The sequence below is a fragment of the Streptomyces sp. NPDC044984 genome, from assembly GCF_040646935.1.
In the GTDB taxonomy this organism is placed as follows: domain Bacteria; phylum Actinomycetota; class Actinomycetes; order Streptomycetales; family Streptomycetaceae; genus Streptomyces.
This window is the reverse complement of sequence record NZ_JBEZBE010000005.1, coordinates 165,062-278,348: the sequence shown is the minus strand read 5'-3', so window position 1 is coordinate 278,348 and position 113,287 is coordinate 165,062. Positions and strand designations below refer to the sequence as shown.

The window sequence follows — 113,287 nt, the reverse complement described above, 5'->3', positions numbered from 1 at the left end:
GCGATGCCTTGGGACCGCCGGGATTGACGCCTTCCTGTACGAGACGCTCGGCGACGGTCGACGCGTGGCTGTCGAGACTGGGCACACGGCTGAGGATGGCGCGCAGCTCAGCCTCTTCCTCTGGGTCCGGCTTGGCCTCGTGCAAGTCGGAGAGGCTCAGTCCCGTAGAAGGCTTGTGATGCTTCTCCCACCGGTCGTACGTCTCGGGGTCCCGCGCGCGAAGACGCTTGTGTGCGGCCATGGCGGCGGCGGGATCAACCTGGTCGCCAACCGCTGTGCGGGCGTAGTAGTGGGTTACGGCCTCAAGATCCTTGACGGGATCACCTTGATTCGTCACCTCGTCGGCAAGCAGGAGACGGAGCAGGTCTTGGTAGTGACGCAAACCCAGACCCGCGGAGAGCTTTGCCGCGTCCTGTCGGCTGTCCGAGAAGACGACAGCTTGCCGGTGCGGCAGCAAGGAGAGCAGCCCTGTGGTGAGCACCTGATTGATCTTTTCGAAACCCGTTCGCATACTGCGGACAGGGGTACGCATGCGACGCGGATCGCTCAGGCTGAGCCTTTCACTGCCCAGCTGGCGTACCTCCCAGTCATCGCCGCATGAAGGGCACTGAGTGGGAGCCGCAGGAAGGTTTTCTAGCTTGAGGCGGTTGCTGCCTCGTTTGGACTGCGGGACGCTGACATGGAACGACCAGCCGGTGTAATCACGGTGGTTACGGAGAATGCCGGTGCGCGGATCGTACTTGCTTCGCTTGAACTCGAAGCTAGCGCTGAGAGACCCCTTGTCTGAGGTGGGTGACCAAGCAAGATGGTTTATGGCGGGTTTGTCCCGCCTAGGCCAGTAGACGACATAGTTAGCCGCGCTGGGGCCGAGGGCGGCAGCGTCCGGAAGCGCATCGAGATCCGGCAAGTCCGCTAGCAGACCTGCTTCAAACGCGCCCTTGGAATCTATGAAGGCTGACTCGGGCGCGTACCCGCCGAGGTAGACGTCACCGCAGCTTTGGCAGTAGAGCAGTTCGAGCACGCGCGCTCCGCAGCCGCACCGTGGAGTCGGGCGGGAGTACAGCTTGCCGACGGTCCGTTCGTGGCCCTCCGGACGCTCAGCCTCGCGGCAGTTGGGGTCTGAACAAGCCCATACACCCGGAATATTGCGGAAGAAGAGGTGCCCGCGAAGCTTGGGAGTGGCTGGGTCCTTCGACGTGCGCAGAGCGGCCAGAACACCTCGCAGGGCCTTCATGCGGAGGGGCGGTTCGGCTGCGGGGAAGAGCCGGTCAGCCACGTTCCGGTCGAAATCCGCGATCAGCCGGTCACCCTCACGAAGCGCGTTGACGAAGGCTTCGCGCCCTCCGCTTTCCGTGAGTGTCTTGTCAGCCGTGGACGAATCAGGAGCCGTCTCGTCGAAACGTGCGTAGGTGTCAGCAGAGGAAGAAATATCAGTGTGCGTGTGTGCCGGCAGGAGGAGTTGCCCGCCCAGGACCTCGAAACGATCGCGATCCGTACCGAAGAACTCCTGGAGGAAATCCAGGTCTCGCGGAGCTTCCAGGGATGCCGAAGCGGCCAGGATTCGGAACTTTTCCGGCTTGTCGTCCAGCCCCAGTCGGTGCCGGAGGTTGCGCAGAAGGTAGGCGATCTCGGTGCCGGCGGTTCCGCGGTACATATGCAGTTCGTCGACGACCAGGGTGAAGCGGGCCTCGGGCACCTCCTCCAGCCAGTGACGCGTCTTCTCGAAGATGCTTCCTTCACGCGACCGCATCAGCATCACGTTGAGCATGCTGTAGTTCGTGATCATGATGTCTGGCGGAGCCTGAATCATGTCCCAGCGGCAGCGCATCTCCGCACCGTCAAGTCTGGGAATGAAGAACCGGCCGTCTCCGCCTGCCTTGTGCGCCTGCCGCGAGCGTTCCTCAGTAGAAGCGAACTCCTTGCGCAGCGTTTTCACTCCAGACCGGGAGCCGATGTCCCCCGGCACTGGTGTGGCGCCCGTGTACCGCCCGAAATAGAAGCGGTGACCAGGACGGTTCCGGGCGAACCAGTCCCGTACCTCGTCACTGTCCAGCGCCTTGCGCAGACGCATCATCTGGTCGTCAACCAGAGCGTTCATGGGGTAGAGCACGAGAGCCCGGACAGCGGCATGACGTCCGCGTTCTCCGGCCCGCTGCGGCTGGTACTCACCGTGCGGTGAGCCCCACCAGCGATTCACCGGGAGACTCGTAGCTGTCCAGTCCGCTGACTCCTGGACCAGGCCAGCCAGGATCGGAAGCATGAAGGACTCGGTCTTGCCGGAGCCTGTTCCCGCGGTGACGACCACATTCCGGCCGTCGCGAATGGCTGAGACGAGGGCCTGGTGCTGGTGCTGGTAGAGCGATGGAACGCCGCGGAGCAGACCGAGCTGTGCCAGTTCCGGCAGGTCCGGATGAGCGCCCGCCTCGCGGACGGAACCAGCGAGATCGGTGCCCACCGATGCGTACTGGGGTCGGACCTCGAGGAGGGGGTCACGCCATGCGCCCCCATCGATGTCGAAGAGTTGCTGTCGCTCCCTCTCCAGGAGTTCGTCAGCAAGACCGAACGGGGTGTTGTAGTAACGGAACAGCGCATCCTTGAGGTGGTCAAAGGTCCCCAGGACGTCGAGTTCCTGTCCGGCGGCTCCGGGGTGGTCCGCGGTCGTATCAGTCATCGTTCTCCCCGAGGCTTTGTCCCAGTGACTCTGCGATCTTCATGGCTACTGTTTTGGGCACGTTGTCATATGCCAGGTTCCGGGCCGGTTCATTGATGCGTGGTGCGAGCCCGGAGCACATGACCGCTACACGTCGGTGGAGGTCCGGCAGCGGATAGCCCCAGTCGACGAAAAGAGTGCCGAAACGCTCCCGCCCGCTGTCCTTCTCAGGCCGCCAGCGCAGAACATCCGCGTCTGTGCTCTGGAACGCGAGTGCGGAGTAGACCCCCGCCTCGTGTCCTGTCTCGTACCATTTGCCGTCCCGCAGGATCTGGCATACCCGCTTACCTTCCCGCTGCTTGAACCGGTACAAGCCGTCGGACTGCGGCCGGACCACGGGTTGGTACTCGCCTCTCTCCAGGTCGTACTGCTCTAGCGGTTTGCCGTACTCCGGAGCGGAACCCCGTGCCCCGAACTCAAGAGACGGCAGCAGGGCAGCGGCCTGTAGAGCGAAACAGGGCGTATAGGTGATGCCGAGGTCTGCTGCCCAGGCTTCAAGGTCCTGCTCGTCGTTGAACTGCACGATCAACGAGACCGGCAGCGGAATATCCCGGGGAGGCCGGACACTCGGCACCCGGAACAGTTCAACCGGGCTGTCCTCCATGGTCTGCTCAAGCCGCCGCTCAAATGCTGCTGTCCTGCTGCCAGTCAGTACGGCCAGCCCTCGAGCCTGCGGAAGCTGGGTCAGCACGGGAGGTGCGGCGCACCAGCGCCTGTTGCGCCAGTCGATATCCAGCATCGCGAGAGAAACAGCATCCCGGAGCCACCGGCCTGGAGCGCCGGGCTCGACTTCCTGGCAACGGGCGCCAGCAAGCCACCATGCCCCCTGCTTGGCTTCAGAGAGCGACCCCGCGCCCTGCTCACTGACCCAGCGCAAGAGCAGGTCTCCTGGCTCGATCATCGGTTGTTCCTCTTTCCGGCGATGGCCTCAGCCGCTGTTACGTAGTCCTGCCATACCGGCAGCTGCGACCGCTGGGCTGCGCTGATCACGGCGTACGCCCACGAGAAGTCGGTGCCAGAAGGACGAGGTGCGGGAATATCCGCCGCTTCCAGCAGGGGGCGGACTGACCACCGCGAGGGCGTTCTGTAGATCAGCCAGACGTATCCGGCGGGTGCTTGGACCTCAAGGCAAGGGCCGAGGGTCCCTGCCGGTAGACGTGACGTCATCCAGGCAGGCGGCGCGCTCTGTCTGATCTTGCGCACGTCCCCGTCCGGGGTGATCAGCATGGCTTCCAGAACCGTGCAGCGCAGGATTGTGGTCCGCGGAAGCCGGATACTCTCGGGGGCGTACGCGCCACGGATCGCCGGCTGGCTGTCCTCGGTCTCCAGAGGTTCACTCCGTGCGGTTCCATTGCAGGGATACCCGAGCGTCCCGGTCTGGGGCGGCAGCCCTTCGTGCAAACCATCGTGCACAGTGAAAGTCTGACTGCTGAGCGCGGTTCCGACGGTGTGCTTGCCCTCTTCCAGAGGGACGACCCATAGAGGGAAGGGAATCCGCGGATCTGTCCGAAGAGACTGTGTATGACCGTCAAGGACAACGTCGACCTTACGGTCAGGGGTGTTACCGGGAGGCAGAAGCAAGTCCGGTGCTGCGTGCCGCAGATAGTGACCGACGACGCCGGCACCAGCCCGGTACTCGGGAGCTATCCGAAGGCCTCCGGAGAGCTTCGTCTCTTGCCTGATCTGAGGTTCCAGCACATGCGTGTGCTTTCCCCCCTGGTCCAGGGTGCGGGTGAAGGCCGCTCCGTTGACCGCTCGTACCCCCTTGAAGAGCTTCCAGCCCGGTACGGGAGATGGTGTCTCCCGGATGGTGCGGCCGCCCAGCGTTCCGACCATGGCACGGACTTCACTCACGGCTGAGTCGGCCGCGAGGAGCCAGTGCTGCTCTCCGGGCTCGAAGTACTCGGTGCTTACCCAGTCGCCCAGATGCGGATGCTTGCGGAGCAGTACAACTTCCTGGGGAACCCATTCGATGACGAGGTCCTTGCCCCCTAGACGGACGCCGTTGGACAGCTGTTGGGCCGAGGGATGCAGCGTCTCCAGCCCGCTGTAGGTGTTGGCGTAGTCGTGGTGGAGCTTGAACGTCCGGCCGTCAGGCAGCAGGCTCACTTCCGTCTCGGGGAGTTCTTCGACTGACTCCGCGAGCCATTCCAGCCGCTTACCGCGATCTGCTACTACGAGGCGGAGGCCGAGGGCTCGGCGCCTGTGCTCGTGCTCTGGTTCGTGGAGCCTGCCGTCCCATTCATCGGCGAGTCGTTTCAGGAGACTGACGATGAGCGTGTCACCGCTGTCACCCGCGTTGGCCAGTTCATCCATGAGCCGGGGCGAAAGCCGCCGGTCCCTGCCAGCGGTCCAGACACGAAGCCGCCGAAGCAGCTCTCGGCCGGATACCTGAGCTGGGTTGTTCGGCCGTAGGCGGGTAGCAGCGAAGAACCTGGTGAGAATCTGCCGGTCTGAACCTCGTACCAAGGCCTGGGAGATGGGGTAGCCGATCTTCCAGTAGTGCTCGTCCGTGCTCACTGTGCTGGTGCCACAGAGGCCGCCTGTGCTGTCGAGCCACCGGTCAAGCTGTTCCCACATGGTGGCAACGTCCTCGAAGGCGCTCTTGAGCCTGTTCGCGCGGTAGGTTCCTGACTCCTCGCCGAACAGTTGAACCCAACGGCCGTAGAAGTTGGACTTCAGCATGCCGTCAGAGGACGTCATGCGAGTCGCGGCAAGTACCGAAAGTGCCAGGAGGGGCAAGCTGGGAGGGGGCCCAGAACTACCGCCGTTCTCCCACGCAAAACACGCGTTCTTGATCCGATGGAGCAGCGGTCTGTCTGGGTCCCAGTTCAGTTCTCCAGCGACGGCGTGGGCAAGCGTCGTGTTGAGATTGTTGTCCTTCGCCAGGTCCCGGGCTACCTCGTCATCGACGTACAGGACCGCACTGCGAAAAGCCTGGTCTGCTCCGAAGAACTCCCCACCGAGAACTTCCTGCCAGCGCTGGTATGCCCCCCTCATTGCCCTGCTTGATCCCCTTCCGTGCAACGCGCGCCCTGTTGATGCTGGGCATGCTCGCTCAGCGGGCAGGCCTACAGCTGGTCGCCCAAGCGGGCGGCAGCCGATCTCCGCGAAGCAGGGCAGGCGGAACGAACGCACATGGTGCGTATACAGCAGAATCACAATACTCAGGAAGTAGTTGGTAAGACAGGTGTAGACCGAAGGTATTTGATCTAGCAACCTAAGCGGACTCTTGTTGGCCGGCCTGGTGATCGAGCCTGGTAAGCGCAGTTCTGCCCCAACTGCCGCAAGGCCCTCCCCACATGGTGCAAAGCGCGGTGAAGGACGCCGACGTCTACCTGGTCGAGGCGCCTGAGGAGCGCCGGGACGCACTGGCCAGTCTGCGCCGCCTGTACCAGGCCGAGCTCAAGGGGGTCGGCGAGGTCGTGACGTACGGCATGCCCGTGCACCAACGGGATGGGACTTCAGAGATCGCCTTCGCGAGTCAACGGGACGTGTGATGTCGGCGGCGGTGCCGCCGACATCCGTGCGGAGGCCGTCGGTGGCGGCGTCAGCGGACCGGTTCGGGGTGGTCGGCGCCCAGGTGGGTGGTGAGGAAGCGGGCGGCGCGGTCGAGGGCGGCGTCCGCCTCGTCGAGGTGGCCGTAGTGGTGCTGGAAGACGTGGGGGAGGCCGGGGCCGATCTCGAGGGTGACCTCGACGTCGGCGACGCCCGCGCGGCCGGCCAGCCGGACCGCGTCGTCGAGCAGGACCTCGTTCGCCCCGACCTGGACGAGGAGCGGGGGCAGTCCGGTGAGGTCGGCGAAGAGCGGGCTGGCCAGGGGGTGCGTCCGGTCGCCCGTGCCGACGTAGAGATCGGCGTAGGCGCGTATGTCGGCCTCGGTGAAGAGGGGGTCGGCGTCCTCCTTGGAGCGGATGCTCTCTCCGGAGAGGGTGAGGTCGGTCCAGGGGGAGAAGACGGCCACGGCGGCCGGCTGCGGCAGTCCGGCCTCCCGGGCCGCGAGCAGGGTGGCGAGGGTCAGGCCGCCGCCGGCGGAGTCGCCGGCCATGACGAGGTCCCGTGGGTCGGTGCCCGCCGCCAGCAGTGCGCGGTAGGCCGCGAGTCCGTCGTCGACGGCCGCGGGGAAGGGATGTTCGGGCGCCAGCCGGTAGTCCACCGACAGCGCTCGCAGCCCGGCACGACGGGCCAGTTCGCCGACCAGGCCCGCGTGGGTGTCCGGTGAGCCGACGACGTAGCCGCCGCCGTGGAGGTAGAGCAGCCGGCCGCGGCCGGAGGCCTCGGCCGGCTCCAGTTCCAGGGCCGGCCGCCCGCCCAGGACGGTCCTGCGGGTGACCACGTCCTCCGGCGCGGGGCGGGTGAGCGCCGCGTCGAAATCGTCGCGCTGCTTCTCGGGGGTGGGCCGGGTCTCGCCGCGAGGGGCGGAACGGAGTACGGCGTCCAGGGCCTTGCGTTGCTGTCGGGACATGCGGGCCTCCACGGGTCGGGTGCGAGGATGGATTCCTGGGAATCCATCTGTCCGACGCCAACCGGATTCCGTGGAAGATGATTCCCAGGAATCCATTGGAGGCTGGTGTGGGACACGTCACTTCTGTCTTTGTCGATCTCGTCCGCGTCGAGACCCGGCTCTACAACGCGGTGAACGCCCGGCTGCGCGCCGAACGGGGCCTGGGGCTCGGGCAGTTCGAGTTCCTGGAGGTCATCGACCGCGTGCCGGGGTGCCGCGTGCTCGACCTCGTCGGCGAGCTGGCGATCACCGTGGGGGCCGTCAGCAAGGCGGTCGACCGGCTGGTGGCCGCGGGCTGGTGCCTGCGGGTCGCGCACCCCCAGGACCGTCGCTCGTCCGTCCTCCGCCTCACACCCGAGGGCGAGGAGCAGCTCGCCGCTTCTCGCCCCGTCGTCGAGAGCGCACTCGCCTCACTGACCGGGGCGGTTCCCCCTGGCGACCTGACCCGCGTCGCCTCGACCCTGGCCACCCTGCGCGCGGCCCTCGAGGCGGGCTCCCACGGACAGCCGGGCTGAGGGGCGCGAGGCCGGCCACGTTGCGGGAGGGGGTGCGGCGGCAGGGGAGAATGAGGGAATGGCGATGTGCAAGAAGTGCGGTGCCCGCAAGCGGAGTTGGTCCCGTTCCTGCTCCCGGTGCCGCTCGGGGAGGGACTGGACGGAGCCTGCCGCGGACGCCGCCGACCTCGCTTCGGCGGCGGGACTGTTCGGCTGGCTCTGGCGAGGAGTCAAGGGGGTCGTGCGGCTGGTGCTGCGCGCGGGCGACTGACCGGGCCCGGCGGACGTGTTCCGGCACAGGGCGGCCGGGAGCCGGTGTGCGGGGGTGGGACTCGTAATGGAGGGGGACGCGGTGGTAGGTCCGGGCGGGTGTGGCGGCGGGGGCTGCGGGCGATCCCGCCGCGGGTGCGGGCGCCTCGGACGCCGAGGCGGTGCGGGCCCGGTGCCGGCATGGGCGCTGGGTGACGCGGGCGTCGGTCGCCCTGTGGGGCAACTGGTTCGACGGGGTCGTCATCGTGCAGCCGGACCTCGCGGGAGCGAGGCTCTTGCCGAAGCTCACCGTGAGGAGCGGCCACCGAGTCCACCCGGAGTGCCTTCGCTGTCACCGGAGGCACTGGGAGCGGAGAGCTTTCGGTCAGGAGCTGTGAACTGTGGACACTCGCGCCAGAAGGCGACTGCACGGCAAGTGAGGTGAGGTGTGCGGTGGACACACCTGCCGTGGATCAGGGATGAGCGGTGCCACTCGAAGCGGCAGTCGGTACTGACTCAGTCCGCGCGAGGATCGAGGGACCGCGCGATGAGCGCGGCGATCCCGCCGAGTTGTCCGGCCTGTTCCTCGGTGAGCCGGCCGAAGACGTGTTCGCGCAGGGTCGCGTAGTAGCCGGGTGCCGCCTGTGCGTACTTCAGGGACCCCGCCTCGGTCAGCGAGGCGATCGTGATGCGGGCGTCCGAGGGGTCCTGCTCGCGCACGAGCCAGCCCTGTCTCTCCAGCCGAGAGGCGATGCGGGACAGGTGTGACGGGGTGACCCGGGACAGTTCGGCGAGTGAACTCATGGTGTGCGCGCGGCCCCGGTGCTGCGTCAGGCACCACAGGATCAGGAACTCGTGATGGCTCAGTCCCTGCTGCTTGAGCCGTCCGTCCAGCGCTGCCGGAAGCCACAGGAGCACCGACAGCAGCGACTCCCAGGTCTCCGCCTCGACCGGGGCGAGCTCATGATTCGCTTCCACACGCGTGATCGTAGCGCGAAGGCACTTTCCGCGGTAAGTGACTCAGAGGTACTTACCGTGGAAAATTTTGGACTCTAAGTTAGTTTCCCCTGCAAGTGAATGTCGAGCAAGGAGCGAACGATGCGTGCTGCCCGCTACCACGACTACGGCCCCGCCGACGTACTCGTCATCGAGGACGTCCCGGAGCCGCACGCCGGTCCCGGTGAGATCCGTATCCGGGTCACCGCGGCCAGCGTCAACCCGGTCGACTGGAAGCTGCGCTCGGGGGAAGTCCGTGAGCACTTCCCGGTCGACTTCCCGGCGATCCCCGGTCGCGACGCCGCCGGTGTGGTGGACGAGGTCGGCGAGGGCGTCACCGGTGTCGCCGTCGGTGACCGGGTCTTCGGCCTCGGCGGCGTCTTCGGAGCGACCGCGCAGTACGCCACCCTGACCGCCTGGGCCCCGGTGCCGGAACCGTGGACCCTGGAACAGGCCGCCGGGGCCGGGCTGGCCGTCGCCACCGCGGGCCGGGGGCTCGACGCGCTCGGCGACCTGTCCGGCCGCACGCTGTTGATCGAAGGAGCCGCCGGCGGTGTGGGCAGCGCCGCCGTCGCCATGGCGGTGGCCCGCGGCGCCACCGTCATCGGCACGTCGAGCACGGGCAAGCACGCCTATCTGCGCACGCTGGGGGCCCTGCCCACCACCTACGGCGAAGGGCTGGCCGATCGAGTCCGCGAACTCGCCCCGGCGGGAGTGGACGCCGTGCTCGACATGGCCGCCTCCGGATCGCTCCCCGACCTCGTCGCCATCGCCGGCGACACGGACCGCGTCGTGACGGTCGCCGACGCGGCACGCGCGGACCTGCTCGGAGTGCGGCACCTCTACGCGGAGAACGACGCCACGGTGCTGGCGGAGGGCGCGGCACTGGGCAGTCAGGGCAGGTTCGCGCCCCACCTCGCCGCGACCTACTCGCTGGACGAGATCGCCGAAGCGCACCGGGAGGCCGAACGCGGCCGCACCCAGGGGAAGATCGTCGTCATCCTGTAGCGGCGACCGCAGCGCGGGCGCGACCGCCCCGCGCCCGCGACGGCGTCACGACAAGGCGGGGCAGGTGCGGCCGGGCGCCCACCAGCCGCCTGCCGCGTAGAAGGTGTTGGCCGTGTGGCAGACGTCGTTCAGCGGGTCCGGCAGGGGTTCGGGCTGACCGGGGAACGAGAGAAGCGCGCGGCTGCCGGACAGCCGGAGTGGTTCGGCGAGCACGACCCGTACCCGGACGTCCGGCCCACACCCGCCTCCTCCGCAAGCGTGTCCTGCTCCATGCGTGGATCCCAGGTCAGGAGTCGTCCGCGACGAGTCCGAAGCCTTCAGGGAAACCCTCCAGGAACTCGCGGCGCGAAGGGTCGGTCTCCTCTGCTGCCATCGAACCGAGGAGGTCGAGGAACTCGCTTCGCTGATCACTCGTCAGCCGGGTCACGAGATGGGCGACACCCTCCAGGACCTTGACCGCGTCATCTGGATCCATCTGCTCGTCCTCGCACCCCTCGACGAACCGGAGGACATCGACCAGTGCCTCCGCGAGAGCACGGGTCAGCGACGGGTACACAGGCATCGGAACGATCTCCCACCAGGCGGCTGACAGAACGCGGCCATCTCACCACACGCCACTGACATCACCGTCGGTGAGCCCACCGCATGAAGTGGACCAGAGCCCGTTCTCGCGAACAAAGCCAGTGCCGGACCGTGGCCTGTTTCGGTGGCAGTCGGCCGGGTCCGCGTCCTGGACGCCTCGCCCCGAAGCCACTGCAGGAACGCTCCCACCCCGTGGCCACCCCGAGAGGGCGAAGAAGACCCCCCGGGGCATGTCGGCGGTCGCCGGGTACGGCACCTTCCCCGGCCGTCCGTCCTTGGCGCATGGCCGGCAAGTGAAGGAAACTCGGTGGTCCTGCTGATCTCCGAACCGTGATACTCGACGTCCATGACGCGTGACGACCCCACCGGAGGCATCCCGGTCAACCCGGCGTTACGTCGGATTCTGGCGCGGGCCGACGGGCCGGAGCTGTTGGAACTGCTGGCCGACGGGTTGTCGGGTGCGGATCTGACCACCTTGCTGCTGGAGGTGTTCCGGCGCCGGGCGGACCGGGTCTCGCCGGCCGAGGTGATGCGGCGCTATCGCAGTGACCGGTTCGTGGCCCCGGCGCCGGTCGGGTTCGCCGCGCTGCGTCGTGCCGAGGACGCGCTGGTGTCGGCGTTGCCCGACGGCTTCGAGGTCCTCGTGCTCGCCCCGGTCGTGCCACTGGCCACACACTCGGCCGTGGCGACCGTCGATCCGCGCAAGGTGATCGCGACGGTCCGGGGCAGCGAGGTGGCCGCCGATCCGACGAACGCACTCGCGCTGGAGGCATCGCACCGGCGCGCTCTGGCCCTGGCCGCCGACCCGCGCTCGAACATGCCGGTGCGGCTGGCGGCCGGCCAGCGGGTGGTGCGCGCCCAGAGCTTCAAGGGGCCGGGGAATCTCGCCCACTTCCAGCTCTTCGGCCTGGTGACGGCCGGCCGGGACACCGGCAACCGGCTCTTCGAGCACCAGCACCTGACCGAGCACCTGAGGTTCGCCGCCCAGGTCATGGCCGGCATCGGGGCACAGGACACACGGATCGGACTGACCTTCCTGGACGACGCGCCCGGTCCGACCCTCGAGCGGGTGCGCCACGACCTCGCCGGGCTGCCGCAGGTGGAAGTGTGCGAGGAACCCGACCGGGCCACCGGACGCGGCTACTACACCGGCGTCTGCTTCAAGATCTACACCAGTATCGGGGGCGATCGGCTGGAGGTCGGCGACGGTGGCTTCGTCCCGTGGAGCCAGTTGCTCACCGGTAACCGCAAAGAACGCCTACTGATCAGCGGGTTCGGTGTGGACCGCCTTGCCGGGGCCATGACGTCGCGGTCGGCCCTGGACGGCACCGGGGATTGAGTTCCTGGATCGGCCGGCCCGTCGCATCGACGGCCCGCCGCATCGCCTGCGGTGCGGAGCGGGCAGCCCGAGGGGCTAGATCACGGTCCTTTCTTCGGTGACCATGACCGCCACCGAATCCAGGTCGATGAACTTGCTTTCGTCCGGGTTCACCAGTTCTTTGTAGTTCTCGGACGTGAAGAAGGCGTCGTGGTCCGCCCAGCTTTCGAACCAGATCTCAGTGAGGCCGTCGTAGGCGGGACTCGGGTAGCCTTCGGCGGGGACCGGGTGGGAGACGGTGTACTTCTTCACGTACCGCTGAGCTTCCGGAATGGAGGTGAACAGCGGGGCGTGCCGGTCTCGGTGGTGCTCGACGAATTCCTCGAAGGTCATCCCGTCGATGCGGTTTATCATGAAGGCGAACTTGATCACGGGCTTCTCCTTTTCGTGTTCGCGGACGTGAGGGAGGACGGCCGGATGCGCCGGCGGTGGGGCGCGAGCCGTGGGGTCAACGTAGACGCTCACATCGATGTCAGGGGCAAGTCGCTGTGACCCGGAGCGCGCGGGGGGATGGGATGCGGATCGGTGAACTGTCCGCCCGGACGGGAGCGAGTCGTCGATCGCTGCGCTACTACGAGCAGCAGGGTCTCCTGGTCAGTGCGAGGTCACCCAGCGGCCAGCGGTGCTACGACGACGAGCACGTCCGGCGGGTGGCGCTGATCCAGACGTTCCTGGCCGCCGGGATGTCCAGCAGGACCATCGCCCAGTTGGTCCCCTGCATGGCGCAGCCCGACGCGGACAGGGCCCGGCAGGCCTTGGCCGTCATGGATCGGGAGCGGACTCGTCTTTCAGCCGCGATCGACAGCCTGGCCGCGGCCAGGGAAGCGCTTGATCGCCTGATCGACGCCAATCGGGACTTTCTGGCGGACGCGGCGGGTGATCCGGTCTCGGAGCGACCGGAGCGACCGGAGCGACCGGAGAGACCGGAGAGACCGGAGAGACCGGAGCGACCGGAGCAGCCGGGCCGGCGACCTGGTTCTCCTCCGGTGGGGTGCTCCGGGCTGCGCGGCTCGCGCTCAGAAGCTCCCCCTGGCTGACGTCTTCCGCCGGGTGTCGCCGCCGACACCATGGGGAGGCTGTCGGGGAGCGGCGTCGGTGGACCGGCAGGGCTTCGGCGTAGTCGGAGGCCGGAGGCCGGAGGCGATGGTGCGGGCGCCGGTCGGGCGGAGAGCTCCGATCGCGAGGTTTCCGCGGGTGGCCCTCGCTCTGGGGGTGTTTCCGGTCCGCGGCCGGGAGGCGTCCTCGGTGAAGGTGATATGGGCGATATCCGCCGCAAACTCTGTTTTAGTTCCTCCGTGCTGCCCAACGCACCGAAATGCAACCGCCAGTTGATCCCCAACGCCGTGACGAGGGACACTACCTGGCGGATGCGCGTTCCCGGCCGAGTGGCACTCGCTTCGGTATCCTCTCGTGCAGGTCGTCGGAGGCCATTTACCCAGGGATTACTGGGCAGTTGACCTCAGGTTTTCGTGGTAGCGTCCTTGTTCGGAGGGACAGTGCAACCTGAAAGGGAAATCGTGAACACGGAGAAGATCGCCGCTCGCCGCCTCTCGCTGGAAGAGGTGACGAAGCTCGGCGTGAAGGACAGGATCTTCGTTTCCGCCGACACGGCAGAACTCAAGCTTCCCGACTGCTATGTCCCTGCTTTTCTGACCAAGTCCGGTGAGGATTTCGAGGGCGGCTCGATCACGGCGAGGACCGTATTCCAGGAAGAGGTCTCCTGCCTCCCCGACGACGAGAACGAAGCCGGGATCTACCTGGCCGACGAGAACGGCCCGGTGACCATCGAGGTCCTTCAGTCCGCCGGTGTCGTGCTGGACCTGGCACTTTTCGTCCCCGGTGGGGACAAGGGGTCCCTCACGGCCCTTTACGCTGCGGTCCGGCAGGCGTTCGGCGCCGACGTCGTGCAGATCTGGCGCCAGGGCCTCAAGGAGGTTCCCGACGTGAAGGTCGACATCTTCGAGGAGCAGATTCCCCGGGGGCGCAAGGGGGGCGACAGCCCCAAGCGTGACCGTCGCGCGATCGACACCTACCCCACCCGTGCGGACTTCATCGAGTTCTCCGCGGGGTGGAAGCCGGTCGTTGAGATTCACAAGCCGGTCGTCGACGACACCCCGACTATCTGAGGCGGCGTCACCTCTCGTCCCGGCCTGAGGGAACGCCGAGAACGCATGCGCCGGACCCGGTCGACCCCTGAGCGGCCCAGGGAGCCGTCGGAAGGCAACTCGCGAACGCCGAAGCGCCCTTCCACCGCATGAGCGTCGTCCGCGTCCGCACCTGTCTCTTCAGACGCGCAGGAGATCATCCCCCGGCACCGTCGGTCGGCTCCGCCCGACGGTGCGCGGAGACGCGGGCCACCGAGGCGCGATGGACATGAGGCGGGAGCCGTCCGCTCGCGCTCCCTTCACCGCGAGTGGTCACGAAGGCGCTCGGGTGCCCGGCGCCCAGGTGGGAAGTGAGGAAGCGGGCGGCGCGGTCGAGTGCGGCGGCCGCCTCGTCGAGGCGGCCGTAGCGATGCTGGAAGACGTGGGGGAGGCCGGGCCCGACCTCGAGTGCGACCTCGACATCGTCGGCGAACTGGCGATCACCGTGGGGGCCGTCGGCAAGGCGGTCGACCGGCTGGTGGCCGCGGGCTGGTCCTGCGGGTCGCGCCCCCCAGGACCGTCGCTCGTCCGTCCTCCGCCTCACCTCCGAGGGCAAGGAGCAGTTGGCCGCTTCCCGCCCCGTTGTCGGAAGCGAACTCGCCTCACCGACCGAGGCGGTGCCCCCGACGACCTGACCCGCATCGCCTCGACCCTGGCCGCCCTTCGCGCGACCCTCGGGGCGGGCTCCCACGGCCGGCCGGGCTGAGGGGGATGACCTGCGAACGCGCTCGGGAGGCGGCGGGGAAGGGGAGCACGGCGGCAGGGGAGAATGAGGCCATGGCGATGTGCAAGAAGTGCGGTGCGCGAAAGCGCAGTTGGCCCCGTTCCTGCTCCCGGTGCCGTTCGGAGTCGGACTGGAAGGAGCCTGCCGCGGACGCCGTCGACCTCGCTTCGGGGGCAGGTCTGTTCGGTTGGCTCTGGCGGGGGGTCAAGGGGGTCGTGCGGCTGGTGCTGCGCACGGGCGACTGACCGGGTCCGGCGGACGCGCTCGGGTCGGGAGGCCCTCGCCGGGGCGGACCAGGTGTGAGCGGCCTCCGGGTGGCTCCTGAAGCCACCGGCATCGATCACGGCGCGGGGACGCGCGGCGACTCCGGGAGTACGGCAGTCAGCCGGGTCCGCGTCCTGGACGCCCCTCCCCGAAGCCGCCACGGGAACGCCGCCACGGGAACGCCGCCACGGGAACGCCGCCACCCCCACCCCCGCCCCGAACACGGATCGGGCCCGGACCGCACGCCCCGGGAGGTGTAGAACCGCCCCCACCGCTCACCCGGCCCCCACGGGACTCGCGTACGACGGAGGGAGCCGGCCGTGCGGCAGCATCCGCCCGAGGGCACCGCGGAGATCCTCTTCATCGGCAACGCCACCCTGCTGATCCGTTACGGGGAGCTGACGCTGCTGACCGATCCGAACTTCCTGCACCGCGGGCAGTTCGCCCACCTCGGCTACGGGCTGGTCTCGCGCCGGCTGACCGAGCCCGCCGTCGACGTGGCGGAACTTCCCCACCAGGACCTGGACGCCGTCGTGCTCTCGCACCTGCACGGCGACCACTTCGACCGGGTGGCCCGGCGCGGGCTGGACCGGGGCCTGCCGTTCGTCACCACCCCGCACGCCGCCCGCCTGCTGAAGGGCCTGCACGGGTTCCGCCACGCCGCCGGGCTGCGCACCTGGCAGAGCCGCACCCTGCGGCACGGGGACTCCTCCGTGCGCGTCACCTCGCTGCCGGGCCGCCACGCGCCCGGCCCGCTGCGGGTCCTGCTGCCGCCCGTGATGGGCAGCATGCTGGAGTTCGGCGACCGCTCGGGAGAGGTCCGGCTGGTCCTCTACCTCTCCGGCGACACCCTGATGTACGACGGGCTGCGCGGGATCGCCGGACGCTACCCCGACATCCACCTGGCGGTCCTGCACCTCGGCGGTACGACCCTGCCCGGCGGCCTGGTGGTCACCATGGACGCCGGGCAGGGCGCCGACCTGCTCGACCTGCTGCGTCCGCGCCGCGCGCTGCCCGTGCACCACGGCGACTACACGGTCTTCCGTTCCCCGCTGGAGGACTTCCTCGCGGAGGCGGGGCGCCGGGGCCACGACGCGCGCCTGGTGCGGTGCGCCCCGGGTGAGCGGGTGACCGTAGGAGACCGGGCGGCGGCCTGACCCGCACGCGTCGCGGCCGCTACAGGAACGCCCCCACTCCCATGGCCACCCCGAAGAGCACGAAGAAGATCCCCCAGGTCATGTTGGCGGTCGCCGAGTACGACACCTTCCCCGGCCGTCCGTCCTCGGTGTGGACGACCACCACCCGGCGCGGGTCCCCGGGGTCGTAGCGGAGGACGACCGGGATGCCGGCGTGCAGGGGGTGGGACTCGTGGTTGAGGGGGACGCGGCGGTAGGTCTGGGTGGGCGGGGCGTCGAGGTTGTTCACGGGTGGGGCCTGGTAGCGGACCTGCGGGGGGTGGACGACCGGGCCCTCACGGCGGGCGTTGCGGGCGACCTCGCCGCGGGTGCGGACGCCCCGGACGCCGAGGCGGCGCAGGGCGCGGCGCTGGGTCAGGGCGCCGCGCAGGACCGCGGTGCCCAGGGCCAGCGCCCCGGCGGCCATGACGAGCGTGATCGTGAGCCACGGCTGATCCATGTGACGTCCCCCCGGAGCCGACTTCAGGTCTCCATGGAGACGGGCGCGGTCAGGGGGTGGTTCCCCGTGCTGCCACCCGGGCGCACAGCCGGCCGTCAGGCCGTGCCGTGGCACTCCCCGTACGCCCGCCCCGAGCCGCACCAGCAGGCCGCCGAGCGCTCCGGGGGCCACGCCACCGCCCGGCCCCGGGCCGCCAGCGTCGTGGCGTACTGGGGCAGCAGCGCCGGGTCGGCGGGGGAGGCGAGCTCCGAGGCGGCGAAGGCCTCGTACGACGGGACCGTGCCCGTGACGATGCCCAGGTTCGGGGTGCCGGACGCGGCCAGCTCGCGCAGGGCCGCCTCTATGGCCGCGAGGTGCTCCTCGTAGGAGGGGTACTCCTCCGCCAGGGACGGGTACGCCTCCGTCAGTTCCGCCAGTTCGCCGGCCGGCCAGTGCAGCACCGCCACCGGGAACGGGCGGGACAGCGCCTCCCGGTACGCGCCCAGTTCCGCGCGCAGACGGATGATCTCCGCCTCCAGCTCCACCGGGTTCTCCGAGCCCAGGGACCACACCCGCTTGGGGTCGTGGAGCTCGTCCAGGGTGATCGGGAGGGTGTGGACGGTGTCCGCGAGCGCGTCCCACTCGTCGTGCGCCGCGCCGAGCATCCTGCGCACGCGGTGGCGGCCGAAGAGGAGCGGGTGGGTGGCGCGCGGGGGCGCCTCGACACCGGTCAGGAGGAGGCGTACCGCCTCCGTGAACGTCTCGTGCGCCTGCTCCAGCTCGTCGTGCGACTCCAGGGACTCCGCGACGATCACCCAGGGGGCCGCGTCGCGCGGGGCCGCCGTGCGGATGCCGGTGATGATCGCGCGGGCCTCCGCCTCGTGGCCGTACTCCCAGAGGTTGGACGCCTTGAGGGCCCGTACCAGGTACGGGTCGTCCAGCTCCTGGGAGGAGGCCAGCAGGCGGTCGTAGAGGGCGGTCGCGGCGGGGCGGTCGCCGGAGAGTTCGCGGTGGGCGGCGGCCCGCAGCAGCAGGGCCTCGGCGTCCTCGGGGTAGCGGTCGGCGATCCGCTCCAGGCGGGCGGCCTCGGTGGTGTGGTCGACGTTTTCGGCAGGCGTGTCGGGGCGCATGGGGGACACCGTACTGCCGGGAGGTGACAGGAGGTGAGGGAGCAGGGGCGCACGGGTCGCTCCGGGCCCGTGCGCGGAGCCCCGCGATCCGTACGGCGAACGTCCGGCCGGCGGAACCGTCGTGCCGTGCCGGACGTTGTGATGTCGTGGTGGCCGGAACCGGTCCGGTGCGGCGCCGGTACGGCCGGTGATCCGGTGCGGCGCCGGTACGGTGGGCGCGACGAGGGGGAGGGGGCGGCGAGTGATCCGTCATCGGGCGACCGTGCGTTCCGCCTTCGCCGTGTTCCTGCCGTTGCTCCAGGTCGTCCTGCTGCTGATGCCCGCCGCCGGCGGGCTCTCCGTGGTCGACGTCGCGCTCGCCGCGACCGCTGCCGCCGGCACCGCGCTCGCCGTCTGCGCGCTCCTCGCCGCCCGCTGCGCGCCCGCCGTACCGCCCACCCGGGTGCGTACGGCGATACGCGACCGTGACCGGCGCACGGCCTTCCTGCCCCAGCGCGACCCCGACGCCAAGGGGCGCACCAGACCCCGGGCACCCGGACACGCCCTCCCGGCGACCGCCGCGTAGGGCACTCCTTCCGTACGCTCCGTACGTACGTTCACCACGCCCCGCTGCGGGTCGTCATGCCGCCTTTCCCGTACTCCCGGCACGACGAGACCCCCGGAGGGCTCACCCATGTCCGTCTTCGCCAGCCTGGTCGAGCACCTGGCCGACCTGCTCCGGCCGCTGTTCGGCGTCTCCGCGGCGGCCGCCGCGATCGTCCTGTTCACCGCCTTCGTACGCCTCCTCGTCCACCCCCTGTCCCGGGCCGCCGCGCGCGGACAGAAGGCGCGGGCGGCACTCCAGCCGCGCATCGCCGAGCTGCGCCGCAAGCACGGCCGCGACCCCGAGAAGCTGCGGCGGGCCGTACTGGAACTGCACGCGCGGGAGAAGGTGTCGCCGCTCTCCGGGTGCCTGCCCGGGCTGCTCCAAATGCCCGCGTTCTTCCTGCTGTACCACCTCTTCTCCAGCGAGACGATCGGCGGGCGGACCAACGAACTGCTCGGGCACCGGCTGTTCGAGGCGCCGCTCGGCGGCAGGTGGGCGGACGCGCTCGGAGACGGCGGGGTGTTCGGCGGGCCCGGACTCGTGTACGTCGGGCTGTTCGCGGTCACCACCGTCGTCGCCTGGTGCGGCTACCGGCTGTCCCGGCGGATGACGGCCGCCGCCCCCGCGATGCCCGCGGCCGGTGAGGGGGAGCAGGTGCCGGGGCTGGCGGCGGTGACCAGGGTGATGCCGTTCATGTCCTTCCTCACGCTCGTCACCGTCGCCGTCATGCCGCTGGCGGCCGCGCTGTACATGGTGACCAGTACGACGTGGAGCGTGGCGGAGCGGGCCGTGCTGTACCGCTGAGCGCGGGGCGGGACGGAGGCGGGGGTGCCGTTGACCGGTGGCCGGGGGCCGTTGAGGTCGAGTGCGCGGTTCCCCCGGCCCCTGGGGGGTCGGGGCCGGGTGCGCGGTTCTTCGAGGTCCAGTACGTGAACCGGGTCTTGCGGAGTGGAACGCGGGCTTGGAGGATCGACCAGTCCTCCGATGGCTGCGCCCCGCCGCATCCGGGCCGTGTCCGTCGGACGGGCCCGCGACCGAGGGAGACGTGAATCATGAAGCTGCTGCGAGTCGGCACGGCGGGACAGGAGCGGCCCGCGCTGCTCGACGACGAGGGGACCCTGCGGGACCTGTCGGGCCTCGTCGCGGACGTCGACGGGGCGCTGCTCGCCGACGAGGCCGCGCTCGGCCGGATCAGGGCCGCCGCCGGCACCGGCGAGCTGCCCGCGCTGGACGGGACGGGGCTGCGGATCGGGCCGCCGGTGGCGCGGATCGGGAAGATCGTCTGCATCGGGCTGAACTACCACGACCACGCCCGCGAGACGGGGGCCGAGCCGCCCGCCGAGCCGGTGATCTTCTTCAAGGCGGCGGACACGGTCGTCGGCCCCGAGGACACGGTGCTGGTGCCGCGCGGTTCGGTGAAGACCGACTGGGAGGTCGAGCTGGCGGTCGTGATCGGGCGTACGGCCCGGTACCTGGAGTCGGCGGAGGAGGGGCTCGCGCACGTCGCCGGGTACGCCGTCGCGCACGACGTCTCCGAGCGGGAGTTCCAGATCGAGCGGGGCGGGACCTGGGACAAGGGGAAGAACTGCGAGACGTTCAACCCGCTGGGGCCGTGGCTGGTGACGGCGGACGAGGTCGGCGATCCGCAGGACCTGTCGCTGCGGCTGTGGGTCAACGGGGAGCTGAAGCAGGACGGGACGACCGCCGAGCAGATCTTCCCGGTGGGGGAGGTCGTGCGGTACGTCAGTCACTTCATGACGCTGTATCCCGGTGACGTCATCAACACCGGGACGCCGGCGGGGGTGGCCATGGGGCGGCCCGAGCCGAAGCCTTACCTGCGGGCGGGGGACGTGGTCGAGCTGGAGATCTCCGGGCTCGGGCGGCAGCGGCAGGAGTTCAAGCAGGCGTGACGCTCCGCGGGGGAGACGGGGGCGGGGCGGGCCGGAGGTGATCCGGCCCGCCCCGCCCGCACACCGGGCCGAGGGAGCTCAGCCGTGGAGGAGCAGGCGGCTCGGCCCGATCTCGTGCAGGTGCACCACCACGTCCGCCGACCTCAGCAGGCCGACCCGGTCCGGGTCCCGGGGCCAGTGCGTGCCGATCTCCCGTTTGGGAAGGGGCACGGCCAGCCAGGCGCGGACTGCGGGCGGTGCGGTGCGCAGGTCGAGGTACCAGTCGCGGTGGCCCACCCGGTCCAGGGTCTGCTCGACCGAACCGGCCGCGACCGGCCCGGAGCGGAACACCTTCACGTCCTCGTCACGGGGATTGGCGACGCCCTCGTCGGTGGCGTGGAAGGAGCCGTGGCCGAAGGCCAGGCCCACGACCCGGTAGGCGTCCCCGAGCGCGCGGCGGAGCAGGCCGCCCTGGATGACCGGGTAGTCCGGGTCGTAGCCCTCCAGGTACACGTGGCCGTTGTGGGCGGCCAGCACCGTCCGGGCGCCGGTCTGCCGGAGCCACCAGAGGGTGTTCTCCGTCATCACGGTGTCGCGGTAGGCCAGGCCCTCGCGTGCGTCGGCCGGGTCGTCGTAGTCGAAGGCGTTCTGGCGTGCGACCTGGTGGACGATCTCCGCGTTCCGCACCGCCCGGGCGTGGGCGTCCCCGGCCACGGTGCGCCCGGCGAAGCTCCGGGCGCGCAGCAGCTCCACGACGCGTCCGGTGCGTTCGGCCTTCTCCCGCCGCACGGCCGGGGGTTCCTCGACGGCGGCCACCATGTACTCGCCGGCGGGCCGGGTGGGGCGCAGCCCCCGGTACAGCTCGGTGACGGCGGGCAGCAGGTCGGGGTGGGCGCGCCGGACGTGGCCGACGACCCGGTCGTACAGATCGGGGCCCGCGTAACTGCTGTCGTTGCCGGCGAACCTGACCGGGTCGTCGGGGTGGGCGACGTTGTACGCGCGCATCCAGTGGATCAGGTCCAGCACCTCGCCGGTCCGCATGAACAGGTAGGCGTTCTGGAACTCCTCGGACATGATCCGGGCGGGGTCGCCGCGCCCGGTGAGCAGGTAGTCGTCCAGGCGGAGCCCCGCGCTCCAGGGGGCTTCGAGGACGAGGGAGCGGAAGCCCTTCTCCTCGACCAGGTACCGGAACACCCGGTGCTGGAGGGCGAGGAAGTCGTGGGAGCCGTGGACGGCCTGCCCGACGCCGACCAGCCGGGCGTCGCCCACCGCCTCCCCCAGGGGGCGCAGGTCGTCGAAGGGGCCGACGGGCTCCACGGTGCGCAGCGGGCGGGCCGCCTTCTCCAGGGCGGGCAGCAGGCCGGTGGGCGTTCCCGGCGCGTGGGGCCGCTGCTCGGCCGCTTCACGGGCGAGTCTCCGGCTCGGCCGGATCTCGTCCAGGTGCACCACCAGGTCCGCCGACCTCAGCAGGTTGACCTGGTCGCCGGTCGGCGGGTAGTCGGTGCCGATCTCCCGCTTGGGCCGGGTGACGTCCAGCAGGGTGCGGGCGGCGGGCGGCGCGGTGCGCAGGTCGGCGTACCAGTTCCGGTGGCCCACCCGGTCCAGGACGTACTCGGCCGAACCGGGGGCGGCGGGCTCCACCTCGACCCGTCCGACGTCCTGGTCGGCCGGGTTCTGCAGACCCTGCGCGGTGGCGTGCACGGCGCCCCGGTCGAAGGAGAGCCCCACCATCAGGTAGCCGTCGCCCAGCCGCCGCCGGAGCACCGACCCCTGGGGGAGGGGGAGGGTGGGGGTGGAACTCCTGGTGTACAGGTGGCTGTTGTGCCCGCCGAGCACGATCCGGTGGCCGGTGTGGCGGTGCCACCACAGGGTGTTCTCCGCCATGGCGGTGTCGCGCTGGACCATGGCCTCCGGCCCGCTGCGGGGGTCGGAGAGGTCGAAGGCGTACAGGCGCGCCACCTGGTCGATCACGGTGGCGTGCTGGAGCGCCCAGGCGTGGTCCTCGTCCGTCCCGGCGGGTTCGCGGGCGCGGAGCAGTTCCAGGACGCGTCCGGTGCGTTCGGCCCGTGCGCGGCGCTCGTCCAGGGGCGCGGCCACGGCGGCGCGCATCCACGCGTCGACGGGCAGGGCGGGGCGCAGCCCCCGGTACAGCTCGGTGACGGCGGGCAGCAGGTCGGGGTGGGCGCGCCGGACGTGGCCGACGACCCGGTCGTACAGCTCCGGGCCGGCGTAGCCGTTGTCGTCGCCGGCGAACCTGACCGGGTCGTCGGGGTGGGCGACGTTGTACGCGCGCATCCAGCGGATCATGTCCAGGTACTCCTGGCTGTGCAGCAGCAGGAAGGCGTTCCGGAACTCCTCGGACATGATCCGGGCGGGGTCGCCGCGCCCGGTGAGCAGGTAGTCGTCCAGACGGAGCCCCGCGCTCCAGTTGGCCTCCAGGACGAAGGAGCGGAAGCCCTTCTCCTCGACCAGGTACCGCAGCGCCCGGTGCCGGAAGGTGACGAAGTCGTGGGAGCCGTGGGCGGCCTCGCCGATGCCGACCACCACGGCGTCGCCGACCGCCTTCCCGAAGGGGCGCAGGTCCTCGAAGGGGCCCGAGGGCTCGGTGGTGCGCAGCGGACGGGCGGCCTCCCCGAGGGGCGACGGCGCGTCGTCGGCGGCCGTCGTGCGGGGCCCGTCCGAGGCTCCGGGGTCCCCGCCGGCCGGGGTCGCCGCCACGGCCGTCCCGGGGGCGACGGCGAGCCAGACCAGCAGCGCGGCGGCCAGCCGCCTTGTTATGAAGGGTGTCATGGCGCCAGCGTCGCCGCCGCGACGCCGGACCGCGCTCCGAGTGTCACCCGGCCGGAGCAGCGCCGTAGGCGGGGCAGCGGCCGAGCGGTCGCCGGGCAGTCGTCGGGCGGTCGTCGGGCGGTCGTCGGGCGCGGGGAGCGTGTCCTCGCGTTCCGCCGTACCGGCGGGAGCCGGGCGGACCCGGAAGGACCGGCCCCGGGCCGACGAGGACGGCCCGGGGGCGCGGAGGCCCCGGTCCCCGCACGGCTGTGATCCGTGCGGGGACCGGGGGAGGGGAGGGGACCGGAAGGCGGGGCCCGACCGCGCCTACGAGCGGGTGCGGCTCAGGAACCGCTCCAGGGCCTCCACCACCAGCTCGTGGTCCTGGAGTTGGGGGAGGCCCGAGACCGTCACCGCGCCGATGACGCCCACGCCCTCCACCGTGAGGGGGAAGGAGCCGCCGTGGGCCGCGTAGGTGTCGGGGTCCAGCCGGGAGGACGCCTCGAACGTCGTGCCCTTGGCGCGGTGGCGGGCGCCCACCAGGTAGGAGGCGGAGCCGTAGCGCTCGACGACCCGGCGCTTGCGGGCGATCCAGGCGTCGTTGTCGGGGGCGGAGCCGGGCAGGGCGGCGTGGAAGAGCTGCTGGCCCGCGCGGTGGATGTCGATGGCGACGGGGGCCTGGCGCTCGCGCGCCAGCTCCACCAGCAGGGAGCCGAGCGCCCACGCGTCGTCGTACGTGAACCGCTGGAGGACCAGGCGGCGTTCCTGCGCCTCCAGCTCCGCCACGCTCGGGGTCGGTTCCGGGGTCTGCTTCGGGGTGGTCACAGCGTCACCGTCACCTTCTCCAGGGCCGACCGGCGGGCGGCCTCCAGTACGTCCAGGGCGGCGGCCGCCTCCCGCGCGGTCACCGGGTTGGGGGCGCCCTCCAGCAGGGCCTTCGCCACGGCCGCGTAGTAGGCGGGGTAGTCGCCCGGGAGGGTCGGCACGGGGTGTCCGCCGCCGGTCACCGGGGACTCGCCGGAGCCGATGCGGCCCCACAGCTCCTCGGGTTCCATGCCCCAGCCGGTGCCGGGGCGCAGGCCGTCGCGCAGGGCGGCCTCCTGGGGGTCCAGGCCGTGCTTGACGTAGCCGGCCTTCGAGCCCAGGACCCGGAAGCGCGGGCCGAGCTGGGCGGTGGTCGCCGAGACGTAGAGGTGGGAGCGGACGCCGCCGGCGTGCGTCAGCGCGATGAACGTGTCGTCGTCGGTCTCCGCGCCGTCGCGGCGGATGTCCGCCTCGGCGTAGACGGCGGTCACCGGGCCGAAGAGGACCAGCGCCTGGTCGACGACGTGGCTGCCGAGGTCGTAGAGCAGACCTCCGATCTCCGCGGGGTCGCCGGACTCCCGCCAGCCGCCCTTGAGCTGCGGACGCCAGCGCTCGAAGCGGGACTCGAAGCGGTACACGTCGCCGAGCTCGCCCTCGTCGACCAGCTTGCGCAGGGTGAGGAAGTCGTTGTCCCAGCGGCGGTTCTGGAAGACGGAGAGGAGCAGGCCGCGCTCCTCGGCCAGGGCCGCCAGCCCGCGCGCCTCGGCCGCCGTGCCGGAGAGCGGCTTGTCGACGACGACCGGGAGACCGGCCTCGAGGGCGGCCGTGGCGAGCGGGACGTGCGTCCTGTTCGGGGACGCGATGACGATCAGGTCCAGTTCGCCGGCGCGGGCGAACAGCTCGTCCGGGGCCGCGGCGACGCGTACGTCCGGGAACTCGGCGCGGGCCTGCCGCTGCCGCTCGGGGTTCGAGGTGACCACGGTGTCGAGCGCGAGGCCCTCGGTCGCGGCGATCAGCGGGGCGTGGAACACGGAGCCCGCGAGGCCGTAGCCGACGAGGCCGACGCGGAGGGGGGTGCCAGTCATGCCCCCTACTTTCGCAACGCTGTTGCCAAAGTGCAAGCAGCGGGGAGAATGAGCGGGTGAAGAGGACGAACGACGGCATCGGCGGGGCGTACGGCACGACGCACGGGGCCCCGCTGGGCGCGAACCTGCTCGCCCTGCGCAGCCACAACACCGCGCTCGTGCTCGACCTGCTGCGGACCGCGGGAGCGGAGGGGATCAGCCGGCTGGAACTCGCCGAGCGGACCGGACTCACCCCGCAGGCGGTCAGCAAGATCACCGCCCGGCTGCGGGCGGACGGGCTCGCGGCCGAGGCGGGGCACCGGGCGTCCACGGGTGGCAAACCGCGCACGGTGCTGCGGCTGGTCCCGGAGGCGGGGCACGCGGTGGGCGTCCACCTGGACCGGGACGAGGTGCGGGCGGTACTGGTCGACCTCGACGGGACGGTGGTGGACCGGCGCGGGGCCCCGCTGGACCTGGGCGCGGGGGAGGAGGCGGTCCTGGCACGGGTGGCCGGGACGGCCGGGGCGCTGCGGGCGCCGGGAGCGGCCGGGACGGACCGGCCTCCGCTCGGCGTCGGGGTCGCGCTGCCCGGACCGCTCGACCACGACAGGGGCGTACTGCACCGGGTCACCGGCTTCCCCGAGTGGGACGGCTTCCCGCTCCGGGACGCGCTGGCGCGGCGGCTCGGCGTGCCGGTGGTCGTCGACAAGGACACCAACGCGGCGGCGCTGGGCCTGGCGGTCGGTGGCGAGGGCGGCTCCTTCGCCTACCTGCACCTCGGTACGGGGCTGGGGGCGGGGCTGGTGATCGGCGGGAGCGTGTACCGGGGGCCGCGGACCGGGGCGGGGGAGTTCGGGCACCAGGTGGTGCAGCTGGACGGGCCGCGGTGCGGATGCGGTGACCGGGGGTGTGTGGAGGCGCTGTGCCTGGGCGCCGTGGCCCGGGGAGAGACGGAGGAGGCGGCGCGGGTGCTGGGGACCGGTGCGGCGAACCTCGTCGGCCTGCTGGACATCGACCGTGTCCTCCTGGGCGGCCGCACGGTCGAGGCGGCCCCGGAGGCGTTCGCGCGCGGTGTACGGGCCGTACTGGACGCCCGGGCCCGGCGCACGGGGAACGCGTCCGTGCCGGTACGGGTCGCCTCCGGCGGCGGGCGCCGGATCGCCGAAGGCGCGGCCCAGCTGGTGCTGGCGCCGCTGTTCGGACGGGGGGACGGGTGAGGGGCCCTCTCCCCCGGGGCGGTGAGCGGGGCCGCTTCCCCGGCGGGACGCGCCTCTGCCGCTCCCCCGTCGGCCGTTCTTCCGTGACCGTGCCGTTCTCCCCGTCGACCGTGCTTCCGGCCTCCGGCGAAACGAGACCTCGGGTCCGTACCCATGTGCACCACTCCGGCTGTCGGAATGACGGTATTCGACCTGTTCGCAACAGGCTCGTTCGACGGTCCGCCGTCCGGGCGCGGTGACGCCACCTCCCCCGTCGGCGCGTCAGCGGCCCACCGCGCAGGCGTCGCCGTTCAGCGTGAACCGTGGCGGTGTCGTCGTGTCGCCCGTGTGTTCCGCGAGGTACCCCAGCGTGACGCTCGCGCCCGGCGCGATCGTGGCGTTGTGCGTGGCGTCGGACGCCCTGACCACATTGCTCAACTGGGTCAGGTCCGTGTTCCAGTCGGAGACGACCGTCTGCCCGGGAGCCAGCGGGAACTCCAGCGTCCAGCCGTTCACCGGAGTGCCGCCGGTGTTGGTGACGGTGAGGTCGACCGTCATCCCGGTGCCCCAGGCCGTCACCCTGCGGTCCACCCGGCAGGTGGGTTCCTCCTGCGCGAAGGACACCTTGTGGAGACCGCCGGGCAGGTCGTTGACCACGTAGAACTCCCCGTCCACGGTCGTGCCGACCGATGTCACCTGGGTGGGCATCCCACCGATCTCGGCCTGCTCGTAGCCGCCGCTGCCGTCGGGGCGCAGGGCCCAGACCGTGGACGAGCAGTAGTCGGTGGCGATGTACGTGCCGCCGACCAGGTCGGCGTACTCCCGGCCCCGGTAGACGTGGCCGCCGATGACCGAGCAGCCGCCGGTGTACGGGGAGTACGTGAAGACCGGCTCGGTGTACGTCTCACCGGGCGCGCAGTCCCCGCCCGCGAACTTCTCCAGGCCCTCGTAGCAGGACCAGCCGAGGTTCAGTCCGCCCCGCCCGGGGGCGAGGTGGTTGATCTCCTCCCAGTGGCCCTGGCCGACGTCGCCGATCCACATCGAGCCGTCGGCCGCGTCGAAGGAGAACCGCCACGGGTTGCGCAGCCCGTACAGCCAGATCTCCGCGCGGGCGCCGGGGGTGTCGACGAAGGGGTTGTCGGCGGGGACGCAGTACGCGAGCGGGGCGCACGCGCGGCTCACGTCGATCCGCATGATCTTGCCCAGCAGGGTGTCCAGCCGCTGCCCGGACTTGAAGGGGTCCCCGGAGCCGCCGCCGTCGCCGATGCTCCAGTACAGGTGGCCGTCGGGGCCGAAGGCGAGCTGGCCGCCGTTGTGGTTGTTGTACTCGGCGTGCTCCTGGGAGAGCAGGGGTTCCAGGCGGGAGTCGTCGAGCCGGTAGCGGGCGAGGGTGACCGCGCCGTCGGGCAGCGCCGTGTACGCCAGGTACAGCTCCCGGCTGTCGGCGAAGTCGGGCGGGAGCGCGATGCCGAGCAGACCGCGCTCGTTGCCCGACTCGTCGACGGCCGGGGTGATGTCGAGCAGCGGGGCGGAGGCCAGGCCGGTGTCCGGGTGGTAGACGCGGACGGTGCCGCGCTTCTCGGTGATGAACAGCCGGTCCGTGCCGTCGTCGGGGGCGACGACGGCGGTGGGCCGTCTCAGTCCGGAGGCGACCTGGGTGGTGGTCGCGCTGATCGACGGAAGGGGGACGGGTGACGCGTCCTCCTCCGCCGCGGCGGACGACGGGGCGAGGGCGGTCAGCAGGAGGGCCGGCAGCACCGCGAGCAGGGCGGCCAGAACGCATGCCGGACGGAAGCGCACCCTATGGACATGCATATGACAAAACACGATCTCCTTCTTCCCGGGTGTCGTCGGCGGCCGATGAAGGGGGCTGTGGGGGCGTCAACGGGCATGGGAGCGCTCCCGCCTCCTCAGGCTGCGACGCACACGACACAGCGGCAACACGTGATTGCGCCACTTTCGCGCCGCCCGACACGCACACCGCTCCCGTCCCGCCACCACCGGACCACCCGCCCGCCCGCGAGCCGATCCGCATCCGGCGTTCCCCGCAAGATCCCGGTCTGTTTAGGCTGAGACGCACGCAGGACCGCGTACGGCAGGAGATCCCGCACATGGCAGACCGCAAGCCGATCGAATCGTGGCTCACCGACATGGACGGGGTGCTGATCCACGAGGGCGTACCGATCCCCGGCGCCGACGCCTTCATCAAGAAGCTGCGCGAGTCGGGGAAGCCCTTCCTGGTCCTCACCAACAACTCGATCTACACCCCGCGCGACCTGCACGCCCGCCTGCGCCGGATGGGCCTGGAGGTGCCGATCGAGAACATCTGGACCTCCGCCCTCGCCACCGCCAAGTTCCTGGACGACCAGCGTCCGAACGGCTCGGCGTACGTCATCGGCGAGGCCGGTCTGACCACCGCGCTGCACGACATCGGCTACATCCTCACCGACCACGAGCCCGATTACGTGGTGCTGGGGGAGACGCGGACGTACTCCTTCGAGGCGATGACGAAGGCGGTCCGCCTGATCAACGACGGCGCCCGCTTCATCTGCACCAACCCCGACGAGACCGGCCCCTCCACCGAGGGCCCGCTCCCGGCGACCGGCGCGGTGGCCGCACTCATCACCAAGGCGACCGGCAGGCAGCCGTACTTCGCGGGCAAGCCGAACCCGCTGATGATGCGCACCGGGCTCAACACCCTCGGGGCCCACTCCGAGAGCAGCGCGATGATCGGTGACCGGATGGACACCGACGTGCTGGCCGGCATCGAGGCCGGGATGCAGACGTTCCTGGTGCTCACCGGACTGACCCGGACCGAGCAGGTGGAGAACTGGCCGTACCGGCCGTCCAAGGTCGTGGACTCCATCGCGGACCTCGTCGACCTGATCTGACGCCGTTCACCCGTACGGAGTAGTCGCCGGGTCCACGGGGATGCGGCGCCGGGACCCGCGCGGGACCCTCCACATGTCTGGAGGTGCACGATGGGTTCCCCGCGCAACACTCCCCGTACGGGCTTCCCGTGCGGCACCGGGCGGCTGCTCGCCGGTGTGGCCTGGGTGGTGCTGCTGCTCGGGCTGTGGCTGTGGGGCGGCGGGCGGAGCGACGTGCCCGCCGGGATGTCCGGGACCGCCACCGGTGACATGGCGGCGGCCGGACGGCCGCCCGGGGCCGAACCGCCGCCCCCGCACCGCCCCTTGGCCGCCGCGGTGCCGCAGCGCCTCGACATCCCGGCGCTCGGCGTCCGCGTACCGGTGGCGGCCGGCGGGAACGGCCGGCCGGGCGCGGTCCGCTGGTACGCGGACGGGGTGACGCCGGGCGAGCCCGGCACCGCGCTGATGGCGGGGTCCGCCGGCCTCCGGCGCGTGGACGCCCTGGAGCCGGGCCGGACGATCCGGGTGGCCCGCGCGGACGCCGGGGCCGCCGAGTTCACCGTGGAGGAGGTCCGGGCCCTCTCCGGCGAACGGTTCGACGCCCGGCGGGCCCACGGGCCGCGCCACGAGGGACGGGCCGAACTCCTCCTGGTCGCCTGCGCCGAGGACCCCGGCCGGGGCACCGGCGGGTGCGCGGCCGACGCGGTCGTCTCGGCGTACCTGACCGGCACCGGCCCCTGAACCCCGCGGCTGTTCCGCACACCACCCGACCGGAACGGAGGACGGGCCGGGCCCGGGGCCGGTCGGCGTCACGTTCCCGGGCCGGTCGCGGTCCGTGATCCCCGCAGGTGGCCACGGTCGCCGGTCGGTACGGCACGACCGGGCGGACCCGTGCCACCGGGCTGTAACAGACGGCGGACAAGGTGGGGTTCGGCCTCGTGGGCGTCGCGGGACGTATGTCAGGATTGGGGCTCGGAGCACATGGAACAAGTGCACCCAAGGGGGGCTTGATGTACGGCAGCAGGGGGGTCGGGGCGTTCGCCGGGAGGCGGGCGTCCGCAGTGGTGCTGGGGGCGGCACTGCTGATCACGGGATGTTCCTCCTCGGACGACAAGGGGGACGAACCGGACGCCGGCGCGGGGATCACGCAGCAGCCGAAGGAGTCCGCCCCGTTCTGGGTCAACCCGGACGGCACCGCCGCACGGCAGGTCGCCCAACTGGTGGAGGACGGCAGGAAGTCGGAGGCCGACCAGATCCGCAAGATCGCACAGCAGCCCGTCGGCGAGTGGATCAGCCCGGAGAACCCCGAGGAGCAGGCACGCGGCTTCACCGAGGGCGCGGACAAGGCGGGCCGCACCGCGCTGCTGGTCCTCTACAACATCCCGCACCGCGACTGCGGCCAGTACTCGCAGGGCGGCGCCGCCGACGGCAACGCCTACCGCGCCTTCGTCGACGGTGTCGCCAAGGGCATCGGGGACCGTCCGGCGACCGTGATCCTGGAACCCGACGCGGTGCTGCACCTGGTGGACGGCTGCACCCCGGGCGAGTTCCACGAGGAGCGCTACGACCTCCTCAAGGGCGCCGTCGCCAAGCTGAAGGGCCTGAAGAACACCAAGGTCTACCTGGACGCGGGCAACGCCGGCTGGGGCGACCCCGACCAGATCCACGAGCCGCTGAAGCGGGCGGGCATCGACCAGGCCGACGGCTTCTCGGTGAACGTCTCCAACTTCTACTCCACCGAGGACTCCATCGCCTACGGCAAGCAGCTCTCCGCCAAGACCGGCGGCAAGCCCTTCGTCATCGACACCAGCCGCAACGGCAACGGCCCCTACACCGAGGGTGCCGCGGACGAACGCTGGTGCAACCCGCCCGGCCGCGCCCTCGGTGAGGCCCCGACGACGAAGACGTCCGACCCCCTGGTCGACGCCTACCTGTGGGTCAAGCGCCCGGGAGAGTCGGACGGCGAGTGCAAGGGCGGCCCGAAGGCGGGCGAGTGGTGGCCGGATTACGCCCTCAAGTTGGCCGAGGGGTCGACGCCCTAGGGGCGCGGGGCTGTGACACGTGCGGCTGCCGCCGTGTGGGCGCGGGAGACCACAGGGCTCCCGCGCCCATGAGCACCACCCGAGGGAGCGCTACGGCACCCGCACCCACTGCGCCTTGCTGGGCGTCCCGTCACCGTCGTTGACGAACAGCATGTACCACCCGGACTGGACCAGGTTCCTGTTCTCCGGCACCGTCACGGTGATCTTGTCCCCGTCGGCCTTGAAGTCCAGCGCGATCGACCGCTGGTCCACGTCCGTGACGTGCGTGGACGCACTCGGCCGGATCAGCCGCACGCTCTTGACCGACGCCGCGTCCGCGGAGGTGAACGTGCCGGACTCGCCGCGGGCGATGCTCTTCGGCCCGTCCGACAGCTCGGGCTGCTCGTTGTCGCCGTACAGGTACGGCGGGGTGTAGATCTCGATGCGCTGCTCGAACTCGCCCGGCTTGGTGTTGGCCTTGTCGGCGTAGAGCGAGTCGGAGCCGAAGACCATCACGCGGCCGTCGGGCAGCAGGACCGAGCCCGAGTGGTAATTGCGGCCCACCAGCGGGTCGGCGACCCGCCTGAACTCGTTCTTCTCCGTGTCGTACAGCCGCGCCTCGAGGATGTTGGAGTCGCTGCGGCCCCGGTAGTCCTCCGAGCCGCCCGTGACCAGCACCTCGTCGTTCGGCAGGACCGACGCCTGCGGGTAGCGGGTGCCCTTGTCCAGCGAGGGGCCGTCGACGAACTCCGGGTCGTCGGCCTTGAGGTCGACGATCCGGGTCTTCTCGCTGGACAGCTGGGACTCGCCGACCCCGCCGCCGCCGATCACCATGTACTTCTCGTCCTGCGCGGGCGGCAGCAGCACCGTGCCGGACGTCTCCATCATGTTCGGGTCGCTCAGCCCGGGGACCTTGGTGAACTTGTTGGTCTCCACGTCCCAGACGCCCGGGTCGCGGCCCACGTCGTCCGGTCCGTAGCCGGCGTTGGAGCCCGAGTAGAAGACCTTGCCGTTCTGCATCAGGAACAGCGCCGGGTACGTCGGGAACTGGCGGACCTCGTCGGTGTAGGTCCACTTCTTGGTCTCCGGGTCGTAGACCTCGTTCTTGCCCGGGACCAGCTGGCCGATGTCGTCGAGGCCGGAGACGCTGAGGATCTTCCCGTCGCTCAGGGTGGTGAGCGTCGGGTACCAGCGGGACTCCTTCATCGGGTCGACCTTGATGTACTTCTCGGCGACCGGGTCGAACTCGAAGGCGTCGTCGATGCCCTGGAAGTCCTTCTTGTCCAGGGCGAGTTTCTCCGCGATGCCGTACGTGTTGCGGGCGTCGGCGCCGGTCAGGCCCTGCACCCTGTAGTTGTCCTGGGTGCCGGTCTCGTACTTGGCGCCTTCCTTCTGCGCCTCGACGTAGATGCGGCCGACGCCCGGGGTGTTGCCCAGGAACTCGCCGGTCGCCGGGTCGAAGTTCTTCTTGGCGCGCGGGACGAGCACCGGGTCCTTGGAGACGAAGGTCTTGCCGTTCTCCTTGCCGGTGAACTTCGTGCCGGCGGGCAGGGTGATCGGCTTGTCCGGGTTCTCGTTGTTGACGATCATCAGGCCGCCGGCCTTCTTCACGTCACCCTTGAGCTTCTCGTACCGCTTGGTGCCGCCCGCGATCAGCAGGTTGCCGTTGGCGAGCTGGGTGTGGCCGGTGCAGAACAGGTCGGTGGGCGTCGGCACCTTCTTGACGGTCCCCTTGACGGGGTCCCAGATCCGGGTGTCGTACTTCTTCGCGTCGAAGTTGTCCTGGTCGTTGCCGGACCCCGCGACGAGCAGCACCTTGCCGGTGCGCAGCAGCGCCGCGTGAATGGTGTTCTGCCGGTACTCCTCGGGGAACTCGACGATCTCCCACTTGCCGTTGGCGGCCTTGTACTCGGGCTGGTTGATCTTGTACTGGTGGTACTTCTCGGTGCCGAAGCGGTACAGCCACGGCCCGTTCATCCCGGCCAGCGCCAGCACCACCGCCGTGCCTATCGCGATCCGACGGGCCCGACGGCGGCCTGCACGGTCCTTCATTCCTTACGTCCCCCAAGTCCACCAAGGGCGATCTGCATGGTCTGGTCGTTCCCGGGGGTGTCCCCGGGGTTCCCGGTGCCTCCAGGGCCGCCGTGCGAGGCGGCCCAGGTGGGCCGGTCCTGCGGGGCGTGCTGCTGCGGCATCTGCGGCGGCGGCTGCGAGCGGGGCACCCCGGCGGCGTCCGGCTGCCCGCCGGCGGCGTGGGCGCCGGGCTTCTTCCGGTCCTGCCGCATGCCGTGCCGCCAGGCGAACATCGGCGCGGCGGTGATCAGCAGGGCGAAGGTCGCCCAGATCACCATCGCCGGGTGCGCGTGCCCGTAGACGAAGCCCGCGGCGATGGACCCGGCGAAGATCAGGATGAAGTACCAGTGGTACCGGAAGGTTCCGAACCAGGTGTCCGGGCTGGCCGAGTCGCCCTTGGGGGTGACCACGAACTTGCTCTTCTTGCGCAGGACGGAGTCGATCAGCGCCTTCGCGTACAGCGGTGCCGACAGCGCGGACATCACCATGCCGGCCACACCGCCGGAGCCCTCCGGCTCATGCGGCGAGACGTTGTGCCGGCGGTTCCAGACGTAGAGGCCGATCTGCAGGGCGGAGGCGTTGCCGTAGAGCATCAGCCAGACCGTGGGGTCGATGTTCACACCCGAGGCGCCCAGGCCCAGGAACAGCGCACAGCTGATCGCCGCCAGGATCCAGTTCAGGGCCGACATCGGGTAGAAGATGATCATCATCGTGTAGTTGAAGAGCTTGCTCGGCGGGAGCGAGTAGAAGCCCTTCCAGTACTGCCCGATGATCGTCTCGTACGTACCGCGCGACCAGCGCATCTGCTGGGTGAAGAAGTCCGTCCAGGCGTTGGGGCCCTCACCGACCGCGAGCACGTCCGGGGTGTAGACCGAGCGCCACTTCCTCCCCGTCGCCGGGTTCTTGTGGCGGTGCATCTCGAAGCCGGTCGCCATGTCCTCGGTGATCGAGTCGTACAGACCGCCGATCTGCTTGAGGGCCTTGATGCGCACGGCGTTGGAGGTGCCGACGAACATCGGCGAGCCGTAGCGGTTGCCGGCGCGCTGGATCAGCGCGTGGAAGAGGAACTGCTGGGACTCGGCGGCCTTGGTGACGAAGTTGTCGTAGTTGCCGTACACCTGGGGGCCGATGACGAAGCCGACGTCCGGGTCGCGGAAGAAGCCGAGCATCCGCTCCAGGTAGTTGGGCAGCGGCACGTGGTCGGTGTCGACCGAGGCGAAGTAGTCGTAGTCGTCGCCGTGCGCGTCCAGCCAGGCGTTGTAGTTGCCGTGCTTGGTCTTGGCGCGGTGCGCGCCCTTCGCCTGGTTCCACTTCGCGACGCCCTTGCGGGAGAAGTGGTGCACGCCGAGCCGCGCGCAGACCTCCTTCACCTCGGGGTCGTCGCCCTCGTCGAGCAGCCAGACGTGCATCAGGCCCCGGTGGCGGATCTTGACGGCCGCCTCCAGGGTCTTCGTCACCATCTCCAGCGGCTCCTTGCCGGGGACGAAGGAGGTGAGGAAGGCGACCCGGGTGCCGGTCTCGGGCACCACCGGGATCGGGTCGCGGGCGACCAGCGTGGCGTGCGCGTTCGACAGCACGTTCATGCAGCGGAAGAACTCGATCAGGCCGATCGAGACGAGCATGACGATGTCGAGGGCCGGCAGCCACTCGAACTCCACGTAGTCCCGCTCGGTCCAGTGCGCGGGCTGCAGCAGCCACACCAGCAGCACCAGCGACAGCACCGGGGCCGCGGCCAGCATCAGCGCGATCCGGATGCGGTGCGGCTCCTGCGAGATCAGCGAGCGGTACTGCACCTTGTACGGTCTGTTCGGATCGGGCTGGGTGAGGGGACCCGCGAGCCGGCTGTAGTGCTCGTAGTCGTATCTCGGCAGCGTCTTCCTGATCCGGCGGAACGCGCCCGTGTTCCAGTTCCGATGCGAAGGCACCCTGAGCTGGGTGGTCTGGGACGGGTCGTCGTCCCTACCGGCGCCCGTCGGCGTCGACGTCATGAGTCATCCCCCCAACACGCGGCGGTCGCCGCGTGCTTCGTCGCTTCCTCACGTCCGCTCCGGCCCCCTCGACCGTCACGGGCGTCTCAGTGATTGACAGCTGTCACCACATCACCCACACCTTATAGACACGGTGCAGCGCTGTTCCGGTTGCATGATGCCCCCCTCGGCACCGCTTCATGATGCGGGACCCTCGTCCCGCATCGCCGGCAACCGGTCTCTTGCCCCCCAACCGCCGCGAACCCGCAGCAACGTGAAGAACCCAGGTTCTACGGTGCCCATCATGATCGCAAGATGCGAAACACGGTGTTCACCGGTCATACGGGCCCATTGTGAACGCTGAGGGAGACCCGTGGGACCGATGTTGCATACGTGCGCCGAGTGGGTTGCGTTCAACGGCCACGAGGGAGTATCAGGCCAAAAACCGACGGGCCCCTCGTATGCACGAGGGGCCCGTCGGGTCGGTGCGCCGCCAGGGACTCGAACCCCGGACCCGCTGATTAAGAGTCAGCTGCTCTAACCAACTGAGCTAGCGGCGCGCGCTGACGTCGTAACTCTACAGGACCCCGACGGGTGCTTCCGACCGGAGTCCGCCCGGCCGCCACCCGCGATCCACGCCCGGCGCGGAGCCGGTCCACCGCCCGTACATCATTCGGACCGTCAACATGCGCGTGGGGAAGACGGTTGCGAAAATGACCGTCGTGCACGGACGTGGCGAAATCGAGCGGGAGTGTGAGGGGAATCGCATGGAGTCTCCGGTATTCGAGGAGATCGATCCGGCGGACGACTGCGACTGTCCCGGCTGCGCGCACTGGCGGCGGGTACTTCCGCATTCCCGGACCGGCCGTTTTCCCGGCCATCCGGCGGCGCACCGGACCGCTCTCGTCGTGGCCGCCGTGACCTCCGCCGCGATCGCCGCGCCCACTGCCCCCGCGGTTGCCTCCCCCCAGCCCCCGCGTCCCGCCGATCCGGACGTTCCCGCAGGTGACGGGCCGGGAACCCCGCAAGGGAGACGGGCCCCGCTGCACGGCCCCGGCGGTCAGGCGGCCCCGTTCGCGGGCCTCGCGCGCCCCGTGCGGGTGCCCGCGATCACCCGCGCGGACATCGTCGAGCGGGCCCGGAGCTGGGTCACCCGGAAGGTTCCGTACGGTGTGGCCTCGTACTGGTCCGACGGTTACCGGCAGGACTGTTCGGGTTATGTCTCGATGGCCTGGCGACTGCCCGGGAACGAATGGACCGGAAGCCTCGGGAAATACGCCGAGAGAATCACCAAGGACGAACTCCAGCCGGGCGACATGCTGCTGTTCCACAATGCGGCCGACCCCTACGGCGGATCCCATGTGGTCCTTTTCGGCGGCTGGACGAACAGCGCCCGGTCAAAGTACGTCGCCTATGAGCAGACCGCACCGCACACCCTCCGGAGGACCACCCCGTACGCCTACTGGAGGAATTCCGCGCGTTACGTCCCGTACCGCTACAAGGGGGTGAGCGACGGCGCGGCGGGGGCGTCCCTCCCGGCGCCCCTCCCGGCGGTCCGGACGCCGTTCCCCGGAGCGGCGTATTTCGGCCCCGGCGCGGAGAACGAGTACGTCACCGAGCTCGGCCGGATGCTCGTCGCCCGCGGTGCCGGGCGCTTCTACCCCGCGCCTCCCGGACCGCGCTGGACGGACGCGGACCGCAGGGCGACCCGGGCGTTCCAGGAGGCCCAGGGGTGGCGGGGCGCGGCGGCGGACGGGCTGCCGGGGCCGCTGACCTGGGAGCTGCTGGCGACCGGCGGGGGCCGGGAGATCCCAAGCGGAGATTCCGCTTCCGGATCGTTCGCCTCGTCCGCCCCCTCACCCGCCCCCGCCCCGCACGGGGTGCCGGGCTATCCGGGCCGGGCGGCGTTCCGGCCGGGTGCCGTCAGCGACCACGTCACGCGGCTCGGGAGACAGCTGGTGAAGAAGGGGTTCGGCCGGTACTACACGAAGGGGCCGGGACCGCGCTGGAGCGAGGCCGACCGCCGCAACGTGGAGGCCTTCCAGCGGTCCCAGGGCTGGCGCGGCGGAGCGGCGGACGGCCACCCGGGCCCGGAGACCTGGCGGCGGCTCTTCGCATGACCCACCCCGGGCGCGAGGTGCTCCTCGGCGTCCACGTCCCTCGAAGTGACCGATGTGACGCATCTGGCGCGGAGGCTGGAGGCACGCATGACCACGACGGCATCCCCCGTCCCCGAGAGCACCCCCGAACACGTCCCCGGACACCTCCCCGAGTCCGGTGGCCCGGTGGACCGCGGCCCGGCGGGCGGCGCGGCGGTCGCCCGGCCGGCCCGGCTCATCCACACCGAGTCCACCACCGAGATCCCCGTCCACCTGCTGTTCCGCGACGCCCCCGGGCCGGCGCCGGTGCGGCTGCGCCCGGTGGTCGTCGCCCGCCGGGCGGACGAGGGCGGGCGCGGCACGGGAGGGCGGCCCCGTCCGCGCGGTCCGGCCGGCGGGCGGCCCGGGCCCGTCGGCCCGCGGGTCGACCCCGAGCTGGTGGAGCGGCCCGCCCGGGTGCTGCCCGGGGCCGTGGGGGTGCTCGCCGGGATGTGCGGGGCGGCCGGCTGCGCGGTCACCTCGTGGTGGGCGGGCGTGCTGCCGCCGCCGCTGGTGGAGGCGCTCGGGCCGGCGGCGCGCGCCGGTGCGGCGGGGCTCGGCCCCGCGCAGTGGGCGGCGTACGCGGGGGCCGGGGCGCTCGGCCTGTTCGGGTTCGGCGGGCTGGCCCGCGGGCGGACCGGGCGGGCCTGGGTGCTCGGCCTGTTCGGCCGCTACCGGGGGACCGTCCGGCGGACCGGGCTGATGTGGGTCAACCCGCTGCTGCTGCGCCGCCGGGTCGACGTGCGGTTGCGGCACTGGCGCGGTGAGCCGATGCGGGCGGCCGACCGCAGCGGGGTCGCGCTGCGGGTGGCCGTCCTGGTGGTGTGGCGGGTGCGGGACACCGCGCGGGCGACGCTGGGCGTCGAGGACCACGAGGCGTATCTGCGCGCGTGCGTCGAGGCGGCGCTGGTGCGGGTGCCGGTGGCGGCGCCGGGTGCGGGCGGGGGCGCGGTGGAGGCGGCGCAGGACGCGCTGACCCGGCTGGTGGCGGCGGACACCGAGCCGGTGGGGGTGGAGGTGTTCGCGGTGCGGCCGGTCCGGGTGGAGTACGCGCCCGAGGTGGCCGCCGCGATGCACCGGCGCCGGATCGCCGCGCTGGACGCCCAGCACCGGGCGAGCGTGCTCGGTGCGGTCGTGGACTCGGTGGAGGACACGGTGACCCGGCTGACCGTGCGGGGACTGGTGGAGCTGGACGACTACGAGCGCAAGGCGCTGGTGAAGGACCTGACGGTGGCGTTCTGCGCGGGACGGGGGGAGGCGGGCCCGTGAACACCGGGGGAACGGACCCTGCGGTTGGTATGGACATGTTCAGTCCGCGCCCATAATCTCAGACTTGGTCTAGACCTACCTGCACGGCTCACGGAAACTCCCCCACGTTCACCAGGAGCGGCAGCATGCGCACAAGGACCAAGATGTACGCAGCCGCGGTGGGACTGGCCACGACCGGAGCGCTTGTGCTCTCCTCCGGTGGTGCCAGCGGCCACGGCTACACCGATCTGCCGGTCAGCCGGCAGAAGCTCTGCCAGAACGGCTCGGTGACCAACTGCGGATCCATCCAGTGGGAGCCGCAGAGCGTCGAGGGCCCGAAGGGCTTCCCCGCCTCGGGACCCGCCGACGGACGGCTCTGTTCCGCGGGCAACGCGCCGTTCGCCCAGCTCGACAGCCCGAAGACCCCCTCGGGCGGCGCCTGGCCCACGACCCGGGTGTCCGGCGGCCAGAGCTACACCTTCCGGTGGCAGTTCACGGCCATGCACGCCACCACCGACTTCAAGTACTACGTCACCAAGCCGGGCTGGAACCAGAACCACAACCTGGCCCGCTCCGACCTCAACCTCACGCCGTTCCTGACGGTGCCCTACAACGGCCAGCGTCCGCCGCAGACGCTGTCGCACAGCGGCCGACTGCCGTCCGGGCTCAGCGGACACCACGTGATCCTCGCGGTGTGGACGGTCCACGACACGGGCAACGCGTTCTACGCCTGCTCCGACGTCACGTTCTGATCCCCGTCCGGTTCTGATCCCCGTCCGAGCACGCCAAAGGGCCTCTCGCTCCCACGAGAGGCCCTTCTCGGTGCGCCGCCAGGGACTCGAACCCCGGACCCGCTGATTAAGAGTCAGCTGCTCTAACCAACTGAGCTAGCGGCGCATGACTCCCGCCTCCCGCTCTCGCGGTCGGCGACAAGGAAAATAATACCCGGTCCCCGGGGGTGGTCCGCACCACCGCCGGCTCGCCTAGATCGTCAGCGACAGCAGCACCGGGGCCGCGTTGCGGTTGAGGGTGTCGGCGGCCTGGCGCAGGCGGTGGGCGTGCGCCAGGGGCAGGGACAGCGCCAGACAGCCCGCCGAGGAGCCGGCCGTGATCGGGACGGCCGCGCAGACCGTGCCGACCGCGTACTCCTGGAGGTCCAGCACGGGCACGCTGGGCGGCTGCGCCGCCAGCCGGGAGAGCAGCAGCGTGTCGCTGGTGATGGTGCGCGAGGTGAGCCGGGCCATCCGGTGCCGGGCGAGGTGGTCGCGCCGGCCGTTGTGGTCGAGCTGGGTGAGCAGGCTCTTGCCGATCGCGGTGGCGTGCGCGGAGTGACGGAAGTCCACCCACTCGTTGACCTTCGGGGTGGCCGGGCCGTCGGCGTACTGGGTGACCCTGACCTCGCCGTCGACGTACCGGCTGAGGTAGACCGCGGCGCCCACGCGGTCGCGGAGCCGGTCCAGGGTGCGCTGGAGCTTCTCGCGCAGCGCCTCCTCGTGCCCCTCGGCGGCGCCCAGGCGGGCGAAGGCCGCTCCGGTGACGTACGCGCCGTCGGCGATCTGCGCGACGTAGGCCTCGCGGCGCAGCATCCGCAGGAGCGTGGTCAGCCGCTCCGTGCCGAGGCCGGTCTCGCGGGCGAGTTCGGTGTCGGTGACTCCTGTGGTGTGCCGTGCCACCGTCTCCAGGACGCGCAGCGCGTCCTGGACCGAGTGGTACGGCGCGGTCGGCTCGTGCCTCAGCGCCACGGTTTCCCCCTGCGCTCGCTCTTGGGGCCGCAATCCGGTCAGCGAATCCCCTCCACGATAGCCCTCAAACGGCTCCGGAGAAGCGGGTGTTGACGAGATTACGGCCCCTCATCTGCGGCGCCGACCCCCTGGCATATGCCAGGGGGATGCTCCACGGCGTGGACCTCGGGCCTTGCCCCGTTCACGGTCCGTGGCTACAGCACCGCGCTGAGGAATTCCCGTGTCCGGTCGTGCTCCGGCTCACTGAAGATCTTCTCCGGCGCGCCCGCCTCGATGATCCGGCCCTGGTCGAACATCAGCACCTGGTCGGAGATGTCCCGGGCGAAGTTCATCTCGTGGGTGACGCAGAGCATGGTGATGTCGGTGGAGCGGGCGATGTCCCGCAGCACGTCCAGGACGCCCGCGACCAGCTCCGGGTCCAGCGCCGAGGTCACCTCGTCGAGGAGCAGCACCCGCGGCCGCATCGCCAGCGCCCGCGCGATCGCCACCCGCTGCTGCTGACCGCCGGACAGCTGCGCGGGGTGCTTGTCGAGGTGGTCGGTCAGCCCGACCATCTCCAGCAGCTCCCGCGCCCGCTCCTCGGCCGCGTCCTTGGACAGGCCGAGCACGGTGACCGGGGCCTCGGTGATGTTCCGCAGCACCGTCATGTTCGGGAACAGGTTGAACTGCTGGAACACCATCCCGATCTTCTTGCGGACCTCGCGGACCTGCTTCTCCGGCGCCGGGAACAGCCGCTCCCCGTCGACGGTGACCGTCCCCTCGTCCGGCTTCAGCAGCGTCATCAGCAGCCGCAGGATCGTGGTCTTGCCCGAACCGGACGGACCGATCAGCGTGACGTGCTTGCCGGCGTCCACGGAGAAGTCCAGGTGGTCCAGGACCGTGTGGTCCCCGAACCGCTTGGTGACCTGCTCCAGCCGGATCAGCTCGCCGTCGCTCCGCGGCCTCCCCGGTTTCCCGGGCTCCTCGGGCTTCTCGTCGAACGGGACGTGGGTGTCAGTGGACAAGGCGTCGCTCCAGGGCTCGCAGGGCAAGGGAGGCCAGGTAGGAGATGACGACGAAGGCGAAGCCGATCACCGTCAGGGGCTCGGTGAACCGGAAGTTCTCCTGGGAGAACAGCCGCGCCTCACCGAGCATCTCCAGCACGGTGACGGCCATCAGCAGCGGCGTGTCCTTCAGCATCGAGATGACGTAGTTGCCGAGCGCGGGCACCACCCTGCGCACGGCCTGCGGCAGGACGACCGCGGTCCACGTCCGGCGCAGCGGCAGGTTCAGCGCCGTCGCCGCCTCCCACTGGCCCACCGGCACGGCCTCGATGCCCGCGCGGTAGACCTGCATCGTGTACGTCGAGTAGTGCAGCCCGATGGCGAAGACGCCGGTGGTCAGCGCCGAGAAGGTCATGCCCCACTCGGGCAGCACGTAGAACAGGAAGAACAGCTGCACCAGCAGCGGGGTGTTGCGGACGAACTCCGTCACCGCGCCCACCGGCCAGGTCACCCAGCGCGTCGGCACCCGCATCAGCAGCGCCCACACCAGGCCCAGCGCGAACGAGATCAGCGAGCCCAGGACCAGGATCTGCAGGGTCACCAGCAGACCGTCCCAGAAGTGCGGCATGAAGTCGGAGACCGCGCTCCAGTCCCACTCCATCAGACGGCACCCCCCACGTTGGTCGTCTCGGGCCGCTTCAGCTCCACGTCCGGCTCACGGACCGGAGTCCTGCCGACCCCCGCCTTCAGCTTCTTCTCCAGACCGCGCATGAGCCGGGTGAGCAGGAAGGCGATCACGAAGTAGATGACCAGGACGTACGTGTAGATCTCCGCGCTCTCCTGCAGCGCCAGCCGCACCAGGTTGCCGCTGAACGCCAGGTCGCCCATGCCCATGATCGACACCAGGGCGGTGCCCTTGAGCAGTTCGATCAGCAGGTTGGAGAACGGCGGGATCATCTCCGGCACCGCCTGCGGCAGCAGGATCAGCCTCATCCGCTGCCAGGGCGTGAAGCTGAGCGCGATACCGCCCTCGCGCTGGGCCGGGTCGACCGCGGCGAGGGCGCCGCGCACGATCTCCGAGCCGTACGCCCCGTAGGTCAGGCCGAGTGCCAGCGTGCCCGCCCACAGCGGCACCAGCTGCCAGCCGAAGGCCGGGGGCAGCACGAAGAACACCCAGAAGATCATCACCAGTGCCGAGGTCCCGCGGAACACCTCGGTGTAGAAGCCGGCCAGGAAGCGGACGATCCACAGCCGGTGGGTGCGCGCGACGCCGACCACGAAGGAGACCGCCGTCGCCAGCAGCGCGCTGAGGACGAGCAGCTGGACCGTGACCCAGACGCCGTCGAGCACCAGTTCCCAGAGTCCCGAGGTCATCCGCCGCAGAGCTCCTTCGCGGTCAGCTCGGTCATCTCGGCCTTGCTGAAGCCGAAGGGACGGAGGATCCGGAACACTTCGCCGCTCTTCTTCAGCTCGCGCAGCTCCGTGTTGAAGGCGTCGCGCAGCTTCGTCTCGGTCGGCCGGAACGCGAAGGCGCCCCCGGCGAGCTGCGGTTCGCCGTCCACGATCGGAGTGAAGGGCTTGGTGACCTCCGTCGTCGAGGACGTCCGTACGACCATGCGGGAGGTGACCGCCGTGGCGGTGAAGAGGTCCACCCGCCCGGCCTCCACGGCGTTCAGCCCGGCGACCTGGTCGGGGACGATGAGGATGTCGCTGCGCCGGTAGCCCGCCTCCACGGCGTGCTCGATCTGGGCGTACCCGGTGCCGGTGGCGATCCTCGCGCCCTTCCTGAACGCGTCCCCGTAGTCGTGCAGGCCCTTCGGGTTGCCCTTGCGCACGACGAACGCATCGGGCATCTGGTAGTCGGGATCCGCGAAGATGACCTGCTCGCAGCGTTCCGGAGTGACGTACATCCCGGCCGCCACGACGTCGAACTGCTGGGAGTTCAGCCCGGGTATCAGCGAGCCGAACTCGGTGGGCACGGGCTGCACGCGGTCCACCCCGAGCCGCTTGAAGACGACCTTGGCCAGCTCCGGCGCCTCGCCGGTCAGATCGCCGTTCCTGTCGATGTAACCGAACGGGATCTCACCGGCTATGCCCAGGCGGACGACCCCCGCCGCCCGCAGCCGGTCCAGCAGGTCACCGCCGCCCGTGGCCGCCGCCGTCGGCACGCGGGAACAGCCCGCGGCCCCCAGCGCGCCGAGCGCCGCGACCCCCGCGAGCAGCGACCGGCGTGAGGGCCCGGAGGCCTCTCGGAATCGTCTCGGTGGTTGCAGTGGTGGAGCCATGGCGGCGCGGCTACCCGAAGCGATGCGACTTATTCCGGCCGGTTTCGGCCCCGTTCGGCGGTCGGGCGGCCTTGACCGGCGCGGGACGATGCGGGGCACGGCGGACCGATTTCTCGAGATCTCCCTGGTCGAGCGCGGGATCAGCTGCACGGCCCGACTGCTCGGCGACCGGGCGCCGCTCACCTGCGAAGCCGTCTGGAAATCCCTTCCGCTGTCCGGCGACGTCCACCACGCCAAATACGCCCGCAACGAGATCTACGCCCTCTTCCCGTCCCTGGCGGAAACGGAACGGCCCCTGGAGAACCCGACCGTCACCCCCCTTCCGGGCGACCTGTGCTGTTCCTCCTTCACGGGGGCCGAGTCGGGCACGAAGTCCTACGGCTATCACCGCGAGGTCCGCCCCGGCACCACGGTCGTGGACCTGGCCCTGTGCTACGAGCGCAACAACCTGCTCCTCAACGGTGACGTGGGCTGGGTCCCCGGCACCGTCCGGGGCCAGGTGGTGGAGGGGCTGGACGCCATGGCCGACGGCTGCAACGACCTGTGGCGCACGGGCGCGGCCGGGGAGACGCTCAGCTTCCGGCGGGCGTGATCTCCGAGGCCGCCCCCGCCTCGTACAGCGCGTGGGCCGCCCGCAGGACGAGGTCGTCCCGGTGGCGGGCGGCCACCAGCTGCAGTCCGACGGGCAGCCCGTCGGCGTCGGTGCCCACGGGCACGGTCGCGGCGGGCTGCTGGGTCATGTTGAAGGGGTAGGTGAACGGGGTCCACCCCGTCCAGCGGCGGTGCCCGGACCCCTTCGGCACCTCCGCGCCCGCCTCGAACGCCGTGCGGGGCAGGGTCGGGGTGACCAGCAGGTCGTAGGTGTCGTGGAAGCGGCCCATCCGGCGGCCCAGGCCCATCCGGACGTCCACCGCGGCCAGGTACTCCAGCGCCGAGTACCGGGCCCCGGCACCGCAGATCTCCCGCAGCCCCGGCTCGAGCGCCTCCCGCTGCTCCCGGCCGAGGTGCTGGGTCACCCGCGCGGCGCCGGCGAACCACAGGGTGTGGAAGGCCTCCACCGGGTCGGTGAGGTCGGGGTCGGTCTCCTCGACGTACGCGCCGAGCCCGGCCAGCCGCTCCACCGCCCGCCGCACCGCCGCCGCGACCTCCGGGTCCACCCGCACCTGCCCGCCCAGCGACGGCGAGTACGCCACCCGCAGCCCGCGCACCCCGCCCGCGAGCCCCTCCGGGAACGAGCCGGGCGCCGGTCCGAGCGCCGACCAGTCACGGGAGTCCGGGCCGCCGATCACCTCCATCAGCAGCGCCGCGTCCGCCGCGTCCCGGGTCATCGGGCCGACGTGCGCCAGCGTGCCGAACGCGCTCGCCGGATACAGCGGCACCCTCCCGTACGTCGGCTTCAGCGCGAAGATCCCGCAGAACGCCGCCGGGATCCGGACACTGCCCCCGCCGTCCGTGCCCAGGGCCAGCGGTCCCGCGCCCAGCGCCACGGCCGCCGCCGCGCCCCCGCTGGAACCGCCCGCCGTACGCGTCGGGTCGTGCGGGTTGCGCGTGACACCGGTCAGCGGGGAGTCCGTCACCCCCTTCCAGCCGAACTCGGGGGTCGTCGTCTTGCCCAGGAACACCGCGCCGTGCTCGCGCAGCCGGGCCACCGACGGCGCGTCCTCGTCCCAGCGGCCCGCCGCCGGGTCGATGGTCCGCGAGCCCTTCAGGGTGGGCGCGCCGCGCAGCAGCAGGATGTCCTTCACCGTGACCGGCACCCCGTCCAGGAGCCCGCACGGCTCACCGCGCCGCCACCGCTCCTCCGACGCCCGCGCCCGCTCCAGCGCCTCCTCGGCGAACAGCCGGACGAACGCGTTCACCCGCGGCTGGATCTCCTCCGCCCGCTCCAGCGCCGCCCGGACCACCTCCACCGGGCCGAACTCGCCGCTGCGGTAGCCGTCGAGGAGCCGTACGGCGGTCAGCTCGGTGAGCGCGTTCATCCACCCTCCCAGGAACGTCAGTGACCCGGTACGTACCCGCGCTGCTTGTCGACCACGTTCACCAGCGGCCGGCCCGCCGCCCACAGCTCGAACAACTCGACGAACTGCTCGCCGAGTTCGTCCCGCCAGCCGGCCGTGTCCCCGCTCATGTGCGGCGACACGATCAGATCCGGGAGGTGCCACAGGGGACTGTCCGGGGGGAGCGGCTCGGTGTCGAAGACGTCCAGCGCGGCGCCCGCGATCCAGCGCCGCCGCAGTGCCTCGGCCAGCGCCTCCTCCACGACCAGCTGTCCCCGGCCGACGTTCACGAAGTGCGCGGAGGGCTGCATCACGCCGAAGCGGCGGGCGTCGAACATGCCGCGCGTCGACTCCGTCAGCGGCGCGGCGGCGATGACCCAGTCCGCGCGGGCCAGCAGCCGGTCGAGATCGTCCGGGCCGTGCACACCGGCCCGCGGGGCGCGGCCGACCAGGGCGGTCCTGACGCCGAGCGCGGTGAGCGTGCCGGCGACCGCCCGGCCGATCGGCCCGGAGCCGACCACGACGGCACGGGTCCCGGCGACCTTGCGGGACTCCCGGTGCCGCCAGGTCCGCTGCCGCTGGAGGTCCAGCGTCCGCGGCAGGTCCTTGGCGAAGGCGAGGACGAGGGCGGCGACGTACTCGGCGATCGGCCGGTCGAAGACGCCGCGCGCGTTGGTGACCACCGTGTCGGAGGCGGCGAGTTCCGGACAGAGCAGGTGGTCCACGCCCGCGCTCGCCGTGTGCACCCAGCGCGGCCGGGGCCCCTCGCCCGGCCAGGCGGCGCGCACCGCGCGCGAGGTGAAGTCCCACACCAGCAGCACGTCGGCGGAGGGCAGGCGCTCGGCGAGCGTCGAGTCGTCCGCGTGCTCCACCCGCACCCGGCCGGTGAGCCGGCCGAGGCGGGGGAGTGGATCGGCGTCGAGCACGAGCAGCGTGGGCGTGGTCATGAGCCGCCGTTTCTCCGGGCTGGCCGGGGTGGGGGAGCGGGGTGGCGGGGTGGCGGGATGTCCGGGAGCCGGACGGCCGGGTGCCGGGGAACGGAGTGGCCGGAGTCTGAGATGTGCGGATTGACCACGCTCGCACCCCGACCTGCCGTCGTCAACACGGGCGTTCCCGCCATCCGTTGCGTGCCCGTCTCCCCGTGTGAGGCCGGTGCCGACATGGACGTCTCCTTCCTCGGCGGCCCCGGCCCGCAGCGCGGTGTCGGTGTCGCCGCCCCCTTCGGCTTCGCGCTGGACCGCGAGCTGTGGCGCCGGGTGCCGGACGCGGTGTCCCCGCACCTGACCCGCACGCCGTACGTGCCGGTCGAGGTGAGTCTCGACCTGGCCCGGCTGATCAGCGAGCACGAGACCCTCGGCGACGCGGTGCGCACCCTCACCGCGGTCGCGCCCGAGGTCGTCGCCTACGCCTGTACGGCGGGCGGTTTCGTCGGCGGGATCGTCGGCGAGCGCGCGATGTGCGAGGCGATGAGCCGGGCCGGCGCGGTCCCGGCGATCACCACCTCCGGCGCGCTCCTGGAGGCGCTGGTGGAGCTGGACGTGCGCCGGGTCGCCCTGGTCACGCCGTACACCGTGTCGGTCACCCGGGCGCTGGAGGGCTGCGTCGCGCGGGTCGGCGTCACGGTCACCGGGTGCGCGTGCATGGGGCTGACCCGGCAGATCTGGAAGGTCACCTACCGCGAGGTGGTGGACATGGCGCGGCGGGCGGCGGTGCGCGGCCGGCTCGGCGCGGCGGACGCGCTGTTCCTCTCCTGCGCCGATCTGCCGACCTACGACGTCATCCCGCAGCTCGAAGCCGAACTGCGCATACCGGTCATCTCGGCCAACCAGGTGACCGTGTGGGCGGCGTTGCGCCGATTGGGTACCCGGGCGGTGGGACCGTATCAGGCGCTGATCGACGCGTCGGCGCGCTCCGGGACCGTACCGCCGGGCCGGGTGCCCGGCCCCGTACGGCCGGATGTGCCGGACGCGCCGGAAGAGAAGCAGCAGGAAGGCTGGACATGACCGCACTGGGATTCCTCTACCCGGGCCACTCCGCAGAGGACGACTATCCGCGTATCGAGCAGTTGCTGGGCAGCGACGTCCGGGTGGACCTGGTGCACACCGACATCGGTGAGGACGCGCACCGGGTGGACGCGCTGCTCCAGATAGGTGCTCCCGAGCGGCTGGCGGCCGGCCTGCAGCAGCTGCGCCTGTCGGGCGCCGAGGCGGTGGTGTGGGCCTGCACCAGCGGCAGTTTCGTACACGGCTGGGACGGCGCCCACGAGCAGGTGCGCAGCCTCGCCCGGGCGGCGGGCATGCCGGCGTCGTCGACGTCGTTCGCCTTCGTGCACGCGGTGCGGGAGGTCGGGGCGCGGCGGGTCGCCGTCGGCGCGACCTATCCGGACGACGTGGCCGTGCTCTTCGCCGAGTTCCTGCGGGCCGGCGGCACGGAGGTGACCGGGGTGCGCAGCTCCGGGATCGGCACGGCGGCGGAGGTCGGCGGCTGGGGCGAGGAGGAGCTGTTCGCCCTGGCCCGCGCGGCCGACACCCCGGACGCGGACGCGCTGCTCCTGCCGGACACGGCCCTGCACACGATCGCCCACATCCCCGCCCTGGAGAAGGAACTCGGCAAGCCGGTCCTCACCGCCAACCAGGTCACCGTCTGGGAGGGCCTGCGCCTGGCCGACCGTCGGGTGAACGCCCCCGAACTCGGCGTCCTGTTCACCCGGGAGCCGATCGTCCAGGTCTGAGGGCGACCCGGTACAACCTTGATCGACTCGCGGCGGTCTCACTCCCGTGAGCCCTGTGCCGCGCCTGGGCGCGGGGCGCCGGAACCAGGGAGTGAGCACCATGAGAGCCACCGTCGTCCGCCGTACCGTCCTGACCGCTTCCGCGGCAGCCCTCGCCCTTCTGGCCACCGCGTGCGGCGGCGGTGACGAGAAGGGCGGGAACGGCGGGGACGAGGCGGCGAAGGGCGACACCGCGTCGAGCGCTCCGGCCGCCAAGGCGCTGACCGCCGCCGAACTGGAGAAGCTCGTGATCGCCTCGGCCGACCTCGAGGACCACAAGGTCGCCGAGCCGGGCAAGGACGACGTCTTCGACCCCGGCACCCTCTCGGTCGAGCGGGCCGAGTGCGAGCCCGTCGCCCAGGCGCTGTCGTCCGTGCCGACGGGCAAGCCGGCGGCGAGCGCCCAGCGGCTCGTCACCCAGGAGTCCGAGGCGGCGAAGGAGGGCATGCCGGACCTCGCGGAGCTGACGGAGAAGGAGGCCGAGGAGGCGATGCTCGACTCCCTCGACATCACCAAGACGATGACCTCCCTCCGGTCCTACGACGCCGACGGCGCGGAGCAGGCCCTCGCCGCGCTGCGGGAGGCCGGCAAGAAGTGCGCCGGGGGCTTCACCATGTCGATCGACGGTGAGAAGCAACAGGTCACCAAGGTCACCGAGGAGAAGCTCGCAGCCGGCGAGGACGCGGTCGCCTGGACGGTGGGCACCGAGCTGGACGGCACCTCCGCCGACACGAAGGTCGTCGTCTTCCGCCAGGGCACCACGCTCGCCGGATTCTCGTCCTTCAACATCGCGGCGGTCAGCCGGGGCGAGGCGTTCGAGCAGCCGACCGCCGTCATCGAGGCGCAGGAGGCCAAGCTCGGCTGATCCGCGCCCCCCGTGGACCGGGTGACGTTCCTCTCCCGGTCCACGGGGTCCACGGAGACGGTGCCGTGCGGCGCACACGGAAGAACCCCGGTCCCGCTGGAGCGGGGCCGGGGTTCTCGTCGAGCGCCGGGCAGGCCTTGCACCTGCATCTCCCCGCAGGAAGCGGGGCGTCTTTCCTTGGACCACCAACGCGTGATCACTGTCGGGGGGCGACCCCCTCAGCGAGCAAGATGATCGTATCGCATGATCGCCGGGCGTGCACATCGCGGAGCGCCGGAGAAGGAGGAGGGAATAACCGGGGACCGTCTCCTGTTACGTCGCGCAGCGACCGTCACACCCCACAGGAGGCACCCCACCATGGCCGCAGACGCCGCAGAGGAGATCCGGGGCACCGCCCACGGCACCGCACCCGTCCCGCTCTCCGTGCTGGACCTGGTGACCGTCGGCGCGGGCCGGACCGCGAGCGACGCCCTGCGGACCAGCGTGGACATCGCCCGCCTCGCCGAGTCCCGCGGCTTCCACCGCTACTGGGTCGCCGAGCACCACTCCATGCCCGGTGTGGCCTCCTCCTCGCCCGCCGTGATCCTGGCCCACCTCGCCGCCCACACCGGGCGCATCCGCCTCGGCTCCGGCGGGGTGATGCTGCCCAACCACGCGCCGCTGGTCATCGCCGAGCAGTTCGGCACCCTGGAGGCCATGGCGCCGGGACGGATCGACCTCGGGCTCGGGCGCGCCCCCGGCACCGACGGCGCCACCGCGGCCGCCCTGCGCCGCAGCGACCGGCTGAACGAGGGCGCCGACGACTTCCCCCAGCAACTCGCCGAGCTCACCCGCTTCCTGGACGACGACTTCCCCGACGGGCACCCCTACCGGCGCATCCACGCCGTTCCCGGCCCGGTGCAGGCGACGTCACCCGGTGGTGTGCAGTCCCCGCACCGGCCGCCGATCTGGCTGCTCGGCTCCTCCGGCTTCAGCGCCCGGCTGGCCGGCATGCTCGGCCTGCCGTTCGCCTTCGCCCACCACTTCTCGGCGCAGAACACCGTCCCCGCGCTGGACCTGTACCGCGAGACCTTCCGCCCGAGCGAGGTCCTCGACGCGCCCTACGCCCTCATCGGCGTCTCCGCGCTCGCGACGGACGACGAGAAGGAGGCCCGCCGCCAGGTGCTGGCCGCCGCGCTCAACATGGTCCGGCTGCGCACCGGCCGCCCCGGCCTGGTCCCGACACCCGAGGAGGCGGAGGCGTACGACTTCAGCCCCATGGAGCGGGAGTTCGTCGACTCCTGGAACGCCAACGTGATCCACGGCACCCCGGACGAGGTCCGCGTCGGCCTGGACGAGCTGCAGAAGCGCACCGGCGCCGACGAGTTGATGCTCACCGCCAACGCCCACGGCGGCGACGTGCGCCTGCGCTCCTACGAACTGATCGCCGACGCCTACGGGTTGCCCACGCCCGCCTGAACCCCGGGCGTGCCCAGCAGTTCGGAGATGCGGTCCGGCGACACCGGACGGGAGTAGAGCCACCCCTGACCGGTGTCGCACCCGATCCGGCGCAGCCTCGTCGCCTGCGCCGAGGTCTCCACGCACTCCGCGGTGACCGTCAGGCCGAGCCGGTGGGCGAGCTGCACCATCGCCTCGACGATGACCTCGTCCGCCGGGTTCGGCGGGGCGGCGGCGCGTTCCTCGTACTGGAAGCCCCGGACGAAGGAGCCGTCCAGCTTCAGCACCGACACCGGCAGCCGGCTGAGGTAGGCCAGGTTCGAGTAGCCGGTGCCGAAGTCGTCGATGGCGATGCGCACGCCCATGTCGCTGAGCGCCTTCAGGGCCTCGATCGGCCGGCCGGAGGAGCCCATCACCGCCGACTCGGTCAGTTCCAGCTGGAGCAGTTCCGGCGCGAGGCCCGTCTCCTCCAGGGTGGCGGCGACGTCCGCCACCAGGTCGGAGTCCCAGACCTGACGGACCGCCACGTTCACGCTGACGAAGATCGGCGGTTCGTCCGGGTGCTCCAGCTGCCAGTCGCGGGCCTGCCGGCAGGCGGTGCGCAGCACCCAGCGGCCGAGCGGCACGATCGAGCCGTCCTCCTCCGCGAGTGAGATGAACCGATTCGGCGTCAGCGTGCCGAACCGGGGGTGGTGCCAGCGGACCAGTGCCTCCACCCCGTGCACCCGGTCGTCCTCCATGCCCACCAGCGGCTGGTACTCCAGCGCGAACTCGCCCCGGTCGATGGCCGGGCGGAGCGTGGAGGCGAGGGCCTGGCGGGTCACGCGGGAGGCGTTGCGCTCCGGGTCGAACAGCGTCCAGCGGGCCTTGCCGTCGGCCTTCGCCCAGTACAGCGTGGTGTCGGCGGCCTGCATCAGCGCGGTGGGCGTGGTCCCGGCGGCGTGCCGCTCGACCACCCCGATCGACGCGGAGACCGACAGCCGGCGCCCGGAGAGGTCGAAGGGGGCCTGGACCGCGTCGAGCAGCGACTCGGCGAGGTCGGCGAGCTGCTCGGTGCCGGTGGAGTCCTCGACCAGCAGCGCGAACTCGTCCCCGCCGAGCCGGGCGACCAGCGGGGTGCCGGTCCTCGCCCGGCCCGCCTCCTCCGCGCAGCGCGTCAGCCGCTCGGCGACGGCGGCCAGCAGCTGGTCGCCGACGCGGTGGCCCAGGGTGTCGTTGACGGCCTTGAACCCGTCCAGGTCGAGGTAGCACAGCCCGATCCGGCCGGTGCCGCCCTCCTCGTACGTCTCCGCCTCCAGCGCGGCCGTCAGCCGTTCGAGGAACAGGGTGCGGTTGGGCAGCCGGGTCACCGGGTCGTGCATCCGCAGGTGCCGCAGCTGGGCCTGGAGTTCGCGGTGGTCGCCGATGTCGGCGACCGACAGCAGCACCCCCTCGTCGTCGGCGGGCAGCGGGGTGACCGTCACCCGCACCCACAGCGCGTGCCCCTCCGGGTGCTTCAGCCGGCGCGTGCAGCGCAGCCCGGCCCGCCGTCCGCGCAGCATCTCCCGGTAGGCGTGCCAGACGCGGGCGTCGGAGACCAGGTCCACCAGGTCGGCGGCGACGGCACCGGTCAGGGCCTCCGGGGCGCGGCCCAGCAGGGTGGCGAGGGCCTCGTTGGCGCCGGTCACCGTGCCCCCGCGGTCGACCACGGCCATGGCGAGCGGCGCGGCCGTGAAGACGGAGCGGTACGACGGGGACGGCGGGGCGGAGGGGGGCAGCGGGGCGGAGGGGGACGACGGGGGCGGGGATTCCGCACACGGAGACGTGGTGATCTCACTCTCTGTGACGTTCGACCGGTCGATTTCCGTCGCGGGCGCCGGCCCTTCGGACGTTCCGCTCACCGCTCGCTCCCGCAGTGCACTCGATCGCTGTCCGTGCAGAAAGTCTCAGGAAAGTGTGCCGATCATAGAGGCCCAGGTCGGGGCCTTCCAGTCACTGTCCGGTTTCCGGGGCGGATCCGCATCCCTGACCGATCGTTTCCGCTCATGGAGGGACGGGTTCTGCGGGCCTCCGACCAGTTGTGACGTTCCGTGAGTGCCCGGGGCGTCGGTCCCGCCCGGATACCCGCGTTTCTCACTCGTCCGGTGCAGCCGGACATGACGCAGTACGACAAATCCCCACAATCTGGGTGCGGTGTCCCGTGAACCGTCTCCCGGAGGTCCCCGTGCCGCGTCAGCTCACCCCGAGAGGCCTCGGCCGTGAGACTCTCCGGGAACGACTGAGCCGATCGGGTGCCTCGGGCGTACGGCCCCGGCTGCGCAGCACCGCCGCGATGTGCACCACGATGTCGGCGCTCGCGGCGACCTCGATGGTGAACGTCCCCTCCACCGCCGAGCCCTTCTCCGTGGCGCCCTGCGTCCTCACCCGCACCGCCGCCCACCACTCCGAGGGCCTGGACACCTGGAACGCCGCCTACCCCCGCCCCACCCGCAGCCTGGACGCGGTGATGGTGTTCCTGTCCTTCCCCGACTCCCACCCCCTGGCCACGCCCCTCGAACTCTCCGCCGACCACTTCCCCGCCACCAGCCGCTTCTTCGAGCAGGCCTCCTACGGCAGGTTCACCCTCCGCCCGCACGCCCTGCGGCAGTGGCTGCGCATGCCGCGCCCCTCCACGGCGTACGACATACGGCGCGACTGGACCGTCACCCACCGGGCCGCCTATCTGCGGGACGCGCTCTCGGTGGCCGACCGGCACGTCGACTTCTCGCGCTACGACATCGTGTACTTCGTCGCCGACCCGGACGCGCCGGGCGTGAACTCCGACGCCACCAAGGTCGTCAACCTGGACCGTCCGCTGCGCGTCGACGGCGCCGACATCCGGCGGATCGTCACCGTGTTCGAGAACCACCCCCCGGACCGGCTCGTCCTCGCCCACGAGACCGGGCACGTCTTCGACCTGCCCGACCTCTACCACCGGCCCGCGGACGGCAAGGGCGACTGGGACACCCACGTCGGCGACTGGGACCTGATGGGCAGCCAGTTCGCCCTCGCTCCCGACCTCTTCGGCTGGCACAAGTGGAAGCTGGGCTGGCTGGAGTCCCGGCAGGTGCGGTGCGTGCAGGACGCGGGGCCGGTACGGCTGACGCTGGAGCCGCTCGGGGCGGGGCCGGGGACGCCGGTGACGGGCGCCGCCGGGGCGCCGTCCTTCGGCCTGGGGCGGGGCACCAAGCTCGCGGTCGTGCGCACCGGGCCCGACAGCGTGCTCGCCTTCGAGGCCCGCGGGCCGGTCGGCAACGATCACGCGGCCTGCCGGCAGGGGGTGCTGGTGTACCGGGTGAGCAGCGGCACCCGGTCGGGGCGCGGCCCCATCGAGGTCGTCGACGCCCACCCGCACACCGAGGCGTGCGGGGAGGACTCGGTCTACCCGCCGCTCGCCGACGCCCCGGTCGCCCTCGGCGAGAGCTTCACGGTGCCCGGGGAGTCCGTACGGGTGGCGGTGGAGGGGCGTACGGCGTCGGGGGCGTGGACGGTGCGGATCAGCGCCGGGTAGATGCCGCGTGGACGCCGGGCAGATGCGGAGAAGGCCCCCCGCTTGCGCGAGGGGCCTTCTCCGTGTCGTGCGCCGCCAGGGACTCGAACCCCGGACCCGCTGATTAAGAGTCAGCTGCTCTAACCAACTGAGCTAGCGGCGCCTGCTGACGTCGTAGACATTAGCATCACGTCCGGCGGGAGGAAAAATCGATATCCGCACGGCCGCGCGGGCCGCCCGTACGGCCGCCCACAGCAGGACCTCCGGACCCGGCAGCCAGGGGTGACGGGTGTCGGGGGCGACGAGCCAGCGGGAGTCCGAGCGGGGGGCGGACGCGGTCGCGCCGGTGGGGGCGGGGACGGTCACCGCGTCGCCGGTGCCGTGGCACAGCAGGGGCGGGACGCCGTCGGTCCGCGCGCCGTGCGTGTCGTGTGCGCCGCACGTGTGGTGTGCGCCGTGCGTGCCCCACTCCTCCCACTCCATCAGGGCCGGGAGCCGCTGTGCCGTGCCGGGCGCGGCGAACAGCAGCATCCGGCCCCGGAACTCCGCCACCGGACCCGAGCCCGGACCCTCCTCCCACATCCGGTCCAGCATCCGGCGCCCGAAGACCGTCGGCGCGCTCACCACGTCGAAGACCACGCCGCAGGGCAGCACGACCGGGGCGTCCGGCCGCTCGTCCCAGTGCGAGAGCGTGCTGCGCGGATACGTCCCCGCCGAGGCGAGCCAGGTGGCGCCGTCGGGGGTGACGCCGCTGGCGTCGGAGGCATTCCGTGGACTGCTCATGACGGATACGTCTACTCGGCGTGAGGGCGCGGTTCCACAGGGTTGCGGAAAACGGGGACGCGGGGACAGGGGGAGGGGTATCTTGCCCGCCCGGCATATGCCCGACTCATACGGGGTCGGCGTGCACCGGCCCCTCTCCGCCCCGCATCAGGTCCCGGCCGAACTCGACCATCTTCTTCGCGTAGTCCTCGGTCCACTCGGCGCGCTCGGCGATGTCCGCCGGCGTCAGCCGGTCGAAGCGGCGGGGATCGGCGAGCTGGGCCGCCGCCAGCGCCTGGAACTCCGTCGCGCGGTCCGCCGCGGCACGGAACGCGAGCGTCAGCTCGGTCGCCCGCTCCAGCAGCGCGCGCGGATCGTCGATCGACTCCAGGTCGAAGAAGTGCTCGGGGTCGGAGGCCGCCTCCGCGGGCTCGAACAGCAGGGGCGCGGGGCGTAGCCGCGGCTGGTCCCGGCGCGGCGTGTGCTCCGCCATGACTTCTCCTTCGTACGTCGCGGTCGGCCCCCCTGGAGGGCGGGCCACCGTCCATTGTCCCGCGCCACCGCAAGAGGGCCTGAGTGCTGCCGCCCGCGGGACCGCGTGAATGGCTTCCCAGCCGTCCGGGCGCTATTCCCCGCCAAGGGCTTCGAGGGTGCCGAAGCGGACGGCTGCCCGCGCGGACACGGAGGACCGCTTCCGCGGATCACCGCCGTCCACGGCACCGGTTCAGGACGCCCGACGACGACTTCGCGCCGCGTACGGTGCTCCGCCCGCCGTGCGTACGGCCTGGCCGCGCGACGGGGCGGCACCGGCCGGGCGTGCCCCCGGAGGACCCTTGCCGCGGGGTGTGCCGCTTTCCCGGGAAGTGACACACCCCACCTTTTGTCAAACCGCGATCAAGCATTACAAAGCCTCTTCCAAACGTAACGATCATCACGTGTTTTAAGTGGATCTTGTGGCGTCATTGTCCGTTTGCTGCCCATTGACCTGACGCCCTGTTAGGAGTTTGGTTACCGGGAGCAACTGCGTGGACGGGGTGTGACGGGGGTGTGAAGCCGGACTCAAGGCGGGGTCGGGTTCGGCGGAATCCTGTTGGGCGCGGTGCCGGACGTCGGGACGGGGGCTGGACGAGGCTGATTTCGGGAGTTCACGGAGCGGGCCGTTCGGTGGGCGGCCGGGAATTCGGAAATCCCCTCCGGCTGAAGCAGGCCGTCATGGACGGAGTCCCGTTCTTGTTCTGCGCATGATTGCCGGAAGAAGTGCACGGCGTGAAGATCCCCTCACGCGGACGAACTATCGAGGAAGACGTGATGAAGAGCATCCGCACAATGAAAAGGGCGACTGCCTTCGCTGTGTCGTTCGCGGCGGTGGCGGCCGTGATGGCGACCGCCGCCCCGGCGCATGCGGCGGAGTACGAGACCTCCGACAACTGCAATGTTCCATGGATCACCTGCTCGTACGGTGATCTGTGGCTGTTCTACAACTCGAAGGAGATAGCCGTCCAGGACGGCTACTACAAGTCGGCGTTCGCGAGTTTCTACAGCAACGTCTCCGACCACTGGGGCACGAGCCAGTACCAGGGATCGTCGCTGACGACCTACCGGTACGTCTTCGGCAACGGAGGCAATGGAAACGGCCAGTACATGAAGAACAATTCGGCGTCCGTGCAGAACTGCGCCCGGGACGACAACTACCGCGTGTACTACAACTCCGGCTACGGCGGAACGTCCCAGTACTTCGCGAAGAACGGCCCCTACGGGGACTGCAACATCACCAACCTGATCTCCGCGTTGAAGAACAACAACGCGTCCTCCCACTTCGCATAAGAAGGAACCCCTGTGAAGCGCATCAAGCGGACAGCCGCCGCGGTAGCCCTGACCGCTTCGGTTCTCCTGGTCAGTGCCTGTTCCTCCGGCACGGTCCCGGACGCCACGGAGAACGCGGCCGACGGCAAACCGATCGTGAACAAGGAGAACTGGCCCGAGAAGATCCCCAGCAGTGGTCTGGCCAAGAACCTGTCCCTTCCGCTGGAGACGTACATGGCCTCCTACGAGGACCAGGTCACCGTCGAGCAGGCGGCCAACGATCTTCAGCAGTCCTGCATGAAGGACTACGGCATCGACCTGACGCTGCCGCGGGCGGGCGCCAACCCGCCTCCCAGCGACAACGACGCCAACATCGAACGCCGTTACGGCATCACCGACCGGGCCGAGGCGGAGAAGTACGGCTACGAGCTTCCCCCGGCGCTGCGGGAGCACACCCGGCAGCCCATGCGGGAGCTGTCCGGCGTCGAGGTCGAGGTCCTGACCGGCCACACCGAGCCCGAGCCGGTCGAGGCCGCCCAGGGAGCCAGGGCGGCGGGGCCGCTCGCCGCCCCCGGCCAGGGCGTCAAGCCCGCCCGGGCGGAGTACAACGGGAAGAAGCTGAAGTCGGGCGGCTGCATCGGCTGGTCCAGGGAACAGCTCGGCGTACGGGAAGCCGACCCGGTCGTCGTGGCGGAGCTCGCCGGGGACAGCCTGATGGAGTCGATGAAGGACGACAAGGTCGTCGAGGCCACCGCAGCGTGGTCCTCGTGCATGGACGGCAAGGGGCACGAGGGACTCGCCGATCCGTACAAGGCGATGGACCGGGGTGTCACCAGTGACGGCAAGCCGTCGCAGGAGTCCATCGCCCTGGCGGTCGACGACATCGACTGCAAGGAGCAGACGGACCTGGTGAAGATCTGGTTCGGTGTGGAGTCCGCGATCCAGAACGAGCAGATCACCGACAACAAGAGCCGGCTGACCGGCGTCAAGGAACAGCACGGCAAGGAGGTCGCCGCCGCGCGCGAGCAGGCGGCGGCTTCCGCTCGATGACGGTCGGTACGGTGCCCGGACCACACGTGGTCCGGGCACCGTACCGATGACGGCGTGTGTGCCGGTTGCCGGGCGCACGGACGACGCCCCCCGGCGGCGGCCCGGCAAGGCCTCGTGCGGGCACGGGGCGCGTTCGGCGGGGCGTCGTTTCGCAGCCGCCGGTGCAGGACCCCGTCGCGCGCAGGATGATGCCGTCCGCCGCTCCGCGCCGCCGGAAGCCCCACGGGGTTCCGGCGGCGCGTCGCGCGTGACGGTCCGGGCCGCCTGCGGTGTCAGGCCGCCTGCACGCCGGCGAGCTTCTTCGCGGCCCTGATGCGCTCGGGGTCCCCGATGTTCTGGGTCCCGGCCCCCTTGCCGGGGGTGATGCTCCATTGCCTGAGGGTCTCCGCGACCAGGGCGAGCTTCGCCGACCCCGGCGGGACGTCGATGAAGAAGGCCGATTCCTTGGGCGACTCCGTGTCACCGCCCCACCTGACGACCCCCTGGAGCTCGGCGAGGATGTCCCGGATCGCCGTGACCTGGTGGGGGAAGAAGTTGCCCTTGACCCCGAGCGGGTAATTGTCCGGGTACAGCGCCAGCGCGGTGCCCGACAGGTGGTTGGATTCGAAGTCCGCCTTCACCCGCCGGTCGTCGCTGTACCCGACGACCTGTCCGCGGCTCGCCTCGAGCCGGGTGACGTCGTAGTGGAAGCGCTGCGCCACGTAGGCCAGGACGGTCCCCACGTCCCCTTCTCGCAGGACGACCCGGAGGTCTGTTCCCGGTATGTCGTAGGGAGCGGTGCCCGACGAGCGCGCGGTGAGGACGTCCCAGCCGTTCGCCGACCTGGGCCCGTTCCACGAGGCGTCGGCGGCCTGGGCGGTGCCGGGAGCGAGAAGGCCCTCCCCGGTGGCGAGCAGCGTGGCTCCGGCGGCGACACCGGTGAACCCTCTGAGCAGGGTGCGGCGCGAGAAATCGGTGTTCATGAGATCACTCCAGAAGTTTTTCTGACTCGCTTGCGCAGGTGTACGGAGGTGCCGGCCGAGACGAGGGCGGCACCCGCCAGCAGGCACACGAACACGGTGACCGACGTCGAGACGTACTCCACGGTCGATCCGTCGGAGTACACGCAGGCGTTTCGAAGAGGCCAGTACTGTTGCTCGATGGCCGCCAAGCCGGCGCCGGCGTCGTTCCGGCTCGTGCACAATTCGGGGAAAGGGCCTCCCACGGTGACGGAGAACCAGCCGTAGCAGTACACCGCCACCGCCGAGGAGGCCAGGACCAGGGCGACGAGCGCGTAGATTCTGGGCACGGGCAGCGGCGGGTGGTTCAGCAGGACGAGGACCACCACGATGCCCACCGCCGCGGTGACCAGGCCCGCAGCCAGCAACGCACCCATCAGGAACATGTGAGACCTACCTCTTCTCCGCCTTCTGCGCGGCAAGGAAACTAGCCCGGCGCGCCACCTGCTGGTCGATGAGTCTCTGCAGCGTCTCGGTGAAACCCGCGTAGAACTCGCTCATCACGGAGTCGGACTCGTTCCACGGTTCCTTGCCCAACGGGCAGTTCCTGTGGATGAGGAGCGCACGGGTGGAGGACAGCAGCGTGTCGTCCAACTGGCCCTCCAGGAACGCCTTCGCCGTCGTCTGGATGTTGTCCGTGACGCCGCCGAACCGGTAGAGCTTGAACTCGCTGAAACGCGTCAGGTGACCCGTTCCGATCAGGATCCTCCTCAGTTCCTGGACGATGTTCGTGTTGCCGTTCTTGAGGCGCTCGGCGACCAGGAACCCGTCGATGTCCTCGATGAGGTCGCCCAGCGCGAACGTCGACGCGACATCGGGCCTGCACAGCGTCTTGCGGCAGAAGTCCAGGGGCGACGCGTTGTCCGAGCGGCTCCACTCACCGTAGAACGTGAGCAGGTCTCCGCCCCAGCTCGCCAGTTCGGCGCGGTTCGCCTTTCCCGCCCCGGCGTTGCCCTTGAGGAAGTAACCGCTGGCGCTCGCCGCGAGGTGGTCCGGATTGATGAGGGCGCCCATGGACGGGTCGGTGTACGCGTAGTCCCTCGACCGGCCGAGCCCTCGGTCGGAGGCGTAGCTGATGAAGGCGTCGTCGACCTCGCCGAACAGCGCTCTCCACCGGCTGTCGGTGTACTTGTCCCAGCGCATGAACTGCAGCGAGAGCTCGTTCGGATCACCCTTGCCGTAGGAGACCGCGGTGTCGTACACCTTCTGCACGTAGGCGATGAACTCGTCGACCGACGAGCCGCCCGGATCGTTGACCGATTCCTGCCCGAAGTCGGCGCCGGGGCGGTGCGCCACCGCGTCCAGCCCGAAGGTGTCCGAACCGTTGGCGAAGTTGAACTCCTTGATCTGGTTGAACGCCCAGTTCTGCGGCAGCGGGAAGCCGAGGTTTCCGGAGAAGCCGTAGGACATGCCGGAGACGTACGCATAAGGAACGTAAGTGGCCCCGGAGACGCTGGCGCACACGTTCCGCGAGCCGTAGACACCGGCGATGTACTTGCTGCCGTTGCTCTTGAGCGCGTCGTTCACCCCGGAGAAATAGTCGATGATCAGGTCCATGTCCGCGGAGGTGGCGTCGTAGTCGACCGCGAAGTAGATGACGGTGCCTCTGTTGAACCCGTACCCGGCGGCACGGCCGTGCGCCAGGCTGCCGTGCAGGTAGCCGTTGCTGTACTTGAAGTCCGCGAGACTGCGTGCGTCGTACTGCCAGATGGGGATGACGTTCAGCCCGGCGGAGAAGATGGCGTCCAGCTCGCCGGGCTGGATCTCCTTGTTCAACGTGCTCCCGGGCGGCTCGTCCAGGTAGCGGCCGACGGCACGGTATCCCTCCCGGTAAAGGGCTTCCGCCCGCTGGGGGGTGATGGTGAACCGGGTGTCACAGGCGTTGACCTTCCGGTCGGGGTTCCCGTAGGAGACGAGCAGCTGCGCCCAGGTGTCGAAGTCGGCCTTGCCGGTCACGCCGATCGCGGAGAAGCTCTGGAACTTCCTGACCCAGTCCGTGAGATCGGCGTCGAACGTATTGCCGAAGGTGGCGATGTCACCGCTCGCGTTGGACGGGCCGTTCGCCACGCACGCACCGGTGAAGAGCTGCACCCACGTGCCGCTGTCACCCTCCGAGAGGGTGTGGGCCTTCAGGCCGGCCACGGTGCCGGGGCCGAAGACACCGTTGGCCTGGTCCTCGGGGATGCCCGATTCGTACTGAATGGCCTTCACCAGCGACTGCTGGACGTCCCTGGAGAAGAAGCCGTCGCACGGACCGATGTAGAAGGTCGACTTGTCGAAGTAGCGGCCGTTGAGCCACTGCTGCATGAAGCGGATCTGCTCCAGCCCGCCGGACAGGAATATGTAGGCGTCCATGGTCAGCAGGGCCTTGAACACCTTCGGGCGCACCGTGCCGTCGATGTAGGTCGCGGAAAGGCCGATGTCCCGCATCATCGTGTTGATGCCGGCCTGGGTCGCCTGGGACATCTCCCCGTCGATGGCGCCCGCGCTGTAGCCCTTGCAGTACATCCCGCACTGGATGATCTTGACGATGTTCTTGTTGGACTCGCCGATTTTGATGGCGCCCTTGGCCTGCAGCCGTGACAACGTCGTCGGGCCGAACGCGTTGGACAGAGCCGTGATGCCGAGTTCGTGCTGCAGCGCACGGGTCAGGGCATACATGGTGTTCCAGCCGGTTTTGCCGTTCTCCGTGACCGGGCTGTAGCCGGAAACGTTCTTGTAGGTGGAGTTGACCCACTTCTGGGCCTGGAGCACCATTTCGTCAGCCATTACGGCAAGCAACCTTTCGCTCGTGAGGAAGCAGGGTGTTCTTCCGGACGGGGCCGACGCCTGTCCGGCCTCACGGGAAGGGGCCGGGCAGGAGCAGGCGCGGGGTGAGACGTGTCAGTCGCGCGCTGTGGTGACGGCGGCCGGAACCTCGCCGTCGGCGCCCTTCCCGCAGGAACGCGCCCGGCCGCGGCGGCCCTTGCTCCGGCGGACGGGGTCGGCGCGCCGGGCGCGGACACCGGGACCGCCGGTGGCGCCCGGGCCGTCCGCCCCGCTCACCGCGGACGGCACGGTGTCGGGAGCGGTTCCTCCTGGAGACCGTGACGGCGATACCGGGGAGAGGGGCAACGATGATTGACCGGGCGCGCGGCCAGGTTCACAAAAGCCCCCTCTTGACGGCCGGACGTGAAGCGCGCCCACAGCCTCACTTGAAGTGATCTTTCCTTCAAGGGATTTCCACGCCAGGGTTCCATGAAGGACAAAAGTTGGCCGAAAAGTGAAACCCGACGCTGGAAAAGTGCCCCATTCGCCGGAAACTCCGGATGTCTCACCGGAAACAAACCCGAGGGGGCATCTGCCGACTTATCGGCGAAAATGTCCGTCGGTCGGGACCGGGTGTCGAGGGACCTCGACCGGAACACTCATCGGTGAGATCCCTGGATTACTCGCCGGCTCAACGCCCCGATCACCCTCGAATTGCCGTCGGGCACCCTCGGCCCACGCCCCGATCGTCCTTTTCCGTCGGCAACCGCGGCCTCCGGCGCATTGTCCCGACGGTCTGCCCCTCCCGCATGAGCCGCGCCCGGGCGTGTGGAGTTCCTCCCGTCCGTGGCCACGGGCAGTGCTTTCTCGCCGCCGGGGACGACGCGTCCGCTCAAGCGGACGTGAACGGCGGGAGCCGCCACCCCACCCGGTGTTCCGCCAGGTGCGCCAGCACGGCGTGGTTCGCCTCCCAGCCGTCCGGGAACTTGACCAGCGTGCCCAGCTGGACCGGCTCCGTGGACGGGTAGTCGTCCAGGAGGCCGGTCACTCCCTCGCGGCAGACCACGATGCAGGCGTGCCGGTGGCGGGAGGCCAGGACGCACAGGCGGCCCGTCTCCAGGTGGAAGGCGGTGGCGTCGGGACGGCCGGAGAGGGGGTGGAGGACCACCGTGACGTCGTACTCGCGGCCCTGGAGCCGGTTCGCCGTGTCGACGGTGACGTCCGCCACGCCCAGTTCCGCGAGGGCCGCCCGTACGGCGGCGGCCTGGTCGCGGTGGGCGGTGCCCACGGCGATGCGGTCGGCGGTGAGGGGGGCGGGGTCCGGGGAGCGTTCGGAGGTCGCCGCGCCGCCCCGGTCCAGGAGGCGGCGTACGACGAGCGCCACCGCGCGGATCGCCTCCGGGTCCGTGCGCGGGGTGTGACGGGCGGGGAGTTCCAGGAGGCCCCAGCCGGTCTCCGCCGCCTCGTCGATCACCCGGTCCGGGGCCGAACCGTCCGACGGGACACCGAAGGAGAGACGGCGGTCGCCGTGGTCCGTGCCGCTGCGGAACGGGGTGTACGGGTAGAAGGCGTCGGAGACCAGGGGCGCCGCCGACGCCGGGAGGCGCCAGGACACCGGCAGGCGGTGCTGCGGCAGTTCCGGGTTGTGGGCGAGCAGGGTGGTCACGGCCGAGGCCGACGGGTCGTACGACAGGCCCGCCCACTGCTCGCCGCCCACGATGGAGAACGGGTCCAACTGGCCCGGATCACCCACGAACAGGGCCCGCTCGAACAGGTTGGCCACGGCGAGCAGCGCGTCCGAACGCATCTGGTACGCCTCGTCGACGATCGCGTGCTCCCACGGCTCGACGCCCTTGACGTGCGCCCACTTCGCCGCCGTGGAGATCACCACGGGCAGGCCGGTGAGATCGGCCGCCTTCGCCGACGTACGGACGCTGTCCAACGCGTCGAGCGCCTTGTCGTACGGGTCGGTGTCACTGCTGTGCAGCCGGCCCACCGGCAGGTCCGGGTTCTTCTCGGCGAGGCGGAGGACCAGGTCGTCGACCTGGGCGTTGGTCTGCGCCACGACCATCAGGGGGCGGCCCGCCTCCGCCAGTTCCAGCGCCGCCCGCACCACCAGCGTGGACTTGCCGGCGCCGGGCGGGGAGTCGACGACGACACCGCGCGCGGCGCCGCGCAGGGTGTCGCGGAGGATCGCTTCGGTGGCGCGGGAGGCCGCCGCGCCGGGGTCGAACACGGCCTGCCGGGCAGGGGTGGTCACAGCACGTCCTCCTCGGTCACCGGGTCGGCGGGCTCCGGTACGGCCTCCTCACCGGGCGGACCGCCATGGGTCCACGGGGTCTCCTCCGGGTCGGGCAGCTTCGCGCCGCCGCGCGGTTCGTGTTCGAACAGCGTGAAGCACACGCGGTCGCCCTTCTCCGGGACCGACCCCTCCTCCGGCTCCTTGCCGCGGCCCATCTTGTCCATGACGCGCAGGACGAGGAGACCGCCCTCCGGACCGTCCTCGTAGCCCACGAACTCCACCGTCTGCGGCTTCCCGCCCAGCGAGCGGTACGCCCGCGCCCGCTCGCCGAGATGCGGGCGGTCGTCCGTGCGGACGGTGACCAGCGGGCGCGGGCTCGGCCGCCTGCTCTCGCTGTACGCCATCACCACGTCGACCACCTCACCCGCGAACGCCTCCCCGGACAGCCGCCGGGCCGCCATCACCAGCGGGTCGTCGAGCGCCTCCTGCGCCTCAAGACGGGCCTGCTCCCGCTCGCGCGCGGCGAGCTTGTTGGCCGCGGTCACCGCGTCGTCGCGGCGCGGCTGCGGCGGCTCACCGGACAGGACCCGGTCCCGGTGACCGGTGAACGACCAGCGGTCGCGCGTCCACCGCTCCTCGACGCGCGCGCCCTCCGGGAGCTTCGCCAGCAGGTCGAGGCCCCGCCACACCGCGTCCCAGGTGGGCCGGGTGCGGCTCTCCACCAGCGCGCGGATCTCCCGTTCGGCCCCGGTCAGGGCGCCGAGGCGGTCGTCGGCCTCCAGGCCGTCCTCCGCCGCCGCGAACGCGGTACGGGCACGGTCGTAGCGCTCGATCGCCGGGGCGAGCAGCTTGTTGTCGAACGCCGGGTCGGTCGCCGGGCCCGCGGGCGGGCACACCAACTGGCCGTCGGCGTCCCGCGCGAGCTCGGCCTCCCGCGCGGCCTCCGCCCCCGAGCGTCCCTCGGGCGGGTCGATCCAGGCGAGCAGCGCCCCCAGGTGCTGGTCCTCCAGGGAGGACTGCCCGGTCGCCCAGTGCCGGGCCAGTACGTCGGTCATGGCCAGCAGCAGGGAGGAGCCGGGCACCCGGGCCCGCTCCCCGAAGTGCGTCAGCCACCGCCCGAGCAGCGGCACCCGGGGCGGCGCCGGGAACGGGGCCTCCGGGTCCTGCTCCGCCGTGCGCCGGAACCGCATGGAGCGCCCCAGCAGCCGTACGAGGTCGACGCCGGCCCGGGACGGCACGATCAGCTGGGGCGCGTCCGCGCACAGCTCGACCTCGACCTTGACCCGCTTGCCGGTCTCCGGGTCGGTCTCGGAGCGCTCCGCGGCCTCCACGGCGTCCGCGAAACCGTCGACGTACGGCAGCACCACGTCGGCCAGCTCGGCCAGGAACGCGAACCGCAGATCGCGGTCGCGCGGCTGCGGCACCACCAGCAGCCGCGGCGCGTCCCGGTCGGTGCCCACCAGCGCGCCGAGCGGGGCGCCCGCCTCACCGGCGGTGATGAGCGGTACGAACACCAGGGGCCGTTCGGAGAGGTGCCGGTGCCGGACGGTGGCGGCGGGCTGGGCGCGGCCGGTGCTGACGGCCTCGAGGCGGGCGAGGGTGGCGATCAGGGACAAGGAGCCACCTCCGGGGCGGCCGCTTCCAGTGCCTCCGCGCGCAGGGCCGCCGCCCTGCGCAGTGCCGCCACCGCCGGGTCGTCGGGGTCACCGGCCTCCCCGCGGGCCGCCGCCAGCACGTCCCCGACCGTCGTCAGACCGCCCAGCTCCGCCCGTACCGGACGGCCCAGGCGGGTCACCGCGCCCTGCGCGCGGGAGCGGTCCCGGCAGTGGAAGGCCAGTTCGCACGCGGACAGGCACTCCGGCGCGTAGGTCGCCGGGACCGACTCCACGGCCTCGGCCAGCCGCTCGGCGGGCAGCTCCGGCGAGAAGCACGTGCCCTCGGGGAGCGTGTCGGCGATCTCCTCGATCCGGGTGAGCCGGTCCAGCTGACGGGCGGTCACCGCGCGCTGCTTGCGCACGTCCACGGCGGACGCGGTGGGCAGGTTGGAGAAGTCCTTCGGGCACACCAGCAGGATCCGGTGCCGCACGCGCGGGGCCGGGTCCAGCCGCGCGGCGACCTCCTCCAGGGCCAGCACGTACACCGCCGACTGGCGCGCCGCCGCACCGACCTTCGCCGGGTCCGCGGCGCCGTCCAGCATCGGGAAGGACTTGATCTCCACGACCGTCCAGCTGCCGTCCGGGTGCACCACCACCGCGTCCGGCTCCAGGAAGGCGGGGGAGCCCGCGACGTCGAGCACGAGCATGGGGTGGTCGAGCAGCGTCCACGTGCCGGGCGCCTCGGTGGCCTCGCGCAGCGCCAGCTCCGTACGGGCCGTGCGGCCCCGCGGGCCCTGGGCGGTGAGGTCGGGCACGCGCGCGCCGGCGGGCGGTTCGGCCGCGCGGTCCAGCTTCTCGTGGGCCAGGCGCAGCAGTTCCGTACCGCCGTCCGCCTTGACCTTCGCCTCGAACGCGTTGCCCCGCACGAACGCGAACTGGGACTGGCCGAAGACCGACGGCGAGCCCAACGCGCTCGCCAGCACCGCCTTGTTCACCCCGGCGCCGTCGAGGATCGCGCGCCGCCTGCAGCCCGGGTTGGCGGCGAGGGCGGCCAGGGCGCGCGCGTCCAGCGCCTTGGCCTGCACCTTGGGGCCGCGCAGCTCAGCGAGCCGGTGCCGGAGCGCCTTCTCCCGCGTCCGAGGGGGAGGCACCCGATTCGGTTCCTGGTCCGTACCGCGACTCGGGGTGCCGCTGCCGTGGAAATCGCTCACCCGCGGAAGTGTGGCATCCGGCACTGACAATGGGGGAATTCGCGCCGGAGGAGTTCGCCGGGGCGGCCGCGGGGCGGGGCAGGAAGCGGGCCTTCGCGCGGTCCGCCGACCGCGTCACGACGGGGGCCAGCAGCAGACCGGCGCCCATGACGGCGGCGCCCGCGACCGCGTCGAGGAAGTAGTGGTTCGCGGTGCCCATCACCACGATCACGGTCACCAGCGGGTAGACGACGGCGGCCGTCCTCGTCAGGCGCGTACGGCCGTACCGCCAGAGGATCACCCCGCACCACAGCGCCCAGCCCACGTGCAGGCTCGGCATCGCCGCGTACTGGTTGGTGAGCCCGCCGAGACCCCGCGGGGCGCTGGCCTCGCCGGCCCACCAGCCGTACGCGCTGTAGTGGGCCATCGTGTCCACGAAGCCGTGGCTCGCGTCGAGCAGCCGGGGCGGGCAGGTGGGCAGCAGGGTGAAGCCGATCAGACCGATGAAGGTCGAGGTCATCAGCCAGGTGCGGGCGGCGCGGAAGTGCGCCGCGCGGGAGCGGAACAGCCAGACGAGGATCGCCGGAGTCACCAGGTAGTGCAGCGACGCGTACCAGAAGTCGGCCGGTATGCCGAGCCACGGCTCGCGGGTGAAGAGACGGTTCAGCGGGTGCTCGGCGTTGAGGTACAGCGCCTTCTCGATGCGCAGGATCGCCAGGCCGTGGTCGACGGCGTCGGAGACGTCGCCCCGGACGACCAGCCGTCCCGCCGAGTAGCAGGCGTACACCAGGAGGATGAGCGGCAACTCCGTCCACCAGCGCAGCCGGGTCGCCGGGGCAGCCTCGGTACCCGGTGTCTCGGTGTGCGGCATCCGATCGCTCCCCCTCGTTCTCGCGCGACGCTCCGTCGGCGGCCAGCCACTCTACGGCGTGCGCGCGTCCCCCGTGGCACGTCCTCGGCCCTGAGAGACGTCGAGATCGCCCTCCGGGTTGCCCGCGACCAGGGTGCGCGATGATGGGAGGGTTACGCCTGCGAATTTTCACCCGGAAGGTCTCCCATGGCACCGCGCATCCTGCTGGCCCGGCACGGACAGACCGAGTGGTCGTTGTCCGGCAAGCACACCGGCAGGACCGATGTGCCGCTCCTGGAGGAGGGCCGCCGGGGCGCCAAGCTGCTCGGCGAGCGCCTGCACCGGGCGCCGTACGACGGGCTGCCCGGCGTCGAGGTGCGCACCAGCCCGCTGTCCCGCGCGCGGGAGACCTGTGAGCTCGCCGGTTTCGGCGACCGCGCGGAGACCTGGGACACGCTCATGGAGTGGGACTACGGGGCGTACGAGGGCATGACCCCGGCGGAGATACAGGCGGTGCGGCCCGGGTGGCTGATCTGGCGCGACGGGGTCCCCGAGGGGGAGTCCCTGGCCGAGATGACGGCCCGCGCGGACGAGGTGGTGGCCTGGGCCCGCTCCGCCGACCGTGACGTGCTGGTCTTCGCCCACGGGCACATGCTCCGGTCGATCGGTGCGCGCTGGCTGGGGCTGCCGCTCGACTTCGCGGCCCGCATCCGGCTGAACCCGACCTCCCTGTCGGTGCTGGGCTGGGCGTACGGCGAGCCGGCCGTGGAGTCCTGGAACGAGACGGGGCATCTGGCGGCCGTCTGAGCCTGGCCCCTGCTGGGCGCGTGGCCCGGTGCTCACGGGGCGCCCCGTGTGGGTGTCGGCCGGGGGTGGGTCGCGCTGCCCGGCGCTTGCGGGGTGCCTCCCCCGCTCTCGGCTGCGCTCGAGCGGGAGGTACCCCCACCGCCCACCCTCCCCCACTCTCGGCTCCGCTCGAGCGGGGGACCCCCATCGCCCTGGGGGCACCTCCCAGGCCCTTCAGGCACTGGGGGAGGCACGACTGCCCGCGGCTGCGCAGGCGATCACACCGCGCGGGGGAGTGCTCCGTGGCGGTCCAGGAAGGCCGACACGCCTGATGCGCGGCGGTGTGGGAGCAGGACGCGGGAGGTGCCCGCCAACATCGTCCGGACCCGGGACGACTGGACCTCGTTCAGCAGGTCCAGTACCCGCATCCCGGCCTCGGCCGCCTCGTCCGGCCGCCCCCCGCGGGCCAGGTCGTCCGCCAGTTCCGCCGTGTACAGGGCGATGTTGCGGGTGAAGTGCGGGTCCTGGAGCTCCGCCGCCCGCCGTGCGTGCCGCGCCGCGCGCGGCCAGTCGCCCAGCGTCGACCAGCACTGCGCCTCCAGCCCCTCCAGTTCCGCCTCCCCGTAGAAGCTCATCCACTCCGGGTCCGCCTCCGAGGTCCCGCGCTCGAAGTACGCCTGCGCCCGGGCCAGCGCCTGCTCGCAGCCCGCGCGGTCGGCGAGCCCCGCCCAGCCGCCCGCCTCCCGCAGCGCCAGCAACGACATCAGCCGCGGGGAGCCGAGCGGACGCGCGGCCCGCTGCGCGGCCTGCGCCGCCCGCACCGCCTCCCGGGGCCGGCCCGCGTCCCGCGCGAGGAACGCCGTGTTGCAGAAGGCGTGCGCCTCCACACCCGGATCCCCGGTCACCCGCGCGGTCGCCAGCGCCTCCGCGTAGTGCGAACGCGCGTCGTCGAAACGGCCCGAGTCGTGCGCCAGCCAGCCCACCGAGATGGCCAGCTCACCGGCGCCCGAGTACAGCCGGTCCGCCGTCCGCTGCCGGGTCGTCCCCGCGTCCAGCAGCGCGTAGGCGGCACGCAGGGGGGCCGCCGCGCGGCGGTAGAGCCCGTCCGCCCCGTGCCGGTCGTCCAGCAGCCGGATGCGGCGGACGGCTTCCTCCAGGGCGCCCGCGTCGCTCGCCCCCGCGCGGCGCACGGCGCGCTGTGGCGCCGAGGCGTCGGAGGCGAACCCGTACGGGCCCAGTGAGGCGGCGGCCACCGTGGCGCCCCCGCCGGTCATGAATGCGCGACGCAGCACGTCGCTCTCCTCGTGGTCGTGCGTGTCGTACGTGTCGTACCGGTCCTGCGTCTCATACGGCTCGTACGCCCCGCTGTTCTCACTCGTGGCGTTCGCCGGGTTCTCGGTGGGGGCCGGAGGCGTGTCCCCGGCGGCCCGGGCCCCGCGCCCGCGTACCGACGAGCGGGGCGCGAAGCCCAGGTCGGTCAGCGTGCGGCCGGGGAACATGTGCAGGAACACCCGTTCATAGGCGTAGTTCGGGCAGCGGATCTCACCCGCCTCCACCCGGTGCACGTACCGCGCGTCACAGCTGACCCGCTCGCCGATCTCGCGGGCGGCCCGCCGGACCGCCGCGGCGAACTCGGCCGGCGAGCGCGGTCCGCGCAGGTGCCGGAAGACGAGGTTCGGCCGCGGGGGCCGGGGGGGCTGGGACGAGGGCACCGTTGACGACGCCATGGCCGGGTCCTCTCTGCGAACCGTCGAACCATGCCGGAATCAGGGACATTTGTCCGTGTGGTGCCCTGTTTCCGGCGGGCAAGAACGTACCTGTTGTGACGGAGTCACTACGCGGAGTTTGGCAACAATCCGGATATGTCATCCGCGATCTGCCATGAACTGCCATCCTTTGCGGCGGACTTTCGTCGTAGCCGTTGACGTTCCGGCTCGTTGAGCCCTGTGGACCGGGGGCCCGATGTGCGCGTTGGAGGCCGGGATGACGACCAGTCGGAGCAGGGATCCGTTGGGGCTGCCGAGTGCGGACTGTGACGTGGTCACGGTTCCGGCGCGACAGGGCCTGGAGGCGGTCGACATCCTGCGGCGCGGAGCCGGGGACGCGGTGGGGCCGGTGCTGCACGACGACGGGTGCGACACGCTCGGCTTCCTGGTGCCGCCGGGGACGGCCGCGGCCTGGGACGTGCCGGGCAGTGTCTGTACGGAGACGGACGGCTGCGGGCTGGGACCGGTGTCGGAGCCGGTGGGTGAGGGGGCGGACTGGCTGCTGCCGCCGGGGGAGGCGGAGCCGGCGACGGACCCCGCGGCGCTGCGGGAGGCGCTGGACGAGGCCCAGCGGACGATCGAGGCCGCGGACGGGCGTGGGTGAGCGGTGGGCTCGCGTGAGCGGTGGGCCGCTGAGAACACCGTCGGAGGGGCTGAAATCATGGGGGGATGGGAAGGACCAGGAACAGCGGGCGTCACCAGTCATCCGTCGAGGCCGTTGTCGAGCGGGTCGACGGCGGGCTCGCCCGGCTCGTTCCGGACCGGGAGCGGGCGCGGGGCTGGACGCTGCTGATCGACGGGGCGCCGCAGTCGCACGTCGACCTCGACGACCCGGCGTACCTGTCCTTCGAGTACCAGCGCCGGTTCGGCCACGTCGTCGATCTCGTCGCCCCGCCCGGCAAGCCCCTGCGGGCCGTGCACCTCGGCGGCGGCGCCCTCACCCTCGCCCGGTACGTCGCCGCCACCCGCCCCCGCTCCACCCAGCAGGTCGTCGAACGGGACGCGGCGCTGGTCCAACTGGTCCGGCGTGAACTGCCGTTGGACGCCAGGGCCCGCATCCGGGTGCGTTCGGCGGACGCCCGTGAAGGGCTCGCCAAGGTGCCGGACGGCTGGGCCGGCCTCGTCGTCGCCGACGTCTTCAGCGGGGCCCGCACCCCCGCCCACCTCACCTCGACCGAGTTCCTCGACGACGTCCGCAGGGCCCTCGCCCCCGGCGGGGTCTACGCCGCCAACCTCGCCGACGGGCCGCCCCTCGCGCACCTGCGGGGCCAGATCGCCACCGCCGCCGCCCGGTTCGCCGAACTCGCGCTGATCGCCGACCCCGCGGTGCTGCGCGGCAAACGCTTCGGCAACGCCGTCCTGGTCGCCTCCGACGCGCCCCTGCCGGTCGCCGAGCTGACCCGCCGGGCCGCCTCCGACCCGCACCCGGGCCGCGTCCAGCACGGCAGGGACCTCATCGACTTCACCGGCGGGGCCGCCCCCGTGACGGACCGGGCGGCGGTCGCCTCACCGGCGCCACCCGCGTCCGTCTTCCGGTGACCGGGCGGGCCGGTGAGCCCCGCACGACCTGGATCCGCCGAGCCCGCCCGGCAGCCGCGCGGCTCCTGACGCCGTCCCGCCGCACATAGGCTGGGGTTCATGACCTCAGTGGAGGAGGAACGCCCCCGCGCGCTGCTGGCGGGGGCTTCGCGACGGTGGGTACGGCTGCTGCCGTGGGGCGTGGCGTTCGTACTGTGCGTCGCCCTGCTGCCCACCACCATCCAGGTGCTCACCGCCGACTACGGCCTGAACGGCGGCATCGCGAGCGCGCTGGCCGTCGCACAGGCGACACCGCTGCTGCTCGCCGTCGTCCGCCCGCTGCGGGCCTGGTACGTGATCTTCACCGCGGACGTGGCCGGGGCGCTCGCCCTGCTCACCGTCGACTTCGAGGAGCGGCTTCTGTGGCCGTTCCCGCCCGTGGGGATCGTCGGGTACATCGGCCTCTGCCTCGCCCTCGGCCTGCGCGAGCCGCGCCGGACGCTGCTGCTGGTGTGGCTGGCGACGGCCGGCGCCAACGTAGGCCTGGGGTTCGTCGCGCCCCACGGCACCACCGCCGTGACCCTGCTGCTGACCATCCTCGGCGGCGTCACGCTCCTGCTCGCCGCCGCGCTCCGCGAGCGGTACGAGGTCCAGCGCAGGCTGGCCGAGCAGGAGACGATCAACGAGGCCGAGCGCGGCCGGCGGACGCTGCTGGAGGAACGCGCCCGCATCGCGCGCGAGCTGCACGACGTGGTGGCGCACCACATGTCCGTCATCACGGTGCAGGCGGACACCGCGGAGTACCGCCTCGACGAGCTGCCGCCGGACGTGCGGGAGGAGTTCACGTCCATCGCGGCGACCGCGCGCGAGTCGCTCGGCGAGATGCGGCGGCTCCTCGGCGTACTGCGGAGCGAGGAGGCGCACGGCGAGCTCGCGCCCCAGCCGGGCCTGACGCGGATCGGGCAGCTGGTGGAGGCGACGGCGCGGGCGGGCATGCCGGTGGAGTTCACCCCCTGCGACGCCGATGTGCCCGAGGCGCTGGGCCTCTCCGCGTACCGCATCGTCCAGGAGGCCCTCGCGAACGTCGTGCGGCACGCGCCGGGTGCTCCGACGCGGGTGTCGGTGTCGGTGTCGGTGTCGGAGCCGGAGCCGGGATCAGGGTCGGGATCGGGGTCGGGATCGGGGTCGGGGTCCGTCGCGGAGGGCGGCGCGCGGCTCACCGTCCTCGTCGTCAACGGGCCGCCGCCCGAGCCGGCCGCCGGGCCGCTCGAGGAGGGCGGCACCGGGCACGGCCTCGTCGGCATGCGCGAGCGGGTGCGGCTCGCCGGCGGCACCCTCGACGTGGGTCCGCTGCCGGACGGCGGCTTCCGGGTGGCCGCACGACTTCCCCTGACAGAAAAGGACTTCACGTGACGACGCGTGTCATCATCGTCGACGACCAGGCCATGGTGCGGGCCGGCTTCGCCGCGCTGCTGGCCGCCCAGAGCGACATCGACGTGGTGGGCGAGGCCCCCGACGGCGCGCAGGGCGTCGAGCTGAGCCGGCGCACCCGTCCCGACGTCGTGCTGATGGACGTCCGCATGCCCGAGATGGACGGCCTCGAGGCCGCGCGCCGCATCCTCGCGCCCCCGCCGGGCGGTGGGGACGCCGCCCCGGGGGAGCACCGGCCGCGCGTGCTGATGCTCACCACGTTCGACGTCGACGACTACGTCTACGAGGCGCTGCGGGCGGGCGCGAGCGGCTTCCTGCTGAAGGACGCGCCGCCGGCCGACCTCATCGCGGCGGTACGCGTCGTGGCCTCGGGCGACGCGCTGCTCGCCCCCTCCGTGACGCGCCGCCTCATCGCGGACTTCGCCCGGCAGCGTCCCGCCGGCCGGGGCAGGCCCGCGCTGCGGCTCAAGGCCCTGACGGAACGCGAGACCGAGGTCCTCACCCTGGTGGCCCGCGGCCGGTCCAACGCGGAGATCGCACAGACGCTGGTGCTGGCCGAGCAGACGGTGAAGACACACGTGAGCCGCGTCCTCACCAAGCTCGACCTGCGCGACCGCGCCCAGGCGGTGGTCTTCGCGTACGAATCGGGGCTGGTGGCCCCGGGGGAGTAGGGCGGCCCTTCGCCGGGCTGTCCCCGGGCCCTCGTCCGACCCCACCCCCTCCCGGGGGCTGAGCCCCGGGCCCGAGCGCATCGCCGTTCGAGGCGGAGGGGCCCGCGGCCCCTGCTGCTCGCACGGTGCCGGTGTCCCCGAGCCGTGTCGGGCGGGGCGCGGTCTCGTCGGGGGCGGCTCGCTCCGTGACCCCGGACGGCGCGGGCGGCCCGCAGCCGGGTCCCGGCACAGGACGGCGACGGGGCGAAGCCCCGCGCGCGCCGCCCCGCCCCGGCACAGGACGGGGCTTCGCCCTCAGGCCCCGGGCGGTGGCCCCGGCGGCGGGCAGGGCCTGTCCCTCCCCCACCCCCTACCGCGGTAGCACCCCCACATTGGCTCCCGGGTATGACGCCCGGCGCGCAGCCGTCCCCGCACTCTCCACCCATCGGCACGAGAACATCGCGAGAGGGCGGAACATGAGGCTACGCAGCGGCAAGCGACAGAAGGCGGACGACCGGCCGGAGGCACCGGCCGCCACACCCGGTCTCGCCGTCGAACTGCGCGGTGTCCGGCGGCAGTACGGCCGGGGCGCGAGCACCGTGCACGCCCTCGCGGGCGTCGACCTCGCCCTCCCGCGCGGCACGTTCACCGCGGTCATGGGCCCGTCCGGGTCCGGCAAGTCCACCTTCCTGCAGTGCGCCGCCGGGCTCGACCGGCCGTCGGCGGGATCCGTGCGCCTCGGCGGTACCGAGATCACCGGGATGAACGAGAACGAGCTCACCGAGCTCCGCCGCACCCGCCTCGGCTTCGTCTTCCAGGCGTTCAACCTGCTGCCCTCGCTGACCGTGGAGCAGAACGTCCTGCTCCCCCTGCGCCTCGCCGGGCAGCACCGGGGCCTCCCCCGCCGCCCGAAGGGCGCGGGCGGTGCCCCCGGCCGGGCGGCCGCGGTGCTCGCACAGGTCGGGCTCGCCGACAAGGCGAAGCGCCGGCCCGGCGAACTCTCCGGCGGCCAGCAGCAGCGCGTGGCCGTCGCCCGCGCCCTGGTCACCGAACCCGACGTGGTGTTCGCCGACGAGCCCACCGGCGCCCTCGACACCGGCACCGCCGCCGAGATCCTCGGCCTGCTCCGGCACGCGGTGGACACCCTCGGCGCCACCGTCGTCATGGTCACCCACGACCCGGCCGCGGCCGCCTGGGCCGACCGCGTGCTGTTCCTCGCCGACGGCACCTTCGCCGGCGGCCTGGAGCGCGGTTCGGCGGAGCGGATCGCGGCGCGGATGACGGCGCTCACCACCCGGGCCGGCCGGGCCGGCCGTGCGGGCGCGATGGCGGGGGCCGCCGCATGAGGAGCTTCGCCCCGAACGGCCTCGCCCGCGCGGCCGTACGCTTCAAACCCGCGTCGTTCGCCGGCACGTTCGTCGCGCTGATGATGTCGGCGCTGATCGTCGCGGCCTGCGGCACCCTGCTGGAGACGGGCGTCCGCGCCACCGTGCCGGCGGAGCGGTACGCGAAGGCGCCGGTCGTCGCGGCGGCCGACCAGTCCGCGCGGCTCGTCGCCGACACCGTCGACGGCCCCGAGGAATCCGCGTACCCCCTGCCGGACACCGCCCGGGTGGACGCGGGGCTCGCGGCGAAGGCCGCCCGGGCGCCGGGCGCCGAGGCCGCGGTGCCGGACTTCACCTTCCCGGTGCGGCAGGGCACGTCCGCATCGGGCGCGCTCACCGGCCACGGCTGGGGCTCGCACGCCTTCACCGGCACCGCGCTGTCCGCGGGCGCCGCGCCGCGCGCGGGCGAGGTCGTGCTCGACGCCGCCGCGGCCCGTACCGCGAAGGCCGGTGTCGGTGACACCGTCGCGCTCGAAACCGCCGCCGGCCGCGCCGACTTCCGGGTGTCCGGACTGGCCGTGGCCGGCGCGGGCGACACCGCGGCGGCGGGCACGGCGGCCGGTGCCGGGGCCACGGCCTGGTTCGCCGACACCGAGGCGTCCGTGCTGGCCGGGCACCCCGGCAGGGCCGACGCCATCGCCGTACTGGCCGAGGACGGCGCCGACACCGACGCCCTCGCCGCCGCCGTCGGGAAGTCCCTCGCCGGCTCCGGCGCGCGGGTGCTCACCGGCGACGACCGCGGCGAAGTCGAGGACCACGGCCTGGCCTACGCCAAGGAGTTGCTCTTCGCGCTCGGCGGCTCCTTCGGCGGGATCGCCACGCTGGTCGCCGTCTTCACCGCGGCCGGCACGGTCGCCCTCTCCGTCGGCCAGCGCACCCGCGAGTTCGCGCTGCTGCGCGCCGTGGGCGCCACCCCGCGGCAGATCCGCCGCGCGGTCGCCGCCGAGGCGCTGCTCGTCGCGCCCCTCGCCGGGCTGCTCGGCTGCCTGCCGGGCATCGGGCTCGCGCACTGGTGGTTCGGGCAGCTGAAGGACCGCGGGGCCGTCCCGGAGGCGGTCGGTCTGCACGTCTCGTGGATCCCGCTGCTCGCCGCCGTCGGGACCGGGCTGCTCACGGCGCTCGGCGCCGGCCTGCTGGCCGGGCGCAGGCCCGCGCGGATCAAGCCGGGGCAGGCGCTCGCCGAGGCCTCGGTGGAGCGGCTGCGGCCGGGCGTCGTCCGCATCGTCCTCGGTCTCGGCGCCCTCGTCGGCGGCGCGGTCCTCGCCGGTGTCGCCGCCTCCGCCGCCGGTGCCGACGCGGCCAACGCCTCCCTCGGCGTCGTCATGCTGTTCATGCTCGCCGTCGCCCTGCTCGGCCCGCTGCTGGCCCGGCTGTGCGCGGCGCTCTTCGGCCTGCTGCTGCGCGGCGGCGACGCACCGGCGTCGCTGGCCGCCGCCAACTCCCGCACCAACGCCCGCCGGCTGGCCTCCGCGATCACCCCGATCGTGCTGGCGATGGCCTTCGCCTCGACGCTCGTCTTCATGCACACGAGTGAGAGCCGGGTCGCCGCGGAGCAACTCCGCGACGGCCTCACGGCGGACCACGTCGTCACCGACCCGGCGGGCCTGCCCGGCGACGCCGCCGACCGGGCCGCCCGCGCCCCCGGCGTCGAGGCGGCCGTGAGCCTGCTCGACACGCAGGTGCTGGTGCCCGTCGAGGGCGGCGGCGAGACGTCGCTGCAGGGGTGGTCGGTTCAGGGCGTCTCGGGCTCCGTGGCCCGGCTCGGCGAGGTGCAGGACCTGGACGTGCGCAGCGGCAGCCTGGACCGGGTGGGGGCGGGCCGGGTGGCCGTCGACAAGACCCTCGCCGCCGCGGCGAAGGTCGAGGTCGGCGACAGGTTGCCGCTCCGCCTCCCCGACGGCACGAAGGCCCGCCCGGAGGTCGTCGCGGTCTACGGCCGCGGACTGGGCCTGGCGGCGGTGACCATGGACCGTGCCTCGCTGGCCGGCCACGTCACGTCGGGCTTCGACAGCACGCTGCTGGTACGCGGCGGCGACGCCGGGCCGCTCGCCGAGCTCGGCGAGGTCACCGACGCCTCGGGCTACGCCGTCGCGCGGAACGTGGACCGTGAGTTCGGAGCGTGGGCCAACCACACGATGGCCGCCGTCCTGGGCGGCTTCGCCGCCGTCGCCGCGGTCAACACCCTGGTGATGACGGTCCTGGACCGCCGCCGCGAACTGGCCGTGCTCCGCCTCGTCGGCGCCACCCGCCGCCAGGTGCTGCGCATGCTCCGCTGGGAGAGCCTGCTGGTGTCGGCGGCGGGCGTGGCCCTGGGCACCGCCATCGCCATGATCACGCTGACCCCGATGATGCGCGGCCTGACGGGCGAGTCCCCGCACGTACCCCCGCTGCTGTACGCGGCGTTCGCGGCGACCGCGGTGTCCCTCGGCCTCCTCGCCGTGACCCTCCCGGCCCGCGCGGCACTGCGCGACCGGGATGCCTGAGGCCCGCCGCGGTCGCACCTTCCACAAGGAGTCCCCCATGCAGAAGAGCAGGACCGGAAGCACGGACGCGCCAAGCACGGACGCGCCAAGCACGGACGCGCCAAGCACGGACGCGCCAAGTACGGACGCGCGAAGTACGGCCGCGCGAAGTACGGACGCGCGAGGTATCGACGCCGGAAGCACCGACGCCGGAGCGCGCACGAGAGGGAAGGGGCGGCTCGTCGGCCTGGTGGTCGTCCTGGCCCTGGTGAACTTCGTGGTCGACTCGGCCGTCACCGCGCCGCTGATCGTCCTCCCGGAGATGCTCGACCACTTCGGCACCGGCCAGGCGGCGTGGCTCAACGCCACCGCGATGCTGGCGGGGGTGCTGTGGGCACCCCTGCTCGGAAAGAGCGCCGACCTCCACGGCAGGCGCAGGGTGCTCGTGCTGACGCTGCTCATCAGCTGCCTGGGCGCCCTCGTGTGCGCCGTGGCCCCCAGCCTCTGGGTGTTCGTGGTGGGGCGCATGCTGCAGGGAGCGGCTCTGGCAGCCGTGTTCCTCTCCGTCGCGATCGTCCGGGGCGTCTGCGCGCCCCGCACCGCGATGATCGTCGTGGGCATCGTGACCTCGGGCTCCGCGGTGCTCAACATCGCGTCCCGCTTCCTCGTCGAGGAACTGGCCACGGAGTTCGGCTTCCAGGTCCTGTTCCTCCTGTCGGCCTCCGTCGCGGCGGTGATGGCGGTCTGCGTGCGCGCCGTCGTTCCCGAATCCCCGGTCAGGACACCGGGCAGGATCGACGTCGGCGGCGCCCTCCTCCTCGGCGGAGGTCTCGCCGGGGTGCTCGGCTACGTCAGTCTGGGCTCGGACCTCGGCTGGCTCGCCGGCGGTCCGCTGGCCCTCCTCGCCGGTGGCGTCGCGGCACTGGCCAGGTGGTTGCTGGTCTCGAGCCGGAAACCCGACCCCCTGATCGACGTCAGGGACCTCAGCGGGCCCCTGGTGCTCACCCTCCTCGTCGTCTTCCTCGCCGCCGGTTCCTACCAGAGCATGCTTCAGCTCATCCCCCTCATCGGTGACGTCTCGGCGGACCAGCACCTCGGGTACGGGCTCGCCGACCAGGGATCGGTGGCACTGCTGCTGGCGGCGCCGGGACTCGGCGTCACGCTCGGAGGCCCGGCGGCCGGATGGCTCGCCGCACGCATCGGACCGGCCTCGACGCTGGCCGGGGCGATCATGCTCGGAACGGTGGTGACCCTCGGGATGTTCCTCGGGGTCTCCCGGCTCCCCGCCGCGCTCTGCTGCGGATTCCTGCTGGGCGTCACGGTGGGAGCGCTCGGGACGTCCGGCTTCAACATGGCGGGGAGCCTGGCGTCCCCCGAACGGCAGGGCATCGTCTCCAGCCTGGTCATGGTCATGGTCTCGATCGGGTCGGTGGTGCTGGACTTCGTCGGCGCGGCCGTGCTCGAGTCGACCGCCGTGGTCGTCGACGGCGAGACGGTGAACTCGGCCACGGGCGTGTTCAGCTACGTCGCGCTCGCGTCCGGCGCGTTCGCGATCGCCGCGGTGCTGGTCGTCCTGCTCGTGCGGAGCACACGCCGCGGCCGCGGCGCGCCGTCGCCCGGCCTCGCGCGGGACACGGTGTGACGACCCCCTTGTGACGACCCCCTTCAAAGGCTCACAGAAGCCGACGGTTCCCCCGTACCGCGCAAGTCGGCGGGAAATCCGAACACCTCTTATCGAAAACGGGAGTTGACGAATGAGTACGAGAAGTGCGTCGAAGGGCACGGTCCTGGTCTCCGGCGCGAGCATCGCGGGTCCCGCCGTGGCGTACTGGCTGCGGCGGTACGGATTCGCGGTGACGGTGGTGGAGAAGTCCACCGGGCTGCGGGGCGGCGGGTACCCGGTCGACGTGCGCGGCACCGCGGTGGAAGTGGCCCGGCGGATGGGAATCCTGCCGCGGCTGCGGGAAGCGCACATCGAGTCGCGCCGGCTGACCTTCCTCGACGCCGACGGCGGTGAGGCGGCGGTGGTTCACCCCCAGGCGGTGGCCGGCGGGGTCGAGGGACGCGACGTCGAGGTGACGCGCGGGGACTTGGCGGACATCCTGTACGGGGCCGTCCGTGACGAGGTGGAGTTCGTGTTCGACGACTCCGTCGAGGCGCTCACGGAACACGAGCACGGCGTCGACGTCACCTTCCGCAGCGGCCTCCGGCGCGGCTTCGACGTGGTCCTGGGCGCGGACGGACTGCACTCGCGCACCCGGGCGCTCGTGTTCGGCCCCGAGCGGCGGTTCCACCGCTACCTGGGGTACTGCTTCGCCGTCTTCACCATGCCCAACACCTTCGGGCTCTCCCACGAGGTGCTCCTCTGGAACACCCCGGGAAGGGCCGCGGCGCTCTACGCGGTCGGGGACAGCGACGAGCTGCACGCGTTCCTCACCTTCGCACACCCCGAACCACCGTACGAGGCCCTCCGCGACCCCGAGGCGCAACAGGAGCTCGTCGCCCGCACCTTCGCCGGCGACGGATGGGAGGTCCCGGCCATGGTCGCCACCATGCGCCACGCGGACGACCTGTTCTTCGACACCGTGAGCCAGATCCGCATGCCGCGCTGGTCCAGCGGCCGGGTCGCGCTCGTCGGCGACGCCGCCCACGCCCCGTCGTTCCTGACCGGGCAGGGGTCCAGCCTCGCCCTCGTCGGCGCCTACCTGCTCGCCGGCTCGCTGGCCGCCCACCGCGACCACACCGCGGCCTTCGCCGCCTACGAGCGCGACGTCCGCGGATTCGTCGAACTGAACCAGGCACAGGCCGGTGAAGGCGGCGCGGCGCTCTTCCCCGCCACCGCCGAAGCCCTGGCGGAACGCAACGCCGGACTGCGCGGCCTCACCGCCCTGCCACCGCGGAGCGGGCGCCCGGCCCACACCGCCCTCGTCCTGCCCGAACCCGTCGGGGACTGACCCCACAACGGCCGGGCACCCCTCAGTACGTTCCGATCTCCACCCGCGGCGGTCCGTCGTGCCAGGTGCAGAAGACCGAGACCCGGTCCGCGCCCGAGGAGAACTCCACCCGGATCCACGTCTCCGTCTTCCACACCTGCATCGACCAGCCGGCCCCCGGTGTCGCCGACACCAGTGACGCGGAGGTCTCGCCGAGGTCGAACACCGCCCGGCCGCCCTCGGTGTCGTAGCCCTTCACCTGTCCGGAGGCGGCCGGAGCGGTGGGGGAGGGGGCGGGCGGGGGCGCGGTGGTCCGGGACGGCTCCGGATCCGGAGCCGGCTCGGGGGACGCCGTGCCGGGCTTCGCCGACGGTTTCCGCGTCTCCCCGGCGTCCCGCGGACCCGTCGTCCCGGAGGGCCGCCGGGTCGACGACGACACCGGCTCCGACTGCTCGTCGGCCGCGTCGGCCGCCGCGATGGGCAGGGCGCGGGGCGGGTCGTAGGCGGTGCCCTCCATCACGGTGCTGACGCCCCACCACGACAACGTGACCGCCGCGCCCGTGGCGAGCAGCCAAGCCAGTACGTGTACGAGTCCTCTGCGCATCGTCGGTCCATACTGCCCCATCGACCTCAGGGGTGTCGCGCCCGCGGGGGCGGCCGGAGTTGTCCACAGGCCCGCACCCGGTCCGCCCGCCATGGCGTACGGTGCGGCGCATGGCAAGTGTTCTCGTGGTCGAGGACGACCAGTTCGTCCGCTCGGCGCTCATCCGGCAGCTCACCGACGCCTCGTACACCGTGCGCAGTGTGGGCACGGCGCTGGAGGCGCTGCGCGAGGTCGCCCACCACCGTTTCGACGTGGTCGTCCTGGACCTCGGACTGCCCGACCTCGACGGCTCCGAGGCCCTGAAGATGCTGCGCGGCATCACCGACGTACCGGTGATCGTCGCCACCGCCCGGGACGACGAGACCGAGATCGTACGGCTGCTCAACGCCGGCGCGGACGACTACCTGACCAAGCCCTTCTCGGTGGAGCACCTCTCGGCCCGGATGGCGGCCGTGCTCCGCCGGGCCCGGGCCGGCGGAGGGGAGACCGTGCCCTCCCCGGTCATCCGGGTCGGCGGCCTGACCGTCGACCCGCTGCGCCGCCAGGCCGAACTGGACGGCGTGCGCCTCGACCTGACCCGGCGCGAGTTCGACCTGCTGGCCTTCCTCGCCGGACGCCCCGGTGTGGTCGTCCCCCGCAAGGAACTGCTCGCCGAGGTGTGGCAGCAGTCCTACGGCGACGACCAGACCATCGACGTCCATCTGTCCTGGCTGCGCCGGAAGCTGGGGGAGACCGCCGCGCGGCCCCGCTACCTGCACACCCTGCGGGGCGTCGGCGTGAAGCTGGAGCCTCCCGCCGCGCAGACGCCGTACACCCCGCACACGCCGGGAGCGGAGCCGCCGCGATGAGATGGGCCCTGGTGAAGGTGTCGCTGGCGGTGACCGCGATGGTCGTGGTCGCCTTCGCGGTGCCGCTCGGTCTGGTCATCCGGGAGATGGCCCGCGACCGCGCCTTCGCGGGCGCCGAGCGGGAGGCGGCGGCCGTCGCCCCCGCCCTGTCCATCACCACCGACCGCGACCAGCTCGAACGCGTCGTCGCCTCCACCGGTTCCGGCACCGCGATGGCCGTGCACATCCCGGCCGGCGACGGCGGCGAAGCCCTCGGCATAGGGCAGCGGCGGGCCGCCGGGAAGGACATCGCGGCGGTGCGGAAACTGGGCCGGGCCTCCACCTCCACCGTGTCCGGCGGCTCGGCCCTGCTCCAGCCGGTCGCGCTGAGCAGCGGTGAGATCGCCGTCGTCGAGGTGTTCGTGCCCGAGTCCGAGGTCACCAACGGCGTCGGCACGGCCTGGGCGGTGCTCGCCGGGGTCGGTGTCGCGCTGATCCTCGGCTCGGTCGCGGTCGCCGACCGGCTGGGCGTACGGATGGTGCGGCCCGCGCAGCGGCTGGTGGAGGGGGCGCACGAACTGGGCGAGGGGAAGCTGGGCGCCCGGGTGCCCGAGGAGGGGCCGAACGAACTGCGGCTGGCCGCCGTGGCGTTCAACTCCATGGCCGACCAGGTCGTCCAGCTGCTCGCCAACGAGCGGGAACTGGCCGCCGACCTGTCCCACCGGCTGCGTACGCCGCTGACCGTGCTGCGGCTCAACGCCGCCTCCCTCGGCGACGGTCCGGCCGCCGAGCAGACCCGGGCGGCGGTCGAGCAGCTGGAGCGGGAGGTGGACACCATCATCCGCACCGCCCGCGACGCCAAGCCGCAGACGGCCGCCGCCGGACCCGGCGCCGGCTGCGACGCGGCCGAAGTGGTGCGCGAGCGGATGGCGTTCTGGTCGGCGCTCGCCGAGGACGAGGGCCGCAAATGGCGGGTGGCCGGCGCCGACCGGCCGGTGCGCATCCCCGTGGCCCGCACCGACCTGGCCGCCGCCCTCGACGCGCTGCTCGGCAACGTCTTCCGGCACACCGCGGAGGGCACCGCGTTCGCGGTCGACGTGCACAACGGCGAGGACGCGGTGATCGTGCTGGTCTCCGACGCGGGCCCCGGCATACCCGACCCCGAGGCGGCGATGGCCCGCGGCCGGGGCTCCGGCAGCGACGGCTCCACCGGGCTCGGCCTGGACATCGTGCGCCGGCTCGCCGAGTCCACCGGCGGGGACGTACGGATCGGCTCGTCCGTGCTCGGCGGGACCGAGGTGCGGATCTGGATCCAGCTCGACGGACGCGAACGGGCACCCCGGCGCGGGCACCGGGGGAGCGTGCGCCGGCGTCGCGGACCGGGCCGGCTGGTGGCGTCCTTTAACCGGCCCCGATCCCTTCCTTAAGCGCACCCTAAGATCCTCAACGGCCTCCCGGATCAGGAACTTTGTCCGAATCCGGCTCGCTAGCGTGCTGCCGCACCCCCGAACGGCAACGAAGGCAGGCACGCGATGAGCACGCACCGGCGCAGGATCAGCGGCAGGAACAAGGCGATCGGCGCGGTGACCGCCGCGGCCGTCGCCGGCGGCGGCGCGTTCCTGGTCACCGGCACCGCCCAGGCGGCCGGCGTGGGCGCGGCGTACACCAGGACCAGCGAGTGGTCGACCGGGTACACCGCCCAGTACGTGGTGACCAACGACAGCGGCGAGCGGAACCAGGACTGGAAGCTGGAGTTCGACCTGCCCGCCGGCACCGAACTCGGCTCGCTGTGGAACGCCGAGTCGAGTGTGAGCGGTCGGCACGTCACCGTGCGCCCGGCCGCGTGGGACACCGACGGCCTGGCCGCCGGCGAGTCCGTCACCGTCGGCTTCGTCGCCAAGGGCACCGGCGACCCGGCCGGCTGTCTGGTCGACGGCGCGAAGTGCTCGGCGGACAGCGGCCCGGCGCCGGAGCCCAGCGGCCGTCCCACCGACGCCCCCACCCCCACCACCCGGCCGACCCCCACCGAGGAGCCGACCCGGCCCGCGGAGCCGACCGCCGAACCCACCGAGTCCACCGGCGGCGGCACCCCCGCCGGCGCCGGCTTCGCCCCGTACGTCGACACCTCCCTCTTCCCCGCCTTCGACCTGGTCGCGAGCGCCGAGGCGACCGGCGTGAAGAACTACAACCTCGCCTTCATCACCGACGGCGGCGGCTGCACCCCCAAGTGGGGCGGCGTCAGCGGCCTCGGCGACAACGCCGTGGCCGGGCAGATCGGCGCGCTGCGCGCCGAGGGCGGCGACGTCCGGGTCTCCTTCGGCGGCGCGGCCGGCTCCGAACTGGGCACCACCTGCGCCTCGGCGGACGCGCTGGCGGCGGCGTACGAGAAGGTCGTGGACGCCTACGGCCTCACCAAGGTCGACTTCGACGTCGAGGGCGGCGCCCTGCCCGACAAGGCGGCCAACACCCGCCGCGCCCAGGCGATCGCCGAGCTCCAGAAGGCCCACCCGGACCTGGACGTCTCCTTCACCCTCCCGGTGATGCCGGAGGGCCTCACCCAGGACGGCGTCGACCTCCTCGCCGACGCGAAGAAGAACGGGGTACGGATCGACGCCGTCAACATCATGGCGATGGACTACGGCCCCGCCTACAGCGGCGACATGGGCACCTACGCCGAGCAGGCCGCCACCGCCACCCAGGCGCAGATCAAGGGCGTCCTCGGGCTGAGCGACGCCGACGCGTGGAAGACGGTCGCCGTCACCCCGATGATCGGCGTCAACGACGTCGTCACCGAGGTCTTCGAGGTCGACGACGCCACCCAGCTGGTGGACTTCGCGAAGTCCAAGGGCCTCGGCTGGCTGTCCATGTGGTCCGGCACCCGTGACCAGCAGTGCGCCGGCGGCACCAAGCCGGCCGCCGACCCCACCTGCAGCTCGATCCTCCAGGACGAGTTCGCCTTCACGAAGGCGTTCGCCGCCTACGAGTAACCCGCTCGAAGCGGAAAAACGGGGCGCGGCACTCCCCTAGGGTGCCGCGCCCCGCCCCCCGTTCTCCGCTCCCCCGTCTCCCGGAACCGGAGTTCGGTCAGATGCCCTCCGGCTCCGGAAGCGTTCCGGCCTTCGCGGCCCGCGCGTACCACAGGGCGCTGGACTTCGGGGTCCGCTGCTGGGTCGCGTAGTCGACGTACACCGCGCCGAAGCGCTTGTCGTAGCCGTACGCCCACTCGAAGTTGTCCATCAGGGACCACAGGAAGTAGCCGCGCACGTCCGCGCCGTCGGCCATGGCCCGGCGCACCGCCGAGAGGTGGCCGTGCAGGTAGGCGACGCGCTCCGGGTCGTGCACCTTGCCGTCGGCGTCCGGCTTGTCGTCGAAGGCCGCGCCGTTCTCGGTGATGTAGATCGGCAGACCGGGCGCCTCACGGTGGTAGCGCATGATCAGCTCGTGCAGGCCGGTCGGGTCGACGGACCAGCCCATCTCGGTCTGCTCGCCCGGCGACTGGTGGAAGGCGACGTCGTCCGCGGCGGGCCACGGCGAGTGCTCGCTCGCCCCGTGACCGTCGGCCCGCGGGCCCTTGTCGTCCGGGTCGGCCGCCGACACCAGGGTGGGCGTGTAGTAGTTGAGGCCGAGCGCGTCCAGCGGCTGGTGGATCAGGTCCAGGTCGCCGTCCTGGATGCACGACCAGTCGGTGAGCGACGAGGTCGCCTCCAGCAGCGTCTCCGGGTAGGCGCCGTGCAGGATCGGGCCGTGGAAGATGCCGCCGGACAGGTCGTCGATCTTGCGCGCCGCCGCCACGTCCGCCGGGTCGCCCGGCGAGAGCGGCCGGACCACCGAGGTGTTGAGGCTGAGCGCGACGGAGTTGCGGGCCGGCATCACCGAACGCAGCGCCTTGGCGCCCAGGCCGTGCGCCAGGTTGAGGTGGTGGGCGGCCCGCAGCGAGGCCGCCGGGTCGGTGCGGCCGGGGGCGTGCACGCCGGAGGCGTAGCCCAGGAAGGCGCTGCACCACGGCTCGTTGAGCGTGATCCAGTTCTCCACCCGGTCGCCGAGCGCCTCGCCCATGATCTGGGCGTACTCCGCGAAGCGGTAGGCGGTGTCGCGCTCCGGCCAGCCGCCCGCGTCCTCCAGCTCCTGCGGCAGGTCCCAGTGGTAGAGGGTGACGGCCGGCTTGATGTCCTTCGCCAGCAGCTCGTCGACGAGACGCCGGTAGAAGTCCAGACCGCGCTGCACGGCCGGGCCGCGGCCGGTGGGCTGCACCCGCGACCAGGAGACGGAGAAGCGGTAGGCGTTCAGGTTCAGGTCCGCCATCATCGCCACGTCGTCGCGGTAGCGGTGGTAGTGGTCGTTGGCGACGTCACCGGTCTCGCCGCCGGCCGTCTTGCCCGGCGTGTGGCTGAAGGTGTCCCAGATGGAAGGCGTACGCCCGTCCTCCCGCACCGCCCCCTCGATCTGGTACGCGGAGGTCGCGGCGCCCCAGAGGAAGGCGGGGGGAAAGGTCACCGGGGTCGCCGGCGTTGCGGAGTCAGACATGGAAGCGCTCCCATAGGAGGTCGTGGAAGACCGACGAGTACGGAAAGAGGGGGGAGGGGAGGGGCCGAGGCGGCGGTGACCCGGCCCCCCAGGGGTACGGAGGCGAAGCGGACGTCAGCCCTTGACGGCGCCCTGCATGATGCCGCCCACGATCTGCTTGCCGAAGATCGTGAAGACCAGCAGCAGGGGCAGCGTACCCAGCAGCGCACCCGCCATGATCAGGGACTGGTCCGGGGTGTACCCGCGACCGAGGCCCGCGACCGCCACCTGCACGGTCGGGCTGCCGGTCTGGGTCAGCACCAGGAACGGCCACAGGAAGTCGTTCCAGGTCTGCACGAACATCAGCATGCCCAGCACGGCCATCGCCGGCCGCGCGGCCGGGAACACCACGTGCCAGATCACGCGCCAGCTGCTCGCGCCGTCCACCCGGGCGGCCTCGATGACCTCGTCCGGCAGCGCCTGCAGCAGGTACTGCCGCATGAAGAACACGCCGAACGCGCTCACCAGCGACGGGAAGATGACCGCTTGGAGCTGGTCGGACCAGTCGAGCTTGGCGACCATCATGTACAGCGGGATGATGCTGAGCTGCGGTGGCACCATCATCGTGCCGATCACGATCAGCATCAGCGCGTTGCGGCCCTTGAAGCGCAGCTTGGCGAAGGCGAACCCGGCGATCGTCGACAGCACGACGATGGTCACCGCCGAGATGCCCGCCACGATCGTGGTGTTGAGGAAGGCCTCACCGAGGTTGGCGTCCTTCCAGGCGATCTCCAGGTTCTTGAACAGGTTGGAACCGAACCAGAGCGGCGGCGGGTTCTGCGCCAGCCGCTGGTTGTCCCGGGAGGCGGCGATCGCGGTCCACACCAGCGGGAACAGCGACACGATCGTGAACACGATCAGGATCGCGTACGCGATCGGACCGCCGTGCAGTGTCCCGCCGGCCCGCGCCGACTTCGGCAGACGCGGGCGCTTGGGCTCCTTGGCAATCGTGGTCTCGGGGGGCGTCACAGTCGTCGTCACGGCCACAACTCCTTAACTGCTGGCGCGCAGCCGGCGCGAGATGAGCTGGTTGATGATGCCGATGACGATCAGGATCGCGAACATCGTCCAGGCGATCGCCGAGGCGCGGCCCAGGTGCTGGTTCACCCAGCCCTGCTCGTACAGGTACAGGCCGAGCGTCTGGAACTGGTGCTCCGCGCCGCCGGACGCGCCCTTGTTGGCGTCGAACAGCAGCGGCTCGCCGAAGACCTGGCTGGCACCGATGGTGGAGACCACCACCGTGAACAGGATCGTCGGACGCAGCGAGGGCAGCGTCACGTGGATGAACTGCTTCCAGCGGCTGGCGCCGTCCAGCGCCGCCGACTCGTACAGGTCCTGCGGGATCGCCTGCATCGCGGCCAGGTAGATCAGCGCGTTGTAGCCGGTCCAGCGCCAGATGATGATCGCCGAGACGGCGAACTGCGAGGGCCACTTGTCGCCCTGCCAGTCGATCGGGTCGATCCCGACGAAGTCGAGCGCCCAGTTGATCATGCCGTAGTCGTAACCGAAGAGCAGCACGAACACCAGGGAGGCGGAGGCGATCGAGGTGGCGTACGGCGCGAGCATCGCGACCCGGTAGAAGGTCGAGGCCCGCAGCTTGTAGTTGAGGATGTGGGCGATGCCCATCGCGATCAGCAGCTGCGGAACGGTCGCGATGATGCCGATGGTCAGGGTGTTCTGCGCCGCGTTCCAGAAGAACTCGTCGTCGAAGATCCGGGTGTAGTTCTTCAGCCCGACCCAGCTCATGTCGGTCGGGGCGGTCAGCTCCACCTGGTGCAGCGAGGCCCAGCCGGTGTAGATCAGCGGGAACAGGCCGAAGGCGAGGAACAGCAGGAAGAACGGAGAGACGAACGCGTACGGGCTCCAGCGCATGTCGCGCTGCCAGCGCCGGGACAGTTTGGCCCGGCGTCGCTGTTCCTTGTCCGCGGGCGCGGAGCTCCCAGGCGGACGGCCCGGGGCCGCGCCCCCCTTGACGGGGGGCGCGGCGGTGTCGTGGCGGGTGGCCATGCGGGTCACTTGTCCAGGCTGTTGTCGATGGTCTTGGTGGCCGTCTCCCATGCCTCGGCGGGGGACTTGCCCTTGGTCACCAGGATGACGCCGTTGTCCGTCAGACCCTGCTGGATGATCTGGTCCTTCGGGCCGATGACCTGGTCCGGGATCTGCTTGGCGGCCTCGGAGAAGATCTTGCCGATCGGGGAGTCACCGGTCATCTCGTTCTTCGCGCCGGTCACCTCGGGGCTGTCGTACGCGCCCGGGGTGCTCGGGAAGCTGCCCTGCACCTTGAACAGCTTCGTCTGCTGCTCGGGCGCGGTCAGCCAGGCCACCAGCTTCTGCGCCTCCTCGACGTTCTTGCCGCTCTTCGGCACGCCGAGGAAGGAGCCGCCCCAGTTGCCGGACTTGGGCGCCACGGCCACGTCCCACTTGCCGGCGGCGTCCGGCTGCGACTTGCCCTTGATGGTGCCGAGCATCCACGGCGGGCAGGCGACGGTGGCGAACTTGCTGTTGGCGATGGTCGTGTCCCAGGCCGGCTGGAACTGCGTCTGCGACTGGACCAGGCCCTTCTCGGCGGCCTCGGCGGTCAGGTCGAAGGCGTCCTTGACGGCCGGGTTGGTCTTGTAGATGACCTCGCCGGAGGCGTCGTAGAACTTCTCCTTCTCACTGCTGAGGACGGCGTTGAGCAGGCCACCGGGGGAGTCCATGAAGAAGGTGTCCTTGCCGGCCTTCTTCTTGTACTTCTCACCGGTCTCGATGAACTTGTTCCAGTCACCGGCCCACAGCTTGCCGACCTCCTCGCGGTCGGTCGGCAGGCCGGCCTTCTCGAAAAGGTCCTTGCGGTAACAGATCGCCATCGGGCCGATGTCGGTGCCCAGAGCGACGGTCTGGCCGTCCTTGGTGGTGGCCTGCTGCCACTTCCAGCTGAGCCAGTTGTTCTTGTCCACGCCCTCGGCCTTGGACATGTCCGTGAACTTGTCCGCCTGGGTGCCGACGATCTCGGCGATGTTGGCGATCTCGATGGCCTGGATGTCCATCAGACCGCTGTTGGTGGTGAGGTGGTTGAGCAGCGGCGGGTAGTAGTTCTCGTTCCGCTCGATGACGTTCTGCTCGATCTTGATGTCCGGGTTCAGCTTCTCGTACTCGGCGTAGAGACCGGCTTCCTTGAAGCCCATGGTGCCGAACAGACCCAGTGTGATCTTGGTCTTGCCCTCGCTGTCGGACGAGGATCCGTCGCCGTCGCTACCGCCGTCGTCGGCACAGCCGGCCAGCAGCCCGGTGCCCAGCGACACCACGGCCGCGATGGCCAGCGCCTTACGGGCGATGGGCTTCCCCCCGCCCGACCGCTGACGGGAGAGGGGGAGGGTACGTGCTCGCATTGCGTCCTCCTGTTGCCCTGACGTGCCGACCCCCCGGCCAACGGCATTGTTGGGCCCGTATCTTGCTCGCTGCGGCTCGGGCGGGGAACGTGCGGGTTGTGTATGTGTCAGGTACTGTGGGAGCGCTCCCACAAGTGATGTGTTGAAGAGTCGCGGGTCGGAGCGGGGGTGTCAAGGGAACAGACGCGGCAAAGTGCCTTCAGTTATCTGCCTGTTAACTTGGCGCCGGACGCCCGCCCTCGGAAGCCCGGAGTCCGCCGGAGGCACTCCCGGCGGTGGCCACCGTCACCGACGGGGCTGTTACATTCCAGGCCAGCGTGACATACGACGGAAGGTGGGGCCGATGGCAAGCCACGGAGCGCGGGGCCGGAGCGGCGGCCGGCCCACCCTCGAAGAGGTGGCCGCGCGCGCCGGTGTCGGCCGCGGCACGGTCTCCCGGGTGATCAACGGTTCGCCCCGGGTGAGCGACGCCACACGCGCCGCCGTGGAAGCCGCGGTCGCCGAGCTCGGTTACGTCCCGAACACGGCCGCCCGCGCCCTGGCCGCCAACCGCACGGACGCCATCGCCCTCGTCGTGCCCGAGCCGGAGACCCGGTTCTTCGCCGAACCGTACTTCTCCGACATGCTCCGGGGCGTCGGCGCGGCGCTCTCCGACACCCAGATGCAGCTGCTGCTGATCTTCGCGGGCAGTGACCGGGAACGGCAGCGGCTCGCCGAGTACCTCGCCGCCCACCGGGTGGACGGGGTGCTGCTGGTCTCGGTGCACGCCGACGACCCGCTGCCCGACATGCTGTCCCGGCTGGAGATCCCGGCCGTGATCAGCGGCCCCCGCTCGGCCGCCGAGACGCTCGCCTCCGTGGACTCGGACAACTACGGCGGCGCCCGCCAGGCCGTCGAACACCTCATCGGCGGGGGCCGGCGCGCCATAGCCCACATCACCGGCCGCCTCGACGTGTACGGCGCCCAGCGGCGCGTCGACGGCTACCGCGACGCCCTGCGCGACGCGGGCCACGAGGTGGACGAGCTGCTGATCGAGCCGGGCGACTTCTCCGAGGACGGCGGCCGGCACGCGATGGCGGCCCTGCTGGAGCGCCGCCCCGACCTGGACGCCGTCTTCGCAGCCTCGGACGTCACCGCGGCCGGCGCCCGGCACGCCCTGCGCGACGCGGGCCGCCGCATCCCCGACGACGTGGCCCTGGTCGGCTACGACGACTCCGCCATCGCCCGCCACATGGACCCGCCGCTGACCAGTGTGCGCCAGCCGATCGAGGAGATGGGCCGCGCGATGATCGACCTCCTCCTCGCGGAGGTCGCCGACCGCCGCCCGGCGGCGTCCCGGGAACTGGGGCGGCGCCAGATGGTCCTGGCCACGGAACTGGTGGCCCGCGCCTCGTCGTGACGCCTCAGTGCTCCGTGCCGGGGTCCGGGTTCTTTCGGACCGCGCCGGCGTGGAGCGTGGGGGCGGCGACGCGGAGTGCTGCCTCGCGCTCCCACCCTCGGGGGTCGGTGGCACGCTCGTAGTCCCTGCGCAGGCCGGCCGGGATCAGGCCCAGGCGCCGGTCCGGCAGCGGTCGGCCGTTGGCCCCGGCCCACGCGCTGATCTCCTCGAAGTCGTCCGCCGGCGAACCCATGACCGCGTACACGGGAAGGCGGTCGGTGAGCACGGTGCGGGGCAGGGAGAGGCCGAGGCGTTCCTCGAAGACGGCCAGGCTGCGACGGTCACGTTCGTGATAGTCGTGGATCTCGTAGTCGTCGTACTCCTCTTCGGGAACGGGGTCCGTCACACCGTCGGGGAGCAGGAGTCCCGCGGCCACCAGGTCGGGCAGGAGCAGATCGGGTTCCTCGCCCCAGCGGACGCCCTCCTCGCCCAGTCCGTGTCCGCAGACCGTGCGGCCGTCGCGCGCGTATCGGACGGTGGTGGGCGGGTGTTCCGAGTTGTGGTGGTAGTGGACGGCTTCCACGCCGTCGCGCGAGACCTCCTCCCGCCGTTCGAGGTAGCGGCCGTAGAGGACGGCGAACGCCCAGCCGGCGTGCTCACCGACGCGGACCGCGGCGCTGCCCGACCCGATGCGGGGGTAGCCGTCGACCTCGAGGTCCTCCATCTCGGCGTCGGTCATCGGCCCGGCGGCCGCTCCGCGCCGCGCCCCCATGCGCACCGCCAGCTCCTCGGCGTCGATGCCGCGGGCGAAGTGCACGTCGAACATGTACCCGGAACTCGTCGTCCGGCCGACCATCCACTGCACACCGTCGCTCACGTGCCCTCCCCTTGTGCCGGCGAACAGGCCCTACGCCTGTTCGCCGACGACCGTAGGTCGGCCCACTGACATCCCGGTGGCGGAAACGAGTACAGCCGGTGACCTCAGTACGAGGTCACCGGCTGTACCGATGAGGGTGAGTGACGGGACTCGAACCCGCGGCATCCTGGACCACAACCAGGTGCTCTACCAGCTGAGCTACACCCACCATGGCCTTGTCGGTTGAGGTCAGTGACTTCCCCGACCGGCCGAGAAAAAGTGTACAGGGTCCGAAGGGGTGCTCGCGCACGCTTTCCGCGGAGGCCCCCGACGACCCCCCGATCCGCCTACTGAGCAGGCAGGACGTGCTTCGCGGCGATCTTCTTCGCGGTGTCCGAGTCGGGCCCCGGCTGCGGTACGAAGACGGCCTCGCGGTAGTAGCGCAGCTCCGCGATGGACTCGCGGATGTCGGCGAGGGCGCGGTGGTTGCCGTTCTTCTCGGGGCTGTTGAAGTACGCCCTCGGGTACCAGCGGCGGGCCAGCTCCTTGATGCTGGACACGTCCACGATGCGGTAGTGGAGGTAGTCCTCCAGGGTCGGCATGTCCCGCAGCAGGAAACCGCGGTCGGTGCCGACGGAGTTGCCGCACAGGGGGGCCTTGCCGGGCTCCTTGACGTGTTCCCTCACGTAGTCGAGGACCTGCCGCTCGGCCTCCTCGAGCGTCGTGCCGCCCGCCAGCTCGGCGAGCAGCCCGGACGCGGTGTGCATCTCCCGCACCACCTCCGGCATCGTCTCCAGGGCCCGCTCCGGCGGGCGGATAACGATGTCCACGCCCTCGCCGAGCACGTTCAGCTCGGAGTCGGTGACGAGGGCGGCCACTTCGATGAGCGCGTCGTCCGACAGCGAGAGGCCGGTCATCTCGCAGTCGATCCACACCATGCGATCGTTCATGTGTCTAACCTTACGGGGCCCCGCGCCGTGCGGGACCGGGTGGTGAAGCGCGGGTTTCCGCGACGTGCCTGTGCCGGTGCGGGCGTCACGGGGCCGGACGTGCGGACGGACACGACGAACGGGCCGGAGGCCGATGCCTCCGGCCCGTCGGCCGTCGCCGTCACCTCACGGCGCGCTGCGCTGGCCCGGGAGGGCCGAGGCCGTCACGGACGGGCCCAGGGCGCCCGCCGCCGCCGTGCGGCGGGACTGGTGCGGCAGTGGGCTGTCCGGGTGCAGGGCGGGCGGCACCTGGACCCCCGCGTGGCCCGGCTGGCCCGGTGGGAGGGCTCCCACGGTGCTCGGGGCGCCCTCGGCGTCCTGGTTCCGGTCGGCCTGTGGGCGCCGCGCGCGGTACGCGGCCCGGTAGGCGGCCGGGGACGAACCCAGCTGGCGCCGGAAGTGGCCGCGCAGCGCCACCGGTGAGCGGAAGCCGCAGCGGCCGGCGACCTCGTCCACCGAGTAGTCCGACGTCTCCAGCAGGCGCTGCGCCTGGAGCACCCGCTGCGTGATCAGCCACTGCAGCGGCGCGCTGCCGGTCAGCGAGCGGAAGCGGCGGTCGAACGTACGACGGCTCATGTACGCGCGTGCCGCCAGCGTCTCCACGTCGAACTGTTCGTGGAGGTGCTCCAGCGCCCAGGCGACGACCTCGGCGAGCGGGTCGGCGCCGATCTCCTCGGGTAAAGACCTGTCCAGGTAGCGCTCCTGGCCTCCGCTGCGGCGCGGCGGCACCACCAGGCGGCGGGCCAGCGCGCCGGCCGCCTCGTTGCCGTGATCGGTGCGCACGATGTGCAGGCACAGATCGATTCCGGCCGCGGTGCCCGCGGACGTCAGCACGTCGCCGTCGTCCACGAAGAGCTCCCGTGGATCGACGTGCACCGACGGATAGCGTTTCGCCAGCGTCGGTGCGTACATCCAGTGTGTGGTCGCGGGACGGCCGTCCAGCAGTCCCGCCGCCGCGAGGACGAAGGCGCCGGTGCACAGCCCGACGATGCGGGCGCCCTCCTCGTGGGCCCGGCGCAGTGCGTCCAGGGCCTCCTCCGGCGGTGGCGAGGTGATCGAACGCCAGGCCGGCACCACGACGGTGCCCGCCCGGGATATCGCCTCCAGGCCATGTGGCGCGGTGAGTTCCAGGCCCCCTGTGGTCCGCAGCGGGCCTTCCTCGCCTCCGCATACGAGCAAGCGGTAGCGCGGTACGCCGGCGTCCTGGCGGTCAACCCCGAACACCGACAGCGGTATGGAACTCTCGAAGATGGGGCCGCCGCTGAACAGCAGCACCGCGACGATCTCCTTGCGGCGGCGCCCGGAGAGTTTCCGGGCCGCGTTTTCCGGCGCGGCAGTGGAGTCGTGGCTCATACTGCTAAGCCCCCCTCGGTGGTCGCGGCTCCTCGGTTGTGTCGCTCCTGCACGTTTCCCCTCGGTCCTGCACGAGTCCCCCGCCGTAAGACATCAAGATCGAATCTACTGCGTCCCGTCGCGCGCCGGTGGCCGGTTCGCCACCCAGCACATTGTCGACTTGGCAACTTGGCGTGAAGCATTCGATCACGAAGCGTTGCACTCGTGGGCCGTGTGGGGAAGTGCGCCTTGTCGCGGTGGCCAATCCACGTAGGGCGCACAGGGTGCGTTGGACCCTTTCAGCCCAGGTCGAACGGGGGGTGGGGGGTGGGTGCGGCGGGGGAAGCACACAGGCCAGAAGTTGGCTGAAAAGATACGGGCGGGGGCGCGGAAACCGGTCAGTTGACCGGTGTACCCCCGCCAGTGTGCCGCCGATCCCGTCGGCGCCCGGCTCCGGCCCGCCTGCTCCGACCCGCCCGTGCCGACCCCGCAAGGGTTCCCGCCCTCCCGGACGGTAGCCGGCACGAAGGGCTCTGTGACGCGGATCACGCGGCTCGGCGGCGACCGGGCCGCCGGTCGCCGCGGACCCGCGACGGACCTCCCGCAGGGGCGAGTGAACTCCGCGCAAACCACCTGTACGGGGCAGCAACCATTGCGTGACGGGCGGACCCTCGTGCATGCTCCGGTGAACCCGCCTGCCGGTATGTGCGGGATCTGGGCTTAGGAGGCGTGCCGCCGTACCCTGGAGGGTATGGGGTTGGGAAGATAATTCCCGGACACAGCTCCGCCGCACACTGTCGTCCCCCACAAAGGATCACCACCCCGAGACAGCCATGGCCGGTCACGAATTCTTCGAACCCGCGGACCGCAAGCGGCCGGTCGCCGATCCCACGGCGGCCGAACCCCTGGCGGCGGAGGAGTCGCGCCACCCCTGCGACCCCGCGTTCCGGCACGGTGTCGTCGTCGGCTTCGACGGCTCCACCTCCAGTGAACGGGCCCTCGCGTACGCCATCGGCATGGCGCGGCGCTTCGGTTCGGGCCTGATCATCGTTCACGTCGCCAACCGGCTGCCCACGACGGTGTGGGCGGGGTGCGAGCCCCCGGTCTTCGTGGACGTCCCGGACCACCGCACGGAGGTGCTCGGGCTCGAGCTCGCCTGTGCGGACTACCTGGCCGAGGTGCCGTGGATCCTCGTCGAGCGTGGTGGGGACATCTGCCATGAACTCGAAGAGGTGGGGCGGGAGTACGCCGCCGATGCGATCGTCGTGGGTTCCACCCACGGGCTCGTGGGGCGGATCTTCGGGTCCGTCGCCGGGAGGTTGGCGAAGCGGGCGCAGCGGCCGGTCGTGGTTATTCCGTAAGTCGTTCACGGGCCCCGTGTGTGGGGTGGCAACACACGGGGCCCGTCCTGTGATGCGGCATGTGCGGGCGCGTGGGGGCTTGTCGCGCAGTTCCCCGCGCCCCTGAAAGACGCGCAGTTCGCCGCGCCCCCGGAAGGACGCGCAGTTCGCCGCGCCCCCGGAAGGACGCGCAGTTCGCCGCGCCCCCGGAAGGACGCGCAGTTCGCCGCGTCCCCGAAGGCCCCCTACTCCACCGTTACCGACTTGGCGAGGTTCCTCGGCTTGTCGATGTCCCGGCCCAGGGCCAGGGCCGTGTGGTAGGCGAGGAGTTGGAGGGGGATGCCCATGAGGATGGGGTCGAGTTCGTCCTCGTTCTTGGGGACGAGGATCGTGTGGTCGGCCTTCTCCTGCTCCTGGTGGGCGACGGCCACGATCTGGCCGCTGCGGGCCTTGATCTCCTCCATGGCCGCGCGGTTCTTCTCCAGCAGGTCGTCGTCCGGGACGATCGCGACCGTGGGGAGGGCCGGCTCGATCAGGGCCAGCGGGCCGTGCTTCAGCTCGGAGGCCGGGTACGCCTCGGCGTGGATGTAGGAGACCTCCTTGAGCTTCAGGGAGGCCTCACGGGCCACCGGGTAGCCCCGCACGCGGCCGATGAAGAGCATCGAGCGGGCCTCGGCGTACCGCAGGGCCAGCTTCTTGATCTCCTCCTCCTGCTTCATGATCTCGGCGATCTGGCCCGGGAGCCTGCGCAGGCCCTCGATGATCCGCCTGCCGTCGCGCACCGACAGGTCACGGGTGCGGCCCAGGTGCAGGGCGAGCAGGGCGAAGGCGACCGTGGTGTTGGTGAAGCACTTGGTGGACACCACGCAGACCTCGGGCCCGGCGTGGACGTAGACGCCGCCGTCCGCCTCGCGGGCGATCGCGGAGCCGACGACGTTGACCACGCCCAGCACCCGCGCGCCCTTGCGCTTCAGCTCCTGCACCGCCGCCAGCACGTCGTACGTCTCACCGGACTGGGAGACCGCGATGTACAGGGTGTCGGGGTCCACGACCGCGTTGCGGTAGCGGAACTCGGAGGCCGGCTCGGCGTCGGCGGGGATCCGGGCCAGCTCCTCGATCATCTGCGCGCCGATCATGCCGGCGTGGTACGAGGTGCCGCAGCCGAGGATCTTCACCCGGCGGATCCGGCGCGCCTCGCGGGCGTCCAGGTTGAGGCCGCCCAGGTGCACGGTGGAGAAGCGGTCGTCGATCCGGCCGCGCAGCACGCGGTCCACGGCCTCCGCCTGCTCGTGGATCTCCTTGTGCATGTAGGTGTCGTGGCCGCCCATGTCGTACGAGGCCGCCTCCCACTCCACGGTGGTCGGCTCGGCGGTCGTCCGGGTGCCCTCGGTGGTGTAGGTGCGGAAGTCGTCGGCCTTCAGCGTCGCCATCTCGCCGTCGTCCAGCGTGACGATCTGCCGGGTGTGGGCGACCAGCGCGGCGATGTCGGAGGCGACGAACATCTCCTTCTCGCCGATGCCGAGCACGACCGGCGAGCCGTTGCGGGCCACCACGATGCGGTCCGGGAAGTCGGCGTGCAGCACGGCGATGCCGTAGGTGCCCTCGATGAGGCGCACGGTCTCGCGGACCTTGTCCTCCAGCTTCTCGGCCGTCGAGCGGGCGATCAGGTGGACGAGGACCTCGGTGTCCGTCTCGGAGAGGAACTCGACACCGTCCGCCTCCAGCTTGCGGCGCAGGTCGGAGGCGTTGTCGATGATGCCGTTGTGGACGACGGCGACCTTGCCCTCGGCGTCCAGGTGCGGGTGGGCGTTCACGTCGGAGGGGGCGCCGTGGGTGGCCCAGCGGGTGTGGGCGATGCCGGTGGTGCCCTTGAAGCGCGCCGGAACCTTGGCCTCGAGGTCGCGCACCCGGCCCTTGGCCTTGACCGTCTTCAGGCCGGAGGCCTTCGGGGACGTGACGGCGATGCCCGCCGAGTCGTAGCCGCGGTACTCCAGGCGCTGCAGGCCCTCCAGCAGCAGGGGAGCGACCTCACGCCTGCCGATGTATCCGACGATTCCGCACATATGTGTATGTTCCTAGCCGTAGACGATGCGGCGCAGTTGCCGGAGCGAGAGCTCGGGCGGGGCCACCGCGCGGTATCTGAGGTCCGCCTCGATCCGTTCGAAGATCGTCGCGTTCACCAGGCCCTGGGCCTGGAGCTCGCGGTGGCGGCGACGGACGTACTCCTCGGTCGTCTCGTCGAAGTAGGCGAGCACGTCCTGGATCACGCGCAGCGCCTCGCCCCGGCTGAGGGGCGTGGACCGCGTCAGATGATCAACGAGTTCGTCGTGCACCCGATGATCCTGGGGCACCGGCCGCGGTTTCGCAAGAAACGTGCCCGATTTCGGGCAGGACTCACAGGCGAGACCCAGGCTCGGCTCACCGGCGGGGCTCGGGACCGGCTCACCGGCGGGGCTCGGGGCCGGCCCACAGACAGGCTCGGGGCCGGCCCGCAGACAGGCTCGGGGCCGGCCCGCAGACAGGCTCGGGGCCGGCCCACAGGCGGGCCCGGGGCTCAGCTCACAGGCGCTTGAGGACCGCCTGTTTGGCCAGGGTGAACTCCTCGTCCGTCAGTACCCCGGACCGGTGCAGTTCGCCCAGCTCCCGCAGCCGGCGCAGCAGGGCGTCGTGGCCGTCCTCGGCCGAGGCCGCCCGCGGCGGTGCGGACCCGGGATCCCGCGGGCGCTCGTCGGCGGGTGCGGCCGGGTGCGGCAGGCGGGCTTGGACGGCGGCGGCGACGAGCGCCATCAGCGGGTCCTTCTTGAAGCCCCACAGCTCCACCGAGTTCGGGTCGTACTTGGCGGGCGCCTTGGTGGGGGAGTGCCGCACGAGGAAGCGGATGTGGCCGTTCTCCAGTCCGACCGCCGGCTGCCACTCCACGCCGGTCAGGTCCGCCAGCGCGAGGGTGCGGGTGCCGGCGGCGGCCTTGGCGTCCTCCGTCTTCCAGTTCCACTCCAGCCGGACGCGCTCGCCGTCGAAGCTCACCGTGCCGTCCCCGGCGGAGACGGACAGCGGCACGGACGGGCCGGGCAGCAGGTACTCGGTGACCGGGTCGGCGGGTACCTGGTCCAGCAGCAGGGCGGTGCGGACCTCCTCCGCGAAGTACTCGGCGACGCCGTAGCGGTCGGAGTCGACGATCAGCTGGTAGGGGTCGTGCGGCTCGGTGAGCCGGCCGCCGGCCGTGTGCAGCAGGGGGTCGGCGCCGTCGCGCAGCCGCAGCCTGAGCCGTCCCGACTTCTTGCCCTGCTCGAACGATATCCCCGCCAACGCCCTTAGTGGCAGTGCCAGTTCACCCAGGGTCTTGCGGAGCAGGCCGACGTTCTTGTCCCGGCCGGGGGTCAGTCGCAGGGTGTCCCCGTCGAAGGTCCAGGTACCGTCCTTCTGGATGATTTCCGCCATGGGGGGATTGTTCCACCGGAACTGCCGGAGAGTGGTCCGTACCTCGTTCGGATTCCCTTGTGGAGCACCGGAGTTCACGGGTGCTCGTGCTGATGGGCGCCCCGGAGGACCGTACTCCGGGACGCCCATCGGTAGGGGGGCCGCTACCGCCCCGCGATCGGGTTCCTCAGCGTGCCCACCAGCTGGAGCGCGCCGGACGGGTCCGTGAGGTCCACCATCTGCTTGTTGTTGCGGAGCTGGAGGCGGTTGAGGCAGGACAGGGCGAACTCGGGGGCGAACATGTCGTACCGGGTGAACTTGTCGGCGAGCTCGGGCACCGACGCCTGGTACTCGCGGGTGATCTCCGCGACCGTGCCCCAGAAGCCGTCCTCGTCCAGGACGCCCTCCTCGGCGAGGTTCGCCGCGAGGAAGCGGAAGAAGCAGTCGAAGACGTCCGTGAAGACCGACAGGAGCTTCGTGTCGTCCGGGACCTCCACCCGGATGCGGGAGACCTCCGGCGGCAGCACCGCGTCCGGGTCCATCACCGCGATCTCCTCGGCGATGTCCTTGTAGACCGCCCGCCGCACCACCCCGTCCTCCAGGACGAGGATCACGTTCTCGCCGTGCGGCATGTACACCAGGTCGTAGGCGTAGAAGCTGTGCAGCAGCGGGACGTAGTACGCCCGCAGGTAGTGCCGCAGCCACTCGGCAGGGGCGAGCCCCGAGCGTGCGATCAGCGCGCCCGCGAAGGACTTCCCCTCGTGGTCGACGTGGACCAGCGACGCCATGGTGGCGAGCGACTCCCCGTCCTTCAGGGACGGCACCGGGCTCTCCCGCCACAGCGCGGCCAGCATCTTCCGGTACGGCGAGTAGCGGTCCGTGGCCTGCTCGTACTCCAGGTGCCGGTAGCCCACGGCGGCCCGCTCGCGGATGATGGACAGCCCCGTGGCCCGCAGCACCGGGTCGTTGTCGATCAGCCGGGCCAGCCAGTCGTTGATCGCCGGGGTCGCCTCCATGTAGGCGGCGGACAGCCCGCGCATGAAGCCCATGTTGAGGACGGACAGGGCCGTCTTCACGTAGTGCTTCTCGGGGTGCGAGGTGTTGAAGAAGGTGCGGATGGACTGCTGGGCCAGGTACTCGTCGTCGCCCTCGCCCAGGCAGACCAGGTGTCCGCGCGCCACCTCGGCGGCGAAGGTGACGGACAGCTTGTTCCACCACTGCCAGGGGTGGACGGGGATGAGGAGGTAGTCGTCGGGGTCGAGGGCCCGCTCGCGCAGGACGCCGTGGAAGCCCTCGACGGTCTCCTCGCCCAGCTCCTGCCGGATGAAGGACTCGTACGCGATGCCCACCCCGGCCGTGAACGCGGCCCGCGAGCGGTGCGCGGCCAGCCACACCAGCTTCACCGGGCTGGCGGTCTCCGGCGCGTACGCCAGGTACTCGTGGACGCCGAAGCCGAGCCGCCCGTTGTTGGCGACGAAGCAGGGGTGGCCCTCGGTCATCCCGGTCTCGATGGCCTGGAAGCCGGCGTCGACCAGCTCGGCGACCGGGACCTGCGGCTTGGTGAGCTTGTAGCAGGTGCCGGAGAGGGTGGAGGAGATCTCCTCCAGGTACACCGGCAGGATCTCCTCGCTCAGGCCCAGCGACTTCTGCAGCTCGATGAAGAAGTCCAGGGCCGCGAGCTCGAGTTCCGCGTCGCCGCGCCGGCGGGTGATCGAGTCGGCGTCGATCACCCAGTGGTCCAGGGCGCGGAGCGTGGCCGTGAAGGCGTACCGGGTCAGGCCGTCGTCGCTGCGGACGACGTACCCGCCGTCGCCGGTGGCCTCCGGCGTGATGAGCCGCTCGTGGGCGAACTCGGCGAGCGCCTTGCGGATCAGCAGGCGGTTGGCCCGCGCCCAGCGGTGGGGGGACAGGTGCGCCACGGCGTCGGACAGGGTCATACGGATACTCCTCGGGCGGCCTCGAACTGCGCGCGCGTGCAGAAGCTCAGCAGCGCGCGCTTCTCCGGCTTGTCGATCTCACGCTCGGGCACGAAGCCCACGGCCTCGTTCAGGGCGTGCACCGCCTTGTTGGTCACGTCCGGCTCGACCACCACCCGCCGGGTGCCGGGGTCGGCGAACAGCTCCTCCATCACGGCGGTGATGACGGCCCGGGTGAAGCCGTGCACCGGCCGGTCGGTGGGGGCGACCAGGAAGTGCATGCCGACGTCGCCGGGCTCGGGGTCGTACAGGCCGGTCAGTTCGACGTACCGGGGGTCGTACTTCTCCATCAGGAAGGCCGGTTCGCCGTCGTGCAGGCCCAGGTAGGCGTGGTGGTGCTCGTGGGCGGCGATCCGCATGTACTCGCGCTCGACGTCCTGGAGCTCGGCGTCCTGCATCATCCAGAAGGTCGCCTTGGGGTGGGTCACCCAGCGGTGCAGCAGCTCGGCGTCCTTCAGCGGGTCAAGGGGGCGGACGGTGAACGTACCGATGTTCGTACTGCTCGTACTACTCGTACTGCTCATACGGCGAACTCCTGGAACGCGATCGTCTTCTCGACCGGGTAGTACTCGGTGCCGAGCAGTTCGCGGATGATGGTCGCGTTCCGGTACGGGCCCATGCCCAGGTCGGGGCTGGTGATGCTGTGCGTGTGGACGCCGGCGTTCTGCAGGAAGACGCCGCGGCCGGTGACGTCGATGGCGTAGTTGCGGGCGACGTCGAAACGGCCGTGGCCGTCGAAGCGGATGCGGTCGCGGACCGGGTCGAGGAAGGCCGGCGGCTCGTAGTGGTAGCCGGTGGCCAGGACCAGGCCCTCGGTGCGGATCTCGAAGTCCTTGTCCTGCTCGTCCTGGTGGAAGCCGAGCGTGTAGCCGCCGTCCTCGTACCGGGCGGTGGTGAGCGAGGAGTTGGTGAGCAGCCGGGTGGGGACCGGCCGGTCGCCGCTGACGACGTTCTTCTGGTACAGCAGGTCGAAGATCGCGTCGATCAGCTCCGAGTTGATGCCCTTGAACAGGCCCTTCTGCTGCTTCTCCAGCCGGTAGCGGGTCTCCTCGGGCAGCGCGCGGAAGTAGTCGATGTAGTCCGGGGACGTCATCTCCAGGGTCAGCTTGGTGTACTCCAGCGGGAAGAACCGCGGGGAGCGGGTGACCCAGTTGAGCCGGTAGCCGTGGACGTCGATCTCGGAGAGCAGCTCGTAGTAGATCTCGGCGGCGCTCTGCCCGCTGCCGACGATCGTGATCGACTCCTTGTCCAGCAGCTCCGCCTTGCGGTGCATGTACTGCGCGTTGTGGAAGAGGCCGCCGTCCAGTCCGCGGCACGGCTCGGGCACGAACGGCACGGTCCCGGTGCCGAGCACCAGGCGCCGGGCGCGGTACGTCCCACCGGCCGCCGTCGCCACCGCGTACAGCCCGGCGCCCTCGTCGTACGTCACCCCGGTGACCGTCGTGCCGAAGCGGATGCTGCTCAGCTTGCCGGCGGCCCAGCGGCAGTAGTCGTCGTACTCGACCCGCAGCGGGTAGAAGTTCTCCCGTATGTAGAACGAGTACAGCCGCCCTTTCTCCTTCAGGTAGTTGAGGAAGGAGTACGGGGAGGTCGGGTCGGCCAGGGTGACCAGGTCCGACATGAACGGGGTCTGCAGGTGGGCGCCGTCGAGGAACATCCCGGCGTGCCAGGCGAAGTCGGGCTTGGACTCCAGGAAGACGCCGTTCAGCTCGTCGATGGGCTCGGTGAGGCAGGCGAGGCCGAGGTTGAAGGGGCCCAGGCCGATCCCCACGAAGTCGTAGGTGGTCTCGGGGGCTTCAGGAAGCGCGGTCAAGGGACTCTCCCAGGTACTGCTCGGCGTGGCCGGCGATCAGGTCGAGGACGGCGGCGATGTCGGACACCGTGGTCTCGGGGTTGAGCAGGGTGAACTTCAGGTAGTGGCGTCCGGCCACCTTGGTGCCCGCGACCACCGCGTCACCGGAGGCGAACAGGGCCTTGCGGGCGTAGAGGTTGGCCCGGTCGATCTCGGCGGGGTCGGTGACGGCGGCCGGGACGTAGCGGAAGACCAGGGTGGACAGGCTCGGCTCGACCACGACGTCGAAACGGGGGTCGGCGGCCAGCAGTTTCCAGCCCTCGGCGGCCAGGTCGCACACCTCGTCGAAGAGCTGCCCGATGCCGTCGGCGCCCATCACGCGCAGCGTCATCCACAGCTTGAGCGCGTCGAAGCGGCGGGTGGTCTGCAGGGACTTGTCCACCTGGTTGGGGATACGTTCCTGCACCGCGCGGCGCGGGTTGAGGTACTCGGCGTGGTAGGTGGCGTGCCGCAGCGTGGCCGCGTCGCGCACCAGCACGGCCGACGAACTGACGGGCTGGAAGAAGGACTTGTGGTAGTCGACGGTGACGGAGTCGGCGCGCTCGATGCCGTCGATGCGGCCGCGGTGCTTCAGCGAGGCGAGCAGGCCGCAGCCGTAGGCGGCGTCGACGTGCATCCAGGTACCGTGCCGCGCGCACAGCTCGGCGATCTCCGGCAGCGGGTCGATGGAGCCGAAGTCGGTGGTGCCGGCGGTGGCGACGACGGCCATGGGGACCAGGCCCGCCTCGGCGCAGCGCTCCAGCTCGCGGGCGAGGGCGACGGTCTGCATGCGCTTGTCATGGTCGACGGGGATCACCACCACGGCGTCGGGTCCGAGACCGAGCAGTTTCGCGGACTTCTTCACGCTGAAGTGGCTGACCTCGGAGGCGAAGACGCGCAGTTTCGCCAGGTCGTCGGTCTTGGCCTCCTCGCGGGCCAGCAGCAGCGCCTGGAGGTTGGACTGGGTGCCGCCGGAGGTGAACACGCCGTCGGCGGCCGGGCCGAGGCCGATGCGGCCGGTCGTCCAGTCGATGAGTTTCCGCTCGATGAGGGTGCCGCCGGCCGACTGGTCCCAGGTGTCCAGGGAGGAGTTGACGGCGGAGAGCACGGCCTCGCCGAGCACGGCCGGGATGACGACCGGGCAGTTGAGGTGGGCGAGGTAGCGGGGGTGGTGGAAGTAGACGGCGTCCCGGAGGTAGACGTCCTCCAGTTCGTCCAGCGCGGCGGTGGTGTCGTGCAGCGGCTGGTCGAGGTCGATGCCGTCGATGCGTGGGGAGAGCGCGTCGACGGTGATGCCGGTGAACGGCCGGTCGGTGGTGGCGAGTTTGGCCGCCACCCGCTCGACTCCTTGGGTCACGGAGCGGCGGTAGTGCTCCGCGGTGGTGTCGTTGAGCAGGTGCGAGCGCATGTGGGGGTCCTCCGGTGGGGACGATCCGGTGCGGGGAAAGGCCGGCGGTGTGTTACTTAGGTTAGCCTAACCTAAGTAACACGCCATAAGATCGGTCACGGCCGTGACTGTGATCACTCCCGCATCAGGAGTGATCGGGGCGGAGCGCGTTCGCGGCTACCCCTGTTCGCGCAGCTGTTCCTCCGTCAGCCCGCGGCGCCAGTAGCCCACGAACGTCACCCGCTTGCGGTCGATGCCCCGCTCGCCCACGAAGTGCCGCCGCAGCAGCCTCACATGGCCCGCCTCCCCGGCGATCCAGACGTACGGCCGCTCGGCGGGCCGGAGTTCGGCGGTGCGGATGCCGTCCAGGGCCATGGGGGAGTCCTGGTCGTGCGCGTTCCCGACGAGCCACGTGATCTCGGCGTCGGCGTCGGTCGCCAGGTCCTGGACGTCCCCGGAGTGCGGCACCTCCAGCCACACCCGGGCGCGGGTGCCGGCCGGGAGGGTCTCCAGGACGGCGGCGGTGGCCGGCAGGGCGGTCTCGTCCGCCCAGAGCAGCACCAGGTCGGTGTCCTCCGGCGGGCGGAAGCGGATCGCGCGGTTGTCGGCGACCGCGGGGCCGAGCAGCACCACCCGGTCGCCGACGGCGGCGCGGGCGGCCCAGCGGGAGGCCGGGCCCGCATCGGCGGACGGACCGGCCCCCTCGGCGACGCCGTGCAGCACGAAGTCGATGTCGATCTCGGTGGTGCGCCCCTCGGCGTCGGCGCGCAGCCCCCGGAGCGTGTACGACCGCATCACGGCCCGTACGTCGTCCGGCAGTTCGCGCCAGCCCCGCCACCAGTCCTCACCGAGCCCGACCGGTACGACCGGCTCGTCCTGCCCCGGATGCGGCAGGAACAGCGACAGGGACTGGTCGCGCCCGTCGGAGCGGAACTCCCGCAGGTCGGGGCCTTCGAAGGTGACCCGGACCAGGGACGGGCCGAGCCGCCTCGTCGTCACGACCTGGAGGGCGAAGAAACGGAACGGGGCGGCTACGGCGGTGCTCACGGGTGGCTCCGGGGAGGGAGGGGGTGCGACGGGTGCGGTCAGCCGACCTTCTTGGCCTTCTCGATGGCCTCGGCGAGGTTGTCGAGCAGCGGCGTGCACTTGTCGTAGGACAGGATCGGCTCGGGAGAGCGGGCGATGACCTGGCCGGCCTTGACCGCGGGGAGCTTCTTCCAGGTCGCCTCGGTGATGTCGGCGGGCTGGATGGTCGAGGCGCGGTCGTCCATGATGATGACGTCGGCCGGGTACTTGTCGACGTTCTCCCAGCTCAGCGTCTCGAACCAGCCGCCGGTCGCCTTCTTGGCCTCCTCCGGGGGCTCCACCAGGTTCACGCCGAGGGCCTTGAAGTACTCCAGGTCGACGGAGAAGTTCGAGCCGGAGACGTAGAAGACGTCCTGCGCGGCGGAGCCGGCCAGCACCCTGATCTCCGGGCGGGCCTTCGCGGCCTTGCGCAGCCGCTCGGCGGCGGCCTCGAACTTCTGCTTCGCCTCGACGACCTTCGTCCCCTTCATGTCGGCGCCCAGCGACTCGGCCAGCTCGGCCATGCGCTGCAGCGGCTCCGGCAGCTGACGGTCGTAGACGGAGACGGCCACGCTCGGGGCGAGCTTGGCGATCTTGTCCTTGGAGGCCTCGGGCACGTACCAGAGCGTCCCGGCGTCGTCGAACGTCGTGGAGATGAGCACCTCGGGCTGGAAGGCCGCGTACTGCTCGACGTTGAAGCTGTCGAACTTGTTGCCGAAGATCGTCAGCTTGCTGACGTCCATGTCGCCGGCCTGGACGTCGGCCTTGCCGTCCGTCGTCCTGGTCGGCCCGAAGACGCCCTTCACCTCGACGCCGTAGTCGAACAGCGCGGCGGCCACACCGGTGAACGCGACGATGTTCGTCGGCACCTTGTCGAGCTTCACGGTGGTGCCGCGGTCGTCCTTGAAGGACCACGGGCCGGACTTGGCGGCGCCGGACCCCGTCGCGTCCGAGCCGCCGCTCTTCGCGTCGTCGTCCCCGCAGGCGGTGAGCACGGCGCCGAGTCCGAGGGCGCCACCGGCGGCGAGCAGTCCCCGACGGGAGAAGCGGGCGGTACTGGCGTTCGACATGGGAGGGTCTGCTTTCGTGCGTACGGAGCCGGCCTTGGCTGGAAACAGGCTTAGGTTAGCCTAACCTCATGATCTGTCCAGGGGGTGCCCGGTATGCATCCCCTCGCGGAATGTCGAAACGTGTGCCCTGTACCGTGATTCCAGTCACCCGAGGGGGGTTGGTCATGGATCCGGTTCGACGATGGGGCCCCACCGTGGCCGTCAACCTGACCCTCGGGGTCTTCGCCATCGTGCCGCTGTGGCTGACGGCGTCCTTCGCGATGAGCAGTCTCCCGGCGGCCCTGGGCCTCACCTCCCGCGGGGCCGTGGACGGCGATGTGCTCTCCTGGCTGATGCTCCTGGTCCCGCTGTGGGCGGTCCTCCTCGGCCTGTGGATCCCGGCCAACGTCCTGACCCGGCGCGGCACGGGCACGTCACGGTGCCGCCACTGGGCCGTCGGCTCGGCGCTGCTCCTGACGCCGCTGCCGACGCTGACGGCGCTGCTGGTCCTGGTCGAGGGCTGAGGGAACCCGCGGCGGAACGGCCGGCCCGCGCCCCGGCGGACGCGGGCCGGGTCCGGAGTTCAGCCCGCCAGGCCCAACTCCCGTGCGATCAGCATCCGCTGGACCTCGCTCGTGCCCTCGCCGATCTCCAGGATCTTGGAGTCGCGCCACATGCGGGCCACCGGGTACTCGTTCATGAAGCCGTAGCCGCCGTGAATCTGGGTGGCGTCGCGGGCGTTGTCCACGGCCACCGTGGACGAGTACAGCTTCGCCAGCGCCGCCTCCTTCTTGAACGGCTCGCCCGCCACCAGACGGCTGGCCGCGTCGCGCCAGGCGAGGCGGGCCGTGTGGGCCTTCATCTCCATGTCGGCGATCTTGAACTGGATCGCCTGGTTGGCGCCGATCGGCCTGCCGAACGCGTGCCGCTCCCTGGCGTACTTCACCGACTCGTCCACACAGCCCTGCGCCAGACCCGTGCCCAGCGCCGCGATGGCGATGCGGCCCTCGTCCAGGATGCGCAGGAACTGCGCGTAGCCGCGGCCCTCTTCACCCAGGAGGTTCGCCGCCGGCACGCGCACGTCCTGGAAGGACAGCTCCCGCGTGTCCGAGGCGTTCCAGCCGACCTTCGAGTACGGGGCCGCCACCGTGAAGCCCGGCGTGCCCGACGGGACGATGATCGACGAGATCAGCGGCCCCCCGTCGGGCTTGCGGCCCGTCACCGCCGTGACCGTGACCAGGCCCGTGATGTCCGTGCCCGAGTTGGTGATGAAGCACTTGGTGCCGTTGACGACCCATTCGTTCGTCGACCCGTCCAGCCGGGCCGTCGTACGGGTCGCGCCCGCGTCGCTGCCGCCGTCCGGCTCCGTCAGGCCGAACGCGCCCAGGATCTCGCCCGAGCAGAGGCGGGGCAGCCACGCGCGCTTCTGCTCCTCGGTGCCGAAGAGGTGGATCGGCATCGCGCCCAGGGAGACGCCCGCCTCCAGGGTGATGGCCACCGACGAGTCGACCCGCGCCAGCTCCTCCAGGGCCACGCCGAGGGCGAAGTAGTCGCCGCCCATGCCGCCGTACTCCTCCGGGAACGGCAGCCCGAACAGGCCCATCCGGCCCATCTCCCGCACGATCTCGTACGGGAACTCGTGCCGCTCGTAGAAGTCACCGATCTTCGGCGCCACCACGTCGTGCGCGAACTCCTCCACCGTGCGGCGGAGTTCTTCCAGTTCGGGGGAGAGCTTGTGGTCCATGGTCGTTCACTGCTCCTGGTGGGAGAGGGCTCGTACGGTGCGGGACGGGCTGGGTCGGCCCAGGTGTGCGGCCATCCAGACGCTTGTGGCGACCAGACGGCCGAGATCGACCCCGGTGTCGATGCCGAGGCCCCGCAGCATCCACACGAGGTCCTCGGTGGCGAGATTGCCGGTGGCGGACTTCGCGTACGGACAGCCGCCCAGTCCGCCGGCGGAGGCGTCGACCGTGCCGACGCCCCGCTGGAGCGCGGCCAGTGTGTTGGCCAGGGCCTGGCCGTAGGTGTCGTGGAAGTGCACGGCCAGTGCGGACACCGGGACGCCCGCCTCGCCGAGCGCGGTGAGCAGGGCCGTCACATGGCCGGGGGTCGCCACGCCGATGGTGTCGCCCAGGCTCAGCTCGTCGCAGCCCATGTCCAGCAGGGCGCGGCACACCCTCACCACCTGGGCGACCGGTACCGCGCCCTCCCACGGGTCGCCGAAGCACATCGACAGGTAGCCGCGGACGTGGACGTCCTCCCTCTTCGCCCGCCGCACCACCGGCTCGAACATCGCCAGCGCCTCGTCCACCGTGCGGTTGAGGTTGGCCCTGGCGAAGGACTCCGTGGCGCTGGCGAAGACCGCCACCCGCCGGGCGCCCAGCGCCAGCGCGCGGTCGAGGCCGCGCTCGTTCGGGACCAGGACCGGCAGTGACACCGGCAGGTCGGACACCGCCGGGTACAGGTCCTCGGCGTCCGCCAGCTGGGGCACCCACTTGGGGTGGACGAAGCTCGTCGCCTCGATCGTGGTCAGGCCGGTCCCGGCCAGGCGGCGGACGAACTCCGCCTTGACGGCCGTCGGGACGGTCGCCTTCTCGTTCTGCAGGCCGTCGCGCGCGCCCACCTCGTGGATCCGCACCCGGGCGGGCAGTCCGTCCGCCGGTACGGTCATGGGCAGGCCCAGTTCCGGGGCGTTCATGCCGTCTCCTCCTCCACGGGGGCGATGACCGCCAGCACCTGGTCCATCGCGACCGTCGTGCCCGGGGCCACGTCCAGTTCGGTGACCGTGCCGGCGTGCGGGGCGGAGATGACGTGCTCCATCTTCATCGCCTCCACCACCAGCAGGCTCTGGCCCGCGCTCACCTCGTCGCCGACGGCGACCTTCACCACCGTCACCGTGCCCGGCATCGGCGCGGTCAGCGAGTCGGCGCCCGCCTGACCCGCCCGGGTGAGGGACGCGGCGACCGGGTCGTGGTCGCGCACGTGCCAGGCGTCGCCGTCCCGGCCCAGCCAGTCGGCGGCGCGGTGGAAGGTGTGCCGGACGCCGTCCAGCGTCACCGCCACGTGGTCGTCGGTGACGGTGTGGGCGCCGCGCGGGGTGTGCTCCACCGGGTCCGTGACGCGCAGGTGGAAGCCGGCCGGCCTCGGGGTGCCGCCCATGCGCCAGCCGTCCGGCACCGAGAAGGGGTCGGTCCAGCCGTCGCCGCGCGGACGCAGCGCCTCCAGACGTACGGCGGCGGCCGCCTCGTACACCTCTTCGGGCACGCCGGACGGGATCAGGCCGTCCGCCTCCCGCTCCACCAGCCCGGTGTCCATGTCGCCGGAGACCACCGCCGGATGCGCCAGCAGCCGCCGCAGGAACCCGGCGTTGGTCTGCACGCCCAGCGTCACCGTCTCCGCCAGCGCCGCCCGGAGCCTGCGCAGCGCGGTCGCCCGGTCGGGGCCGTACGCGATCACCTTGGACAGCATCGGGTCGTAGAGGCTGCCGACCTCCGTGCCCTCGCTCAGCCCGGAGTCGGTGCGCACCCCGTCGCCCTGCGGTTCGCGGAGCCTCAGCACCGTGCCGCCCGACGGGAGGAAGCCGCGCGCGGGGTCCTCCGCGCAGACACGGGCCTCCACCGCGTGGCCGGTGAGCCGGACGTCCTCCTGCCCGAACGGCAGCGGCTCGCCCGCCGCCACCCGCAGCTGCCACTCCACCAGGTCGAGGCCGGTGATCAGCTCGGTGACCGGGTGCTCCACCTGGAGGCGGGTGTTCATCTCCATGAAGTAGTACGAGGAGGGGTCGTTGCCCGGGACGATGAACTCCACCGTGCCCGCGCCCCGGTAGCCGCAGGAGCGGGCCGCCTGGACCGCCGCCTCGCCCATCGCGGCCCGGGTCTCCTCGTCGAGGAGCACACTGGGCGCCTCCTCGATGATCTTCTGGTGGCGGCGCTGGAGGGAGCACTCGCGCTCGCCCAGATGGACGACGCCCCCGTGGCCGTCGGCCAGCACCTGGATCTCGATGTGCCGGGGACGGTCGATCCACCGCTCGACCAGGAGCGTGTCGTCGCCGAAGGAGGCGCGGGCCTCGCGCCGCGCGGCGGCGATCTCGTCGGCCAGCAGCGAGGCGTCCCGCACCAGGCGCATGCCCTTGCCGCCGCCGCCCGCCGACGGCTTCAGCAGCACCGGCATGCCGATCTCCCGGGCCGCGTCGGCGAGCTGCCCGTCCGTGAGGCCGCTGCCGCTGGAGCCGGGCACCACCGGCACCCCGGCCGCCCGCACCGTCTCCTTCGCGCGGATCTTGTCGCCCATCAGGGCGATCGCGTCCGCCGGGGGCCCGATGAACACCAGCCCCGCCTGAGCGCACGCCCGCGCGAAACCGGCGTTCTCGGCGAGGAAGCCGTACCCCGGGTGGACCGCCTGCGCGCCGGTGCGGGCGGCGGCCTGAAGCAGCCGCTCCACCGACAGGTAGCTCTCCGCAGCCGCCGCCGGCCCGATCCGCACCGCCGTGTCGGCCTCCCGGACGTGCCGGGCGTCGGCGTCCGCGTCGGAGTACACCGCCACCGAGCGCACGCCCATCGACCGCAGCGTGCGGATGACGCGGACCGCGATCTCGCCCCGGTTGGCCACCAGTACCGTCTCGAACATCTGCTCAGTCATCGTCAGGGGTCCCCTCACATCCGGAAGACGCCGAACTGGGGATCACCCAGGGGCGCGTTGGCGCACGCGGTCAGGGCCAGGCCCAGGACCTGCCGGGTGTCCATCGGGTCGATCACGCCGTCGTCCCAGAGGCGGGCCGTCGCGTAGTAGGCGTTCCCCTGACGCTCGTACTGCGCACGGATCGGGGCCTTGAAGGCGTCCTCGTCCTCCGCCGACCACTCCTCGCCGCGCCCCTGAAGCTGGTCCCGCTTCACGGTCGCGAGGACGGAGGCGGCCTGCTCGCCGCCCATCACCGAGATCTTGGCGCCCGGCCACATCCACAGGAAGCGGGGCGAGTACGCCCGCCCGCACATCGAGTAGTTGCCCGCCCCGTACGACCCGCCGACCACCACCGTCAGCTTCGGCACGCGCGTGCAGGCGACCGCCGTGACCATCTTGGCGCCGTGCTTGGCGATGCCGCCCGCCTCGTAGTCCCGGCCCACCATGAAGCCCGAGATGTTCTGCAGGAACACCAGCGGGATGCCGCGCTGGTCGCACAGCTCGATGAAGTGGGCGCCCTTCTGGGCGGACTCGGAGAAGAGGATGCCGTTGTTGGCGACGATGCCCACCGGGTGGCCGTGGATCCGGGCGAAGCCGGTGACCAGGGTCTGCCCGAACTCCGACTTGAACTCCGCGAAACGGGAGCCGTCCACGACCCGCGCGATGATCTCGCGTACGTCGTAGGGCGTGCGGGAGTCGACCGGCACCGCGCCGTACAGCCCCGCCGGGTCCACCTTGGGCTCGACGGCCGGCTCGACCCGCCAGGGGAGCCCTCCCCGCGCGGGGAGCGTGGAGACGATGGTGCGGACGATCCTGAGCGCGTGCGCGTCGTCCTCCGCGAGGTGGTCGGTCACGCCCGACACCCGCGCGTGGACCTCGCCGCCGCCCAGCTCCTCCGCCGTGACCACCTCACCCGTGGCCGCCTTCACCAGCGGCGGGCCGCCCAGGAAGATCGTGCCCTGGCCGCGGACGATCACCGCCTCGTCGCTCATCGCCGGGACGTACGCCCCGCCCGCGGTGCACGAGCCGAGGACCGCCGCGATCTGCGGGATGCCGGCGCCGGACATCCGGGCCTGGTTGTAGAAGATCCGCCCGAAGTGGTCCCGGTCCGGGAACACCTCGTCCTGCATCGGCAGGAAGGCACCGCCGGAGTCCACCAGGTAGACGCAGGGGAGCCGGTTGTCGAGGGCCACCTCCTGCGCGCGCAGGTGCTTCTTCACCGTCATCGGGTAGTACGTGCCGCCCTTGACGGTGGCGTCGTTGGCCACGACCACGCACTCCCGGCCGCTCACCCGGCCGATCCCGGCGATCACACCGGCCGCCGGGGCCTGCCCCTCGTACATCCCGTCGGCCGCCAGCGGGGCCAGCTCCAGGAAGGGCGAGCCGGGGTCGAGGAGGGTGTCCACGCGGTCGCGCGGGAGCAGCTTCCCGCGCGCGGTGTGCCGTGCCCGCGCCCGCTCGCCGCCGCCGAGCGCCGCCGCGGCCAGCTTGCCGCGCAGCTCCTCGACGAGGGCGCGGTGCGCCTCCTCGTTGGCCCGAAAGGCCTCCGACGCGGGATCGGCCGCGCTGTGAAGCTCCGGTGCCTCATGCATCCTGCGGGTCCCCTCACCTTGTTAATGAGCGTTAACGCATTTCCTTCAGGTTAACGAGCGCTAACCCCGCTGTCTAGAATCGTCTCCATGACCACCAGAACCGACGCCCCCACCCGCCGCGAGCAGATCCTCAAGGAGGCCGCGCGGCTCTTCGCCGAACGCGGCTTCCACGGCGTCGGGGTCGACGAGATAGGCGCCGCGGTCGGCATCAGCGGACCCGGGCTCTACCGGCACTTCGCGGGCAAGGACGCGATGCTCGCGGAGCTGCTGGTGGGGATCAGCGGCTCGCTGCTGACCGGCGCGAAGCGGCGCCTGGCGGAGGCCGACGGGACGACGGCCCCCGAGGCGGTCCTCGACTCGCTGATCGAAGGGCACATCGACTTCGCGCTCGACGACCGCCCCCTCATCACCCTGCACGACCGTGAGCTGGACCGCCTCCGGGACACCGACCGCAAGCTGGTCCGCCAGCTGCAGCGGCAGTACGTCGAGCTGTGGGTGGGGGTGGTGCGCGAGCTGTACCCGGAGCTGGCCGAACCGGCCGCCCGCTCGGCCGTCCACTCGGTGTTCGGCCTGCTCAACTCCACCCCCCACCTGACCCGCCCCGGCTCCCTGCCGGGCCGCGCCGGCACCGCCGAGCTGCTGCACCGGATGGCCCGGGGCGCGTTCGCGGCGGCGGGCTCGCGCTGACCTCGGCGGAGTGACGAGCGTTACGGGGCCTCCGCTCTGGACGGCTGTGGATACTCGCCGGTACCTTTGATCTGAGCAAGCGCTTAGACATGCCCAGGTTCTGGAGGTGGCGGACAGTGCGCCGTACGGTTTTCAACGAGGATCACGAGGCGTTCCGGGAGACCATCC

At 71.6% G+C, this 113,287-nt stretch carries 99 protein-coding genes, 4 tRNA genes and 1 pseudogene (2 of these 104 cut by a window edge); 45 read left to right on the top strand and 59 right to left on the bottom strand.

Annotated elements, in window-relative coordinates; genetic code table 11:
* The 3 genes in view from AB0A94_RS08095 to AB0A94_RS08085 are tightly spaced (each overlapping or abutting the next) and all read right to left on the bottom strand, a layout consistent with a single transcriptional unit that may run on beyond the window.
* Positions 1-2,671, bottom strand: the start of a protein-coding gene (locus tag AB0A94_RS08095) for a DEAD/DEAH box helicase (protein WP_361740542.1). Its footprint begins 2,912 nt before the window's first position; only the first 2,671 of its 5,583 coding nucleotides appear in the window; it begins with the start codon at positions 2,669-2,671; the stop codon falls past the left edge of the window.
* Positions 2,664-3,611, bottom strand: a complete 948-nt coding sequence (locus tag AB0A94_RS08090) for a hypothetical protein (RefSeq protein ID WP_361740539.1) — start codon at positions 3,609-3,611, stop codon at positions 2,664-2,666. The genes AB0A94_RS08095 and AB0A94_RS08090 overlap by 8 nt, the downstream gene beginning before the upstream one ends.
* A complete protein-coding gene (locus tag AB0A94_RS08085; RefSeq protein ID WP_361740536.1) occupies positions 3,608-5,710 on the bottom strand; it encodes a hypothetical protein in 2,103 nt (700 codons plus the stop codon). The genes AB0A94_RS08090 and AB0A94_RS08085 overlap by 4 nt, the downstream gene beginning before the upstream one ends.
* Positions 5,711-6,012: 302 nt before the next feature.
* Here AB0A94_RS08085 and AB0A94_RS08080 point away from each other — a divergent pair, with 302 nt between their 5' ends.
* Positions 6,013-6,210, top strand: coding sequence for a hypothetical protein (locus tag AB0A94_RS08080; protein ID WP_361740533.1), 198 nt, complete (start codon positions 6,013-6,015; stop codon positions 6,208-6,210).
* A gap of 50 nt (positions 6,211-6,260) precedes the next feature.
* Here the strand turns inward: AB0A94_RS08080 and AB0A94_RS08075 are convergent, their stop codons facing one another.
* A complete protein-coding gene (locus AB0A94_RS08075) occupies positions 6,261-7,175 on the bottom strand; it encodes an alpha/beta hydrolase (RefSeq protein ID WP_361740530.1) in 915 nt (304 codons plus the stop codon).
* 107 nt (positions 7,176-7,282) lie between these two features.
* On the opposite strand from AB0A94_RS08075, the gene AB0A94_RS08070 reads away from it, so the two are divergent.
* Positions 7,283-7,729 (top strand): MarR family winged helix-turn-helix transcriptional regulator, encoded by a 447-nt coding sequence (locus AB0A94_RS08070; RefSeq protein ID WP_361740527.1) that lies wholly within the window; start codon positions 7,283-7,285, stop codon positions 7,727-7,729.
* Positions 7,730-7,787: 58 nt separating this feature from the next.
* On the top strand, positions 7,788-7,979 hold the full coding sequence (locus tag AB0A94_RS08065; protein ID WP_361740524.1) for a hypothetical protein: 192 nt from the start codon (positions 7,788-7,790) through the stop codon (positions 7,977-7,979).
* Positions 7,980-8,473: 494 nt separating this feature from the next.
* Here the strand turns inward: AB0A94_RS08065 and AB0A94_RS08060 are convergent, their stop codons facing one another.
* Complete coding sequence (locus AB0A94_RS08060; RefSeq protein WP_361740521.1) at positions 8,474-8,935, bottom strand: MarR family transcriptional regulator; 462 nt, start codon at positions 8,933-8,935, stop codon at positions 8,474-8,476.
* A gap of 120 nt (positions 8,936-9,055) precedes the next feature.
* Between AB0A94_RS08060 and AB0A94_RS08055 the strand changes: the two genes are divergently transcribed.
* Both AB0A94_RS08055 and AB0A94_RS08050 read left to right on the top strand, forming a co-directional pair.
* A complete protein-coding gene (locus AB0A94_RS08055) occupies positions 9,056-9,961 on the top strand; it encodes an NADP-dependent oxidoreductase (protein ID WP_361740518.1) in 906 nt (301 codons plus the stop codon).
* A gap of 120 nt (positions 9,962-10,081) precedes the next feature.
* A pseudogene (locus tag AB0A94_RS08050) lies at positions 10,082-10,198 on the top strand (haloacid dehalogenase); the annotation flags it as partial.
* Positions 10,199-10,247: 49 nt separating this feature from the next.
* Here the strand turns inward: AB0A94_RS08050 and AB0A94_RS08045 are convergent.
* Positions 10,248-10,523: a hypothetical protein gene (locus AB0A94_RS08045; RefSeq protein ID WP_361740515.1), complete on the bottom strand. Its 276-nt coding sequence runs from the start codon at positions 10,521-10,523 to the stop codon at positions 10,248-10,250.
* A gap of 366 nt (positions 10,524-10,889) precedes the next feature.
* Between AB0A94_RS08045 and AB0A94_RS08040 the strand changes: the two genes are divergently transcribed.
* Positions 10,890-11,882 (top strand): hypothetical protein, encoded by a 993-nt coding sequence (locus AB0A94_RS08040; protein WP_361740512.1) that lies wholly within the window; start codon positions 10,890-10,892, stop codon positions 11,880-11,882.
* 75 nt (positions 11,883-11,957) lie between these two features.
* Here the strand turns inward: AB0A94_RS08040 and AB0A94_RS08035 are convergent, their stop codons facing one another.
* A complete protein-coding gene (locus tag AB0A94_RS08035; protein WP_361740509.1) occupies positions 11,958-12,293 on the bottom strand; it encodes an EthD domain-containing protein in 336 nt (111 codons plus the stop codon).
* A 143-nt stretch (positions 12,294-12,436) separates the two neighbouring features.
* On the opposite strand from AB0A94_RS08035, the gene AB0A94_RS08030 reads away from it, so the two are divergent.
* The 4 genes from AB0A94_RS08030 to AB0A94_RS08015 all read left to right on the top strand — a co-directional run bounded on the left by AB0A94_RS08030 (position 12,437) and on the right by AB0A94_RS08015 (position 16,210).
* Positions 12,437-12,958 carry a MerR family transcriptional regulator gene (locus AB0A94_RS08030; protein ID WP_361740507.1) on the top strand — a complete coding sequence of 174 codons (522 nt, stop codon included), beginning with the start codon at positions 12,437-12,439 and terminating at the stop codon, positions 12,956-12,958.
* Between the two features lie 480 nt (positions 12,959-13,438).
* Positions 13,439-14,047: a hypothetical protein gene (locus AB0A94_RS08025; protein ID WP_361740504.1), complete on the top strand. Its 609-nt coding sequence runs from the start codon at positions 13,439-13,441 to the stop codon at positions 14,045-14,047.
* A gap of 322 nt (positions 14,048-14,369) precedes the next feature.
* Positions 14,370-14,771: a hypothetical protein gene (locus tag AB0A94_RS08020; RefSeq protein WP_361740501.1), complete on the top strand. Its 402-nt coding sequence runs from the start codon at positions 14,370-14,372 to the stop codon at positions 14,769-14,771.
* Between the two features lie 602 nt (positions 14,772-15,373).
* The gene (locus AB0A94_RS08015) at positions 15,374-16,210 is read left to right on the top strand and encodes an MBL fold metallo-hydrolase (RefSeq protein ID WP_361740498.1); all 837 of its coding nucleotides are present in this window, start codon (positions 15,374-15,376) and stop codon (positions 16,208-16,210) included.
* A 19-nt stretch (positions 16,211-16,229) separates the two neighbouring features.
* On the opposite strand, the gene AB0A94_RS08010 is transcribed toward AB0A94_RS08015, so the two are convergent.
* Together AB0A94_RS08010 and AB0A94_RS08005 are read right to left on the bottom strand one after the other, a co-directional pair.
* The gene (locus AB0A94_RS08010; RefSeq protein ID WP_361740495.1) at positions 16,230-16,688 is read right to left on the bottom strand and encodes a DUF3592 domain-containing protein; all 459 of its coding nucleotides are present in this window, start codon (positions 16,686-16,688) and stop codon (positions 16,230-16,232) included.
* 95 nt (positions 16,689-16,783) lie between these two features.
* Entirely contained in the window at positions 16,784-17,797 is a 1,014-nt protein-coding gene (locus AB0A94_RS08005; RefSeq protein WP_361740492.1) for an SEC-C domain-containing protein, read from the bottom strand.
* 241 nt (positions 17,798-18,038) lie between these two features.
* Between AB0A94_RS08005 and AB0A94_RS08000 the strand changes: the two genes are divergently transcribed.
* The 3 genes from AB0A94_RS08000 to AB0A94_RS07990 all read left to right on the top strand — a co-directional run bounded on the left by AB0A94_RS08000 (position 18,039) and on the right by AB0A94_RS07990 (position 20,293).
* Positions 18,039-18,362 carry a DUF6412 domain-containing protein gene (locus AB0A94_RS08000; RefSeq protein ID WP_361740489.1) on the top strand — a complete coding sequence of 108 codons (324 nt, stop codon included), beginning with the start codon at positions 18,039-18,041 and terminating at the stop codon, positions 18,360-18,362.
* A gap of 108 nt (positions 18,363-18,470) precedes the next feature.
* Positions 18,471-19,187, top strand: coding sequence for a YidC/Oxa1 family membrane protein insertase (locus AB0A94_RS07995; RefSeq protein ID WP_361740486.1), 717 nt, complete (start codon positions 18,471-18,473; stop codon positions 19,185-19,187).
* A gap of 248 nt (positions 19,188-19,435) precedes the next feature.
* A complete protein-coding gene (locus AB0A94_RS07990) occupies positions 19,436-20,293 on the top strand; it encodes a fumarylacetoacetate hydrolase family protein (RefSeq protein WP_361740483.1) in 858 nt (285 codons plus the stop codon).
* Positions 20,294-20,371: 78 nt separating this feature from the next.
* Here the strand turns inward: AB0A94_RS07990 and AB0A94_RS07985 are convergent, their stop codons facing one another.
* The 3 genes from AB0A94_RS07985 to AB0A94_RS07975 form a co-directional block, all read right to left on the bottom strand.
* A complete protein-coding gene (locus AB0A94_RS07985; RefSeq protein ID WP_361740480.1) occupies positions 20,372-23,062 on the bottom strand; it encodes an erythromycin esterase family protein in 2,691 nt (896 codons plus the stop codon).
* Between the two features lie 306 nt (positions 23,063-23,368).
* Entirely contained in the window at positions 23,369-23,866 is a 498-nt protein-coding gene (locus AB0A94_RS07980) for a heme-degrading domain-containing protein (protein WP_361740478.1), read from the bottom strand.
* Positions 23,863-24,930 (bottom strand): Gfo/Idh/MocA family oxidoreductase, encoded by a 1,068-nt coding sequence (locus AB0A94_RS07975; RefSeq protein WP_361740475.1) that lies wholly within the window; start codon positions 24,928-24,930, stop codon positions 23,863-23,865. Before AB0A94_RS07975 ends, AB0A94_RS07980 begins: the two co-directional genes overlap by 4 nt.
* Positions 24,931-25,043: 113 nt before the next feature.
* On the opposite strand from AB0A94_RS07975, the gene AB0A94_RS07970 reads away from it, so the two are divergent.
* Entirely contained in the window at positions 25,044-26,126 is a 1,083-nt protein-coding gene (locus tag AB0A94_RS07970; protein WP_361740627.1) for an ROK family transcriptional regulator, read from the top strand.
* 261 nt (positions 26,127-26,387) lie between these two features.
* On the opposite strand, the gene AB0A94_RS07965 is transcribed toward AB0A94_RS07970, so the two are convergent.
* Entirely contained in the window at positions 26,388-27,905 is a 1,518-nt protein-coding gene (locus AB0A94_RS07965) for a PQQ-dependent sugar dehydrogenase (RefSeq protein ID WP_361740472.1), read from the bottom strand.
* Between the two features lie 311 nt (positions 27,906-28,216).
* Here AB0A94_RS07965 and AB0A94_RS07960 point away from each other — a divergent pair, with 311 nt between their 5' ends.
* The 3 genes from AB0A94_RS07960 (at position 28,217) to AB0A94_RS07950 (ending at position 31,017) form a co-directional block, all read left to right on the top strand.
* The gene (locus tag AB0A94_RS07960) at positions 28,217-28,996 is read left to right on the top strand and encodes an HAD-IIA family hydrolase (protein WP_361740469.1); all 780 of its coding nucleotides are present in this window, start codon (positions 28,217-28,219) and stop codon (positions 28,994-28,996) included.
* 90 nt (positions 28,997-29,086) lie between these two features.
* Positions 29,087-29,716 carry a sortase gene (locus AB0A94_RS07955; RefSeq protein ID WP_361740466.1) on the top strand — a complete coding sequence of 210 codons (630 nt, stop codon included), beginning with the start codon at positions 29,087-29,089 and terminating at the stop codon, positions 29,714-29,716.
* A 269-nt stretch (positions 29,717-29,985) separates the two neighbouring features.
* Complete coding sequence (locus AB0A94_RS07950; protein WP_361740463.1) at positions 29,986-31,017, top strand: glycoside hydrolase family 6 protein; 1,032 nt, start codon at positions 29,986-29,988, stop codon at positions 31,015-31,017.
* A 90-nt stretch (positions 31,018-31,107) separates the two neighbouring features.
* Here AB0A94_RS07950 and AB0A94_RS07945 read toward each other — a convergent pair whose 3' ends face one another.
* The 3 genes from AB0A94_RS07945 to AB0A94_RS07935 all read right to left on the bottom strand — a co-directional run bounded on the left by AB0A94_RS07945 (position 31,108) and on the right by AB0A94_RS07935 (position 35,596).
* The gene (locus AB0A94_RS07945; RefSeq protein WP_361740460.1) at positions 31,108-33,048 is read right to left on the bottom strand and encodes a kelch motif-containing protein; all 1,941 of its coding nucleotides are present in this window, start codon (positions 33,046-33,048) and stop codon (positions 31,108-31,110) included.
* Entirely contained in the window at positions 33,045-35,057 is a 2,013-nt protein-coding gene (locus tag AB0A94_RS07940) for a glycosyltransferase family 2 protein (protein ID WP_361740457.1), read from the bottom strand. The genes AB0A94_RS07945 and AB0A94_RS07940 overlap by 4 nt, the downstream gene beginning before the upstream one ends.
* A 465-nt stretch (positions 35,058-35,522) precedes the next feature.
* Positions 35,523-35,596 (bottom strand) — tRNA-Lys (locus tag AB0A94_RS07935).
* 207 nt (positions 35,597-35,803) lie between these two features.
* Between AB0A94_RS07935 and AB0A94_RS07930 the strand changes: the two genes are divergently transcribed.
* From AB0A94_RS07930 to AB0A94_RS07920, 3 genes are all read left to right on the top strand, one after another.
* Positions 35,804-37,156, top strand: a complete 1,353-nt coding sequence (locus AB0A94_RS07930; RefSeq protein WP_361740454.1) for a peptidoglycan-binding protein — start codon at positions 35,804-35,806, stop codon at positions 37,154-37,156.
* 87 nt (positions 37,157-37,243) lie between these two features.
* Positions 37,244-38,443, top strand: a complete 1,200-nt coding sequence (locus AB0A94_RS07925) for an SPFH domain-containing protein (RefSeq protein ID WP_361740452.1) — start codon at positions 37,244-37,246, stop codon at positions 38,441-38,443.
* 125 nt (positions 38,444-38,568) lie between these two features.
* Entirely contained in the window at positions 38,569-39,174 is a 606-nt protein-coding gene (locus AB0A94_RS07920) for a lytic polysaccharide monooxygenase (RefSeq protein WP_361740449.1), read from the top strand.
* 71 nt (positions 39,175-39,245) lie between these two features.
* Here the strand turns inward: AB0A94_RS07920 and AB0A94_RS07915 are convergent.
* From AB0A94_RS07915 to ehuB, 6 genes are all read right to left on the bottom strand, one after another.
* Positions 39,246-39,319, bottom strand: a tRNA-Lys gene (locus tag AB0A94_RS07915).
* 86 nt (positions 39,320-39,405) lie between these two features.
* Positions 39,406-40,164 carry an IclR family transcriptional regulator C-terminal domain-containing protein gene (locus AB0A94_RS07910; protein ID WP_361740446.1) on the bottom strand — a complete coding sequence of 253 codons (759 nt, stop codon included), beginning with the start codon at positions 40,162-40,164 and terminating at the stop codon, positions 39,406-39,408.
* 194 nt (positions 40,165-40,358) lie between these two features.
* Positions 40,359-41,087, bottom strand: coding sequence for an ectoine/hydroxyectoine ABC transporter ATP-binding protein EhuA (ehuA, locus tag AB0A94_RS07905; RefSeq protein ID WP_361740624.1), 729 nt, complete (start codon positions 41,085-41,087; stop codon positions 40,359-40,361).
* 70 nt (positions 41,088-41,157) lie between these two features.
* Complete coding sequence (gene ehuD, locus AB0A94_RS07900; RefSeq protein WP_361740443.1) at positions 41,158-41,808, bottom strand: ectoine/hydroxyectoine ABC transporter permease subunit EhuD; 651 nt, start codon at positions 41,806-41,808, stop codon at positions 41,158-41,160.
* Entirely contained in the window at positions 41,808-42,521 is a 714-nt protein-coding gene (gene ehuC / locus AB0A94_RS07895) for an ectoine/hydroxyectoine ABC transporter permease subunit EhuC (protein ID WP_361740440.1), read from the bottom strand. Before ehuC ends, ehuD begins: the two co-directional genes overlap by 1 nt.
* Positions 42,518-43,432 (bottom strand): ectoine/hydroxyectoine ABC transporter substrate-binding protein EhuB, encoded by a 915-nt coding sequence (ehuB, locus tag AB0A94_RS07890; RefSeq protein WP_361740437.1) that lies wholly within the window; start codon positions 43,430-43,432, stop codon positions 42,518-42,520. The genes ehuC and ehuB overlap by 4 nt, the downstream gene beginning before the upstream one ends.
* An 88-nt stretch (positions 43,433-43,520) precedes the next feature.
* Here ehuB and AB0A94_RS07885 point away from each other — a divergent pair, with 88 nt between their 5' ends.
* Positions 43,521-44,024 (top strand): DUF3830 family protein, encoded by a 504-nt coding sequence (locus AB0A94_RS07885; protein ID WP_361740435.1) that lies wholly within the window; start codon positions 43,521-43,523, stop codon positions 44,022-44,024.
* Here AB0A94_RS07885 and AB0A94_RS07880 read toward each other — a convergent pair.
* A complete protein-coding gene (locus tag AB0A94_RS07880) occupies positions 44,005-45,411 on the bottom strand; it encodes an amidase (RefSeq protein ID WP_361740432.1) in 1,407 nt (468 codons plus the stop codon). The two genes, AB0A94_RS07885 and AB0A94_RS07880, sit on opposite strands and share 20 nt — an antisense overlap.
* A 17-nt stretch (positions 45,412-45,428) precedes the next feature.
* The gene (locus AB0A94_RS07875) at positions 45,429-46,376 is read right to left on the bottom strand and encodes a D-2-hydroxyacid dehydrogenase (protein WP_361740429.1); all 948 of its coding nucleotides are present in this window, start codon (positions 46,374-46,376) and stop codon (positions 45,429-45,431) included.
* A 213-nt stretch (positions 46,377-46,589) separates the two neighbouring features.
* Between AB0A94_RS07875 and AB0A94_RS07870 the strand changes: the two genes are divergently transcribed.
* The 4 genes from AB0A94_RS07870 to AB0A94_RS07855 all read left to right on the top strand — a co-directional run bounded on the left by AB0A94_RS07870 (position 46,590) and on the right by AB0A94_RS07855 (position 50,522).
* Complete coding sequence (locus AB0A94_RS07870; protein WP_361740426.1) at positions 46,590-47,432, top strand: aspartate/glutamate racemase family protein; 843 nt, start codon at positions 46,590-46,592, stop codon at positions 47,430-47,432.
* Positions 47,429-48,160, top strand: coding sequence for an aspartate/glutamate racemase family protein (locus AB0A94_RS07865; protein WP_361740423.1), 732 nt, complete (start codon positions 47,429-47,431; stop codon positions 48,158-48,160). Before AB0A94_RS07870 ends, AB0A94_RS07865 begins: the two co-directional genes overlap by 4 nt.
* A gap of 100 nt (positions 48,161-48,260) precedes the next feature.
* Entirely contained in the window at positions 48,261-49,064 is an 804-nt protein-coding gene (locus tag AB0A94_RS07860; protein ID WP_361740420.1) for a hypothetical protein, read from the top strand.
* 357 nt (positions 49,065-49,421) lie between these two features.
* Positions 49,422-50,522, top strand: coding sequence for an LLM class flavin-dependent oxidoreductase (locus AB0A94_RS07855; RefSeq protein ID WP_361740417.1), 1,101 nt, complete (start codon positions 49,422-49,424; stop codon positions 50,520-50,522).
* Here the strand turns inward: AB0A94_RS07855 and AB0A94_RS07850 are convergent.
* On the bottom strand, positions 50,498-52,381 hold the full coding sequence (locus tag AB0A94_RS07850) for an EAL domain-containing protein (protein ID WP_361740414.1): 1,884 nt from the start codon (positions 52,379-52,381) through the stop codon (positions 50,498-50,500). The two genes, AB0A94_RS07855 and AB0A94_RS07850, sit on opposite strands and share 25 nt — an antisense overlap.
* 431 nt (positions 52,382-52,812) lie before the next feature.
* On the opposite strand from AB0A94_RS07850, the gene AB0A94_RS07845 reads away from it, so the two are divergent.
* The gene (locus AB0A94_RS07845) at positions 52,813-54,030 is read left to right on the top strand and encodes a M6 family metalloprotease domain-containing protein (protein WP_361740411.1); all 1,218 of its coding nucleotides are present in this window, start codon (positions 52,813-52,815) and stop codon (positions 54,028-54,030) included.
* A 68-nt stretch (positions 54,031-54,098) separates the two neighbouring features.
* Here the strand turns inward: AB0A94_RS07845 and AB0A94_RS07840 are convergent.
* From AB0A94_RS07840 to AB0A94_RS07830, 3 genes are all read right to left on the bottom strand, one after another.
* Positions 54,099-54,172 (bottom strand) — tRNA-Lys (locus AB0A94_RS07840).
* The gene (locus AB0A94_RS07835; protein ID WP_361740408.1) at positions 54,163-54,792 is read right to left on the bottom strand and encodes a bifunctional DNA primase/polymerase; all 630 of its coding nucleotides are present in this window, start codon (positions 54,790-54,792) and stop codon (positions 54,163-54,165) included. The genes AB0A94_RS07840 and AB0A94_RS07835 overlap by 10 nt, the downstream gene beginning before the upstream one ends.
* 106 nt (positions 54,793-54,898) lie before the next feature.
* Entirely contained in the window at positions 54,899-55,264 is a 366-nt protein-coding gene (locus AB0A94_RS07830) for a hypothetical protein (protein WP_217127624.1), read from the bottom strand.
* An 833-nt stretch (positions 55,265-56,097) separates the two neighbouring features.
* Here AB0A94_RS07830 and AB0A94_RS07825 point away from each other — a divergent pair.
* Positions 56,098-56,595 carry a hypothetical protein gene (locus tag AB0A94_RS07825; protein ID WP_361740405.1) on the top strand — a complete coding sequence of 166 codons (498 nt, stop codon included), beginning with the start codon at positions 56,098-56,100 and terminating at the stop codon, positions 56,593-56,595.
* 12 nt (positions 56,596-56,607) lie between these two features.
* Entirely contained in the window at positions 56,608-57,624 is a 1,017-nt protein-coding gene (locus AB0A94_RS07820; protein WP_361740402.1) for a hypothetical protein, read from the top strand.
* A gap of 272 nt (positions 57,625-57,896) precedes the next feature.
* Here the strand turns inward: AB0A94_RS07820 and AB0A94_RS07815 are convergent, their stop codons facing one another.
* The 8 genes from AB0A94_RS07815 to AB0A94_RS07780 form a co-directional block, all read right to left on the bottom strand.
* Positions 57,897-58,586 (bottom strand): hypothetical protein, encoded by a 690-nt coding sequence (locus AB0A94_RS07815; protein ID WP_361740400.1) that lies wholly within the window; start codon positions 58,584-58,586, stop codon positions 57,897-57,899.
* Positions 58,583-59,008 (bottom strand): hypothetical protein, encoded by a 426-nt coding sequence (locus tag AB0A94_RS07810; RefSeq protein WP_361740397.1) that lies wholly within the window; start codon positions 59,006-59,008, stop codon positions 58,583-58,585. Before AB0A94_RS07810 ends, AB0A94_RS07815 begins: the two co-directional genes overlap by 4 nt.
* 7 nt (positions 59,009-59,015) lie before the next feature.
* The gene (locus tag AB0A94_RS07805) at positions 59,016-61,391 is read right to left on the bottom strand and encodes a glycoside hydrolase domain-containing protein (protein WP_361740394.1); all 2,376 of its coding nucleotides are present in this window, start codon (positions 61,389-61,391) and stop codon (positions 59,016-59,018) included.
* 114 nt (positions 61,392-61,505) lie between these two features.
* Positions 61,506-61,679, bottom strand: coding sequence for a hypothetical protein (locus tag AB0A94_RS07800; protein ID WP_361740391.1), 174 nt, complete (start codon positions 61,677-61,679; stop codon positions 61,506-61,508).
* A 583-nt stretch (positions 61,680-62,262) separates the two neighbouring features.
* On the bottom strand, positions 62,263-63,630 hold the full coding sequence (locus AB0A94_RS07795; protein WP_361740389.1) for an AAA family ATPase: 1,368 nt from the start codon (positions 63,628-63,630) through the stop codon (positions 62,263-62,265).
* Entirely contained in the window at positions 63,627-65,228 is a 1,602-nt protein-coding gene (locus tag AB0A94_RS07790; RefSeq protein WP_361740386.1) for a hypothetical protein, read from the bottom strand. Before AB0A94_RS07790 ends, AB0A94_RS07795 begins: the two co-directional genes overlap by 4 nt.
* Entirely contained in the window at positions 65,219-66,358 is a 1,140-nt protein-coding gene (locus tag AB0A94_RS07785; RefSeq protein ID WP_361740383.1) for a hypothetical protein, read from the bottom strand. The genes AB0A94_RS07790 and AB0A94_RS07785 overlap by 10 nt, the downstream gene beginning before the upstream one ends.
* Positions 66,309-67,268: a phosphatase PAP2 family protein gene (locus tag AB0A94_RS07780; protein WP_361740380.1), complete on the bottom strand. Its 960-nt coding sequence runs from the start codon at positions 67,266-67,268 to the stop codon at positions 66,309-66,311. Before AB0A94_RS07780 ends, AB0A94_RS07785 begins: the two co-directional genes overlap by 50 nt.
* Positions 67,269-67,454: 186 nt before the next feature.
* Between AB0A94_RS07780 and AB0A94_RS07775 the strand changes: the two genes are divergently transcribed.
* Positions 67,455-68,054, top strand: coding sequence for a histidine phosphatase family protein (locus tag AB0A94_RS07775; RefSeq protein ID WP_217127632.1), 600 nt, complete (start codon positions 67,455-67,457; stop codon positions 68,052-68,054).
* 257 nt (positions 68,055-68,311) lie between these two features.
* Here the strand turns inward: AB0A94_RS07775 and AB0A94_RS07770 are convergent, their stop codons facing one another.
* Positions 68,312-69,760 (bottom strand): hypothetical protein, encoded by a 1,449-nt coding sequence (locus AB0A94_RS07770; RefSeq protein ID WP_361740377.1) that lies wholly within the window; start codon positions 69,758-69,760, stop codon positions 68,312-68,314.
* A gap of 256 nt (positions 69,761-70,016) precedes the next feature.
* Between AB0A94_RS07770 and AB0A94_RS07765 the strand changes: the two genes are divergently transcribed.
* The 8 genes from AB0A94_RS07765 to AB0A94_RS07730 all read left to right on the top strand — a co-directional run bounded on the left by AB0A94_RS07765 (position 70,017) and on the right by AB0A94_RS07730 (position 80,199).
* Complete coding sequence (locus AB0A94_RS07765; protein WP_361740374.1) at positions 70,017-70,403, top strand: hypothetical protein; 387 nt, start codon at positions 70,017-70,019, stop codon at positions 70,401-70,403.
* Positions 70,404-70,468: 65 nt separating this feature from the next.
* A complete protein-coding gene (locus AB0A94_RS07760) occupies positions 70,469-71,338 on the top strand; it encodes a fused MFS/spermidine synthase (RefSeq protein WP_361740371.1) in 870 nt (289 codons plus the stop codon).
* 99 nt (positions 71,339-71,437) lie between these two features.
* On the top strand, positions 71,438-72,730 hold the full coding sequence (locus AB0A94_RS07755; protein ID WP_361740368.1) for a histidine kinase: 1,293 nt from the start codon (positions 71,438-71,440) through the stop codon (positions 72,728-72,730).
* Positions 72,727-73,419 carry a response regulator transcription factor gene (locus AB0A94_RS07750; RefSeq protein ID WP_361740365.1) on the top strand — a complete coding sequence of 231 codons (693 nt, stop codon included), beginning with the start codon at positions 72,727-72,729 and terminating at the stop codon, positions 73,417-73,419. The genes AB0A94_RS07755 and AB0A94_RS07750 overlap by 4 nt, the downstream gene beginning before the upstream one ends.
* A gap of 455 nt (positions 73,420-73,874) precedes the next feature.
* Entirely contained in the window at positions 73,875-74,744 is an 870-nt protein-coding gene (locus tag AB0A94_RS07745) for an ABC transporter ATP-binding protein (protein WP_361740362.1), read from the top strand.
* The gene (locus AB0A94_RS07740) at positions 74,741-77,266 is read left to right on the top strand and encodes an FtsX-like permease family protein (RefSeq protein ID WP_361740359.1); all 2,526 of its coding nucleotides are present in this window, start codon (positions 74,741-74,743) and stop codon (positions 77,264-77,266) included. The genes AB0A94_RS07745 and AB0A94_RS07740 overlap by 4 nt, the downstream gene beginning before the upstream one ends.
* 229 nt (positions 77,267-77,495) lie before the next feature.
* Positions 77,496-78,887 carry an MFS transporter gene (locus tag AB0A94_RS07735; RefSeq protein ID WP_361740357.1) on the top strand — a complete coding sequence of 464 codons (1,392 nt, stop codon included), beginning with the start codon at positions 77,496-77,498 and terminating at the stop codon, positions 78,885-78,887.
* 112 nt (positions 78,888-78,999) lie between these two features.
* Positions 79,000-80,199: an FAD-dependent monooxygenase gene (locus AB0A94_RS07730; protein ID WP_361740354.1), complete on the top strand. Its 1,200-nt coding sequence runs from the start codon at positions 79,000-79,002 to the stop codon at positions 80,197-80,199.
* A 22-nt stretch (positions 80,200-80,221) separates the two neighbouring features.
* Here the strand turns inward: AB0A94_RS07730 and AB0A94_RS07725 are convergent, their stop codons facing one another.
* On the bottom strand, positions 80,222-80,782 hold the full coding sequence (locus tag AB0A94_RS07725) for a hypothetical protein (RefSeq protein ID WP_361740351.1): 561 nt from the start codon (positions 80,780-80,782) through the stop codon (positions 80,222-80,224).
* A 110-nt stretch (positions 80,783-80,892) separates the two neighbouring features.
* On the opposite strand from AB0A94_RS07725, the gene AB0A94_RS07720 reads away from it, so the two are divergent.
* The 3 genes from AB0A94_RS07720 (at position 80,893) to AB0A94_RS07710 (ending at position 84,596) form a co-directional block, all read left to right on the top strand.
* The gene (locus AB0A94_RS07720; RefSeq protein WP_361740349.1) at positions 80,893-81,630 is read left to right on the top strand and encodes a response regulator transcription factor; all 738 of its coding nucleotides are present in this window, start codon (positions 80,893-80,895) and stop codon (positions 81,628-81,630) included.
* Positions 81,627-83,036: a HAMP domain-containing sensor histidine kinase gene (locus tag AB0A94_RS07715; protein ID WP_361740346.1), complete on the top strand. Its 1,410-nt coding sequence runs from the start codon at positions 81,627-81,629 to the stop codon at positions 83,034-83,036. Before AB0A94_RS07720 ends, AB0A94_RS07715 begins: the two co-directional genes overlap by 4 nt.
* 105 nt (positions 83,037-83,141) lie before the next feature.
* Positions 83,142-84,596, top strand: coding sequence for a cellulose binding domain-containing protein (locus AB0A94_RS07710; RefSeq protein WP_361740343.1), 1,455 nt, complete (start codon positions 83,142-83,144; stop codon positions 84,594-84,596).
* Between the two features lie 97 nt (positions 84,597-84,693).
* Here the strand turns inward: AB0A94_RS07710 and AB0A94_RS07705 are convergent, their stop codons facing one another.
* The 4 genes from AB0A94_RS07705 to AB0A94_RS07690 all read right to left on the bottom strand — a co-directional run bounded on the left by AB0A94_RS07705 (position 84,694) and on the right by AB0A94_RS07690 (position 89,543).
* On the bottom strand, positions 84,694-86,133 hold the full coding sequence (locus tag AB0A94_RS07705) for a GH1 family beta-glucosidase (RefSeq protein WP_361740340.1): 1,440 nt from the start codon (positions 86,131-86,133) through the stop codon (positions 84,694-84,696).
* A 114-nt stretch (positions 86,134-86,247) separates the two neighbouring features.
* Positions 86,248-87,153, bottom strand: a complete 906-nt coding sequence (locus AB0A94_RS07700; protein WP_361740337.1) for a carbohydrate ABC transporter permease — start codon at positions 87,151-87,153, stop codon at positions 86,248-86,250.
* A gap of 12 nt (positions 87,154-87,165) precedes the next feature.
* The gene (locus AB0A94_RS07695; RefSeq protein WP_361740621.1) at positions 87,166-88,179 is read right to left on the bottom strand and encodes a sugar ABC transporter permease; all 1,014 of its coding nucleotides are present in this window, start codon (positions 88,177-88,179) and stop codon (positions 87,166-87,168) included.
* Positions 88,180-88,184: 5 nt separating this feature from the next.
* The gene (locus AB0A94_RS07690) at positions 88,185-89,543 is read right to left on the bottom strand and encodes an extracellular solute-binding protein (protein WP_361740334.1); all 1,359 of its coding nucleotides are present in this window, start codon (positions 89,541-89,543) and stop codon (positions 88,185-88,187) included.
* Positions 89,544-89,886: 343 nt separating this feature from the next.
* Here AB0A94_RS07690 and AB0A94_RS07685 point away from each other — a divergent pair, with 343 nt between their 5' ends.
* A complete protein-coding gene (locus tag AB0A94_RS07685; RefSeq protein WP_361740331.1) occupies positions 89,887-90,942 on the top strand; it encodes a LacI family DNA-binding transcriptional regulator in 1,056 nt (351 codons plus the stop codon).
* 4 nt (positions 90,943-90,946) lie between these two features.
* Here AB0A94_RS07685 and AB0A94_RS07680 read toward each other — a convergent pair whose 3' ends face one another.
* From AB0A94_RS07680 to AB0A94_RS07665, 4 genes are all read right to left on the bottom strand, one after another.
* On the bottom strand, positions 90,947-91,798 hold the full coding sequence (locus AB0A94_RS07680) for a hypothetical protein (protein ID WP_361740328.1): 852 nt from the start codon (positions 91,796-91,798) through the stop codon (positions 90,947-90,949).
* Positions 91,799-91,933: 135 nt separating this feature from the next.
* Positions 91,934-92,006, bottom strand: a tRNA-His gene (locus AB0A94_RS07675).
* A gap of 118 nt (positions 92,007-92,124) precedes the next feature.
* Positions 92,125-92,727, bottom strand: coding sequence for an oligoribonuclease (gene orn / locus AB0A94_RS07670; protein ID WP_361740325.1), 603 nt, complete (start codon positions 92,725-92,727; stop codon positions 92,125-92,127).
* Between the two features lie 165 nt (positions 92,728-92,892).
* Positions 92,893-94,119: a helix-turn-helix domain-containing protein gene (locus AB0A94_RS07665; RefSeq protein WP_361740322.1), complete on the bottom strand. Its 1,227-nt coding sequence runs from the start codon at positions 94,117-94,119 to the stop codon at positions 92,893-92,895.
* A gap of 812 nt (positions 94,120-94,931) precedes the next feature.
* On the opposite strand from AB0A94_RS07665, the gene AB0A94_RS07660 reads away from it, so the two are divergent.
* The gene (locus AB0A94_RS07660) at positions 94,932-95,459 is read left to right on the top strand and encodes a universal stress protein (protein ID WP_217127648.1); all 528 of its coding nucleotides are present in this window, start codon (positions 94,932-94,934) and stop codon (positions 95,457-95,459) included.
* Between the two features lie 224 nt (positions 95,460-95,683).
* On the opposite strand, the gene glmS is transcribed toward AB0A94_RS07660, so the two are convergent.
* From glmS to AB0A94_RS07615, 9 genes are all read right to left on the bottom strand, one after another.
* Positions 95,684-97,501, bottom strand: coding sequence for a glutamine--fructose-6-phosphate transaminase (isomerizing) (gene glmS / locus AB0A94_RS07655; RefSeq protein WP_361740319.1), 1,818 nt, complete (start codon positions 97,499-97,501; stop codon positions 95,684-95,686).
* Between the two features lie 12 nt (positions 97,502-97,513).
* On the bottom strand, positions 97,514-97,771 hold the full coding sequence (locus AB0A94_RS07650; RefSeq protein WP_030869322.1) for a hypothetical protein: 258 nt from the start codon (positions 97,769-97,771) through the stop codon (positions 97,514-97,516).
* A 226-nt stretch (positions 97,772-97,997) separates the two neighbouring features.
* Entirely contained in the window at positions 97,998-98,876 is an 879-nt protein-coding gene (locus AB0A94_RS07645; protein ID WP_361740316.1) for a DUF4429 domain-containing protein, read from the bottom strand.
* A 143-nt stretch (positions 98,877-99,019) separates the two neighbouring features.
* Positions 99,020-100,792 carry an IucA/IucC family siderophore biosynthesis protein gene (locus AB0A94_RS07640; protein ID WP_361740313.1) on the bottom strand — a complete coding sequence of 591 codons (1,773 nt, stop codon included), beginning with the start codon at positions 100,790-100,792 and terminating at the stop codon, positions 99,020-99,022.
* The gene (locus tag AB0A94_RS07635) at positions 100,789-101,355 is read right to left on the bottom strand and encodes a GNAT family N-acetyltransferase (RefSeq protein ID WP_361740311.1); all 567 of its coding nucleotides are present in this window, start codon (positions 101,353-101,355) and stop codon (positions 100,789-100,791) included. The genes AB0A94_RS07640 and AB0A94_RS07635 overlap by 4 nt, the downstream gene beginning before the upstream one ends.
* A complete protein-coding gene (locus AB0A94_RS07630) occupies positions 101,352-102,644 on the bottom strand; it encodes a lysine N(6)-hydroxylase/L-ornithine N(5)-oxygenase family protein (RefSeq protein WP_361740308.1) in 1,293 nt (430 codons plus the stop codon). The genes AB0A94_RS07635 and AB0A94_RS07630 overlap by 4 nt, the downstream gene beginning before the upstream one ends.
* Complete coding sequence (gene desA / locus AB0A94_RS07625; protein WP_361740305.1) at positions 102,628-104,070, bottom strand: lysine decarboxylase DesA; 1,443 nt, start codon at positions 104,068-104,070, stop codon at positions 102,628-102,630. Before desA ends, AB0A94_RS07630 begins: the two co-directional genes overlap by 17 nt.
* 156 nt (positions 104,071-104,226) lie before the next feature.
* A complete protein-coding gene (locus tag AB0A94_RS07620; RefSeq protein WP_361740302.1) occupies positions 104,227-105,096 on the bottom strand; it encodes a siderophore-interacting protein in 870 nt (289 codons plus the stop codon).
* Between the two features lie 38 nt (positions 105,097-105,134).
* Positions 105,135-106,184, bottom strand: a complete 1,050-nt coding sequence (locus AB0A94_RS07615; protein WP_361740299.1) for an ABC transporter substrate-binding protein — start codon at positions 106,182-106,184, stop codon at positions 105,135-105,137.
* Between the two features lie 194 nt (positions 106,185-106,378).
* Between AB0A94_RS07615 and AB0A94_RS07610 the strand changes: the two genes are divergently transcribed.
* Entirely contained in the window at positions 106,379-106,687 is a 309-nt protein-coding gene (locus AB0A94_RS07610) for a hypothetical protein (protein WP_361740296.1), read from the top strand.
* A 59-nt stretch (positions 106,688-106,746) separates the two neighbouring features.
* On the opposite strand, the gene AB0A94_RS07605 is transcribed toward AB0A94_RS07610, so the two are convergent.
* Genes AB0A94_RS07605 through AB0A94_RS07590 form a run of 4 tightly spaced genes read right to left on the bottom strand, consistent with a single transcriptional unit; the run spans position 106,747 to position 112,432 of the window.
* A complete protein-coding gene (locus AB0A94_RS07605) occupies positions 106,747-107,907 on the bottom strand; it encodes an acyl-CoA dehydrogenase family protein (protein WP_361740293.1) in 1,161 nt (386 codons plus the stop codon).
* A 6-nt stretch (positions 107,908-107,913) separates the two neighbouring features.
* Complete coding sequence (locus AB0A94_RS07600; RefSeq protein WP_361740290.1) at positions 107,914-108,861, bottom strand: hydroxymethylglutaryl-CoA lyase; 948 nt, start codon at positions 108,859-108,861, stop codon at positions 107,914-107,916.
* Entirely contained in the window at positions 108,858-110,789 is a 1,932-nt protein-coding gene (locus AB0A94_RS07595; protein WP_361740618.1) for an acetyl-CoA carboxylase biotin carboxylase subunit, read from the bottom strand. Before AB0A94_RS07595 ends, AB0A94_RS07600 begins: the two co-directional genes overlap by 4 nt.
* Before the next feature lie 26 nt (positions 110,790-110,815).
* Positions 110,816-112,432: a carboxyl transferase domain-containing protein gene (locus AB0A94_RS07590; protein WP_361740287.1), complete on the bottom strand. Its 1,617-nt coding sequence runs from the start codon at positions 112,430-112,432 to the stop codon at positions 110,816-110,818.
* A gap of 87 nt (positions 112,433-112,519) precedes the next feature.
* On the opposite strand from AB0A94_RS07590, the gene AB0A94_RS07585 reads away from it, so the two are divergent.
* Together AB0A94_RS07585 and AB0A94_RS07580 are read left to right on the top strand one after the other, a co-directional pair.
* The gene (locus AB0A94_RS07585) at positions 112,520-113,119 is read left to right on the top strand and encodes a TetR/AcrR family transcriptional regulator (RefSeq protein ID WP_361740284.1); all 600 of its coding nucleotides are present in this window, start codon (positions 112,520-112,522) and stop codon (positions 113,117-113,119) included.
* 116 nt (positions 113,120-113,235) lie between these two features.
* Positions 113,236-113,287: the beginning of an acyl-CoA dehydrogenase family protein gene (locus tag AB0A94_RS07580; protein ID WP_361740281.1), read on the top strand. 1,106 nt of this gene lie beyond the right edge of the window; only the first 52 of its 1,158 coding nucleotides appear in the window; the start codon lies at positions 113,236-113,238; the stop codon falls past the right edge of the window.

Bases quoted from the DNA above. Each gene is read 5' to 3' on its own strand.
- AB0A94_RS07835 (WP_361740408.1), bottom strand. From the start codon at position 54,792: ATGAGCAGTCCACGGAATGCCTCCGACGCCAGCGGCGTCACCCCCGAC.
- AB0A94_RS07685 (WP_361740331.1), top strand. From the start codon at position 89,887: ATGGCAAGCCACGGAGCGCGGGGCCGGAGCGGCGGCCGGCCCACCCTC.
- AB0A94_RS08045 (WP_361740515.1), bottom strand. From the start codon at position 10,523: ATGCCTGTGTACCCGTCGCTGACCCGTGCTCTCGCGGAGGCACTGGTC.
- AB0A94_RS07740 (WP_361740359.1), top strand. From the start codon at position 74,741: ATGAGGAGCTTCGCCCCGAACGGCCTCGCCCGCGCGGCCGTACGCTTC.
- AB0A94_RS07865 (WP_361740423.1), top strand. From the start codon at position 47,429: ATGACCGCACTGGGATTCCTCTACCCGGGCCACTCCGCAGAGGACGAC.
- AB0A94_RS07825 (WP_361740405.1), top strand. From the start codon at position 56,098: ATGAAAAGGGCGACTGCCTTCGCTGTGTCGTTCGCGGCGGTGGCGGCC.
- ehuD (WP_361740443.1), bottom strand. From the start codon at position 41,808: ATGGAGTGGGACTGGAGCGCGGTCTCCGACTTCATGCCGCACTTCTGG.
- AB0A94_RS07705 (WP_361740340.1), bottom strand. From the start codon at position 86,133: ATGTCTGACTCCGCAACGCCGGCGACCCCGGTGACCTTTCCCCCCGCC.
- AB0A94_RS07975 (WP_361740475.1), bottom strand. From the start codon at position 24,930: ATGACTGGCACCCCCCTCCGCGTCGGCCTCGTCGGCTACGGCCTCGCG.
- AB0A94_RS07845 (WP_361740411.1), top strand. From the start codon at position 52,813: ATGTGCACCACGATGTCGGCGCTCGCGGCGACCTCGATGGTGAACGTC.
- ehuB (WP_361740437.1), bottom strand. From the start codon at position 43,432: ATGGCTCCACCACTGCAACCACCGAGACGATTCCGAGAGGCCTCCGGG.
- AB0A94_RS07830 (WP_217127624.1), bottom strand. From the start codon at position 55,264: ATGGCGGAGCACACGCCGCGCCGGGACCAGCCGCGGCTACGCCCCGCG.
- AB0A94_RS07805 (WP_361740394.1), bottom strand. From the start codon at position 61,391: ATGGCTGACGAAATGGTGCTCCAGGCCCAGAAGTGGGTCAACTCCACC.
- AB0A94_RS07930 (WP_361740454.1), top strand. From the start codon at position 35,804: ATGGAGTCTCCGGTATTCGAGGAGATCGATCCGGCGGACGACTGCGAC.
- AB0A94_RS07665 (WP_361740322.1), bottom strand. From the start codon at position 94,119: ATGAGCCACGACTCCACTGCCGCGCCGGAAAACGCGGCCCGGAAACTC.
- AB0A94_RS07660 (WP_217127648.1), top strand. From the start codon at position 94,932: ATGGCCGGTCACGAATTCTTCGAACCCGCGGACCGCAAGCGGCCGGTC.
- AB0A94_RS07920 (WP_361740449.1), top strand. From the start codon at position 38,569: ATGCGCACAAGGACCAAGATGTACGCAGCCGCGGTGGGACTGGCCACG.
- desA (WP_361740305.1), bottom strand. From the start codon at position 104,070: ATGCGCTCGCACCTGCTCAACGACACCACCGCGGAGCACTACCGCCGC.
- AB0A94_RS07730 (WP_361740354.1), top strand. From the start codon at position 79,000: ATGAGTACGAGAAGTGCGTCGAAGGGCACGGTCCTGGTCTCCGGCGCG.
- AB0A94_RS07595 (WP_361740618.1), bottom strand. From the start codon at position 110,789: ATGTTCGAGACGGTACTGGTGGCCAACCGGGGCGAGATCGCGGTCCGC.
- ehuC (WP_361740440.1), bottom strand. From the start codon at position 42,521: ATGACCTCGGGACTCTGGGAACTGGTGCTCGACGGCGTCTGGGTCACG.
- AB0A94_RS07645 (WP_361740316.1), bottom strand. From the start codon at position 98,876: ATGGCGGAAATCATCCAGAAGGACGGTACCTGGACCTTCGACGGGGAC.
- AB0A94_RS07955 (WP_361740466.1), top strand. From the start codon at position 29,087: ATGGGTTCCCCGCGCAACACTCCCCGTACGGGCTTCCCGTGCGGCACC.
- AB0A94_RS07695 (WP_361740621.1), bottom strand. From the start codon at position 88,179: ATGGCCACCCGCCACGACACCGCCGCGCCCCCCGTCAAGGGGGGCGCG.
- AB0A94_RS07765 (WP_361740374.1), top strand. From the start codon at position 70,017: ATGACGACCAGTCGGAGCAGGGATCCGTTGGGGCTGCCGAGTGCGGAC.
- AB0A94_RS07640 (WP_361740313.1), bottom strand. From the start codon at position 100,792: ATGACCCTGTCCGACGCCGTGGCGCACCTGTCCCCCCACCGCTGGGCG.
- AB0A94_RS07945 (WP_361740460.1), bottom strand. From the start codon at position 33,048: ATGAAGGACCGTGCAGGCCGCCGTCGGGCCCGTCGGATCGCGATAGGC.
- AB0A94_RS07985 (WP_361740480.1), bottom strand. From the start codon at position 23,062: ATGACACCCTTCATAACAAGGCGGCTGGCCGCCGCGCTGCTGGTCTGG.
- AB0A94_RS07780 (WP_361740380.1), bottom strand. From the start codon at position 67,268: ATGCCGCACACCGAGACACCGGGTACCGAGGCTGCCCCGGCGACCCGG.
- AB0A94_RS07880 (WP_361740432.1), bottom strand. From the start codon at position 45,411: ATGAACGCGCTCACCGAGCTGACCGCCGTACGGCTCCTCGACGGCTAC.
- AB0A94_RS07875 (WP_361740429.1), bottom strand. From the start codon at position 46,376: ATGACCACGCCCACGCTGCTCGTGCTCGACGCCGATCCACTCCCCCGC.
- AB0A94_RS08010 (WP_361740495.1), bottom strand. From the start codon at position 16,688: ATGGATCAGCCGTGGCTCACGATCACGCTCGTCATGGCCGCCGGGGCG.
- AB0A94_RS08005 (WP_361740492.1), bottom strand. From the start codon at position 17,797: ATGCGCCCCGACACGCCTGCCGAAAACGTCGACCACACCACCGAGGCC.
- AB0A94_RS07725 (WP_361740351.1), bottom strand. From the start codon at position 80,782: ATGCGCAGAGGACTCGTACACGTACTGGCTTGGCTGCTCGCCACGGGC.
- AB0A94_RS07925 (WP_361740452.1), top strand. From the start codon at position 37,244: ATGACCACGACGGCATCCCCCGTCCCCGAGAGCACCCCCGAACACGTC.
- AB0A94_RS07775 (WP_217127632.1), top strand. From the start codon at position 67,455: ATGGCACCGCGCATCCTGCTGGCCCGGCACGGACAGACCGAGTGGTCG.
- AB0A94_RS07810 (WP_361740397.1), bottom strand. From the start codon at position 59,008: ATGTTCCTGATGGGTGCGTTGCTGGCTGCGGGCCTGGTCACCGCGGCG.
- AB0A94_RS08085 (WP_361740536.1), bottom strand. From the start codon at position 5,710: ATGAGGGGGGCATACCAGCGCTGGCAGGAAGTTCTCGGTGGGGAGTTC.
- AB0A94_RS07720 (WP_361740349.1), top strand. From the start codon at position 80,893: ATGGCAAGTGTTCTCGTGGTCGAGGACGACCAGTTCGTCCGCTCGGCG.
- AB0A94_RS08055 (WP_361740518.1), top strand. From the start codon at position 9,056: ATGCGTGCTGCCCGCTACCACGACTACGGCCCCGCCGACGTACTCGTC.
- AB0A94_RS07990 (WP_361740483.1), top strand. From the start codon at position 19,436: ATGAAGCTGCTGCGAGTCGGCACGGCGGGACAGGAGCGGCCCGCGCTG.
- AB0A94_RS07715 (WP_361740346.1), top strand. From the start codon at position 81,627: ATGAGATGGGCCCTGGTGAAGGTGTCGCTGGCGGTGACCGCGATGGTC.
- AB0A94_RS07860 (WP_361740420.1), top strand. From the start codon at position 48,261: ATGAGAGCCACCGTCGTCCGCCGTACCGTCCTGACCGCTTCCGCGGCA.
- AB0A94_RS07940 (WP_361740457.1), bottom strand. From the start codon at position 35,057: ATGACGTCGACGCCGACGGGCGCCGGTAGGGACGACGACCCGTCCCAG.
- AB0A94_RS07635 (WP_361740311.1), bottom strand. From the start codon at position 101,355: ATGAGCAGTACGAGTAGTACGAGCAGTACGAACATCGGTACGTTCACC.
- AB0A94_RS08080 (WP_361740533.1), top strand. From the start codon at position 6,013: ATGGTGCAAAGCGCGGTGAAGGACGCCGACGTCTACCTGGTCGAGGCG.
- AB0A94_RS07590 (WP_361740287.1), bottom strand. From the start codon at position 112,432: ATGCATGAGGCACCGGAGCTTCACAGCGCGGCCGATCCCGCGTCGGAG.
- AB0A94_RS08065 (WP_361740524.1), top strand. From the start codon at position 7,788: ATGGCGATGTGCAAGAAGTGCGGTGCCCGCAAGCGGAGTTGGTCCCGT.
- AB0A94_RS07600 (WP_361740290.1), bottom strand. From the start codon at position 108,861: ATGAACGCCCCGGAACTGGGCCTGCCCATGACCGTACCGGCGGACGGA.
- AB0A94_RS07615 (WP_361740299.1), bottom strand. From the start codon at position 106,184: ATGTCGAACGCCAGTACCGCCCGCTTCTCCCGTCGGGGACTGCTCGCC.
- AB0A94_RS07585 (WP_361740284.1), top strand. From the start codon at position 112,520: ATGACCACCAGAACCGACGCCCCCACCCGCCGCGAGCAGATCCTCAAG.
- AB0A94_RS07950 (WP_361740463.1), top strand. From the start codon at position 29,986: ATGTACGGCAGCAGGGGGGTCGGGGCGTTCGCCGGGAGGCGGGCGTCC.
- AB0A94_RS07870 (WP_361740426.1), top strand. From the start codon at position 46,590: ATGGACGTCTCCTTCCTCGGCGGCCCCGGCCCGCAGCGCGGTGTCGGT.
- AB0A94_RS07690 (WP_361740334.1), bottom strand. From the start codon at position 89,543: ATGCGAGCACGTACCCTCCCCCTCTCCCGTCAGCGGTCGGGCGGGGGG.
- AB0A94_RS08030 (WP_361740507.1), top strand. From the start codon at position 12,437: ATGCGGATCGGTGAACTGTCCGCCCGGACGGGAGCGAGTCGTCGATCG.
- AB0A94_RS07710 (WP_361740343.1), top strand. From the start codon at position 83,142: ATGAGCACGCACCGGCGCAGGATCAGCGGCAGGAACAAGGCGATCGGC.
- glmS (WP_361740319.1), bottom strand. From the start codon at position 97,501: ATGTGCGGAATCGTCGGATACATCGGCAGGCGTGAGGTCGCTCCCCTG.
- AB0A94_RS07755 (WP_361740368.1), top strand. From the start codon at position 71,438: ATGACCTCAGTGGAGGAGGAACGCCCCCGCGCGCTGCTGGCGGGGGCT.
- AB0A94_RS07885 (WP_361740435.1), top strand. From the start codon at position 43,521: ATGCGGGGCACGGCGGACCGATTTCTCGAGATCTCCCTGGTCGAGCGC.
- AB0A94_RS07815 (WP_361740400.1), bottom strand. From the start codon at position 58,586: ATGAACACCGATTTCTCGCGCCGCACCCTGCTCAGAGGGTTCACCGGT.
- AB0A94_RS07855 (WP_361740417.1), top strand. From the start codon at position 49,422: ATGGCCGCAGACGCCGCAGAGGAGATCCGGGGCACCGCCCACGGCACC.
- orn (WP_361740325.1), bottom strand. From the start codon at position 92,727: ATGAACGATCGCATGGTGTGGATCGACTGCGAGATGACCGGCCTCTCG.
- AB0A94_RS07770 (WP_361740377.1), bottom strand. From the start codon at position 69,760: ATGGCGTCGTCAACGGTGCCCTCGTCCCAGCCCCCCCGGCCCCCGCGG.
- AB0A94_RS08090 (WP_361740539.1), bottom strand. From the start codon at position 3,611: ATGATCGAGCCAGGAGACCTGCTCTTGCGCTGGGTCAGTGAGCAGGGC.
- AB0A94_RS08040 (WP_361740512.1), top strand. From the start codon at position 10,890: ATGACGCGTGACGACCCCACCGGAGGCATCCCGGTCAACCCGGCGTTA.
- AB0A94_RS08075 (WP_361740530.1), bottom strand. From the start codon at position 7,175: ATGTCCCGACAGCAACGCAAGGCCCTGGACGCCGTACTCCGTTCCGCC.
- AB0A94_RS07745 (WP_361740362.1), top strand. From the start codon at position 73,875: ATGAGGCTACGCAGCGGCAAGCGACAGAAGGCGGACGACCGGCCGGAG.
- AB0A94_RS07995 (WP_361740486.1), top strand. From the start codon at position 18,471: ATGTCCGTCTTCGCCAGCCTGGTCGAGCACCTGGCCGACCTGCTCCGG.
- AB0A94_RS07605 (WP_361740293.1), bottom strand. From the start codon at position 107,907: ATGGACCACAAGCTCTCCCCCGAACTGGAAGAACTCCGCCGCACGGTG.
- AB0A94_RS07960 (WP_361740469.1), top strand. From the start codon at position 28,217: ATGGCAGACCGCAAGCCGATCGAATCGTGGCTCACCGACATGGACGGG.
- AB0A94_RS07760 (WP_361740371.1), top strand. From the start codon at position 70,469: ATGGGAAGGACCAGGAACAGCGGGCGTCACCAGTCATCCGTCGAGGCC.